The 115,343-nt window shown below is 44.3% G+C and carries 89 protein-coding genes, 1 other RNA gene and 2 pseudogenes (1 of these 92 only partly in view); 45 read left to right on the top strand and 47 right to left on the bottom strand.

The genetic code is table 11. The features are described 5' to 3' along the window. Nucleotides 1-148: 148 nt before the first annotated feature. Both secA and mutT read left to right on the top strand, forming a co-directional pair. Nucleotides 149-2,857: a preprotein translocase subunit SecA gene (gene secA / locus ACM0P2_RS14800; RefSeq protein WP_173359111.1), complete on the top strand. Its 2,709-nt coding sequence runs from the start codon at nucleotides 149-151 to the stop codon at nucleotides 2,855-2,857. Then, nucleotides 2,857-3,237 (top strand): 8-oxo-dGTP diphosphatase MutT, encoded by a 381-nt coding sequence (gene mutT, locus ACM0P2_RS14795; RefSeq protein WP_159117898.1) that lies wholly within the window; start codon nucleotides 2,857-2,859, stop codon nucleotides 3,235-3,237. Before secA ends, mutT begins: the two co-directional genes overlap by 1 nt. Before the next feature lie 104 nt (nucleotides 3,238-3,341). Here mutT and ACM0P2_RS14790 read toward each other — a convergent pair whose 3' ends face one another. The 9 genes from ACM0P2_RS14790 to ACM0P2_RS14750 all read right to left on the bottom strand — a co-directional run bounded on the left by ACM0P2_RS14790 (nucleotide 3,342) and on the right by ACM0P2_RS14750 (nucleotide 10,839). Next, on the bottom strand, nucleotides 3,342-4,214 hold the full coding sequence (locus tag ACM0P2_RS14790; RefSeq protein WP_173359110.1) for an aspartoacylase: 873 nt from the start codon (nucleotides 4,212-4,214) through the stop codon (nucleotides 3,342-3,344). Nucleotides 4,215-4,231: 17 nt separating this feature from the next. Beyond that, nucleotides 4,232-4,459, bottom strand: a complete 228-nt coding sequence (gene yacG / locus ACM0P2_RS14785) for a DNA gyrase inhibitor YacG (protein WP_105929610.1) — start codon at nucleotides 4,457-4,459, stop codon at nucleotides 4,232-4,234. An 89-nt stretch (nucleotides 4,460-4,548) separates the two neighbouring features. Next, nucleotides 4,549-5,301, bottom strand: a complete 753-nt coding sequence (gene zapD / locus ACM0P2_RS14780; RefSeq protein ID WP_173359109.1) for a cell division protein ZapD — start codon at nucleotides 5,299-5,301, stop codon at nucleotides 4,549-4,551. A gap of 223 nt (nucleotides 5,302-5,524) precedes the next feature. Continuing rightward, nucleotides 5,525-6,139 (bottom strand): dephospho-CoA kinase, encoded by a 615-nt coding sequence (gene coaE / locus ACM0P2_RS14775; protein ID WP_419226751.1) that lies wholly within the window; start codon nucleotides 6,137-6,139, stop codon nucleotides 5,525-5,527. Nucleotides 6,140-6,252: 113 nt separating this feature from the next. Beyond that, complete coding sequence (locus tag ACM0P2_RS14770) at nucleotides 6,253-7,158, bottom strand: prepilin peptidase (protein ID WP_173359107.1); 906 nt, start codon at nucleotides 7,156-7,158, stop codon at nucleotides 6,253-6,255. 142 nt (nucleotides 7,159-7,300) lie between these two features. After that, on the bottom strand, nucleotides 7,301-8,509 hold the full coding sequence (locus ACM0P2_RS14765) for a type II secretion system F family protein (RefSeq protein WP_419226750.1): 1,209 nt from the start codon (nucleotides 8,507-8,509) through the stop codon (nucleotides 7,301-7,303). A gap of 76 nt (nucleotides 8,510-8,585) precedes the next feature. Then, nucleotides 8,586-9,035 carry a pilin gene (locus ACM0P2_RS14760; RefSeq protein WP_419226749.1) on the bottom strand — a complete coding sequence of 150 codons (450 nt, stop codon included), beginning with the start codon at nucleotides 9,033-9,035 and terminating at the stop codon, nucleotides 8,586-8,588. A gap of 399 nt (nucleotides 9,036-9,434) precedes the next feature. Then, nucleotides 9,435-10,289: a carboxylating nicotinate-nucleotide diphosphorylase gene (gene nadC / locus ACM0P2_RS14755; RefSeq protein ID WP_173359105.1), complete on the bottom strand. Its 855-nt coding sequence runs from the start codon at nucleotides 10,287-10,289 to the stop codon at nucleotides 9,435-9,437. A 31-nt stretch (nucleotides 10,290-10,320) separates the two neighbouring features. Further along, the gene (locus tag ACM0P2_RS14750; protein WP_159117906.1) at nucleotides 10,321-10,839 is read right to left on the bottom strand and encodes a retropepsin-like aspartic protease family protein; all 519 of its coding nucleotides are present in this window, start codon (nucleotides 10,837-10,839) and stop codon (nucleotides 10,321-10,323) included. Between the two features lie 216 nt (nucleotides 10,840-11,055). Between ACM0P2_RS14750 and ampD the strand changes: the two genes are divergently transcribed. From ampD to lpdA, 6 genes are all read left to right on the top strand, one after another. Then, complete coding sequence (gene ampD, locus ACM0P2_RS14745) at nucleotides 11,056-11,595, top strand: 1,6-anhydro-N-acetylmuramyl-L-alanine amidase AmpD (RefSeq protein ID WP_173359104.1); 540 nt, start codon at nucleotides 11,056-11,058, stop codon at nucleotides 11,593-11,595. Between the two features lie 42 nt (nucleotides 11,596-11,637). After that, nucleotides 11,638-12,555, top strand: a complete 918-nt coding sequence (gene ampE, locus ACM0P2_RS14740; RefSeq protein WP_173359103.1) for a beta-lactamase regulator AmpE — start codon at nucleotides 11,638-11,640, stop codon at nucleotides 12,553-12,555. A gap of 339 nt (nucleotides 12,556-12,894) precedes the next feature. Next, the gene (pdhR, locus tag ACM0P2_RS14735) at nucleotides 12,895-13,641 is read left to right on the top strand and encodes a pyruvate dehydrogenase complex transcriptional repressor PdhR (protein WP_024016767.1); all 747 of its coding nucleotides are present in this window, start codon (nucleotides 12,895-12,897) and stop codon (nucleotides 13,639-13,641) included. Nucleotides 13,642-13,847: 206 nt separating this feature from the next. After that, entirely contained in the window at nucleotides 13,848-16,523 is a 2,676-nt protein-coding gene (gene aceE / locus ACM0P2_RS14730; protein WP_159117909.1) for a pyruvate dehydrogenase (acetyl-transferring), homodimeric type, read from the top strand. 21 nt (nucleotides 16,524-16,544) lie between these two features. After that, nucleotides 16,545-18,602: a pyruvate dehydrogenase complex dihydrolipoyllysine-residue acetyltransferase gene (aceF, locus tag ACM0P2_RS14725; RefSeq protein ID WP_173359102.1), complete on the top strand. Its 2,058-nt coding sequence runs from the start codon at nucleotides 16,545-16,547 to the stop codon at nucleotides 18,600-18,602. Nucleotides 18,603-18,734: 132 nt separating this feature from the next. Continuing rightward, a complete protein-coding gene (gene lpdA / locus ACM0P2_RS14720) occupies nucleotides 18,735-20,156 on the top strand; it encodes a dihydrolipoyl dehydrogenase (RefSeq protein WP_105929621.1) in 1,422 nt (473 codons plus the stop codon). 118 nt (nucleotides 20,157-20,274) lie between these two features. Here the strand turns inward: lpdA and ACM0P2_RS14715 are convergent, their stop codons facing one another. Next, the gene (locus ACM0P2_RS14715; protein WP_159117911.1) at nucleotides 20,275-21,357 is read right to left on the bottom strand and encodes a LysR family transcriptional regulator; all 1,083 of its coding nucleotides are present in this window, start codon (nucleotides 21,355-21,357) and stop codon (nucleotides 20,275-20,277) included. A gap of 434 nt (nucleotides 21,358-21,791) precedes the next feature. Here ACM0P2_RS14715 and ACM0P2_RS14710 point away from each other — a divergent pair, with 434 nt between their 5' ends. The 7 genes from ACM0P2_RS14710 (at nucleotide 21,792) to ACM0P2_RS14680 (ending at nucleotide 30,383) form a co-directional block, all read left to right on the top strand. Continuing rightward, nucleotides 21,792-23,078: an efflux RND transporter periplasmic adaptor subunit gene (locus ACM0P2_RS14710; protein ID WP_159117912.1), complete on the top strand. Its 1,287-nt coding sequence runs from the start codon at nucleotides 21,792-21,794 to the stop codon at nucleotides 23,076-23,078. Then, nucleotides 23,078-26,200: an efflux RND transporter permease subunit gene (locus ACM0P2_RS14705; RefSeq protein WP_159117913.1), complete on the top strand. Its 3,123-nt coding sequence runs from the start codon at nucleotides 23,078-23,080 to the stop codon at nucleotides 26,198-26,200. The genes ACM0P2_RS14710 and ACM0P2_RS14705 overlap by 1 nt, the downstream gene beginning before the upstream one ends. Before the next feature lie 177 nt (nucleotides 26,201-26,377). Then, the gene (locus ACM0P2_RS14700) at nucleotides 26,378-27,088 is read left to right on the top strand and encodes an SIMPL domain-containing protein (RefSeq protein ID WP_173359101.1); all 711 of its coding nucleotides are present in this window, start codon (nucleotides 26,378-26,380) and stop codon (nucleotides 27,086-27,088) included. Nucleotides 27,089-27,346: 258 nt separating this feature from the next. After that, nucleotides 27,347-27,628 (top strand): DUF1289 domain-containing protein, encoded by a 282-nt coding sequence (locus ACM0P2_RS14695; RefSeq protein WP_159117915.1) that lies wholly within the window; start codon nucleotides 27,347-27,349, stop codon nucleotides 27,626-27,628. A gap of 36 nt (nucleotides 27,629-27,664) precedes the next feature. Further along, nucleotides 27,665-28,489, top strand: coding sequence for an HDOD domain-containing protein (locus tag ACM0P2_RS14690; RefSeq protein ID WP_419226748.1), 825 nt, complete (start codon nucleotides 27,665-27,667; stop codon nucleotides 28,487-28,489). A 132-nt stretch (nucleotides 28,490-28,621) separates the two neighbouring features. Beyond that, on the top strand, nucleotides 28,622-29,422 hold the full coding sequence (locus ACM0P2_RS14685) for a DUF481 domain-containing protein (RefSeq protein ID WP_159117917.1): 801 nt from the start codon (nucleotides 28,622-28,624) through the stop codon (nucleotides 29,420-29,422). Nucleotides 29,423-29,636: 214 nt separating this feature from the next. Then, nucleotides 29,637-30,383, top strand: a complete 747-nt coding sequence (locus ACM0P2_RS14680; protein ID WP_419226747.1) for a DUF481 domain-containing protein — start codon at nucleotides 29,637-29,639, stop codon at nucleotides 30,381-30,383. 153 nt (nucleotides 30,384-30,536) lie between these two features. Here ACM0P2_RS14680 and serA read toward each other — a convergent pair whose 3' ends face one another. The 7 genes from serA to ssrS all read right to left on the bottom strand — a co-directional run bounded on the left by serA (nucleotide 30,537) and on the right by ssrS (nucleotide 37,368). Further along, entirely contained in the window at nucleotides 30,537-31,766 is a 1,230-nt protein-coding gene (gene serA, locus ACM0P2_RS14675; protein ID WP_159117919.1) for a phosphoglycerate dehydrogenase, read from the bottom strand. Nucleotides 31,767-32,147: 381 nt separating this feature from the next. Continuing rightward, entirely contained in the window at nucleotides 32,148-32,804 is a 657-nt protein-coding gene (gene rpiA / locus ACM0P2_RS14670; RefSeq protein ID WP_105929672.1) for a ribose-5-phosphate isomerase RpiA, read from the bottom strand. A 90-nt stretch (nucleotides 32,805-32,894) separates the two neighbouring features. After that, nucleotides 32,895-33,515 carry a 5-formyltetrahydrofolate cyclo-ligase gene (locus tag ACM0P2_RS14665; RefSeq protein WP_419226746.1) on the bottom strand — a complete coding sequence of 207 codons (621 nt, stop codon included), beginning with the start codon at nucleotides 33,513-33,515 and terminating at the stop codon, nucleotides 32,895-32,897. A 99-nt stretch (nucleotides 33,516-33,614) separates the two neighbouring features. After that, nucleotides 33,615-35,243: an ATP-binding protein gene (locus ACM0P2_RS14660; RefSeq protein WP_159117921.1), complete on the bottom strand. Its 1,629-nt coding sequence runs from the start codon at nucleotides 35,241-35,243 to the stop codon at nucleotides 33,615-33,617. Nucleotides 35,244-35,303: 60 nt separating this feature from the next. Next, a complete protein-coding gene (locus ACM0P2_RS14655; RefSeq protein ID WP_105929635.1) occupies nucleotides 35,304-36,245 on the bottom strand; it encodes a nucleoside hydrolase in 942 nt (313 codons plus the stop codon). Between the two features lie 22 nt (nucleotides 36,246-36,267). After that, nucleotides 36,268-37,164 carry a ribokinase gene (locus tag ACM0P2_RS14650; protein WP_105929673.1) on the bottom strand — a complete coding sequence of 299 codons (897 nt, stop codon included), beginning with the start codon at nucleotides 37,162-37,164 and terminating at the stop codon, nucleotides 36,268-36,270. 21 nt (nucleotides 37,165-37,185) lie between these two features. Beyond that, nucleotides 37,186-37,368, bottom strand: a non-coding RNA gene (gene ssrS / locus ACM0P2_RS14645) — 6S RNA. Nucleotides 37,369-37,902: 534 nt separating this feature from the next. On the opposite strand from ssrS, the gene ACM0P2_RS14640 reads away from it, so the two are divergent. From ACM0P2_RS14640 to ACM0P2_RS14605, 8 genes and pseudogenes are all read left to right on the top strand, one after another. Continuing rightward, nucleotides 37,903-38,469, top strand: coding sequence for a UPF0149 family protein (locus ACM0P2_RS14640; RefSeq protein ID WP_105929674.1), 567 nt, complete (start codon nucleotides 37,903-37,905; stop codon nucleotides 38,467-38,469). A gap of 83 nt (nucleotides 38,470-38,552) precedes the next feature. Beyond that, entirely contained in the window at nucleotides 38,553-39,866 is a 1,314-nt protein-coding gene (pepP, locus tag ACM0P2_RS14635; protein WP_419226745.1) for a Xaa-Pro aminopeptidase, read from the top strand. 72 nt (nucleotides 39,867-39,938) lie between these two features. Next, nucleotides 39,939-41,294: an FAD-dependent monooxygenase gene (locus ACM0P2_RS14630; RefSeq protein ID WP_159117923.1), complete on the top strand. Its 1,356-nt coding sequence runs from the start codon at nucleotides 39,939-39,941 to the stop codon at nucleotides 41,292-41,294. After that, the gene (locus tag ACM0P2_RS14625; protein ID WP_173359097.1) at nucleotides 41,281-42,453 is read left to right on the top strand and encodes an FAD-dependent monooxygenase; all 1,173 of its coding nucleotides are present in this window, start codon (nucleotides 41,281-41,283) and stop codon (nucleotides 42,451-42,453) included. Before ACM0P2_RS14630 ends, ACM0P2_RS14625 begins: the two co-directional genes overlap by 14 nt. Nucleotides 42,454-42,680: 227 nt before the next feature. Further along, on the top strand, nucleotides 42,681-44,231 hold the full coding sequence (locus ACM0P2_RS14620) for a M28 family metallopeptidase (RefSeq protein ID WP_419227708.1): 1,551 nt from the start codon (nucleotides 42,681-42,683) through the stop codon (nucleotides 44,229-44,231). Nucleotides 44,232-44,283: 52 nt separating this feature from the next. After that, nucleotides 44,284-45,159 (top strand): DMT family transporter, encoded by an 876-nt coding sequence (locus tag ACM0P2_RS14615; protein WP_159117925.1) that lies wholly within the window; start codon nucleotides 44,284-44,286, stop codon nucleotides 45,157-45,159. Between the two features lie 82 nt (nucleotides 45,160-45,241). Next, nucleotides 45,242-46,285, top strand: coding sequence for an MBL fold metallo-hydrolase (locus tag ACM0P2_RS14610; RefSeq protein ID WP_236547064.1), 1,044 nt, complete (start codon nucleotides 45,242-45,244; stop codon nucleotides 46,283-46,285). A 165-nt stretch (nucleotides 46,286-46,450) separates the two neighbouring features. Beyond that, nucleotides 46,451-47,383: pseudogene (locus ACM0P2_RS14605) on the top strand (exopolyphosphatase). Between the two features lie 54 nt (nucleotides 47,384-47,437). Here ACM0P2_RS14605 and ACM0P2_RS14600 read toward each other — a convergent pair. Beyond that, nucleotides 47,438-48,286 carry a LysR family transcriptional regulator gene (locus tag ACM0P2_RS14600; protein WP_159117926.1) on the bottom strand — a complete coding sequence of 283 codons (849 nt, stop codon included), beginning with the start codon at nucleotides 48,284-48,286 and terminating at the stop codon, nucleotides 47,438-47,440. 425 nt (nucleotides 48,287-48,711) lie between these two features. Here ACM0P2_RS14600 and ACM0P2_RS14595 point away from each other — a divergent pair, with 425 nt between their 5' ends. From ACM0P2_RS14595 to gcvP, 5 genes are all read left to right on the top strand, one after another. Then, the gene (locus ACM0P2_RS14595; protein WP_159117927.1) at nucleotides 48,712-49,626 is read left to right on the top strand and encodes a BadF/BadG/BcrA/BcrD ATPase family protein; all 915 of its coding nucleotides are present in this window, start codon (nucleotides 48,712-48,714) and stop codon (nucleotides 49,624-49,626) included. 132 nt (nucleotides 49,627-49,758) lie between these two features. Further along, nucleotides 49,759-50,898: an N-acetylglucosamine-6-phosphate deacetylase gene (gene nagA, locus ACM0P2_RS14590; RefSeq protein WP_419226744.1), complete on the top strand. Its 1,140-nt coding sequence runs from the start codon at nucleotides 49,759-49,761 to the stop codon at nucleotides 50,896-50,898. Between the two features lie 405 nt (nucleotides 50,899-51,303). After that, a complete protein-coding gene (gene gcvT, locus ACM0P2_RS14585; RefSeq protein ID WP_419226743.1) occupies nucleotides 51,304-52,383 on the top strand; it encodes a glycine cleavage system aminomethyltransferase GcvT in 1,080 nt (359 codons plus the stop codon). 51 nt (nucleotides 52,384-52,434) lie between these two features. Continuing rightward, nucleotides 52,435-52,824, top strand: coding sequence for a glycine cleavage system protein GcvH (gene gcvH / locus ACM0P2_RS14580; protein ID WP_105929648.1), 390 nt, complete (start codon nucleotides 52,435-52,437; stop codon nucleotides 52,822-52,824). 121 nt (nucleotides 52,825-52,945) lie between these two features. Beyond that, on the top strand, nucleotides 52,946-55,855 hold the full coding sequence (gene gcvP / locus ACM0P2_RS14575) for an aminomethyl-transferring glycine dehydrogenase (RefSeq protein ID WP_419226742.1): 2,910 nt from the start codon (nucleotides 52,946-52,948) through the stop codon (nucleotides 55,853-55,855). A 316-nt stretch (nucleotides 55,856-56,171) separates the two neighbouring features. On the opposite strand, the gene ACM0P2_RS14570 is transcribed toward gcvP, so the two are convergent. The 5 genes from ACM0P2_RS14570 to ACM0P2_RS14550 all read right to left on the bottom strand — a co-directional run bounded on the left by ACM0P2_RS14570 (nucleotide 56,172) and on the right by ACM0P2_RS14550 (nucleotide 64,969). After that, nucleotides 56,172-58,769: a tetratricopeptide repeat protein gene (locus ACM0P2_RS14570; RefSeq protein ID WP_419226741.1), complete on the bottom strand. Its 2,598-nt coding sequence runs from the start codon at nucleotides 58,767-58,769 to the stop codon at nucleotides 56,172-56,174. 593 nt (nucleotides 58,770-59,362) lie between these two features. After that, nucleotides 59,363-60,874, bottom strand: a complete 1,512-nt coding sequence (locus tag ACM0P2_RS14565) for a Fic family protein (protein ID WP_159117931.1) — start codon at nucleotides 60,872-60,874, stop codon at nucleotides 59,363-59,365. A gap of 362 nt (nucleotides 60,875-61,236) precedes the next feature. After that, nucleotides 61,237-62,748 (bottom strand): serine hydrolase domain-containing protein, encoded by a 1,512-nt coding sequence (locus ACM0P2_RS14560; protein ID WP_159117932.1) that lies wholly within the window; start codon nucleotides 62,746-62,748, stop codon nucleotides 61,237-61,239. Nucleotides 62,749-62,840: 92 nt separating this feature from the next. Continuing rightward, on the bottom strand, nucleotides 62,841-64,019 hold the full coding sequence (locus ACM0P2_RS14555) for an alpha/beta hydrolase-fold protein (RefSeq protein ID WP_419226740.1): 1,179 nt from the start codon (nucleotides 64,017-64,019) through the stop codon (nucleotides 62,841-62,843). Nucleotides 64,020-64,120: 101 nt separating this feature from the next. Continuing rightward, nucleotides 64,121-64,969, bottom strand: a complete 849-nt coding sequence (locus ACM0P2_RS14550; protein ID WP_236547068.1) for a hypothetical protein — start codon at nucleotides 64,967-64,969, stop codon at nucleotides 64,121-64,123. Between the two features lie 957 nt (nucleotides 64,970-65,926). Between ACM0P2_RS14550 and ACM0P2_RS14545 the strand changes: the two genes are divergently transcribed. The 3 genes from ACM0P2_RS14545 (at nucleotide 65,927) to ACM0P2_RS14535 (ending at nucleotide 70,526) form a co-directional block, all read left to right on the top strand. Then, complete coding sequence (locus ACM0P2_RS14545) at nucleotides 65,927-67,117, top strand: PQQ-dependent sugar dehydrogenase (protein WP_419226739.1); 1,191 nt, start codon at nucleotides 65,927-65,929, stop codon at nucleotides 67,115-67,117. Nucleotides 67,118-67,317: 200 nt separating this feature from the next. Next, nucleotides 67,318-69,972, top strand: a complete 2,655-nt coding sequence (locus ACM0P2_RS14540; protein ID WP_419226738.1) for an ATP-binding protein — start codon at nucleotides 67,318-67,320, stop codon at nucleotides 69,970-69,972. A gap of 101 nt (nucleotides 69,973-70,073) precedes the next feature. Beyond that, complete coding sequence (locus ACM0P2_RS14535; RefSeq protein WP_105931496.1) at nucleotides 70,074-70,526, top strand: DUF3010 family protein; 453 nt, start codon at nucleotides 70,074-70,076, stop codon at nucleotides 70,524-70,526. A gap of 131 nt (nucleotides 70,527-70,657) precedes the next feature. Here the strand turns inward: ACM0P2_RS14535 and ACM0P2_RS14530 are convergent, their stop codons facing one another. From ACM0P2_RS14530 to ACM0P2_RS14520, 3 genes are read right to left on the bottom strand one after another with little or no spacing between them, the layout of a single operon-like run. Continuing rightward, the gene (locus ACM0P2_RS14530) at nucleotides 70,658-73,870 is read right to left on the bottom strand and encodes a response regulator (RefSeq protein WP_419226737.1); all 3,213 of its coding nucleotides are present in this window, start codon (nucleotides 73,868-73,870) and stop codon (nucleotides 70,658-70,660) included. 16 nt (nucleotides 73,871-73,886) lie between these two features. Then, the gene (locus tag ACM0P2_RS14525) at nucleotides 73,887-74,090 is read right to left on the bottom strand and encodes a hypothetical protein (RefSeq protein WP_105931497.1); all 204 of its coding nucleotides are present in this window, start codon (nucleotides 74,088-74,090) and stop codon (nucleotides 73,887-73,889) included. Nucleotides 74,091-74,103: 13 nt separating this feature from the next. Beyond that, entirely contained in the window at nucleotides 74,104-74,949 is an 846-nt protein-coding gene (locus tag ACM0P2_RS14520; protein WP_159117943.1) for an SAM-dependent methyltransferase, read from the bottom strand. Nucleotides 74,950-75,124: 175 nt separating this feature from the next. Between ACM0P2_RS14520 and ACM0P2_RS14515 the strand changes: the two genes are divergently transcribed. After that, nucleotides 75,125-75,565 (top strand): SRPBCC family protein, encoded by a 441-nt coding sequence (locus ACM0P2_RS14515; protein WP_159117944.1) that lies wholly within the window; start codon nucleotides 75,125-75,127, stop codon nucleotides 75,563-75,565. Nucleotides 75,566-75,660: 95 nt separating this feature from the next. Here ACM0P2_RS14515 and ACM0P2_RS14510 read toward each other — a convergent pair whose 3' ends face one another. After that, on the bottom strand, nucleotides 75,661-77,652 hold the full coding sequence (locus tag ACM0P2_RS14510) for a RecQ family ATP-dependent DNA helicase (protein WP_159117945.1): 1,992 nt from the start codon (nucleotides 77,650-77,652) through the stop codon (nucleotides 75,661-75,663). Nucleotides 77,653-77,806: 154 nt separating this feature from the next. Between ACM0P2_RS14510 and ACM0P2_RS14505 the strand changes: the two genes are divergently transcribed. The 3 genes from ACM0P2_RS14505 to nei all read left to right on the top strand — a co-directional run bounded on the left by ACM0P2_RS14505 (nucleotide 77,807) and on the right by nei (nucleotide 81,316). Next, entirely contained in the window at nucleotides 77,807-79,009 is a 1,203-nt protein-coding gene (locus ACM0P2_RS14505) for an IS4 family transposase (protein WP_419226736.1), read from the top strand. Nucleotides 79,010-79,162: 153 nt separating this feature from the next. Beyond that, on the top strand, nucleotides 79,163-80,284 hold the full coding sequence (locus tag ACM0P2_RS14500) for a zinc-binding dehydrogenase (protein WP_159120165.1): 1,122 nt from the start codon (nucleotides 79,163-79,165) through the stop codon (nucleotides 80,282-80,284). Nucleotides 80,285-80,494: 210 nt separating this feature from the next. Further along, nucleotides 80,495-81,316, top strand: coding sequence for an endonuclease VIII (gene nei / locus ACM0P2_RS14495; protein WP_159120164.1), 822 nt, complete (start codon nucleotides 80,495-80,497; stop codon nucleotides 81,314-81,316). Between the two features lie 9 nt (nucleotides 81,317-81,325). Here nei and ACM0P2_RS14490 read toward each other — a convergent pair whose 3' ends face one another. The 3 genes from ACM0P2_RS14490 to ACM0P2_RS14480 form a co-directional block, all read right to left on the bottom strand. Beyond that, complete coding sequence (locus tag ACM0P2_RS14490) at nucleotides 81,326-82,498, bottom strand: sugar efflux transporter (protein WP_159120163.1); 1,173 nt, start codon at nucleotides 82,496-82,498, stop codon at nucleotides 81,326-81,328. 201 nt (nucleotides 82,499-82,699) lie between these two features. Next, nucleotides 82,700-83,374, bottom strand: coding sequence for a nitroreductase family protein (locus ACM0P2_RS14485; protein ID WP_159120162.1), 675 nt, complete (start codon nucleotides 83,372-83,374; stop codon nucleotides 82,700-82,702). Between the two features lie 137 nt (nucleotides 83,375-83,511). Next, complete coding sequence (locus ACM0P2_RS14480; RefSeq protein WP_105931507.1) at nucleotides 83,512-83,871, bottom strand: hypothetical protein; 360 nt, start codon at nucleotides 83,869-83,871, stop codon at nucleotides 83,512-83,514. A gap of 326 nt (nucleotides 83,872-84,197) precedes the next feature. On the opposite strand from ACM0P2_RS14480, the gene ACM0P2_RS14475 reads away from it, so the two are divergent. Next, nucleotides 84,198-84,668, top strand: coding sequence for a retropepsin-like aspartic protease (locus tag ACM0P2_RS14475; RefSeq protein ID WP_236547209.1), 471 nt, complete (start codon nucleotides 84,198-84,200; stop codon nucleotides 84,666-84,668). An 80-nt stretch (nucleotides 84,669-84,748) separates the two neighbouring features. Here ACM0P2_RS14475 and ACM0P2_RS14470 read toward each other — a convergent pair whose 3' ends face one another. The 4 genes from ACM0P2_RS14470 to ACM0P2_RS14455 form a co-directional block, all read right to left on the bottom strand. Further along, nucleotides 84,749-85,159 (bottom strand): hypothetical protein, encoded by a 411-nt coding sequence (locus ACM0P2_RS14470; protein ID WP_159120161.1) that lies wholly within the window; start codon nucleotides 85,157-85,159, stop codon nucleotides 84,749-84,751. A gap of 185 nt (nucleotides 85,160-85,344) precedes the next feature. Continuing rightward, on the bottom strand, nucleotides 85,345-85,653 hold the full coding sequence (locus ACM0P2_RS14465) for a hypothetical protein (protein ID WP_159120160.1): 309 nt from the start codon (nucleotides 85,651-85,653) through the stop codon (nucleotides 85,345-85,347). Next, nucleotides 85,653-86,201 (bottom strand): YaeQ family protein, encoded by a 549-nt coding sequence (locus ACM0P2_RS14460; protein WP_173360606.1) that lies wholly within the window; start codon nucleotides 86,199-86,201, stop codon nucleotides 85,653-85,655. Before ACM0P2_RS14460 ends, ACM0P2_RS14465 begins: the two co-directional genes overlap by 1 nt. A gap of 141 nt (nucleotides 86,202-86,342) precedes the next feature. Next, complete coding sequence (locus ACM0P2_RS14455; RefSeq protein ID WP_419226735.1) at nucleotides 86,343-86,570, bottom strand: hypothetical protein; 228 nt, start codon at nucleotides 86,568-86,570, stop codon at nucleotides 86,343-86,345. Between the two features lie 103 nt (nucleotides 86,571-86,673). On the opposite strand from ACM0P2_RS14455, the gene add reads away from it, so the two are divergent. Further along, nucleotides 86,674-87,678 carry an adenosine deaminase gene (add, locus tag ACM0P2_RS14450; protein WP_159120157.1) on the top strand — a complete coding sequence of 335 codons (1,005 nt, stop codon included), beginning with the start codon at nucleotides 86,674-86,676 and terminating at the stop codon, nucleotides 87,676-87,678. A 126-nt stretch (nucleotides 87,679-87,804) separates the two neighbouring features. Here the strand turns inward: add and ACM0P2_RS14445 are convergent, their stop codons facing one another. The 4 genes from ACM0P2_RS14445 to ACM0P2_RS14430 all read right to left on the bottom strand — a co-directional run bounded on the left by ACM0P2_RS14445 (nucleotide 87,805) and on the right by ACM0P2_RS14430 (nucleotide 93,207). Continuing rightward, nucleotides 87,805-88,368 carry a class GN sortase gene (locus tag ACM0P2_RS14445; RefSeq protein WP_159120156.1) on the bottom strand — a complete coding sequence of 188 codons (564 nt, stop codon included), beginning with the start codon at nucleotides 88,366-88,368 and terminating at the stop codon, nucleotides 87,805-87,807. Next, nucleotides 88,361-90,799: a marine proteobacterial sortase target protein gene (locus ACM0P2_RS14440; RefSeq protein WP_419226734.1), complete on the bottom strand. Its 2,439-nt coding sequence runs from the start codon at nucleotides 90,797-90,799 to the stop codon at nucleotides 88,361-88,363. The genes ACM0P2_RS14445 and ACM0P2_RS14440 overlap by 8 nt, the downstream gene beginning before the upstream one ends. A gap of 132 nt (nucleotides 90,800-90,931) precedes the next feature. After that, nucleotides 90,932-92,092 (bottom strand): MFS transporter, encoded by a 1,161-nt coding sequence (locus ACM0P2_RS14435; RefSeq protein WP_419226733.1) that lies wholly within the window; start codon nucleotides 92,090-92,092, stop codon nucleotides 90,932-90,934. 164 nt (nucleotides 92,093-92,256) lie between these two features. After that, nucleotides 92,257-93,207 (bottom strand): YihY/virulence factor BrkB family protein, encoded by a 951-nt coding sequence (locus ACM0P2_RS14430; protein ID WP_159120153.1) that lies wholly within the window; start codon nucleotides 93,205-93,207, stop codon nucleotides 92,257-92,259. A 441-nt stretch (nucleotides 93,208-93,648) separates the two neighbouring features. Between ACM0P2_RS14430 and ACM0P2_RS14425 the strand changes: the two genes are divergently transcribed. The 5 genes from ACM0P2_RS14425 to ACM0P2_RS14405 all read left to right on the top strand — a co-directional run bounded on the left by ACM0P2_RS14425 (nucleotide 93,649) and on the right by ACM0P2_RS14405 (nucleotide 101,979). Continuing rightward, a complete protein-coding gene (locus tag ACM0P2_RS14425; protein ID WP_419226732.1) occupies nucleotides 93,649-94,203 on the top strand; it encodes a type 1 glutamine amidotransferase domain-containing protein in 555 nt (184 codons plus the stop codon). Nucleotides 94,204-94,365: 162 nt separating this feature from the next. After that, nucleotides 94,366-95,058 carry an SDR family oxidoreductase gene (locus tag ACM0P2_RS14420; protein ID WP_159120151.1) on the top strand — a complete coding sequence of 231 codons (693 nt, stop codon included), beginning with the start codon at nucleotides 94,366-94,368 and terminating at the stop codon, nucleotides 95,056-95,058. A gap of 343 nt (nucleotides 95,059-95,401) precedes the next feature. After that, complete coding sequence (locus ACM0P2_RS14415; protein WP_159120150.1) at nucleotides 95,402-96,289, top strand: SDR family NAD(P)-dependent oxidoreductase; 888 nt, start codon at nucleotides 95,402-95,404, stop codon at nucleotides 96,287-96,289. A gap of 250 nt (nucleotides 96,290-96,539) precedes the next feature. Continuing rightward, nucleotides 96,540-99,794 carry a VPS10 domain-containing protein gene (locus ACM0P2_RS14410; RefSeq protein ID WP_419226731.1) on the top strand — a complete coding sequence of 1,085 codons (3,255 nt, stop codon included), beginning with the start codon at nucleotides 96,540-96,542 and terminating at the stop codon, nucleotides 99,792-99,794. A 172-nt stretch (nucleotides 99,795-99,966) separates the two neighbouring features. Next, entirely contained in the window at nucleotides 99,967-101,979 is a 2,013-nt protein-coding gene (locus ACM0P2_RS14405) for a TonB-dependent receptor (RefSeq protein WP_419227707.1), read from the top strand. On the opposite strand, the gene ACM0P2_RS14400 is transcribed toward ACM0P2_RS14405, so the two are convergent. Next, on the bottom strand, nucleotides 101,974-102,531 hold the full coding sequence (locus ACM0P2_RS14400; protein WP_419226730.1) for a PepSY domain-containing protein: 558 nt from the start codon (nucleotides 102,529-102,531) through the stop codon (nucleotides 101,974-101,976). The genes ACM0P2_RS14405 and ACM0P2_RS14400 overlap by 6 nt on opposite strands. A 114-nt stretch (nucleotides 102,532-102,645) precedes the next feature. Here ACM0P2_RS14400 and ACM0P2_RS14395 point away from each other — a divergent pair. Then, a pseudogene (locus tag ACM0P2_RS14395) lies at nucleotides 102,646-102,759 on the top strand (dienelactone hydrolase family protein); the annotation flags it as partial. 105 nt (nucleotides 102,760-102,864) lie between these two features. Here ACM0P2_RS14395 and ACM0P2_RS14390 read toward each other — a convergent pair. The 3 genes from ACM0P2_RS14390 to ACM0P2_RS14380 are packed head-to-tail and all read right to left on the bottom strand — an operon-like array spanning nucleotide 102,865 to nucleotide 106,572. Next, a complete protein-coding gene (locus ACM0P2_RS14390) occupies nucleotides 102,865-105,063 on the bottom strand; it encodes a xanthine dehydrogenase family protein molybdopterin-binding subunit (protein WP_419226729.1) in 2,199 nt (732 codons plus the stop codon). Next, complete coding sequence (locus ACM0P2_RS14385; protein WP_159120145.1) at nucleotides 105,050-106,075, bottom strand: FAD binding domain-containing protein; 1,026 nt, start codon at nucleotides 106,073-106,075, stop codon at nucleotides 105,050-105,052. Before ACM0P2_RS14385 ends, ACM0P2_RS14390 begins: the two co-directional genes overlap by 14 nt. Continuing rightward, a complete protein-coding gene (locus ACM0P2_RS14380; protein WP_159120144.1) occupies nucleotides 106,075-106,572 on the bottom strand; it encodes a (2Fe-2S)-binding protein in 498 nt (165 codons plus the stop codon). The genes ACM0P2_RS14385 and ACM0P2_RS14380 overlap by 1 nt, the downstream gene beginning before the upstream one ends. Before the next feature lie 258 nt (nucleotides 106,573-106,830). Between ACM0P2_RS14380 and ACM0P2_RS14375 the strand changes: the two genes are divergently transcribed. Together ACM0P2_RS14375 and gloA are read left to right on the top strand one after the other, a co-directional pair. Beyond that, entirely contained in the window at nucleotides 106,831-107,577 is a 747-nt protein-coding gene (locus ACM0P2_RS14375; RefSeq protein WP_159120143.1) for a DUF1456 family protein, read from the top strand. 266 nt (nucleotides 107,578-107,843) lie between these two features. Further along, entirely contained in the window at nucleotides 107,844-108,392 is a 549-nt protein-coding gene (gloA, locus tag ACM0P2_RS14370) for a lactoylglutathione lyase (protein ID WP_159120142.1), read from the top strand. Between the two features lie 115 nt (nucleotides 108,393-108,507). Here the strand turns inward: gloA and ACM0P2_RS14365 are convergent, their stop codons facing one another. From ACM0P2_RS14365 to ACM0P2_RS14345, 5 genes are all read right to left on the bottom strand, one after another. Continuing rightward, the gene (locus ACM0P2_RS14365) at nucleotides 108,508-112,104 is read right to left on the bottom strand and encodes a DUF748 domain-containing protein (protein WP_419226728.1); all 3,597 of its coding nucleotides are present in this window, start codon (nucleotides 112,102-112,104) and stop codon (nucleotides 108,508-108,510) included. A gap of 130 nt (nucleotides 112,105-112,234) precedes the next feature. Then, the gene (locus tag ACM0P2_RS14360; protein ID WP_159120140.1) at nucleotides 112,235-112,825 is read right to left on the bottom strand and encodes a DUF2780 domain-containing protein; all 591 of its coding nucleotides are present in this window, start codon (nucleotides 112,823-112,825) and stop codon (nucleotides 112,235-112,237) included. Between the two features lie 314 nt (nucleotides 112,826-113,139). Further along, nucleotides 113,140-114,381 (bottom strand): M56 family metallopeptidase, encoded by a 1,242-nt coding sequence (locus ACM0P2_RS14355; protein WP_159120139.1) that lies wholly within the window; start codon nucleotides 114,379-114,381, stop codon nucleotides 113,140-113,142. Then, complete coding sequence (locus ACM0P2_RS14350) at nucleotides 114,374-114,766, bottom strand: BlaI/MecI/CopY family transcriptional regulator (RefSeq protein ID WP_159120138.1); 393 nt, start codon at nucleotides 114,764-114,766, stop codon at nucleotides 114,374-114,376. Before ACM0P2_RS14350 ends, ACM0P2_RS14355 begins: the two co-directional genes overlap by 8 nt. A gap of 258 nt (nucleotides 114,767-115,024) precedes the next feature. Further along, nucleotides 115,025-115,343, bottom strand: the final stretch of a protein-coding gene (locus tag ACM0P2_RS14345) for a class I adenylate cyclase (protein WP_419226727.1). It continues 1,667 nt past the right edge of the window; 319 of the gene's 1,986 nt are visible here — the last part of the coding sequence; its start codon lies beyond the right edge, outside the window — the gene reads right to left on this strand; the stop codon is at nucleotides 115,025-115,027.

Raw genomic sequence — 115,343 nt, 5'->3', positions numbered from 1 at the left:
TCAAGGCTTTTTACGGACAGCTTTGATGACGGTGAAACACAATTTTAGAAAATCGCAAAGCACCCGAACAAACCGGTTGTGTTTTTTACGTTTAATTTAGCTGTGCACAATGTGCGGCGTCTCGACAAGTAGTGGAATAAAAAAGCTAATGTTTTCAAGCATCCTTCGAAAAGTATTCGGTAGCAGAAATGACCGACTATTAAAAAAATTACGCAAAAACGTAGATGCCATCAATGCACTGGAAGCAGAATTTGAAAAGCTTTCCGATGAGGCGCTAAAGGCTAAAACCGACGAATTTAAAGCGCGCATTGAAAAGGGAGAAACCCTTGACGATATTCTTATTGAAGCGTTTGCTACGGTGCGTGAAGCAAGTAAGCGTGTATATGGTATGCGTCACTTCGACGTTCAAATGTTAGGTGGCCAAGTACTACACGAAGGTAAAATTTCAGAAATGCGTACCGGTGAGGGTAAAACCTTAACGGCAACGTTGCCTACCTATCTTAATGCCCTATCGGGCAAAGGTGTTCATGTAGTTACCGTGAACGATTACTTAGCACGTCGTGATGCTGAATGGAGTAATCAGCTATTTAACTTCCTAGGCATGCGCGTTGGATGTAACGTACCTGGTATGTCGCCACAGCAAAAACGAGAAGCTTATCAGGCGGACGTCACCTACGGTACCAACAACGAATTTGGTTTCGACTACCTTCGCGACAACATGGCATTTAGTCCGCAAGATCGCGTTCAGCGCCCACTTAACTATGCAGTAGTGGACGAGGTTGACTCAATCCTTATCGACGAAGCCCGTACGCCACTTATTATTTCTGGTCAGGCTGAAGATAGTTCAGAGTTGTATCGTCGTATCAACATCATTATTCCTAAGCTTGTTCAGCAGGAAAAGGAAGATGAAGAAGGTCAAGAAGGCGATGGTGATTACACTATCGACCTTAAAGCTAAACAAATTCATCTAACAGAGCGTGGTCAAATTCACGTTGAAGAAATTCTACATGAAGAAGGATTATTGCCAGAAGGCGAATCATTGTTCGATGCGGGCAATATATCTTTGCTCCACCATATTAACGCTGCACTTCGCGCGCACAAACTGTTCTCTAAAGACGTAGACTACATTGTTAAAGAAGACCAAATTGTTATTGTTGACGAACATACCGGTCGTACAATGGAAGGCCGTCGTTGGTCTGAAGGTCTTCACCAAGCAGTAGAAGCAAAAGAGGGAGTTCGTATTCAAAACGAAAACCAAACCCTTGCGTCTATTACTTTCCAAAACTACTTCCGTTTGTACAACAAGCTTGCGGGTATGACGGGTACTGCAGACACAGAAGCATTCGAATTTAATCATATTTACGGCTTAGAGACGGTAGTGATCCCAACTAACCGTCCTATGCAGCGTAAAGATATGCCTGATCTTATCTATCTGACGGCAGAAGAGAAATACGAAGCCATTGTTGAAGACATTAAAGAGTGCGTTAAGCGCGGTCAGCCAACCCTTGTAGGCACGGTCTCTATCGAGAATTCAGAACTGATTTCTCGCATTCTTAAAAAGTCGAAAATTCCTCATAAGGTGCTCAACGCTAAGTTCCATGAACACGAAGCCGACATTGTTGCTCAAGCAGGTAAACCTGGTGCTGTTACCATAGCGACCAACATGGCCGGCCGTGGTACTGATATCGTGTTAGGCGGTAACTGGCAAGCGGAAGTCGAGAAAATAGAAAACCCAACGGAAGCACAAATTGAAAAGATCAAAGCGGCGTGGAAAGAAAGCCACGACGCTGTGCTTGCTTCGGGCGGTTTACATATTATTGGTACAGAGCGTCACGAGTCTCGCCGTATTGATAACCAACTTCGCGGTCGTTCAGGCCGTCAAGGTGACCCGGGTTCAAGCCGTTTCTACCTATCATTAGACGACGCGCTAATGCGTATCTTTGCCTCCGAAAAAATGGGCAACATGATGAAGCGTTTAGGTATGGAGCGCGGTGAAGCCATTGAGCATCCGTGGGTAACTCGCGCCATCGAGAACGCACAGCGCAAAGTAGAAGGTCGTAACTTCGACATTCGTAAGCAGTTGCTTGAATACGATGATGTGGCTAACGACCAACGTAAAGTTATTTACGAACAGCGCAATGAACTGCTTGATGAAGGCGATATTAGCGAGACTATTGCTGCTATTCGTGAAGACGTAATTTCAAGCGTTGTTGACGAGTACATCCCACCGCAATCGCTTGAAGAAATGTGGGACGTCAGCGGCCTGGAAGAGCGCATGCGCGCTGACTTCGCTGTAGACCTGCCAATTAAAACCTGGCTAGAAAATGACGATAAGCTTTATGAAGAAAAGCTTCGCGAACGCATCTTAGGTGAAGTGATCAGCGCCTATAAACAAAAAGAAGAAGTGGTAGGCGAACAGGTGCTACGCCAGTTCGAGAAAGCCGTAATGCTTCAGAACCTAGACAGCCATTGGAAAGAGCATTTGGCAGCAATGGACCACCTACGTCAAGGTATTCACTTACGCGGCTATGCACAGAAAAACCCTAAGCAAGAATACAAGCGTGAGTCGTTTGCTTTGTTCTCTCAAATGTTAGAAGCGCTCAAAGTTGAAGTGATCACTATTCTTGCTCGTGTAAAAGTACAAGCTGAAGAAGATGTTCAAAAAGTTGAAGAGCAGCGTCGCCAAGCTGACGATGTGCCTAAGAACTTCGAGCACGAAGAAGCTAGCGCAGCGCCAGAAGCTGCTAGCGACAAAGTACGTACCCAAGTTCGCGAAGGCGCGAAAGTAGGCCGCAACGACCCATGTCCTTGTGGTTCTGGTAAGAAATATAAGCAGTGTCACGGTAAATTGAAGTAATGAAAGTGGTACATGTTGCTGTGGGCGTTATCGCCCGCGGCGATGAAATATTCATTACCCTGCGTCCCGACGGTGTTCATCAGGGTGGGAAGTGGGAATTCCCAGGCGGTAAGGTGGAAGAAGGCGAAACCGTGCTTCAGGCCCTAAAGCGTGAGCTTGCTGAGGAAGTAGGAATTAGCGTGAACCACAGTGAGCCAGTAATTGTTATTACCCATGACTATGGCGATAAGCAAGTTAAGCTAGATGTACATCGCGTGGATGATTTCGCAGGTGAGCCCCATGGTAAAGAAGGGCAACAATCCCGATGGGTCAATGTGAAGTCACTTAATGCAGAAGATTTTCCAGAAGCTAACGTTCCCATTATCAAAGCATTACAGTAATAAAAATAGCCACATCTTGATGTGGCTATTTTGTTATTCGACTCTTTAACTTGAAAGCGCAAAGGCGATAGGTTAAAGACCCCGTTCGTTCTTTGTATGAGAAATCAAAGCGTTATACGTTCAGACGTGGCAAACGCAACGTCCAGTTTAAAATAGGCGGCCTCATTGATGAAGTGAGGGTAGGTTTCTTTCTCACCATCCCATAGGATGTCTTTGCCGTCGAAGGTTCTGAACATGGGCATGCCAGGCATGAGTGGCTCAAAGTCGTTGTCTTGCAATGCATGGTGAATCATAGCGGTGCGCTTGCCATTGTCATCCAAAGGGAAACCGACATTTTCACCTAAGCGAAACGCCTCACAGGCTGGCAATGCGTGTGTTTTTATCTCTTGATTGTTATAAGCAATACAAAAATCTAAAATGGCTTCTGCCATGGTTTGCGTTAAAAGGTAAACATCTTCTCTTAACACGCCTTGAGGCTGCCCGCCCACTTCAATCATTACGCCTTTTTTACCCGTAGTGCACAGGTAGCCGTGTTCAAGATAAGGCTTCTCGTCTTCCACCAGAATATTCGCTTCTGGCATTCGCTGTTTAACGAATCGCGCTAGCTGAGTGTGAAACTCATCCGCTTCTAGAATAATCAGCGTGGCACCCATTTCGCTGGTGGTGTTGTGAATATCAATAACAAAGTCGGTATTTGAATTGCCTTTTGGGCCAAGTTTTTCGTTTAGAGATTTGGCAAGTACCGCTTCTTTGGCTGGGTTATTACTGGCTAAACGCTCAAAGGTAAACTGACGGTTTAAATCTTCTTCTACAAATCGCACGTTTGCCTCAAGCGCTGCTTCATTTGCAATTGTCAAAGAAACGTTTAATGCATCAAATCGCGACGGCAAGCCAAACTGTTGCCAATTGCGAATAAGCTGAATACCGCTGGTTTCGTTTCCATGAGTACCACCAACAAGAGCGATAGAATTAAACATTGTGTTTCCTTGTATAGTTAATGCTTGAAGAAGTCGTCAGATTGTTGAGCCAACATGGCTTCTATCTCTTCGACATCAAAATCCTTGGGTGTTGCATCCTCGGCAGGCTTTCCTGCTATCTTTCTATCTTCAGCAGCCCATTCACCCAAATCGATAAGCTGACATTTTTTGCTGCAAAAAGGGCGGTATTCGCTTGTTGGTGCCCAAACTACTTGTTTGGCACAAATTGGACATTTCACTTCCATAGTACGCTCCAGTGAAATACGTTATATAAGGCTAATATCGTTGGCGTTACAGCCCAACGAGTAACCAATAAATAGAGATTATGTGAAGTTTAACAGGCTGCTAAACGAAACTGAATACTGTCTTCGACAGCGCCATTTTGCCCCTCATCGGGAGCAAAGTTCATAAAGCGCAGTGCATAGCGGTATTTGTTTCCGCTCAGGGTAGGGTAATATCCCTCATCTACGCTGCATTTTACCCGAATAAGCTCGTTTTTGTCTTCGGCTGCGCCTTGGTAAAACCCGTTGTCGGCAACGACTTCAACAAACTGACCACGCTCGCGTATAAAGGAAAGGCTTACAGCAATGGCATCATCTAGTAGACCTAGCGTTTCTAACCATTGCGTTATTTCTGTTTGGCGCTGCTCTAACGGTTGCTGCAACCAAAAATGCAGGTTGGGTAAATCGAAACTACACGCGCCACCAGGGATAGCAAAGCGTTGACGAATAGCGCTCAACAGTTTGTCATCTTTAAGAGTACTGCCAAATCGACGATCTGTTTTTAGCTTTTGCTTTAAGGTTAATACGGTCTTTAAGGCTTGTTCTAATGCTGTACTATCAATTTTCGGATGCTTTGACCAGTACACTAAGTTCTTTTCGTGAGCGTCGAGATCTTTAGTTAAATCTGAGCGCAAATCTAACCGTTCAATTAAATCTAGCAGTTCGAAAAGCTGTTCAAAAAAAACAAGCTGTAAATGAGTATGCTCGGACTTCGCCGTTATCTTAAGTTGTCCAAGCAGCTGCTCAACACGTAGATAGTTACGTACTTTTTCCTTTAGCGGAAATTCGAAAACAGCGTTACCCATGAAACCCCTTAAAACACATTGATGTAGAGAATTGGCACGAGAGACGTACCAAAATTGAAACCGAACAGTAAGTTGCGTTAAGCCTAAAGCATCAATGCGTTTAAGCCAAGCACACTTGTAGGACAAATCTTTTGTTTGACGTTATTTGTTCAAAAAAGTTTCAAAAACTGCTATTAGACTGGGAGGGAAGGTATTATTTCTGTGGATATCGCGTCATAAGCACTTAATCAGATGATAATGCCAACAGCGTGTTGTGGAGGTCTGCAATTTGTGCAGAGAGTGCAGATAGTGTTGTACTGTTATCTAAAACCGTATCAGCTGCTTCAATTCGCTCGTTTCGTGTAGCTTGAGAAGCCATGATATTTCTAATGGTTTCTTCGGTACTTCCATCCCGCTTTAAAGCACGCTCAAGCTGCATTGTTTCAGGGCAGTCTACAACAACCACGTAGTTACACATTTCCGTGAGCTTGTTTTCAACAAGTAGGGGCACAGATAAAATGCAGTAAGGGCTGGTCGATTCACTAATGAGGTGCTGCATGCGCAAGCGAATGAGTGGGTGTAGTAAATTGTTCAGCCAGTTTTTTTCATTGATGTCGGAAAATACTTTTTCACGAAGCGCGGCGCGATTAAGATTGCCGTCTTCTAGTAGAATACTATTTCCAAAGCGATTTACTATTTCTTTTAGGCCTTCAGAGCCAGGCGCTACCACATCACGTGCTACTTCATCAGCATCAACAATATCGATACCCAGCTTTTCAAAGTATGCTGTGGCTGCTGATTTACCGCTGCCTATACCGCCGGTTAGGCCAACTACAAACGGTTGTTGTGGTGTTGTCATTTCTATATAACCTTGGGATGAATGCTCGTAGCCATGCTGCTGAGTTAAGGCACTGAGTTAAGGCGCTGAGTTAAAGCACTAAGTAAAAGCAATTAGTAAAAGTACGTAGTGAATCAAAGCACATAGTCTAAATATGTGGTAATAATTTCGTGTTTAAATAACAGGGTTAACCATCCAGCTACAGCGAGATAAGGACCAAAAGGAATAGCTAACGACTTTCCTTTGTTCTGAATAATCATGATCAGAATACCTGCAATCGCGCCAACAAGAGATGACAGCAATATAATAACGGGCAGCCCTTGCCAACCGGTAAATGCCCCGAGCGCAGCTAACAATTTAAAGTCGCCGTAACCCATGCCTTCCTTGCCTGTAACCAGCTTAAACAGCCAATATACTGACCATAAACTTAAATAGCCTGCCGCTGCGCCAATGATTGCATCGGTCGTACCAACAAAAATGTTTTGAGTGCTTAACAGCAGCCCAAGCCAAAGCAAAGGAAGGGTGAGCTGGTCGGGCAGTAACATTTTGTCTAAATCAATAAATAGCAATGCAACAAGCACATAGGTGAACGCGACAGCCCACAGCGCTTGAGACGTAACGCCAAACTCAAAGGCCGCGAATGTACAAGCTATTGCTGTGAAAAGCTCAACAAGCGGGTAGCGAATTGAAATCCCAGTTTTGCATTTAGCGCATTTACCTTTTAAAAACAGGTAGCTGATAACGGGAATATTTTCCCACGCGCGAATTTTGTGGCCGCAGCTTGGGCAGGTACTGTCGGGTTTTACAAGGTTAAAAGGCTCGTCTGGCGTGGCTGATTTATCATTAGCAGATGTGGAAATACCATCATTTGCGCCATCGCTAAAATAGCTTTCATACTCTTGCTGCCAGCTGCGCTCCATCATAATAGGCAAACGGTAAATTACTACATTTAAAAAGCTGCCCACCATTAGGCTTACAAAGAAAACAAGGCAATAGAAAATAGCGGGGTAGAGCTGGCTAAGCGTTATGATGGCATCCATGAAGTGTAGTTCTTTTAATTTTATTAATGATCGATAAAGGGCTTGGCTCTTAGCTTTTCATAAAGCGCCTATTTAAGGCGCTGTAGCCATATTCAATTTCTGCGTTTCAAGCCAAGAGCATTTATACTAATGCTTTGATAAGTTATACCACGTTACCCATTTCGAATATAGGTAAGTACATGGCCACAATCAGGCCACCGATAACCACACCAAGTACAGCCATGATCATAGGTTCAAGCAAACTGGTTAAACCGTCTACCATGTCATCAACTTCAGCTTCGTAAATGGTGGCTATCTTGCTTAGCATTTCGTCCACGGCACCGGACTCCTCACCAATGGCAATCATCTGGGTCACCATGTCGGGGAACACTTGAGTCGCACGCATAGCCACATGCATAGGCATACCGCCAGCCACTTCTTTACGAATATATAGTATCGCGTCTCGATAAACTGCGTTGCCGGAAGCCCCAGCGGCCGATTCAAGTGCACCAATTAGCGGAACACCTGCCGCAAAGGTAGTGGCCAAAGTACGTGTAAAACGGGCGATACTTGCTTTTTTAAGTATTTCACCTATAACCGGAATTTTTAAAATGTTGCGGTCTACACTATCGCGTAACTTTTGGCTACGCCTATGAGCACGCACAAACATAAAGCCTGCAGCAGCTAGACCCATGGCGATAAAAATGCCGTAGTCTTGCACAAAACGCGAAATCCCAAGCACAAATACGGTAAACGCGGGCAGCTCAGCGCCAAAGCTGCTAAAGATTTCTTCAAACTGGGGCACAACGAAAATAAGCAGAATAGTTGTAACAATAAAAGCAACAACCAAAACGGCGATAGGGTAGAACATCGCTTTTTTGATTTTTGATTTTAGTGCTTCAGCTTTTTCTTTATAGGTGGCAATTCGGTCATAGATGGTTTCAAGGGCACCCGACTGTTCACCGGTGTAAACCAAGTCACAGTATAAATCATCAAAATAGAGGGGGTGTTTTCTCAATGCAGAAGATAGCGGATTACCTGATTTAACTTCTTCAGTAATTTCGCCAAGCAATTTGCGCATTGAAGGGTTAGCGTGACCTTGCGCGATCATTTCCAAGGATTGAATAAGGGTTACACCAGCGGCCAGCATGGTAGCAATTTGCCGTGAAATAACAGAAACATCAGCGGGAGTAATTTTCTTGGCGCCACCAAACAGAGGCGTAGCGAGTTTTTTTACTTTGTTAGCAGAGATCCCTTGTCGCCGGAGTAGGTTTTTTGCTTCTGAGAGCGAAGTAGCTGAAATTTCGCCTTTGCGAGCTTGACCGTTACGATCTTTTCCCTGCCAAGTGAATACCGTAGCTGCTTTTGCCATAAACTTTAATCCAAAAAAAATTAAAAAAACCCAGTCAAAAACTGGGTTTTATGGTATCAAACGTTAGCAACTAGACCTAGCAAAGAGTTGTAGGGTTGCAAGTAGCAGTCCACGTAACGTTACCGTTTCCGCCTACAGCAGGTGTAAGAGTATAGGTCGCAGGGGTAGTGCCGTCTGATTGTGTTACGCCAGAATCAACTGATGCGGTTGCAACGATAGCTCCATTAGAAGTTGACACTAGTACCATTGCAGTTGTGTAGCCACTAGTAGCGGTAGTAATATCTGTTGGAATTCCGTTAGAACCGCCATCACAGTTCGCTAAGGTATCATCAACAGTCTGAGCACAGATTTCTACAGCTGTTTTTGCTGCTGCCGTCGCATTAGTAACTTCAGTAAAACGCGCTTTTTGCGTGTAGTTCTGATACGCAGGAAGTGCGATTGCTGCAAGGATACCGATGATTGCTACAACAATCATTAGTTCGATTAGGGTGAAACCCTTTTGGTTTTTAGTGTTCATTTTCATCATGGTTTTTCTCCGGGACGCGTATAACACGCTAAGTTAAATCTAATTCAAATTGACGTTTATACCCGAGTCGTCCTTTTCAACGCCCCTGGTACTTGATACTCAGTATAGAATTTTATTTGGTACTGACAAGTATAAGCGAATATACGTATGTCTAGCTTTTGCAGTATGACATGGTTCGCTAGCCCATGGCAGACCTGTTTACTTAAACTTTCGTATAAATCTTAATGACTTAGCTATGTATATCCATCTATACACAGAGAAACATGACGAGAAATAACTGGGGATTTGCGCGAGTTGTCGTATCTATGGTTATACCACAACTCACGTTTTTCTGCTTCGCTACAAACTAAGGTGTTGACACCTAGTTAGCTGACTAAAGTGCCTTTACAAACTGTACTACTAAGACAAGGTAATCCGCAGCGACAAATCAATCGCCTGAACATGTTTAGTCAGCGCGCCAGATGAGATGTAATCTACACCTAGTTGTGCAAGTGATGCCAGTCGTTCATCAGTAATGTTTCCTGATACTTCCAGTTTACATTGACCTTTATTAAGCGCTACTGCCTGTTGGATCTGTTCGTTAGAAAAGTTATCTAGCATTACAATGTCTGCACCTGCAGATAGGGCTTGCTCAAGTTCTTCCAAATTCTCTACTTCTACTTCAACAGGCTTACCCGGCATCATCGACTTTGCTCTGCTAACAGCTTTTTCAATATTTCCACAAGAAAATATGTGGTTTTCTTTTATTAGAAACGCATCGAACAAACCCACACGATGGTTTTGACCACCGCCACAACGTACCGCGTATTTCTGTGCATAGCGAAGGCCTGGCAGGGTTTTGCGGGTATCTAGAATTTTAGTATTAGAGCCAGCTAAGAATTTAGCGTAAAACGCGGTTACGGTTGCAGTGGCTGACAGGGTCTGCAAAAAGTTAAGTGCCGTACGTTCAGCAGTCAATATGGCTCGAGCGGAGCCTTCTAAACTTACCAGAACGGTGTCGGCCTCTACCTTTTCACCGTCTTTTACATGCCAGGTTAGCGATACTGACTCATCGATAAGCGCAAACGCCTGGTTTGCCCATGCGATCCCGCAAACAACGCAAGGCTCCCGCGTAATAATGGTGGCTTTTGCATTGACGCTTTCATCTATCAAGTTTGCGGTAATGTCGTTCGCGGCATTTAGTTCGCCGCCAAGATCTTCAACAAGCGCGTTAGATACTTGCTCTCGAATTGCTTGCATGTCTGGTGATGTCATCTTCATCGCTGTGATCTGTGTTATGGTCTACTTAAAGGGTACGCAATATTAACCAATCTCCGCGCTGAGTAAACTCTAATTGGCGAAGAACGCTCATTCCAAGCAGTATATGGTCATCTTGCATACCGGGGTTTAAGTTTGCTTTTACATCGCGCACCACAATTTCACCAATGCGCAACGTATTAATGGTCGATTCGGCAACTCTCACTACGCCATTGGCTGTGTTGGCTAATCCTTCACGTCCTGCTTTGAGCTGCAGTTTATTTGCCAGGTGAGCGGGTACGGCCACGTCGGTCGCGCCGGTATCCACAAGAAATACCACTTCTTCGCCATTGATATAACCGGTTGTTACATAGTGCCCTTGGCGATTTTGCTTAAGGCGGACCTCAGTTTGGGAACCTATACGCTCGGATGTTGGTTCGGTATTGGGGTTAATTTGTTTTTCTAGCAAGTCAGAGAAGACAAAAACCAGTAGCCCAAAGCCGCAAATCCAGGCAAGCGCCACCATCCATTTGCCCGTTGATGTTGTCGGGTCTTGTTGTTCATTCATGCTTAACCCTTTCTATTCATGGTGTGCATTATATCTTATACAGCCGGCTTTTCTGAAAAGGCCTTCGAAAAGGTCTAAGGTCAGGCTTAATTATTTGCCTAGGCCATTGGCTAAATAAATTGGTCCAAATCACTGGAAGCTCTTAGAGCCCTATACACTTATAAGCCTATACAATGTAGGCTACTACGCAGAAAATCAATTATCGAAGCAAATATCATGGTGCTCTACAATAACGCTCGCTTCACATCGAGCCCGCATTTCGACGCCCGTCCAGACGACACAGACGTAAGCTTACTAGTCATACATAATATCTCACTGCCGCCTTCACAATTTGGTACGCCTGGCATTCGACAATTGTTTACTGGCACGCTAAATCCAGATGAACATCCTTTTTATAAAGAAATTGCTGGTATACGGGTTTCCGCCCACTGCGTGATATATCGGACCGGCGAAGTAGAACAATTTGTACCTTTCGAGCAGCGGGCATGGCATGCAGGTGTATCTTCATTTCAGGGCCGTAGCCGTTGTAATGACTATGCCATTGGTATTGAACTGGAAGGCACAGATACCTTGCCCTTCACCGATGCGCAGTATAAAGCACTCGGTGAACTTACTGAATTCATTACTAGATACTATCCTCGGATCACTTTAGGGCGTATCGTAGGTCATAATGATATTGCGCCTGGTCGAAAAACTGATCCGGGCGAGGCATTTGATTGGGCAAGGTACAGAATGCGCGTTGCTGGGCTTACGTAATAAAACTCAGGTCCGCCGCAGGAAAAAGGAAACACAATACCTATGATGTTAATGAGCTTGCTATTAGTTCTCAGTCTTGAACGGTTGATAACCAAAACACCGAATTGGCATATCGAAAAGTATGTCGCTCAATATCGTGACATTCTTCACGATAGAGGTCTGCTCAAGCTTAAAAATAGTGAAGAGGAAAGTGAAAACAAGACTAACGAAGAAAGGCCATCCGCTCCCTCTGCGGCACTTTATTTCTATCTCTTACTTCCAGCAGTACTGCTTGGGGCCATTGAATATTGGTTGCTTGGGGCATTTCTCACCTTTATTGAACAGAGCATAGTATTGTTTATTTGTATTGGCTGCCCTGTATTGAGGGCGGTTTACAAGAACTTTCTTAATGCTGCTGACCGGGGCGATCTTCAGGCATGCAGTATGTATACTGATCAATTAGGGCATTGCGGCAGTCAAACAGACAGTGACGGCACAGCCGGAGCAGAAGGTAAAAGCTTTGGTCAACATCTTACTTGGCTTAACTATCAGCATTATGCAGCAGTGATGTTGTGGTTTATCGCCTTTGGTGCACCGGGGGCGTTGTTTTATAGCTTAAGTCGAAGCACAACGGAAGCATTGTGTGATGCTAATCATCCTTTGAAGGTGGCCGCAGGTAGGCTCATGTTTGCGATAGATTATATTCCTGTCCGGGTAACAGCCTTCGGTATGTTGATGATGGGACATTTTTCCCGAGCGCTTCCAGAGTGGCTAAAATATGCCCTTCAATTCGATGTATCTGCATACGATGTGCTGACAAAAATTTCCTCAAAAGCCGAGGTGCTCACGGCAGATGAACAGCAGCTACAGGCTGAAAATGCAGCAGTAGAGCCCAAGGTGCTTGTAAAGTTAGCAAAACGTAATGTTATTTTTCTGCTAGCCATTACCTCGGCTTTAACACTTGTAGGTAGCTTGGCATAGCCAATATTTTTAACATTTAATAAGTGCTAAACGTTTGGTCTGTTTATAATTTGTAGGCAGATCAAACGCTTCGCGTCTCATCATTCCTTTATTTCGCCTCATCAGACCAGTTCTGGCTGTTGCACTTTTCTTAACAAATTCAACAATAAAGCTTAACACGCAGCAATTCTCACTGTGTTTGCTATGCTTGTGAGTATTTACCTCGAAATCGATCTGCCTTAAACTAGATAGGTAAAATGGTATTACCAATTGTGGCTGTAGAATAATTATCTCTGATTATTTTTTACATTCACTGCTGTTATATCAGCGCTGGTTTAAATTAAAGGATAAGTGCAACGCATGCGGCAGCAGCGAAAAAAACTCTCTGATGTGATTACCGAGCAACTCGAGTCAATGATACTCGACGGTACCTTATTGGCGGGTCAAAAACTGCCGCCAGAAAGAGAGCTTGCGCTTGAATTTGATGTTTCTCGCCCGTCGTTGAGAGAGGCCATTGGCAATCTACAGGCACGCGGACTGGTAGAGCGTAAGCAAGGCGGCGGTACATTTGTAAATCGCAACCTTAATTCTGCCATGACCGACCCGCTAATGGACTTAGTTAGCCAGCGCCCTGAAACCCAGTTTGATTTGCTTGAATTTCGTCACGCCCTTGAAGGAATGGCGGCTTATTACGCGGCGCTTCGTGGTCAACCAGAAGACTATGAGGCATTAAAGCAAGCATTAAATGACGTGCCTACGCCCAAAGCCCATGAAAGTAAACGTGCTCAAGCAGAGGCGCTAGGTCAGTTTTACATCATTATGGCAAGAGCATCGCACAATATGGTGCTGTTGCATGTGATGAGCACCATGCAAAGTATGCTGGTGGACAATATTGAACGAAATTTTGACATGTTGGCAGCGCACCCTGAAGCAGTGGAAGACATTGCTAAGCAGCGTCGTGAAATTGTAGAAGCTATTGCTTCTCGCGACCCTGAAGCTGCGCGTCAGGCATGTAATACGCATTTGGCGTTTATCGAAAAAACGCTTTTAACCATTAATCAACGCGATACACGTGTACAGCGCGCATTGCGACGATTAGAAATTTAGTTACTTAGCTTTGCTTTCAAAAAAGCTAGTTAGCTATTCATTCGCAGAGGCCGGTCAGGTTTTTCCTGTGCCACTGCAAAAGCAGGTGAGCCAGATTGGGTCACTGTGAGTACAACGTAATTTAGTTTTCCTTCTTTTAGCGCCTTTATGATAAGAGGCAATGCTAAGGGAGGATTTTCTATATAAGCAAAAAATAGGATGGCACCATGTCTGATATGATGCACCAAGATGTAGATCCTCAAGAAACTAAAGAGTGGATTGATGCGCTTGAGTCGGTTTTAGAAGAGGAAGGCGTAGAACGCGCCCACTATTTACTCGAAAAACTTATTGATAAAGCACGTCGCAGCGGAGCGCATTTACCGTATGACGCTACTACTGCCTACATCAATACTATCCCAGCAGCGCAAGAACCAAAAATGCCTGGTGACTTGACCATCGAAGCGCGCATCCGTGCGGCGATTCGTTGGAACGCATTGATGATTGTATTGCGTGCATCGAAAAAAGATCTAGAGCTTGGTGGCCACATTGGTAGCTTCGCATCATCGGCTATGCTTTATGATGTAGGTTTTAACCATTTCTTTAAAGCACCTAATGAAAACCAAGGCGGCGACTTTATTTTCGCGCAGGGCCATATTTCTCCGGGAATTTATGCGCGTTCTTACATGGAAGGCAATTTAACTGAAGAGCAGTTGAATAACTTCCGTCAAGAATGTGCGGGCGATGGTCTATCGTCTTACCCACACCCTCACTTGATGAAAGACTACTGGCAGTTCCCAACCGTATCTATGGGTCTTGGTCCGCTTCAAGCAATCTATACAGCACGTTTCCTTAAGTACCTAACTAATCGTGGTATTAAAGACTGCTCAGGTCAGCGCGTATACTGCTACATGGGTGACGGTGAGTGTGATGAGCCAGAAAGCTTGGGTGCAATTGGCCTTGCGTCTCGCGAAGGCCTAGACAACCTAACGTTCGTTATTAACTGTAACCTTCAGCGTCTAGACGGCCCGGTACGTGGTAACGGCAAAATTATCCAAGAACTTGAAGGTACGTTCCGCGGCGCAGGCTGGGAAGTAGTGAAAGTCATTTGGGGCAGCTACTGGGATGAGCTACTAGCTCGTGATAAATCAGGCAAGCTAATCCAGCTTATGGGTGAAACAGTAGACGGTGAATACCAGAACTGTAAAGCCAAAGGCGGTAAATACACTCGCGAGAACTTCTTTAACAAGTACCCAGAAACAGCGGCGCTTGTGGCGAACATGTCTGACGATGACATCTGGCGTTTGAACCGTGGTGGCCACGACCCAGTTAAAGTATTCGCAGCATATCAAAAAGCGATTGATACCAAAGGTCGTCCAACAGTAATTCTTGCTAAAACGGTTAAAGGTTTCGGTCTAGGCGCATCAGGCGAAGCACAAAACGTAGCGCACAACGTTAAGAAAATGGACGTTGATTCAATCAAAGTATTCCGTGACCGTTTCAACATTCCGGTAGCGGATGACAAGATTGCTGACCTGCCTTACTTCAAGTTTGACGAAGACAGCGAAGAAATGAAGTACCTTCGCGCACGTCGTGAAGCACTAGGTGGTTACCTACCATCGCGTCGCGAACAAGCTGAAGAACAGTTGGAAGTTCCTGAGCTAAGTGCATTCGATGCAATCTTGAAAGGTTCAGGCGACCGTCAAGTGTCATCAACCATGACCTTTGTACGTGTATTAAACGCGCTATTGAAAGACAAGAAAATTGGTAAGCGTATTGTACCAATTATCCCTGATGAAGCCCGTACCTTCGGTATGGAAGGCTTGTTCCGTCAGGTAGGTATTTACGCCAACGAAGGTCAGAAATACGTACCTCAAGACGCCGACCAAGTCGCTTACTATCGCGAAGATAAGAAAGGTCAGGTACTTCAAGAAGGTATCAACGAGCTAGGTGCAATGGCATCGTGGGTGGCGTCAGGTACGTCTTACTCTACGTGTAATGCAACCACTATTCCGTTCTACATTTACTATTCAATGTTTGGTTTCCAACGTGTTGGTGACCTTGCATGGGCAGCGGGCGATAGCCAAGCGCGTGGTTTCCTATTAGGTGCAACAGCAGGTAGAACCACACTTAACGGTGAAGGCTTACAGCACCAGGACGGTCATTCACATGTTCAGGCTAACCTAATTCCAAACTGTATTACTTACGACCCAACATATGGGTACGAAGTAGCGGTTATCGTTCAAGACGGTCTACGTCGTATGTATGGTAACAACGAGAACATCTTCTATTACCTAACGCTAATGAACGAGAACTATCAGCACCCTGCAATGCCAGAAGGTGATGATGTAGCTGAGCAAATCATTAAGGGTATTTACAAGCTAGAGCGTGTTGAAAACGACAAGTCTAAGCTTAATGTTCAGCTAATGGGCTCAGGTACTATCTTGAACGAAGTACGTAAAGCGGCACAAATTCTGTGTGACGATTACAACGTGTCTTCTGACGTTTACTCAGTGACCTCGTTCAACGAGCTAGCCCGTGAAGGTCAAGACGTAGCACGCTGGAACATGCTAAACCCAGAAGCGGAGCAAAAAGTACCTTACATTGGTCAGGTAATTACGAAAGATGCAGGCCCTGCGATTTCTGCTACTGACTATGTGAAGAATTACTCAGACCAAGTACGTGCGTTTATCGACACTGAATACCGCTGCCTAGGTACAGACGGTTTTGGTCGAAGCGATAGCCGTGAAAACTTGCGTACTCACTTTGAAGTTAATGCGTCATACATTGTGGTTGCATCACTTTATGAATTGGCTCAGCGCGGTGACGTTGAGAAGAAAGTGGTAGCAGAAGCCATTAAGCGTTTTGAAATTAACGCTGAAAAACTTAACCCACTTTACGCGTAAGCCAGATAAGGTATTTTACATATGTCAGATATTCAAAAGATTATCGTACCCGATGTAGGTGGCGACGAAGTTGAAGTTATCGAGCTATGTGTTGCCGTAGGCGACAACATTGAAGCCGATGAAGGCGTGGTTACTGTTGAAAGTGACAAGGCGTCAATGGACATTCCTGCACCGTTTGAAGGTGAGATTGTAAGCCTGTCTGTATCAGTAGGCGATAAAATCAAAGAAGGCGATGTAATTGGTGAAATGAAAGTTGCCGGTGGCGACAGTGCCGGTGATAGTGACAGCGCCGCTGAAGAGTCATCTTCAGACGACGCGTCACAAGAAGCGCCTAAGCAAGAAGAAGCACCGAAAGAAGAAAGCAAGTCAGAGGCAGCGCCAGCTGCGTCTGGCGGCACCGAAGTGATTGAAGTTGCAGTGCCCGATATTGGCTCTGACGATGAAGTAGACGTTATCGACGTGCTGGTTTCAGCGGGCGACACCATCGAAAAAGAAGATGGTCTTATTACTCTAGAAACCGATAAGGCAACTATGGACGTTCCTTCAACACACGCAGGTACGGTGAAAGAAGTATTCATCAGCACTGGCGATAAAGTAAAAGAAGGTACGGTAGTTATTAAGCTTGAAGTAGCGGGTTCTGGTTCGTCTTCAAGTGAATCGGCTTCTAGCGATGCACCTTCTGAAGCATCTACACCGGCTGCTCAAGAAAGCGAAAAGCAAGAGTCAGCGCCAGCGGCTTCTGCAAGTAGCGAAACCATTGAAGTAGCAGTGCCGGATATTGGTGAAGACGGTGAAGTTGACGTTATTGACGTTCTTGTATCTGTTGGCGACACCGTTGAAAAAGAAGACGGCCTAATTACGCTGGAAACTGATAAAGCCACCATGGATGTACCTTCAACACACGCAGGTACTATCAAAGAAGTCTTCATCAAAACCGGCGACAAAGTTAAGCAAGGTACTTTGGTTGTTAAACTAGAGACCAGCGGTGGTTCGTCTTCACAAGCGTCATCAGCACCGAAAGCTGAAAAGCAAGCTGACGCGCCTAAGCAAGAAGAGACTAAACAAGACTCACAACAAGAAGAGTCGCAGCAAGATGCCTCGCAAGGTCGTTCACCGGTACCTCCTGCTCCTGAATCAAAAGGTAACGGCAAAGCGCATGCGTCGCCTTCGGTACGCCGAATTGCTCGCGAATTTGGTGTAGATCTAACTCAGGTTAATGGCTCTGGCCCTAAAAACCGTATCTTGAAAGAAGACGTTCAGGCTTACGTAAAAGCTGAACTTGCGAAACCTCGCACAGCAGCAGCTTCAGGCAGTGCGCCAGTAGGCGACAATGTACTTCAAATTGTGCCGGTTAAACCTGTTGATCACAGCAAGTTTGGTGAGATTGAAGAACAGAAACTTTCTCGTATTCAAAAGATCTCTGGGCCGTTCTTACACCGTAACTGGGCGACGATTCCGCACGTTACGCAATTCGACGAAGCAGATATCACTGACGTTGAAGAGTTCCGTAAAGAGCAAAACGCTTACCACGCGAAGATTAAGTCTGGTCTTAAGATCACGCCACTTGTTTTCGTAATGAAAGCCGTAGCAAAAGCCCTTGAGAAATACGAAGTATTCAACTCGTCACTGTCTGACGACGGCGAAAGCTTAATCATCAAGAAGTTTATCAATATTGGTATTGCGGTTGAAACACCGGGAGGCCTTGTTGTACCTGTTATTCGTGACGTGAATAAAAAAGGTATTGAAGAACTTTCTCGGGAGCTTATCGAAACATCTAAGAAAGCTCGTGAAGGTAAGCTTAAAGCAGCGGATATGCAGGGCGGTACATTTACTATCTCTAGCCTTGGTGGTATCGGCGGTACAGCGTTTACGCCTATTGTAAATGCACCAGAAGTCGCCATATTGGGTGTATCTAAGTCTGAGATGAAGCCTAAGTGGAATGGTAAAGAGTTTGAGCCGCGCTTGATGGTGCCGCTAAGCCTGTCTTATGACCACCGAGTAATCGATGGTGCGGTAGGTGCAAGATTCTCTACTGAGGTTGCTGCAAACCTAACTGACTTACGCAGAATCATACTTTAAATAAAAGGCCGAAAAAGTTTACAATATCAGTAACATTTTCGATGATTTTATCAGCCTTTTTGACGGCATTTAGGTTATGCTATTACGCAAAAGTAATAGCATGACCCTACAAGAACAGGATTGAGGTTCACAATGAGCGAAATTAAAACGCAATTGGTGGTACTGGGCGGCGGCCCTGGCGGTTATTCAGCAGCATTCCGTGCGGCTGACTTAGGTATTGAAACGGTTATCGTAGACTCTCGCGACACCCTAGGTGGCGTTTGTCTTAACGTTGGCTGTATCCCTTCAAAAGCCCTTCTTCACGTTGCTAAAGTGATGAAAGAAGCGAAGCACCTTGCAAGTCACGGTGTATCGTTTGGCGAGCCAACCATCGATTTAGATAAAATCCGCGAGTACAAAGACGGCGTTGTTAAGCAATTAACGAATGGCCTTAGCGGTATGTCTAAAATGCGTAAAACCAAGCATGTACAAGGCTTCGGTAAATTTACAGGCGCAAACACCCTAGAAGTAAAAAATGGTGACGACGTTACTACTATTACTTTTGAAAAGGCGATTATTGCTGCAGGTTCTGAGCCGGTAAGCCTACCGTTCATTCCAGAAGATGATCGTGTAATCGACTCAACTGGCGCACTGGAAATGAAAGATATTCCAGAAAAAATGCTAGTACTAGGCGGTGGTATCATCGGCCTTGAAATGGGTACTGTGTACGAAGCACTTGGCTCAAAAATTGATGTAGTTGAATTCTTAGACCAGCTAATTCCAGCAGCTGACAAAGACATCATGAAAGTATTCATGAAGGACTACAAAGAAAAATTCAACATTATGCTAGAAACCAAAGTAACTGCGGTTGAAGCAAAAGACGACGGTCTTTATGTAACGTTTGAAGGCAAGAATGCACCTTCAGAACAAGTTCGCTACGATAAAGTATTGGTTGCTGTTGGCCGTAAGCCAAACGGTAAACTAGTTGGTGCAGACGCTGCTGGCGTTAATGTTGACGAGCGTGGCTTTATTAATGTTGATAAGCAAATGCGTACTAACGTTGACCACATTTTCGCAATCGGTGACCTTGTAGGTCAGCCAATGCTTGCCCACAAAGCAGTGCATGAAGGTCACGTTGCAGCAGAAGTTATCGCTGGACAGAAGCATTACTTCGACCCGCGCGGCATTCCTTCAGTAGCTTACACTGAGCCAGAAGTTGCTTGGGTTGGTGTTACTGAGAAAGAAGCGAAAGAGCAAGGCTTAAGCTACGAAACAGCGACGTTCCCATGGGCTGCGTCTGGCCGTGCCATTGCCTCTGATGCCACTAACGGTATGACCAAGATGATTTTCGACAAAGAAACGGGTCGAGTTATTGGTGGTGCAATGGTGGGTACTAATGCAGGCGAAATGCTAGGTGAGATTGGCCTTGCACTAGAAATGGGTGCTGATGCAGAAGACGTAGCACTTACTATTCACGCTCACCCAACGCTTAACGAGTCTATCGGTCTTGCGTCTGAAATCTTCGAAGGAAGCATTACTGACCTGCCAAACCCGAAAGCGAAGAAAAAGAAGTAAAATAACTTCTTTCGATAAACTATAAAAAACCGCTCATATGAGCGGTTTTTTTATTTCTACATTCGAACAGATTGCGTCGTCGTTAAAATGACTCAGTAATACTAGTCCGCATAGATAATCAAGCCGTTTCTTTTCCAACCACCATCTTGCTGAGTTCTTCGTCCATTTCATCATTGCTGGGCGTTTGCAAATGAGCCGGCGTAAACTCTTCGCAGTTCATATTGCGCTGTTCCATAAAGCGTTTTACGGTATCTGCGCAGTACGCTTTACGGCAGCATTGAGACAACAGCATTTCATGACGCTGTACACGCTCGCGAATAAACTTAACCACTAAGCCCCTTAGCCATTGTAAACCGGCATCTTGGTCTTGACGTTTATGCCACATAACTGATAGCGGCGAACTTACAATCTCTATAGGTGTTTCGAACACCGCCAGTTCACCCGAGAAAATCTCTTTTTCCATAACTAGTGAGGGCGCAACGCAAATAAGGTTGCTCTCTTTAAGCAATGGCGCGGCGTTGTGAAATTGATTCACCGACATGGCTACACGGCGTTTAAGACCTAAATTTGCTAATACTTGGTCAGTTGGCCCGCTTACATCGCCTGTTACGGAAACTAATAAATGATCAGCGGCCACAAAGTCTTCCAAACTAAGTTGAGACTTCGCCAACGGGTGATCTGGCCGCATGACAACAACCCAGCTTGGGTCAAGAACATGTTCGGCTCGAATAACAGAACCAGGCTCTTGATACTTGGAAAAAGTCAGTTCGGCTTCAGCGTCTTTAAGGATCTTATCCGTTTCCATATCGTAATTTGGAATAGCATGGATATTGATACCAGGCGCTTCATTTTCAATAACTTTGCGTAGCGGCCCCCACACCATAGATACAATACTGTCGGTAGCGGCTATACGAAAAGTACGTTTGGCCGTTGCAGGATTAAAGTCGGTGGGGTTTACGGCAACTTCAAGCTCTCCCAGCGGCCCTTGAATTTGGCTCCATAAATTTTTAGCAAACGATGTTGGCTGAATACCTCGGCCATCTTTCACAAATAATTCATCATTCCAGGCGGTGCGCATGCGTGATAGCGCATTGGAAACGGCGGGCTGCGTCATTGATAGCCTATCTGCCGCACGGGTAATTGCCCCTTCGGTCATAATCGCATCAAAAATCATTAATAAATTTAAATCATGTGGACGCATCATCGTCTCCAAATATCGTTTACGAATTAGATATAATCCAAATCTTATGTAGGGCTTGCGAGCAGCTTTCGTTTTATCTCACTTCTTTTGTATCAGCCTAGTAGTATGTAGGTAGATATTACTACTGATTCCACGCTTCTTTTAGATGCTGATATATATCAGTTTTTTCATTTCGAATAACACCTAGCGTAACTTCAGAACTTTTAAATAGCCTACCTAACGCGGTTGATGTTAACGCTTTAGTAATATTGTTTTAACGTTGTGTTTTCCAAATTTTATCGCTTCATTAACGCTTTTAATGCGCCATTTCTCTACGGGTTAATATATAACATCATGTGATGTGTTGCATATAAAAAGATAATTATTTTTATTCTTTGAGGGTATGCATAATGCGCGGCATCAAACTTTAGTTTAACTTTTTAGAGAATCTTGCGATGAAAACTTTTACCCGTTTATTGGCAATAGTCAGCCTAACTGCGCTAGTCGCTGCATGCGGTGGCAAGCAGGATCAAGGTCAATCTATGAGTACCAGTGCAAATACTGGTGTGCCTGTTGATGTGGCCACCGTAGTATCTCAACGTTTAACCGAATGGGATAACTTCACAGGCCGTTTAGAATCGCCACACATTGTTGCACTTCGTCCACGCGTATCGGGTTATATCGACTTTGTTGCGTTTGATGAAGGTGAGTATGTAAAGCAAGGTCAGACCTTGTTCTTGATTGATAACCGTACGTTCAAAGCGGAAGTAGACCGTCTGACCGCACAGCTTGAAGAAGCGAAAAGCCGTGTTCAGCTTGCTGAGCAAAACTACAACCGCGCATTCAAACTACGTAAAACCCAAGCGGTATCTGAAGAGGTGCTTGACGCTCGCCTAGCAGAAAAGAATCAAGCACTAGCAAGCTTAAATCAAACACAAGCCGCACTTGAAGTGGCGCGCTTAAACCGCGGGTTTGCCCGAGTTGAAGCGCCTATCTCAGGCCGTATATCTCGTGCCAATATCACGGAAGGTAACTTTGTTACCGCAGGTCAAACAGAACTCACTCGTATTGTTTCTACCGATCGACTTTATGCGTATTTCGATATTGATGAGCAGACTTACTTAAATTATTTAAGTGATAATTCAAACGGCAATAAAAAAGCATCAACGGCAGTAAGCGAGCAGCCAGTAGGGATGCGTCTAGCAAATGAATCGGACTACAACCACTGGGGGCAGATTGATTTTATCGACAACCAAGTGAACGGCAGCACTGGCACACTTCGCGTTCGCGCCGTATTTAATAACGAAGATGGCCGTTTAATTCCTGGCTTGTTTGCGCACCTTAAACTTGCGGGAGATACAGACGAACAGGGTATTCTCATTAAAGAAAAAGCTATTGGTACAGACCTTAACAACAAGTATGTATTGGTGGTTAACGACGAAAGTAAGGTTGAATATCGCGCGGTTAAGCTTGGTGACAAAGTGGGCAGCATGCGCATTATCACTAGCGGCCTAAATGCCAACGACACTATCGTAGTTGACGGTTTACAGCGAGTACGCCCTGGTGCACAAGTGGCTGCTAACGAAGTGCCTATGGGGGATGAAGATGCGCTAGCAAACTTATCTAACTGGCAGGCCCGCGTTGATAATGCATCACAAGTCGCTCAAAACATGGCGCAGGTTGAAGATGTTCTATCTGGTGGTTCATTTACCTCGAGTACAGCGACGGCAGGTCTTAAGTAATGAACATATCGCAGTTTTTCATTAGCCGCCCGATTTTTGCGGGCGTGCTTTCACTACTTATCTTTATTGGTGGCGCCATTGCGGTATGGCAGTTGCCAATTACCGAATACCCAGAAGTCGTGCCGCCTACTGTTGTGGTAACTGCAAGTTATCCTGGCGCTAATCCAGAAGTCATTGCTGAAACCGTTGCAACACCGCTAGAGCAAGAGATAAACGGTGTTGAAGATATGCTGTATATGTCCTCGCAGGCGACAAGCGACGGTCGTATGACGCTCACTATCACCTTCGCTATTGGAACCGATCCAGATGATGCGACTACTTTAGTACAAAACCGTGTTAATCGTGCTACTCCACGACTGCCGCAGGAAGTGCAGCGACTAGGCGTAGTTACCGAAAAGTCTTCGCCAGATTTAACCATGGTGGTGCACTTAACGTCGCCCGATAATCGTTACGACATGCTTTACCTGTCTAACTATGCTGACCAGAACGTGAAAGATGAGCTGGCGCGCATTAACGGGGTAGGGCAAGTGCGTTTATTCGGCGCAGGTGAATTCAGTATGCGTGTTTGGCTAGACCCTAACAAGCTTGCTGCGCTTCAATTAAACCCTGGCGATGTGGCAGCAGCTATTGCGGACCAAAACCAGCAAGCGGCGGCAGGTAGCCTAGGCGCGCAGCCAACAGGAACCAGTGAATTTCAGCTGCTTATCAATGTTCGCGGACGGTTAAAAGACGAAGCTGAATTTGAAAATATCATTGTTAAGTCGGGCGAAAACGGTGAAATTACTCGCTTAAAAGATATTGCACGCATTGAGCTAGGTGCTGACAACTATGCGTTGCGTTCGCTGTTAAACAATAACCCGGCAGCAGCTATTCCGATTTTCCAGGCACCTGGCTCGAACGCTATTCAGATTTCAGATGATGTGCGAGCACGTATGGCCGAGCTGTCTAAAATGTTTCCAGATGGCCTGGAGTACGACATAGTCTACGATCCAACGGTATTCGTGCGTGGCTCCATTGAAGCAGTGGTTGATACCCTGTTTGAAGCTGTATTGCTTGTTGTACTGGTGGTTGTGCTGTTTCTTCAAACATGGCGTGCGTCTATTATTCCGTTAGTTGCAGTACCCATATCATTAGTGGGCACCTTTGCTTTCATGCAGCTCATGGGGTTCTCACTTAATGCCTTGTCGCTGTTTGGCTTGGTACTAGCAATTGGTATCGTGGTCGACGACGCCATTGTTGTAGTTGAAAACGTAGAGCGAAATATCGCTGAAGGTAAGTCGCCATTCGACGCAACCGTTCAGGCAATGAAAGAAGTGACTGGGCCGATTATTGCTACTACGCTGGTATTGGCTGCTGTATTTATACCAACGGCTTTTATGAGCGGCCTGACCGGGCAGTTCTATAAGCAGTTTGCGCTTACTATCACTATTTCGACCGTAATATCTGCGATTAACTCGTTAACACTTAGCCCTGCTTTATCTGCTCTACTATTGAAACCTCACGGTAAAGCCAATGATTGGCTAACTCGCACTATGGATAAAGTGTTTGGTCGTTTTGTATTCGCGCCATTTAACCGGGTATTCGAGCGTGGTTCGAAAAAATACACCGGGGCGGTTGGCGGCTTAATTCGTAAAAGTGGTATTGTGTTGGTGTTGTATGCGGGGCTTATCGCACTTACGTATAATCAATTTGCGACTACGCCTACCGGATACGTGCCAGGTCAAGATAAGCAATACTTAGTAGCCTTTGCACAACTGCCTAATGCGGCAAGCTTAGACAGAACCGAAGAAGTCATTCGCGAAATGTCCCGCATTGCCATGGAACACCCGGGCGTGTCAGACGCTGTAGCGTTTCCTGGCTTAAATATTAACGGTTTTACTAATAGCCCAAGTTCTGGAATTTTATTTACCCCGCTTAAGCCTTTTAGTGAAAGACAGTCGCCAGAATTATCTGCAGGTGCCATTGCCGCAAAACTCAATCAGCAGTTTGGCTCGATTAAAGGGGCTTATGTCGCTATTTTCCCACCACCACCGGTAATGGGGCTAGGCACTATTGGTGGCTTCCGCTTGCAAGTGGAAGACAGAGGTAATTTAGGATTTGAAGAGCTAGAGCGTGTAACCCAAGAAGTCATCGGTAAAGCGTGGGCGCACCCAGCGCTAACAGGTTCATTCACAAGCTTTACTGTAGCTGTACCGCAGCTAGATGTAGATGTAGACCGTGAAAAAGCGGTAAGCCAAGGGGTAAACATCGATACCTTGTTTACCACGCTTCAAGCCTATTTGGGCTCGCTGTATGTTAATGACTTCAATTTGTTTGGCAGAACCTATCAAGTTAATGTTCAGGCAGATGCTCAATATCGTCAGGAAATTGGTGACATTACCCAGTTTAAAATTAGAAATAGCCAAGGTGAAATGATACCGCTAGGCTCATTCCTAGACGTTCAACATAGCGCCGGTCCAGACCGAGTGATGCACTACAATGGCTACGTTACCGCCGAAATCAACGGTGCCCCAGCGCCTGGCTATTCGTCAGACCAAGCGAAAGCGGCCATTGAAGAAGTATTGGCTGAAACCTTGCCGCTCGGAATGACCTATGAATGGACCGAGCTAACGTATCAGCAAATACTGGCAGGTAATGCTTCAGCCTTCGTATTCCCACTGGTTGTGCTTTTGGTGTTCTTGGTGTTGGCGGCGCAATATGAGAGCTTGCGTTTACCACTAGCGATTATTCTCATTGTGCCAATGACGTTGTTAAGTGCCTTAATAGGCGTGCAAATTTACGGTGGCGACAATAATATTTTCACTCAAATTGGCTTGATTGTATTGGTCGGCCTTGCTACGAAGAACGCCATTCTTATTGTGGAGTTTGCCAAGGAATTGCAAGACAGCGGAATGGACGCACTTTCTGCCATTAAAGAGGCAAGCCGCTTACGTTTACGCCCAATCTTAATGACATCAATTGCCTTCATTATGGGGGTGTTGCCTATGGTTATTTCTACCGGCGCTGGTGCAGAGATGCGCCAGGCGATGGGGGTTGCCGTATTCTCAGGCATGATTGGCGTAACCTTCTTTGGCTTAATTCTTACCCCTGTATTTTATTATTTACTGAAACGTAAAGGTTAACTCTCCCGACTACCCAAGCGTTGCCCTCTTAAGGGGCTCTTTAGGCCACTCGTTTGAGTGGCCTTTTTTTTGCCACCATTGGTCAGCTTTTATCTCGTATTGCATTATTTAAATGCTTATATTTCACTACATTCTTAACACCAAGTTAAAAAGTACAACAGATAATTGGAGACTCTAATGAAAATAGGTGCAGCAATAGTAATGGCGCTGGGCATGGTGATTGCGGTGTCTTTACTTGGCGTCCAGGTATCGTCTGCTATGAACGATATGCAAACGTGGGATAGGGTAGTTACCGTCAAAGGATTGTCAGAGCGAGAATACATCGCTGACCAAGTGATTTGGCCTATTCAGTTTGTCGACGCAGGAAATGACTTACCCCAGCTGTATGAAAATATCGAGAAAAACAGCATCAAGGTAGCCGATTTTCTAAAGGAAAAAGGTATTCCTGTTGAGAGTGTAGCCATCGGCAAGCCTGAAATTAACGACAAACTTGCGCAACAATACGGGAGCGGTGAAAGGGCGCCGTTTCGCTACAGTGCAATTCAAACGGTAACGGTTTTTTCCAATGAGGTAGAAAAAGTACGTGAATTAATGCAGCAAATTGGTGAATTAATCAAAACCGGTATTGTGCTATCAGATCAAAGTTACCGCGCACAGCCTGACTATGTATTTACTCGATTAAATGATGTGAAGCCGGCGATGATTGAAGAGGCTACGTTAAATGCTCGTGAAGTTGCGGAAAAGTTTGCCTCAGACTCAAACAGTACGTTGGGAAAGATAAAGCGTGCTAATCAAGGGCAGTTCAGTATATCAAGCCGGGATAGCCACCACCCTCATATTAAGAAAGTTCGAGTTGTTTCCACCATTGAATACACGCTTGTAGACTAATATTCATGTTATGCTTTAGGTACGAGGAGAGTGTGAAGACTTTTGTACTGCATTATGCATTATACATCGCTGATGCTGACGCAAAGAGCACACGCTCAAGCCTTGTAGTTTAAAAAATAAACCTTTTTGTGTTTGTTTAATAAAATATTTACTTAACTTACTGCTAATGTCTACTGGTTTGATGCATGCTAATGGGGTTTAATCCTTGTCAGTGCCGTACTATCTAAAGCCTGCTACTAAGAAGGTGGAACGTCTGAGATGACAGACCCAAAAACGCACGCTCAGCAACTGGAATTTTTTGAAATTCCTAGCCCCTGTGTTGGTGTCTGTGAGTCTGGTCCACGAGGTTTTTGTAAAGGATGTTTTCGAAGCCGGGATGAGCGTCTTTATTGGCTTAAGGTAGATGACGCTACCAAACGGAAAATAATCAGTGCATGTGTACGGCGCAAAAAAGCCGTACTGGCTAAGAAGCGTAAGGCCCAAGTTGAGCAAGGCGAGGAGAGGGAACAACAGTACCCCTTGTTCGATTCGCCGTCATAGATAAGTTAAAAATTAAAAGAGACTGAGATTTAATACATGTCGTTAGATAAGTATGTTGCCTTTGCCGCGAAATCATTTACGTTGCCCGATATTTGCGTGAGGCTGCGTGCTACGCTTGACGACCCCCGTTCTAGCGCTGAAGATATCGGTCAGCTTATCAGTGCAGACGCGTCGCTAACTGCTAAAGTACTGCGTTTAGCGAACAGCTCTTTATTTCGTTTCCCATCCCAAATTGAGACAGTGTCAAAAGCCATAAGCGTTATCGGTGGAGAAGCGCTTTACAATTTGGTCATGGCTGAAACGGCCACAACGGCTTTCAAGCACTTTGACAATATTCTTATTAAACTAGATAAACATTGGTATCAATCGGTTTACTGCGGCATGCTCGCGAAAAGCCTTGCAATGCGACTTAATGTTCGCGGCGCGGAACGTTTCTTTGTTATGGGTATTCTTCAAAACCTAAGCGAATTGGTAGTGGCAAAGAAAGAGCCTCAGCGTTACTACAATTATCAGAATGCTGAAAAGGAAGAATTACCACATATTGACCAGTTAACGCATTTCGGTTTTACGTTTGCGCAATGCAGCGGTATCATACTCGAAAATTGGCACTTACCTATTGGCTTGTACTACCCTGTATCCTTCATGAATGATGAGGCGAAGTACGCGTCTGACGTGGATGTTTGTGTGCTGGCATTGGCTAATCGAATAACGTTTAGTCAGCTAGATAAAGAAAATTACGCAAATATTGAACTTTTTACGCCAGAAATAGCCAATACGTTAAGTCTCGACATGGAAGTAATAAGTAATTCAATTGATTACGCTGAGCAAGAAACAGTAAAAATTGCTTCACTTATTAACTGAGCTTTAATAATAAAACCCCGTTACTTCATCGATATACTGCAAGAACGTTGAAAGCTCTCCATAGGATTGGAATAACAAGCGTCGTTTTAAGACGTAATCTAAGAACTATAAAAGCTTAACGTAAATCAGATTATGTTCATGAAAATCCTGCTAAGCATAGCTATTGCTGTTTTCTTTTTAAGCGTGTGCGCTTCAGTAAAGGCCAGAGATCTAATCGAAACGCTCTATCATGCCGACTTTACTCCTGACACTGACGATGAAATTCCCCGTTTTACTCTCGATGGCGAGCTTGGTGTATTAGTTAACACCGGTAATACATCTGCTGCCAGTGTGAAAGCAGCGGTGAATGCTGATCATGAAACTGAAAACTGGAGCAGTGTTTATTTTGCTGAACTGCTTTACAAGGAGAGCGGAAGAGCGAATACGCAGCGTGATATCAGTGCTCAGCGATTTTATACCAGTGCCCAATTCGACTATAAACTTCTAACCCCTGGTCGCCGTCTTTTCATGTATGGCGATCTTGAAGATGACAAATTTACCGGATACGACCATCGAGCCTCGCTGGCGGCGGGTTGGTCGCAGCGCGTTTGGCGCAACGAAGACAGTGAATTTCGCTATAGCGTGGGGCCAGGTTACACCTTCATTGAGGCAGAGGAAGATAACGATAGCCTTATAAATGACGGCATTATTGTGCGCGCTTCAGCTGAGTATAAATACCATTGGAGTTCGGGTGCCAAACTAAGGCAGTTTGTAAGCACTGAAGCAGGTGAAGAGAATACCAAATCTCGCTCCGAAACCTCGCTTTCCGCGAACGTGTTCGGTTCATTAGCAATGAAATTGTCATTTATATTAAGTCACGAAACCGACACGCCAGAAGACGTCGCTGCGCTCAGCACGGAGACATCAGTTGCCTTGGTGTACCAGTTTTTTTAGGTAATTAGTTTAAATTTCGCTAGTGAAACCGGCTTTTTGTCTATTCCGCATTGACTAGAAAGGATGAAAATGTAAACTGCGCAGCACATCGATAATGGTAGCTGCTACTTTGCAATGCCTTCTAACAGACTACGTTAAAATTCGCGTTGTACCGCCTTGCAGTACCAAAGGTGTCGTGTACGACTAATGGACCGATAATCAATAGGATTGTTCAATGAAAAAGCAAGTGCTTGCATCTTTAATTGCAGTTTCTCTTTCTCCAGCCGTTTTCGCTCAAGATGATGAAGTTAAGCCTTTTACAATGGAAGGTGAATTGGGCTTCATATCAACCTCAGGTAACACTGAAACCACGTCAATCAGTGCAGGTATTCAAGCGCATCAGGAGCTTGAAAGTTGGAGTAACGATTACGTTCTTAAAGGTCTTTACAAGCAAGAGACAGTAGAAGGTGATGATGGAGAAGATATTGAATTCACGTCAGCACAAAAGTTCTTCGGTTCAGCACAGGGTAACTACAAGTTAGAAAACCCAGATAATCGTTTATTCGGCTTTGCATCATACGAAGACGACCGTTTCAGTAACTTTAATTACCAATCTACTATCGCTGCTGGTTGGAACCAAAAGGTATTAGAGACTAAACGCCATACCCTTGAATATTCAATCGGTCCTGGTTACTCGTTTATTGAAACACAAGACGGTGAAAACTTAGATAGCGTTATTGTTCGTGCATCTTCAGCCTATTCGTGGAAAATTTCAGATACCGCTAAGTTCACACAAACAGTGAGTACGGAAGTAGGTTCTGACAATACTAAATCTCGCGCTGAATCAGCGCTTACCGCAACGATTAGCGGCAACCTATCCATGCGTTTGTCTTTCAAACTTGACCACAACACTAATGTTGAAGACGATGTTGAGAAGTTAGATACAGAGACCGCAGTAAGCCTGGTTTACAATTTCTTTTAAGCCAGACTTGAGGGTACAAGGGCAGTTAAAAATGAGCTGTCTTTCAATGCTTCTAGATATGAAAGTTAAAAAAAACGCTGCATAACATGCAGCGTTTTTTTGTAAAAGACACCTTGCAGTAGATGTATCATCAAGGTGTTGTTGCTATCGTTTCTAGTGAAGAATACGTGTTTTGATTGTACCGTCAATTTGTTGTAGTTCAGCGAGGGCTTCATAGCCGCGGTCTTCTTGTACATCAACAACCACGTAACCGATTTCTGAATTTGTTTGTAGATACTGAGCTTCGATGTTGATGCCTTTCTCTGCAAATGCTTGGTTAATTTGAGTAAGAATACCAGGCTGGTTTTTGTGTACATGAAGCAGGCGCGAACGACCCGTATGTTCCGGTAACGAAACTTCAGGGAAGTTAACTGCCGACAGCGTAGAGCCGTTGTCGCTGTATTTCGCGAGTTTTCCAGCGACTTCTATACCGATATTTTCTTGTGCTTCCTGCGTGCTTCCACCTACGTGAGGAGTAAGAATGACATTATCGAACGCGCGAAGTGGCGATTCAAATTCTTCCGTATTAGATTTCGGCTCAACAGGGAATACGTCAATTGCCGCGCCGTTGAGTTGTCCGCTCTCCAGTGCCTTTGCAAGCGCATCAATATCAACCACAGTACCACGAGATGCGTTAATAAGAATGCTGCCTTTTTTCATTTGTGACAGCTCTTTTTCGCCAATCATGTCTTGAGTTTGAGGCGTTTCAGGAACATGCAGCGATACAACATCAGATGTGTTAAGTAGCTTTTCTAGTGACTTCACTTGAGCCGAGTTACCTAATACAAGTTTGTCTTCAATATCGAAAAATTGAACGCGCATACCAAGGTGTTCAGCAAGAATACTAAGCTGCGTTCCAATGTGGCCATAACCAATGATGCCTAATGTCTTACCACGCGCTTCATATGAGCCAACGGCCGTTTTTTCCCATTCTCCACGGTGTGCTTTCGCGTTTTTGCTAGGTACTTGGCGAAGTAGAAGAATAATTTGTCCAAGCACTAATTCTGCTACTGAACGTGTGTTCGAGAATGGCGCATTAAATACTGGGATGCCGCGGCGCTGTGTCGCTTCAAGATCAACCTGGTTTGTGCCAATACAGAAACAGCCAATGGCCACTAGCTTTTGCGCAGCATCAACCACTTTCTCTGTAATTTGCGTGCGCGAGCGAATACCTACAAAGTGAGCGTCTTTGATTTTCTCGATTAACTCATCTTCTGGAAGAGAGGTCTTGAGAAATTCAATGTTGCTATACCCATTGCTTTGAAGTGTTTCTAAGGCACTCTGGTGAACACCTTCTAACAACAAAATTCGGATCTTATCCTTCTCTAATGAAACTTTGCTCATGAACTCGCTATCTCTCACTGATGTAATTTGGTTTACTTGAATCACTAAAACACGTGCTTCAGACGTTTGTTAAAGGCTTCTAACGGTATTGCAGCTTAGTATTTCTCGTCTCACGTATCGAAGCTGTTTTTGGTCTGAAATCTAGCGCCACCACGCTTTTAATTCCGTCGGTTTTGTTTTTGGTCGAAGCCAATGGCTTCGAGGAACAAGAATACCTACTTTCTTTAAAAGACATCTAGACGTCCAAACGGAAATTAACAGAAAACGTATAAAGTTAAAAGCAGTTTTTGTTTAGCTTTTCACCGCAGGTGTTGCATATACGCAAAAAAGTAATTAGCTGCATTACCTGCATAGAAGTTTTTTGCTCATTTCAAATGGTGTTTACTTAAAAGTTTCGACGCCACTTTCCGTTGCACTAAGCACAATGTCAGCACCGCGCAGCGCAAAAATTCCGTTGGTTACTACACCTGGAATGTTATTAATTTTCTGCTCTAGCTCGCGAGGGTTTAATATCTCGAGATTGTGCACGTCTAAAATAACGTTACCATTATCGGTCACAACGCCTTGACGATACTCAGGGTCTCCGCCCAGTTTGACCAACTCGCGAGCAACAAAAGAGCGAGCCATAGGAATAACTTCAACCGGGAGTGGGAAGGAGCCCAGTACTGGCACACGCTTACTTTCATCAACAATACAGACAAAAGTCGTGGCTGCACCTGCAACAATTTTTTCGCGAGTGAGTGCGGCGCCACCACCTTTGATCATATGCTTATGTTCAGTAACTTCATCTGCTCCATCGATATAAACAGATAAATTGCTTACTTCATTAAGTTCAAATACTTCAATACCAAGTGCTTTTAAGCGCTCGGTCGAGGCTTCTGAGCTTGACACTGCACCTTCAATTTTATGCTTTATCTTGCCAAGTTCTTCAATGAAGAAGTTGACGGTAGAACCTGTACCCACACCCACTATGCTGTCAGACTCAACATAGTCGATGGCTGCTTTGGCTACGGCTTGTTTCTTTGCGTTCTGATCCATGGTCATTCTCCGGCTTATCGTTTTTGGCAGTGTAACGTATATGCGTAAACGCTCCCACATATAAGTCATCACATTTTGATATCGTGGGTATTAAGTGTTGTTGAAAATTAACGTCCTAGTAGGCGTGACAATGGCGTCTAACGGCACGTCCCAAGGTGCAATAGGTAATGATTTAACCTCTTGGATATCGTGAGCAATACCGACAAGCTTTGGATTTTTGGGGCATAGTTGATCTCGAGAGTGCCGTTTGGTTTGGGTAAACGCTAGTGTTCTGTCATAGTAACCGCCCCCCATGCCTAGTCGGTTTCCCTTAATATCAAATCCAACCAAAGGCATAAGAATAACGTCACATTGTGACGTTGGAAGTACGTTTTGACAGGATAGTGCAGGCTCTTTGATTTTATACTTGTTCTTCACCAGTGCAGTATGGCTGGAGTAAAAAAGAAAGAGTAAGTGACCTTTGCAAACGGGGTGAAGTACGGGCAGCGCAAACTGTTTTGAAGGGGCGCTTTGCCACTGCGAAGCAATATAGGGGCCAAGATCGATTTCGCCATCGTTTATTAGATAACCGGCTATATTGCGAGCGTGTTTTAATAAGGGCAACCGATGTAGTTGCTCAGCTATACCACGTGCGGCCTCTTCCTGTTGAACTGCGCTTAACGCGCGACGCGCTTCTCGAAGCTCTTTTCTCAAGGCGGTGCGCGATTTCAATATTTGTTCTGAGACCATGTTCTAATGTGGTTTTGTATTTAACTATAGGGCGTATGCAGTAAACCTGGCAATTTGAGCCGTTCTTTAGTCGCTGTCATTTTACTGCTTTTCTTTTGCTAAAAAGTGATTGAGTACGCGAATAAGCTCATCACTGTTAATAGGCTTTGTTAATACATCATCTAGGCCTTTTTCTCGAAGATAATCGGGCTTCGTAATAACATCTGCAGTTAAGGCTACAATTGGAAGCTCAGGCCTCAATCTTTTTATTTGAGCTGTCGCTTCATCACCTTGAATACCCGGTAAGTTTAAGTCCATAAGAACAAGTTCAGCAGGGTGAGACTTTGCATATTCAACGCCTTCCTCACCGGTACTCACAATGGCAAATTGAACGCCTAACTTTTCAAAAAATGTTTGGATTACCACTTGGTTAATGTAGTGATCTTCAACAACAAGCACATTAGCTGATTTATCAATATCTAATTGCGCCACCAGACTTCGCGGGGATGATTCAAAGGGCTCAGAAGTACCGATTAAGTCGGCGGGTATTGAAACGCTAACCCGTGTCCCTGCATTTAACTTACTACTCACCTTAATTGAGCCGTCCATTAATTCGACAAGGCGCTTTGATATATTAAGGCCTAAACCCGTCCCGCTTATCTTGCGGGCATTTTCCATTCGCTCAAAGGGGGTGAACAGTCGCTCCTGGTCCTCTTCACTCATTCCAATACCTTGATCAATCACGTTAAAAATTAATTTACCGTTTTTGTATTTCACCTGCGCTTTTACAGATTTATCCTTTGCCGTAAACTTTATTGCGTTAGATAGTATGTTAAGCGCAACCTGACCGAACTTAGTGTCATCAAAAAATAGAGATTCAGGCAGCGCTGCCTCACTTGACGTGCTAAATACGACACCGCTTTCTTCCGCGCGAATTTTAGTGAGGGAAAATAAGTGAGTGAAAAAGTCGTTTAAGCGGACAGTTCGTGGCATTACCCGCATTTTACCTGCTTCTATCTGGTTAATATCTAAGACAGAATTAACAATTTCCAGAAGCCTTTCGCCACTTTGCGATACATGTGATAAAGGCGTAGAGAAAGTGCTAGGCAGATTCAGTTTATTTGCTTCACTTTCAAGTAGGTGGCTGAATGTATTGATAGCGTTAAGCGGTGTTCTAATTTCGTGGCTTATGTAAGACAAGAAATCAGATTTGAATTGGCTGGTTCGCTCAAGTTCTCTGTTCTTTCGCTTAAGTTCAAGATGTGCCACTACCGATTTGCTTAAGGTTTGAAGTGAAGCTTTTTGAGCATCGGTTAGTTGGCGAGGTTTCTTGTCTATTGCACACAAAGTCCCTATAGCATGACCCGACGGAGTAATAAGTGGTGCCCCTGCATAAAAACGTATATCCGGCGCACCTGTCACTAAGGGATTGTCGTGGAATCGTTTGTCTAGGGTAGCATTGGGAATTTCAAACACGTCTTTTTGCAAAATAGCATGGGAACAAAACGCTATTTCTCTTGACGTTTCTTCGGCATCAAGGCCCACCCTCGATTTAAACCACTGTCTATTTGGGTCGATTAAGCTGATAAGGGCGATAGGAGTTTCACATATCTGTGAGGCAAGCGCGGTTAATTCATCGAACAGTATTTCGGCTTCAGTGTCGAGGACATCGTAGCTTAATAGCTCCGCTAAACGTTCATCTTCGTTTTTGGGGAGTGGCGCCACTTCCATAGAGATTTTACCTAACGCTTAAATAAAAAGGGATTGTATATAAACAATCCCTTAAAGATATCATAGAGCATAGGTATCTATGAATAATTGTTCCAATTTTTGATGGTCAACTTTAGTTGCAACTTTGATGGTATTTGCCTCATTCCACAGCGGGCTAGGCGTCGTTCCTTTTGGAGCCACAACGGTTTGCCCTCTATCTAGCGTGCCTGTACCAACGCGAACATGACCTTCTGTCAGTTCAAACAGCTCAGGGTGACGAAGATGTGCAATAGGGAATGCATCATGGAAGAAACAAACGCGGTCTTCACGGTTCTGTGAGTAGAAGTCCATGTAGAACTGTGCACTTTCTTTAACAAACCCACCAAGGGTATTGTTTTTATCTTCAAGTTTTTCTACGAACTCAGGTGAGAAAGGTGTGAAGTTAGTCACGTCAAGACCGAACATGGTCAGTTCCCAGTCTGCAGCAAATACGATTTCAGCAGCGTTTGCGTCGTTCCAAATATTGGCTTCAGCAACAGGGGTGACGTTGCCAGGTACAAATGCGGCGCCGCCCATAATACTGACGCCTTTCACTAACTTCGGCAGTTCAGGTTCAAGACGCAAAGCAAGTGCTAGATTGCCAAGTGGACCTATAGCGACAATAGTAATCTCGCCTGGATACTTGCGGGCCATATCTACGATGAACTGGGCTGAGCTACGCGGGTCTAACTCAGTTTTAGGCGCTTCTGGCTTAATATGTCCAAAGCCGTACTCACCATGTACAAAGTGAGCGTAAGTAGATTCTGGACCTACCCAAGGCATACCAACACCTTTGGTAACAGGAATGTCTTTACCGGCAATTTCGCACAGAGTTAGCGCGTTTTGTGCCGCCATAGTTACTGGAACATTACCAAAAACAGTGGTTAAACCTAGGACTTCAATATCTGGTGATTGAAATGCGAAGAATATCGCCATCGCATCATCAATGCCCGGATCTGTATCTAATATGATTTTATGTGTCATCAAATTATCTCAATGCGTCTTGCTAATTGGCGTGTTTCGCTAAGAAACGATCCACTTCTTTTTGTGTTGGAATACTTTGCGCGGCACCTTCTCGCGTTACTGCAATTGCAGAAGCTGCACAGCCACGGCGTAATGCTTGTTTTGCATCAGTATGATTACAATAAGCTGAAAGGAAATACCCTATGAAGGTATCACCCGCTGCGGTAGTGTCGACAGCGTCAACAGAGAACGCTTTAACTTCAATAACGTCGCTTTTACGAAGCATCATTACGCCTGCTTTTCCTAGCGTAATTATAACCTCACAATGTGACCATTGTTCTTTAAATACGGTCACAATATCTTCAAGTTCTTCTTTACCCGTAATCGCAGCTGCTTCTGTTTCATTTACAATAAGTAAATCTACGCAGTCGAGTGGTAATTGTTTGACCGACTCGCTCATAGGGGCAGGGTTAAAAGCCACTTTAAGCTGCTTCTCTTTAGCTTGGCGAAGTACTTCTTCAATACTGCTCGTTTCGTTTTGAGTAAGCACCCAGTCTGAAGGGCGTGTGTCGTCTAGCGCCTGCATTACGGTTTTCGCATCTATGGTTTGGTTTGCACCACCAAAAAGTACGATGGCATTTTCGCCGCTAGGGGTAACTTGAATAATCGCGTGACCAGAAGGGACTTCGGAACACTTTACGCCACGACAATCCACACCTTTTTTAATAAGTGCTTGTTTAAATGAGGCGTCGTTCTCGTGAATGCTGCCGACGTGTCGAACGTCTGCACCTGCTTGCGCTAGAGCTATGGACTGGTTTGCACCCTTACCGCCTAACAAGGTTTGGTAATGGGTTGAAGCTAATGTTTCACCAGGTTGAACAAAGTGATCTACCTGATAAACGTGGTCAATATTTATAGAGCCAAAATTTATTATTGCCATTTCTTCTTCCGTCGAAAGAGGGCGCTTCCCAGAATGCCGCTGTCCATGTTTCGCCCGTGAACCGAAAAGTTCAGGGCGGAAGTATCACAATTGCCGTAGGCTTCTCGATACGTGTCGAGCTTGCACAATAGCAGCTGTTTCAACTTCCTTGGTTTAAAGCATCGGCCAGGGACATGAATGAACTAGCAAACATCCCAGGAAACATTGTTGTTGTATTAACGCAACAGGGTATATCAAACGCGAGATCCAGTGAAGAGGATCACCTAAAGCGCTTTATAACTATTTTGCGTGGTGATTATAAAAGCGGTAAAAAAATATTACTTTTCTTGACCAATTGGTCAGCAATTATACACGCATATTAGTTAAGCTCAATAATAACCAAACAGCTAATTCAGGAAATAACAGACTAAAAGACAGTTTGAAACGCTGTGCGAAAGGAAATCCTTATCCAACGACACTGATCTTAGATGAAATCATGCAGTGTTGCTACCCATACCGCTTTTTAATTTTGATAAACAAACACAAATTAAGTTTGTTTGAGCACCGAATAAACAAGTGTCGTAAGTGATTGTGCAAAGCGTGTACGACGTTTTGCTGGCACTGCTATTCCATGACAGCAACATTGCCAAAGGTAGGCTTTATAGATTGATTTTTGCTAGTATTACCACCATCAAGAGATATGGGCCACGTAACAATGGTGCGTTAATCTCAACTCATTTCAAACGAAGAGAAAGAACCGTGGAAAAACAGCTCGATTACGACAGTGTAAGTAATAAATTGACTCAGCAAGGCATCATAGTAGACGGAGCCGAAGTCCACGGCATTCTGTGCGGCATGCTTTGCGGGGGAATGTCTCTCACTGATCTAAAATGGCAAGAAGCGTTGAGTGAAACCATTAATCAAGGGGAAAGCTTCGACGACCAAACCGAGCACCTTCTGAATGCGCTTTTTAATCAAACCTGCCAACAATTGCTTGAGCCGGAGTTTGCATTGAACTTATTGCTTCCCGAAGACCACGCGCCTATCAATGATCGTGGTGCTGCTCTTATCAATTGGGTTCAAGGATTTATGTTAGGGTTTGGACTTCATCAACAAGATTTGATGCAATGCTCAGAAGATGTAAAAGAGGCCCTAGAGGATTTCTCTGATATCTCTCGTATGGAAGAGCCCATGGACGCAGATGAAGAGTCGGAAAAGGCATTGTTCGAAGTGGAAGAATACGTAAAAGTCTCTGCTATTTTATGCTTCAGCGAACTTGGTCAATCACTGTTAGATGATCAACAAGACACGCCATCCGTACACTAAATAATTACTATCGGAAAAAGTAGCCTTTTTATTAGTTACTTAGTTCAGGTCATTCAAGTCACTTACTCAGGGTTTTCTCGTTTATGATTAGTGCGCAAGAGTTTATTGCCAGACAGGACAGGCTACTGGCTCAGTGTGGACCTAACAGTGTATGTATTGTGCCGGCAGCTGGATTAGTCACACGCAGTCGAGATACCGAGTATACCTTTAGGCAAGACAGCGATTTTTGGTATTTAACTGGGTTTGAAGAGCCGAATGCATGGCTAATATTATCTAACCATTCACGCTATGGTGAAAGTTACCGAGCGATGGTGGTGCAAGACAAAGACAAAAGCGCCGAAATTTGGCAGGGGAAGCGCCTTGGGGCTGAAGCGGCTTTGTCTCGTTTTAGTTTAGATGAAGCTTTTGAACTTCAAGAACTTGAAGAGGCATTGTTGGCGTCAATTCAAGGGCAAGATAACCTTTATTTTGGATTAGGTCATAACGAAGCACACGACAAGTTAATCACTGAGGCGTTAAATACCTTACGAGATGCGCCCAAAGAGTCTCTTGCACCACGAGCAATACACGATTTTCGCCCTATTTTGCACGAAATGCGTTTGTTCAAATCTGCCTGTGAAGTTGCCGTGATGAAGGCGGCGGGAGAAATCACCGCGCGCGCTCACAAACGTGCAATGCAGTTTGCAGCGCCGGGCTGTTTTGAATACCAGTTAGAAGCAGAAATTCATCATGAGTTCGCAATGGCCGGCGCACGCTCATCCGCCTACAGTACCATAGTAGGAAGCGGCGAGAATGCCTGTGTTTTACATTACGTACAGAATAATGCGCAAGTAAATGATGGTGATTTGATCTTGATCGATGCTGGCGCAGAGTATCAAGGCTATGCTGCCGACATTACTCGCACTTTTCCGGCGAATGGTACTTTTAGCCAGGCTCAACGAGACATTTACAGCGTTGTGCTAAAAGCGCAAAAAAGTGTGTTAGATATGCTAGTGCCAGGTGTAACGCTTTCTGAAGCGATGTTACACAGCGCCGAGATTATTACTCAGGGTTTAGTTGACCTCGACATATTGGAAGGTAGTGTAGCTGAGAACCTACAAAGCGAGAGCTGGCGACAATTTTATATGCATGGCTTGGGGCATTTCCTCGGGCTTGATGTACACGATGTAGGTAACTATAAGATTGAAGGCGAAGATCGTCCACTGAAGCCAGGTATGGTTATCACCGTTGAGCCCGGCATTTACATAAGTCGAGACAGCGATGCGCCAGATAAATATAAGGGTATCGGTATTCGTATTGAGGACGATGTGGTTATCACCGCCACTGGCGTGGATGTGCTCACCTCAGATGTGCCCAAAGAAGTCGAAGAAATCGAAGCGCTTATGAAAAAAAGTTGAAAGCATAGTCGCTAATCTAGCGTATGCGCAAAAAAATAACGAAAAAAAAACAGGGCGGCAGGATAAAACACGGTGAAATCAGCAGAAGCGGTGGATGTAGTAATTATTGGTGGCGGTATCGTGGGAACCGTGTTGGCCAAAGGGCTTGCAGAAAAAGTAGGACTTTCTGTAGCGCTGATTGACGCTGCAGACCCAAAACAAACTCAGGAATCAAATACCGATTTTAATCCATTTACCGATACGCGCGTCATTGCACTTGCAAGACGTACAGTAGCTGAACTCTCTAGTGTCGGGCTAAATCTGGAAGATGTGGCTAAGCAGCACAACGGCGAACTCCCCCCAGAAATCAAGCATATCGAAGTAAGCGACAAGGGCCATGTGGGCTTACTTAACCTCAATAGCGATGATTATCACATTGATGCTTTCGGACAAGTTGTAAGTTTAAGCGCGCTGACACGCTTGGCAGCAAATGCTAGTTCGGCGTATCAATACATCGCCCCGGCAAAAGTAGAAACGGTAACTCAGCAAAAAGATGCGGTACACGTTGCGCTTGATAATGGCGAGACGCTCACGGCAAAGCTACTAGTGCTAGCTGATGGAGGCCGCTCTGGTTTAGCGCAGCAGGTTGGGATTGCTAAAACCGTGAGTGACTATAAGCAAACCGCCATTGTATTTAATGTTCATGCGCAATCACCTCACCAAAACAAAGCGTACGAACGCTTCACACAAAATGGTCCGCTGGCATTTCTCCCCTTCGATAGTGAAATTGAGGGCGTTAAAGCGCGAGGAAACGGGTTTTCAGTCGTGTGGACGGTAGAAACAGAAGCCGCAAAGTCTTTGATGACGTTAACTAGAACAGAATTTATAAAGGCATTGCAAAATGCGTTCGGTTATCGCCAGGGTAAAATACTCAGAGTCAGTGAGTTAGCAAGTTATCCGCTCATGCTTGTGAAAGCTGAATCACTGACCAGCCATCGCACAGTGGTTGTCGGTAATGCAGCGCAAGCCTTACACCCCATTGCAGGGCAAGGTTTTAATCTGGGTTTACGAGACTTAAGTACGTTAATTGATGTTCTTAGCGCGTCGTCTAGCGCGCATAATTCACAACAAAATGCAGCAGACAAGCGTGAAGATAACAGTGAGAGTCAAGCTGTGCCTGAATATCTCCCTGAACGCTTTGATGCGGGCGCATTTGATGTTCTGCAACGCTATGCGAACGAAAGAGAACAGGACAGAAACAATACAATAACCCTTACCGATACCTTGGTAAGAACCTTTTCTAATCAGTACTTTCCAACGGTAATCGGCCGGAATGTATCGCTACTGGCGCTGAGTATGATGCCGCAGGCAAAGAAAGCCTTTGTTAAACATACAACAGGGTATGGCGAAACACCGCAGATAAATAGAGACCGCAATGCAGCACGTTGATATAGCAATAGTGGGCGGGGGAATTGTAGGGTTAACCCTTGCTGCCGCTCTTAAAAATAGTGAATTAAGCATAGCCGTTATTGACAAGGCAGCGTGCTATCAACCGCTTTCTGAAAAGCCTACGGCCAGAGTGAGCGCCATAAACCAGGCCAATATCAAGGCGCTAAAACAATTTGATGTGTGGAACTATCTACAACAAGACCGCGCGAACCCTTACACCGATATGCATGTGTGGGATAAAGACAGTTTTGGCGACATCCATTTCTCATGCAGCGAAATGGGAAGCGATGCCTTAGGCATAATTGTTGAAAACCAAGCGCTGGTTAATGCTCTAGCTGAGGCTGGTGAAGCACAATCGAATGTTCAGCTTGTAACTGCTGGCATTGAAAGAGTGCTAGCAGGGCCAAATCAGACCATGCTTATGCTAGATAACGATGAGGTGCTAAGCTGCAGATTGTTAGTAGGTGCAGATGGTGCCAATTCGTTTGTTAGAAAGCAGGCTGGTTTGCCCATTACTTTCAAAGATTACGAGCACACTGCCATTGTAGCCAATATAAAAACCGACGAGCCTCACAATAACATTGCCAGACAAGCATTTACACCCACAGGGCCACTCGCTTTACTTCCCATGGTGGCGCCAAATGTGTGTTCCATTGTATGGTCGCAAACGCCGGAACAAGCTGCTTCGCTGATGACATTAGATGACGAAGCGTTTTGCAACGCGTTAACAGCAGCCAGCAATAGCAAACTCGGCATGACTGTGCTCGAAACAAAACGCTCAGCCTTTCCTCTTACCATGCGCTATGCACGGCAGTGGGCAAAGGATGGCGTTGTGCTGATTGGAGATGCAGCCCATACTATTCATCCGCTAGCGGGGCAGGGCGCCAATTTAGGTATGCAAGACTCACTTGTTTTGGCTGAAACGCTGAGTAGTCTTAACGCATCAGGTAAAGATATCGGTCTTTATAAAAACTTGCGTAGCTATGAACGCAGCCGTAAAACAGAAGCGATGAAAATGATCGCTGCGATGGACGGTTTTAAATTCTTATTTGATGGTAATGACCCATTCAAAAAACTTCTTCGTGGTATAGGGCTGTCTGCCACCGACAGGTTAGGCACAATCAAGAACGCCTTTGTTAGCCACGCCATGGGCCTATAAATCCCAAATGTTGGCGTTGAGATAGTTGGCTGTAAAGGATACTCTTCGGTATCCTTTTTTATTTGTACCAACGGTTTATGACTATTTCTCTTTGCAAACCTTATCGTGTCTTGTCTTTCACTTGCGCCTCCCTGCTTACCGCTGCTCTTTCTATTAGCTTAGCAAGTGCTGAAGCTACTACTAAAATCGCCGATGAATTATCTTCGGCAACGCTAGCAAGCGAGAAAATGAAGCTGAATAATGCCCCTATTAATTTGGGCGTTTATCGCGAGCACGCTAAAACCTTGGCTAGTGATGAGTTCGAAGGTCGAGGTCCACTATCAGAAGGTGAGGAGAAAACAGTAAGTTATCTGGTAGCCCAATATAAGAAGCTAGGGCTGAAGCCCGCCTTCGGCGAGAGCTACACTCAAGCCGTACCGCTTGCCAAAATTACACCAAATAACATGAGCGCCCTTGCTATTGGTGATTTGACGTTCAAGGCTGGCGCCGAGTTTACGGCACGTACGCAGCGTATCGCTAAAGATTATTTGTTGAATAGTAGCGACGTTATCTTTGTAGGTTATGGCATTAATGCGCCCGAATATAATTGGAACGATTATGAACGCATTAACGTAAAGGGAAAAACGGTTGTCATGTTGGTGAATGATCCGGGATTTGCCTCTAAAGATCCTGCTTTATTTCAAGGTAATGCCATGACTTATTACGGTCGTTGGACATACAAATATGAAGAAGCGGCCAGACAAGGTGCAGAAGCCGTTTTCATTGTTCACGAAACTATGCCCGCAGGTTATGGATGGGGCGTTGTCGAGAACTCAAACTCCAATACTAAATTCAGTTTGGTTGACGAAGAAAACAACGCTTCGCAAGTTGGTGTAATGGGCTGGCTTCATCTTAATGCGGCAAGACAACTATTTGAAAAAGCGGGCTTAGATTATGGCGAGCTAAAAGAAAAGGCATCGAAACCTGGCTTCACACCTATTGAATTAAAAGCGAAGGCTTCATTGAGCTTTACCAACACCATTGAGCATGCCGAATCTCAAAATGTGGCAGGAATTTTAGAAGGAACAACAAAGCCAGACGAGTGGGTAATGCTGCATGCCCACTGGGATCACTTAGGAAAGGTTGAGAAAAACGGCCAAACTACAATTTATAACGGCGCGGTCGACAATGCGTCGGGCGTTGCTGGCGTGCTTACATTGGCTGATGCACTTACCAACGCTGAAAAGCGTTTTTCACGTACCCTTATGTTCAGTGCATTCACTGCTGAGGAAACGGGGTTGCTTGGCGCTGATTTCTTCGCAAACAACCCGCCTATTCCTACGTCAAAAATGGTGGCGTTTTTAAACATCGACGGCATGAATGTAAACGATGGCGTAGATTATATTTTGCAGTACGGTGAGGGTTACTTATCTATTGAAGATGACTTAGCAAACGCAGCCGCGTTACAAGGGCGAACCGTAAAAATGGACCCACGCCCTCAAAATGGTTTGTTTTTCCGCTCTGATCACTTTGCGCTCGCTAAGCAAGGAGTACCATCAATTCTGTTTATGAGTTTGGGCGATACCGACCCAAGCTTTATTACCAAGCGTTACCATAAAGCAGATGACGACTACCTTCCCAGCTGGACATTAGGTGGCGTGGAGCAAGATCTTTCGCTTATTGGCTCTATGCTAACTCATTATGCACAAGGCGATGTATGGCCTTACTGGAAGCGCGAGAGTGACTTCAAAGCAAAGCGTTTGCAGTCGTTGTCTGGTGGCGAAACCAGCGCTAAATAAAACACGCTAGAACGGCAGATTAAAATACGAATTTCAAGATAAAGCGACGCTAATGAGTTGGATTTTATTTACATTGGGCGCGGTTGTTATGCAAACCGTGCGCAATGCATTGCAGAGCAAGCTGAGCGACACAGTAAACACATCTGGAGTGACGCTATCTCGCTTTATCTTGGCCCCGCCAATAGCTCTTGTCTATTTGCTCATTCTCTACCGCAGTAGCGCCAGTGACGTGCCTCAGTTCTCAAGCTCTTTTATTGCAGTGATACTGTGTGCTTCGCTACTTCAAATAGCGGCCACTTCTTTAATGGTGATTTTGTTTAAGCAGAAGAACTTTGCCATTGGAGCTGGCTTGGCTAAAAGCGAAGCTTTAGTGGCGGGCGTGGTAGGCATGCTTTTTTTCGGCAGTTACCTAACGCCTCTCGGTTGGGCTGGCATAGTCATAGGCGGAATAGCCGTATTCGTGCTAAGCAGCGGCAACCGACTTCATGGTATTAGTGTGAAAACCATTGCTATAGGCCTTGCCTGCGGTACCTGCTTTGCTCTAACTTCATTGCTAGTGCGTGAAGCTAGCCATATGCTTGATATTCAACATACAGTAGCAGCAGCATGGGTGCTTTTGTGGGTGCTGTGTGTTCAGGCTATAGCTTTAAGTGTATATATTGCATTAACCAAACCTTTCGTATTTATCCAATTAGTGAATGCCAAAAAGCAGGTGCTAGCGATAAGCACGGTTAGCTGCTTAGGTTCCATTTGTTGGTTTACTGCCATGGCATTACAGCATGTGGCGTTGGTGAAAACACTGGGGCAACTAGAGGTGTTGCTCACTTTAGTACTCTCACATTATTGGCTAAAAAACACGGTTACAAAACGCGAAATTAGTGGGCTGCTCTTAATTGGCGTTGCGGCTATTATGGTGATGTGGGCTTGATGTTATGTAGTTTATCTTTTTTGTTTTTTGCTTAGCTTTAAAAAGGTAAGAAACAGATATTTTTAATGGGAATAAAGAAATTTTGAAACATCTATTGGGTCTTTTGATTTTCTCAGTACTAACCGCTTGCAGCACCGTTTCAACGAATGACAAGGAAACGGAATATAACGTTACTGTTGAAGCAAGAAAAAGCGGTGTAGAACCAGCATTTCAACTTGTTACATTAGGCGATACTGGTGGTATTAAAGACGGCAATTTGAGCGCATTTCTACTGCGAAGTTTAAAAGAGGAACGTTATATTGCCCTAGACGCCGGAAGCATAGTTAATGGTATTGATGTTGCGTTAAAAGAAGGGGCTTTTAGCGGCTTAAAAAGCAAGCCCGACAATAACCTGCGAGCCAACGGCAATATACTGCATAACCACGTTGCTGCATACCTGATTAGCCATGGGCACCTAGACCATGTAGCAGGGTTACTCGTTGCTTCACCAGATGATAACAATAAACCCATCTATGCCTTAAAGTCAGTAAACGACACCATGGGGGCGACTTACTTTAACTGGCAGGCTTGGGCAAACTTTACCAATCGAGGCTTAGAGCCAAAGCTAAACAAATACGATGTTATCGATTTGGCACCGAAACATTCTACTGCCATCGAAGGCACGAATTTAACTGTCACGCCCTTTAGTTTAAGCCACCCTCTAGAGTCGACGGCTTTCGTTATTGAAAGTGACGACGATATGTTTGTTTATTTTGGTGATACTGGCCCGGACGATGTCGAGAAAGAAGGCAAGTTGGCCGAAATATGGCGCTATCTTGCACAGCAAATGCGAAACAAAACGCTAAGAGGTATGGTTATTGAGGTGTCGTTTGATAACAGTCGCCCTGACAATTTGTTATTCGGGCACCTTACTCCCAAGTGGTTAATGCAAGAGCTCACTCGCTTTTACGAACTACTCGAAGACAAAAGCCAGGTTTCAGACATAAACATTGTGATAAGCCACATCAAGTACAGTTTAAAAGCAGGAGAAAACCCACGTTCTGTCATATCAAAAGAGCTAAAGCAGGATATTAAATTAGGCTTTAATTTTATACTAGCCACACAAGGTCAGTCGCTCGTATTTTAATTGCCTTTAGCAATAGTGAAGTAAGTAAACATTCGAGTAATCAAACTGTTATATATACTTTCGTCGAGTTTTTCTATCAAGTGATTAAATTTTGTATAGGTAGTCTCTCAAAATTTTTACTAGCTGTTACACTTGCTTGATACTCGTTAATAAAAGAAACACGTGATGTCAGAACGAAAGTTTAGATTAGTTACCCGAAGTGATTTTGACGGGCTAGTATGCGCAGTCTTACTTAAAGACTTAGACATGATTGATGATATTTTGTTTGTACACCCTAAAGACATGTAGGACGGCAAAATAGACATCACTGAGAACGACATTACAACTAATTTGCCTTATGTTGAAGGTTGCCATTTAGCCTTTGACCATCACCTTAGCGAAACCGTGCGAAACGCCAGCGATATTGAGAATCATATTATCGATCCTGAAGCACCTTCAGCCGCTCGAGTAGTGTATGACTATTATGGCGGAGCCGAGAAGTTCCCAAATATCTCTGTAGATATGATGGACGGTGTTGATAAAGGCGACTCAGCGCAGTTTTCAAAAGAAGAAATTTTAGAGCCTACCGACTGGGTGCTTATGAATTTCATCATGGATGCGCGCACAGGTCTTGGCCGTTTCAGAGATTTTAAAATCTCTAACTACCAGTTAATGATGAAGCTAATAGATGCGTGTAAAGACCACAGTATTGAAGAAATTCTGCAAATGGAAGATGTGGCTGAGCGCGTAAGTTTGTATCATGAGCACAATGAAATGGCGAAGGCTCAGATAGCTAAGTGCTCTACCGTACACAATAACCTTGTGGTACTCGATTTAACCGAAGAAGAGACCATTTACGCCACGAACCGCTTCGTTATTTACGCCATGTACCCAGACTGTAATATTTCTATTCACAAAATGTGGGGGCTTAAAAAGCAGAACGTGGTGTTTGCAATCGGGAAGTCTATTACCAACCGCACCTCTAATACTAACGTGGGTGAGTTATGTTTGAAGTACGGTGGCGGCGGTCACATGAACGCGGGTACCTGCCAAGTTGAAACCAGCAAAGCAGCCCCCGTGCTTGCTGAGCTTATCGACACCATCACAAGTGACGGCTAACACTAATTAGCATACGGATGGAGGGGCAGAAAAAGTACTCTGACCCCCCAACTTTTATTGAGTTAGCCGCACTTTGAAGAATTCGGCCAGAGTTTTACTGATCACAGGATGCTGGGTATCTTGGTTAAACAGGCAAATGTTGACCTTGCCTAACTTAGGCAGATGCGGGTGGTTCAGTACGGCTAAATTGGCCGGTAGGCTCGATTTTGCTAGTGCAGTCACGCCAAGCCCTTGTTGAATGGCGGCAACCAAACCGCCTAAATCGGCATTGGTGTAGCTGATTTTCCAAGCAAACGTTTGCTGCTTTAATTGTTCAATCACTCGGCTTCTGTACATGCAACCATCTGGCGCTAGCACTAACGGAATGTTATTCCCCACTAACGGGTGAGACGTATCACCTACCCACACCACATCATCTTCTAAAACAACTTCGCCCTCAGTTTCTTCATCTGGATTTACCAGTGCCAGAATTAAATCGAAGTGATCTCGTTGAGACGGGTGAAGCAGATCGCGACTTAGCGCCGACGTTACTTCTAACGATACATCTGGGTAACGCTTCGAAAACTCACCAATTAAGCCCGGCAGTAGGGTAGAGGCAAACTCGTTGGGAATGCCCAAACGCAATCTACCGCTAAGTGGCGCAGGGGTAAGGCTTCTAAAAATGTTGTCGTTAAGCTCTAGTAGCTCTTTAGCTTTTGGGTAAAGCCAGTTTCCATCGGCACTAGGTACATGACGTTGGCCTACTTTGGTGAACAGCTTTCTGTCTAGCTGCGATTCAAGCTTTTTGATTTGCAAGCTAATGGCTGGTTGAGAGCGGCCTAAAAAGTCGCCCGCTTTAGCGTAGCCACCAAGTTCAATAACGCTAACAAAGGTGCGTAAGGTATCAAGGGAAAGCTGTTTCATATTTATCAGATTTATTAATGTAAGTGCTCTTTGTTATTGTATTTGCAAATGTATAGAACTGAAAGCCCGTATTCTTACCTTAGATAAGATTGACGTTGTAAGTTGGATAAAGCGACCATGAATACGCATCATCAACTACCTCAAGACAACGTAGAGTAAGTGTACTCACGTTTATAAATTCACGAATTCAAGCTATTAAATTAGCAAACTAGACTAAGCTGCGCGCAATTGTGATAGGCTTTAGCAAGTAAATATCGATACGATAATTAACCAATAGCAGCAAACAGTTACGCTTCAGCGGCGCTTTTAAAAAATTTAAATCAGCGTGTCGATTTAAGAAGCGTTGCGCATTTAAAGTGAGTTACCTGCGCAAAACGATAAGCTGGCTAAGTATGTAATGAGTAATGTTAACTACGAGAACGTGAATGAACTCTGATTTGTATTTTATTGGCATAGACGGCGGCGGCACCAAATGCAGAGTTATACTACAAGATAAGAGTGGCACGCAGATAGGTGAGGGGATTAGCGGCCCGGCTAATATAATGCGTGACGCAGAACTTGCTAAAACCTCTATATTGGATGGGGTAGGTAAAGCTATTGAGTCTGCTAATACCTACTTTGCTTCACAAAGTAGCAAAACCCCAGTATCACCTATCACGCTATCACAGTGTGTAGTAGCAGCCGGGCTTGCTGGCGCTAATATCAGCACCGCAAAAGCTGGCTTTGAAACATGGGCGCACCCCTTTCACTCGCTTCATATACTAAGTGATTTACATGCCGCCTGCGTAGGTGCTCATAATGGAAAGCCGGGTGCAGTAATCATTGTGGGTACGGGGTCTGCAGGGGCAGTATATTCTAATGGCACATTTACAGATTTAGGCGGGCACGGTTTTCCCATAGGGGACTTTGCCAGTGGCGCTTGGCTGGGTTTAAAAGCTATTCAGCACACCTTACTATGTATAGATAGCATTCGAAGCAAAGACGACCTAGCAAAAAAAGTATGTGCAGAGCTTGGTACCTCAAATGCCGATGAGATTGTGGCTAAATGTGCTGGGTTTAGCACGCATCATTACGCGAGTTTAGTACCCTGTATGCTGCCGCTTTTAAACGAAGGTAATAGCGAAGTTGTTCGCATTTTTAACGAAGGGGCGGAATACTTAGAAACTATGGCGCAGCGTCTTCAAGGTGATAACGGGTATAACCTTGCTTTAATCGGTGGGTTAAGCGATGTTTATGTAGAGTACTTTTCTGAGAAAATCCGAGCGCGCCTGCAAGCATGTGAGTTATCGCCAGAGCAGGGCGCTATCAAGTATGCTCAAGCAATATATGATGGGCAATAGCGTCAGATAAGCATAAATAGGTCACGTGGCAAATCTCGATGCAAGTAATGAGATAAGCGACGAAAAAATCAACGTTATAAGCAGCAAAGAAACAATGCTACAACCGCACTTAATTAGGAAAATGAAAGCCCAATGATGAGAACAATTTTAGCCGAAAACGTTTTGATAAAAGGTAAGTGGGAAAAAGACCAAGTACTCACAATCAAAGAGGGCGTAATTACTCACATCGAAGCACTTTCTGATTCACAAAAAGAGCAACAAGAACATTTAGTGCGGGTGTCTAACAGACTTATTCCTGGGTATATAGACACACAGGTGAACGGCGGCGGTAGCGTAATGTTTAATCACGCACCAACGTTTAAAAGCATAGAAATAATGGCCAAAGCCCATCGTAAGTTTGGTACCACCACATTATTTCCCACGCTTATTACCGATGACATAGCAACCATAGAAAGCGCCGCCAATGCGGTAAGTGAAGCAATAGAAAGCGGCCATCCAAGTGTTGAAGGTGTTCATTTTGAAGGGCCGCATTTAAGCATTGAGAAAAAAGGCGTACACCTTTCGAAATATATTCGCCCGCTTACCGACAGAGAACTCACCACTTATACCCGAAAAGATCTTGGCAAGGTAATGATTACCGTAGCCCCCGAGAATACCTCGTGTGATGTTATTCGAGACTTGGTAAACCATGGCGTTATTGTAGCGCTAGGGCACTCTAATGCATCGTTTGATATTGTTGAAATGGCGATTGTAGCAGGCGCGACTGGGTTTACTCATTTATACAACGCTATGTCGCCGTTTACCTCTCGTGAACCTGGCATGGTTGGCGCAGCGCTTTTAAGCAACAACGCCTGCGGCATCATTGTCGACCATCAGCATTTGCATCCCAAAGTCGTAGAGCTTGCCTTTAAAACCAAAGGGCCATCGCAGTTGATGCTGGTTACCGATGCAATGGCCCATGTAGGTGCTGACGAAGACGTTATCGACTTTTTCGATACGCACATTACTCGTGTAGGAAACAAACTTACTACGCCAGATGGCACCCTTGCAGGAAGCTGCTTAGATATGCACGGCGCGGTTATTAACTGCGTTAATGACATAGGTATTTCGTTAGAAGATGCTAGCTTTATGGCAAGTGCAACACCATCTATTTACATGGGAATTAGCGAAAGGCTAGGAAGTATTGCGGTAGGTCAAAAAGCAAACTTCGTAGAGTTAAGCGAAGACAACGCACTTGCAAATGTTTGGCAAAATGGCGAGGTGTGCGTTTAACTGCTTGCTGATGAAACAACTTACAGTACAGCTGCTAATAAGCATTTAAATACTCCTTTCAACGTACTCGACAAGTGCGCAGAAAGTGCTAGCAGAAAGTACTAAATACAGCCTCAATAAAAAGTAGTTGGCAATTTAATGGTTAACCCTTTTCTAATTACCAGCTATTACCAAAATTGCTTTCAGGTTCGTTGTTCACACTCTATTTCATTGTTCATCCGCCGCGATTTTCATTAAACAAACCTCAACATCAGCAAGCGCTTAAATATTTGCTTTCCTCATGTTTATCCATTAATACATTTACTTTTCAAATGTATTGATAAAAATTTCCAATTTGTTGCATAAACGCTAGCTCACTATACTCAATCTCGTTTTCTACCTTTCAAATTAAAAAGAGTAAGTGGAATGTCTAGTACCACCGCCCTACACGCAAAGCACCTAGAAGCCGGTGCGAAAATGGTCGATTTCTTCGGCTGGGATATGCCAATTAACTATGGTTCACAAATTGAAGAGCATCACGCTGTGCGCCAAGACGCTGGTATGTTTGATGTGTCTCACATGACCATTGTTGACGTAAAAGGCGCTCAAGCCAAAGCGTATCTTCAGTATCTTTTAGCCAACGACGTGGCAAAACTAAAAGACAAAGGCAAAGCGCTTTACAGCGGCATGCTTAACGAAGAAGGTGGTGTTGTAGACGACCTTATCGTTTATCACTTCGACGAAACTAACTATCGCTTAGTGGTGAACTCAGCAACCCGCGAAAAAGACATGAACTGGTTAATGAGCAAAGCAGAAGGCTTTGACGTAACCATCACCGAGCGCCCTGAATTTGCCATGATTGCCGTACAAGGCCCTAACGCAAAAGAAAAAGCAGCCAGCCTGTTCAGCGCAGCGCAAAAAGAAGCGGTAGCGGGCATGAAGCCATTCTTTGGTGTACAAGCAGAAGACTTGTTCATTGCCACCACAGGTTACACCGGTGAAGCGGGCTACGAAATTATGGTGCCAGCTGAGCAAGCACAAAGCTTCTGGCAAGCACTACTAGACGCGGGCGTTAAGCCATGCGGCCTGGGTGCGCGTGACACGCTACGCCTAGAAGCAGGCATGAACCTGTACGGCCAAGATATGGATGAAACAGTATCGCCACTAGCCGCCAACATGGGCTGGACAATTACATGGGAACCGGCAGAACGCGATTTCGTAGGGCGTAAAGCACTAGAAGCGCAGCGCGAAGCAGGTACCGACAAGCTAGTAGGCTTGGTGATGACTGAAAAAGGCGTGCTGCGTCACGGTCTTAAAGTGAAAACAGAAAGCGGCGAAGGCGTTATCACTTCAGGCACCTTCTCTCCAACACTAGGTCACTCAATTGCGATGGCACGAGTACCACGTGATGTTGGTGAAACAGTAGAAGTGGAAATGCGCAAAAAGTGGGTTACAGTAAAAGTGGTTAAGCCCTCCTTTGTTCGCAATGGAAAAAGTGTTTTATAAGGCCAATAACTACTAGGCCCCAAAAGTTAACAGAGAATAACAGGAACGATTATGAGCAACATCCCAACTGATTTACGCTATGCCGCTACGCACGAATGGGTTCGCCCTGATGGTGACGGTGTTTTCACTGTAGGTATTTCTGAGCACGCACAAGGCTTACTTGGCGACATGGTTTTCGTTGATTTGCCAGATGTTGGCGATGCGGTAAGCACTGGCGACGACATCTGTGTTGCTGAGTCAGTAAAAGCAGCGTCTGACGTTTACGCACCAATTTCAGGTGAAATTGTAGCGATTAACGAAGACCTAGAAGATTCACCAGAACTAGTTAACACTGACCCATATGGCGACGGTTGGCTATTTAAAATTAAAGCTGATGATGCAGAAGAAGTAGAAGGTCTACTTGATGCAGAAGGCTACGAAAACAGCATTGACGAAGAGTAATTCGTAACGCTGTTTTGATAGATACATCGTTTTAAAAGGGGCATGAAGATAATTCAGCCCCTTTTTAACTTAAAGATTTAACGCGCCCTTGCGGCAACCATTACGAGTGCTTAACAACGTTATGTCGAATACTTCCCCTACATTGGCTCAACTAGAGCAAAAAGATACATTTATCCGCCGTCACATTGGCCCGGGTAAAGGCGAAATTGAAGAAATGCTGTCTGCGATTGGTGCAAGCTCACTTGACGATTTAATTGAGCAAACGGTACCAGCAGGTATTGCGCTACCAGAGCCACTAAAATGTGGTGAAGGGGCGACAGAAGTTGAAGCATTAAGTGAACTTAAAGCCGTTGCACAAAAGAACAAAATTAACCGTTCTTTCATTGGTATGGGTTACTACGATACTCACGTACCTAACGTTATTCTTCGCAACGTGCTAGAAAATCCAGGTTGGTATACTGCGTACACGCCGTACCAGCCAGAAATTGCACAAGGCCGTTTGGAAGCCATTCTTAACTTCCAACAAGTTACTATTGACCTAACAGGCCTAGAGCTAGCGTCGGCGTCATTGCTTGATGAAGGTACGGCTGCAGCAGAGGCAATGGGCCTTGCTAAGCGTGTGTCTAAGAACAAAAAAGCGAATGCATTCTTTATCGCTAGCGACGTTCACCCCCAAACGGTTGACGTAGTAGAAACCCGCGCTGAAATGTTTGGCTTTGAAATCATCAAAGGTGCGGCAGAAGAAGCAGCTGAACACGACGTATTCGGTGCGCTACTTCAATATCCAACTTCTACAGGCGAAGTAAAAGACATCAGCGACATCATTGCTGCGGTACAAGCGAACAAAGGGATTGTGGCAGTAGCCGCTGACCTAATGAGCTTAGTAATGCTTAAGTCGCCTGGCGAGCTAGGTGCAGACGTTGCACTGGGTAGTGCACAGCGCTTTGGTGTACCTATGGGCTACGGTGGTCCGCACGCGGCATTCTTTGCTACACGCGACAGCTACAAGCGTTCACTACCTGGCCGTATTATTGGTGTAAGTAAAGACACCCGTGGTCGCCCAGCACTTCGCATGGCGCTACAAACCCGTGAACAGCACATTCGCCGCGAAAAAGCGAACTCGAACATTTGTACAGCGCAGGTGCTGCTAGCCAACATGGCAAGCTTCTACGCGGTGTACCACGGCCCACAAGGCCTTAAAACTATTGCCGAGCGCATTCACCGCTTCGCCGACATTCTTGCCACTGGTTTAACCCAGAAAGGCGCAGAGAAAGGTGTAGCTCTTAAGCACAGCACGTACTTCGACACGCTAACCGTAATGGTTAACAACAAAGAAGACGTACTTGCAAGCGCATACGCAAAAGGCATGAACCTGCGCGCTGACCTTGAAGGTGCGGTAGGTGTGTCGCTTGACGAAACCACCACACGTGAAGACATTGTTGCGCTATTCGACGTACTTCTTGGTGAAGAGCACGGCTTAACAGTGGAAGGTCTGGATGCAGAAGTAACCACGCAAGACGTAAAATCTATTCCTGAAGGTTTAGTACGTACTAGCGACTTCCTAACGCACGAAGTGTTTAACAAGTATCACTCTGAAACAGAGATGCTTCGTTACATCAAGAGCCTTGAAAACAAAGACTTGGCGCTTAACCACTCAATGATTTCATTGGGCTCGTGCACCATGAAGCTAAACGCAACGGCTGAGATGATCCCAGTAACATGGGCAGAGTTCGGTCAGCTTCACCCGTTTGCACCACTAGACCAAGCTGCAGGCTATCAAGAAATGATTGCCGAGCTTAGCGAGTGGCTAATTAACGTAACAGGTTACGATGCCCTTTCAATGCAGCCTAACTCTGGTGCGCAAGGTGAATACGCAGGCCTATTGGCTATTCAGCGTTATCACGAAAGCCGCGGCGAAGGTCACAGAAACGTGTGCCTAATTCCAAGCTCTGCCCACGGTACTAACCCAGCGTCTGCGCAAATGGTTAGCCTTAAAGTGGTAGTAGTAGCCTGTGATAGCAAAGGTAACGTAGACCTTAACGACCTTCGCAAAAAAGCGGAAGAAGTGGGTGACAACCTATCGTGCGCCATGATCACATACCCGTCTACCCACGGTGTATATGAAGAAACCGTACGCGAGATTTGTGACATTGTTCACCAATACGGCGGTCAGGTTTACATGGACGGCGCGAACATGAACGCGCAGGTGGGCATTACTTCACCTGGCTTTATTGGCTCAGACGTATCGCACCTTAACCTACACAAAACCTTCTGTATTCCACACGGTGGTGGCGGCCCAGGTATGGGGCCAATTGGTGTTAAGTCGCACCTTGCGCCTTTCTTACCAAACCACACGGTTATTAACGTAGAAACGGCAGGCAAAGACTGTGGTGCAGTTTCGGCAGCGCCATGGGGCAGTGCATCTATTCTGCCTATTAGCTACATGTACATCAAAATGATGGGTAGCGCTGGCCTTCGCCGCGCAACCGAAGTCGCTATTCTTAACGCTAACTATGTGGCTAAGAAGCTAGAAGGGCACTACAAGGTACTTTACAAAGGTAACAACGACCGCGTAGCGCACGAATGTATTGTAGACCTACGCCCGCTTAAAGAAGCAAGCGGTGTAACCGAGGTAGACATTGCTAAGCGCCTAAACGACTACGGCTTCCATGCGCCAACAATGAGCTTCCCTGTAGCGGGTACACTTATGATTGAGCCAACAGAATCGGAAGCGAAGTACGAGCTAGACCGTTTCATTAACGCCATGATTAGCATTCGCCAAGAAATAGCGAAAGTAGAAAGCGGTGAGTGGGATGCCACTGACAACCCACTACACAATGCACCACACACGCTAGCAGACATCTGCGACAGCGACTGGAACCGCAGTTACGACCGCATGCTAGCGGCGTACCCAGCACCAGAAGTACACAGAAACAAGTTCTGGCCAACGGTTAACCGTATTGATGACGTTTATGGCGACCGCAACCTAATTTGTTCTTGCCCTAGTATTGAGAGCTATGTTGAGGAGTAGGGTGGTGTTGTGACAATTAATGAGGTTAGCCGTTAGGAATAATGGGTTTCCCGTTATTAAAGAAGTTCCCCATTAGTACCGCTTCTAGTTTGTTCATTAAAAGCCCTTTCTAGTTTTAGGAAGGGCTTTCTATTATGTCTTCAATTGTTGTGTATGAAGGCTCGTTCACGAATTTAATTAGTCCTCGACCTTAGCAAAGCTAAATCTCAGTTTATATTAGATAAATTTCTAATACTGGGTGCGCTTTACCATCTGTAAACTCAGATGAGGGCATAACTTCAAGCGCTTGTCCTAAAGCCAATTGACTCCACTCTTTCTAACTACCATTTCTAAATTGATTAAAATGTAAATAATAGTCTTTCCCTTGACTCGACCTAGCGAAGAGATAGCTTACACTTTGATGAGGTCTATTTAATATATTTACTGTAATACAGTTGTCTCGTTGGGAAACGGATTCGTCTGTAGAAATAAAATTATCACCTTGGTAAGACTCTGCAAACTTATTACCTTTGATGCTTATTTCGGAAAGTTTTTTAACAGTGTCCGAGAAATTTCTGTAGAAGCTAACCAACTGAGATATTTCATATATATGGTCGTGTACGAAGTCCAATAATAATAAACAGTCTTCTTTAAAGCTTATGGTATAGTTAGTCCTTGAAACTGTGTATGTTATTTCGTCAATTAATTTGATGGCGTGCACAATAGTAATTTTTGAATATCCATTGTTTTTGAATATATCTTGAAATATTTTTGCCGCGCTATTTAAGCATTTGATAGTGTTGACAGGGTCGCTATCTACCGTTTTCTCCATTTTTCTTTTCCAAGCCGCCGCCCGAAATGTTCCTATCACTGCCCGATATTCGCCCTGTTCTTTCCATTTTTTGGTTTCGTTTAAAACTTCTTCGTGCCTACTGGAATAAAGTAGCGATAGAAAGTAACCGATGTAAATACTGTTACCAAATTGAAGAATATCTTTGTCGGCATTAGCCCAGCCGTCTTTGATCAAGGATCTGTATTGGTCCACTGCATCAGGATATTGCCCGATGTCATGGTACAGTCTAGCGAGAAGATATCTGGGTCGAGGTGATTCAGGTGCAATGGCCATAGCTTTCCGATAACAATCTTCAGCGTTCTTAAAATCCTTTAAGCGTTCTAGGATTCTAGCCTTTGCATTACAAATTAGTTCACACTCCTCGTGCAAACTCTCGGTATCTTTAATTCTCCGGTATAATCCGATTATAGCTTCCTGATTACTTCCTTTTTGTTTCTTTAAACATTTTATTACGTCAGTAATGAGAATTTTCAAACTTTCCTTTGTGTCTTCCGGAATATAATCTGTGTGCCACTTTGGGAGTTCATTTTGGCTCTGTCTTGCATCAATTTCATGTGCGAGCGTTCTAAGGTTGGTGATGGTTTTTTGTACTTGACTTCTGATTCGAATATTACTTGGAGAAACTAGTAAAAGCTCTCTCACTGAATCACTCAGCCTATAAAACTCACCATCATCTGAAGAGTTTCGACTAATTAGGCTTGTTCTGGTTAATTCCCCTATTGCTTCAGTGATTTCTTCTATAGTTTTTTTCAAAAGCTCACAAAGTGACATTCGAGACGAGCTACCTTCAACGAATATAGCCTCTAAAACCATGATTGAATTTTCGTTTAATACATCTATTAAGTTTTTGTATGAAAATTCTGCAATTTCTTTGTTGGCAACATTAACTGAGCTAGGAATGTCACGCCCCGTCATTAGAAGATCGATTGACAGTCTAATAGCTAAAGGATTGAAAAAGCACTTCGATGCAATATTAGAATAATCGTCGGAAGTGAGGCTAACGCCTCCTCGTTTATTGTGGTAAGCTCTAGCTAATGCTGAGGCAGACTTATCTTTTAATGTATTGATAGATAAAATAGTAGCGTTGGAAACTGATATTCTACTAGTTAATAACACCTTCCATTTAGGCGGAAGATTGATGTTAAAATCTTCAAATGCATCAGCGTCGTTGATTAAAAGTGTTTCCAAGTTATCTAAGCACAATAGTAATTCTTGATCTTCATATCTAACGACTGCATCATCAAAGCATTTAAATTGTTCTTCAAAAATATCATTGATAGTAAACACAATTTGATTTTTTACTTCTGATATAGTTTCTGCTGAATCAATAGTCTTCAAGCCTTCCGCTGTTAGCTTTTCGAGTTTCATCGTTACATAGACTATGCCCTTGAAGCTTTTGGAAATAGATGGGGATAGAATAAGGTCATGCAATAAGTCTAAAGCTAGCGCTGTTTTTCCCGCGCCTCCTGGAGCAACGAGAGCGACAGTATTAATTCGTTGATTTGTAATTAGGCGCTTAAGCTCATTTGTTTCGCTTTTACGACCGATGAGACCAGTTAAGCCATGGTCAAAGTGTTCAGGAAGATTGTTAGGGATTTGCCAAATAATTTTGTTAATCCACTCCTCAGGAGGGTCATTAATGACACCTTCTTCAGCTGAATTTAAAGACTGCTTGACTCCTTTCAATCCTAATCGTTCTATTACTGGGTCACTAGCTAAGGTGGCTACCCTATACCAATAGCAGTCCCAGAATGGACGATTTGGGTGAGATATGGCATTTCTCACCTCATATATATCTAAGTGGTGAAACAATGACAAAAGATACTTTATTGAGTCGATCATGCTGCTGTCACTGGCTATATCGAGAGCAAAACCAAAGAGCTCGTCTAGATAAGTTGCTTCGACAACATCATTTATTGAAGATTTATTAAAGCGCCGACCTTTAGCAGATTCACGTTGATATATAACTTGCAGCCGTTCATCGTTGAGTAAATCGATATCGCCATCACCAACAAAGCCCCCCAATGCCTCCTCTATATCATGAAGAACCATTGTCGTTTTCCTTTTTGAATCCTTGCTCATTTTAAATGCTTCCTAACATTCGTCCTAGCCAAAATTTTGCTGCCTATATCAATGCCATAAGCTAAAATAAAAGTTCACTTTTGACAAATAAATATGTTCGAGTATTTCTAGGGGAGCAAAAAGAAGACTGTCAGAAGCCACCCTGTAAAATGGACGCGGTGCAAACCGTAAAGCTGGCCGATTGAGGCACGTCTTAATTGTATAGTGTGATTACGACAAATTCGCTTGATGTTGCCAACCTTATTTGAATAAGGTCAAACGTGAGCTTACAACCCTCCTGATTAGAACACGACCGTGTCTAACAACTACCATTGTAATCGCTTAGTCGGCATGTGAGTATCAGCGGCTTTTATCTGTTATTAATAATATTTTCTAAATGTCGTATAAAGTCCCAAAATGGTTACTTTAATAGGTTAAAAGGCACTTAATGTAATCAAACTGGGACTTTATAGTGAAAGGTGTGACTGCCATATTATTAGCAGAAGAGATCGGCGACAGATTCAAGCAAGCCCGACTAAATCGAGACTATTCCACTTAAAATAATCTGAAGTTGCGGAGCTTGCTGATGTCCAACTCCCCTAAGCTGACAATGATTAAATCAACGATGCCAAGAACTTTGTAAAAGGCACGATATCTTGGTTGACGCTGGCTGCTTCCAACACTTGCATATATTCATCTCGTCGTTCGACGGGTACAATTGTCCATGGATAGCCACCAGACGCCATCATTAAATTCATAACAAATCTTCCCATTCTGCCATTGCCGTCAAAGTAAGGATGAATGTAGACGAAAATGAAGTGCCCCAGTACCACTCTGACGGCCGCATTTTTCTCTTCTGCGAGCAGGTCGAAGAGTGTTGGCATCATATCGCGAACCGCTTCTCTACTTGGTGGAGTGTGCATAGATTGACGAATATAGACTGGTCCTGTCCGGTAACCAGCCAAGTCCGACTGCTTAATAATACCAGCAGCCACACTTGGGCCAAATAACGCGAGGTACCAATCGCTGTGTCTCTGTTCCAATACATCGCCAGCGTTCTTACCCTCTAATACCGCTAACACGGCTTTTTTAACTTCCTGAAATGCATTCCAGTAGCCTTTAGCGGCCATGGCATCTAAATGCCTTTTACTTTCGTCAGAACCTTCAGCTTGCCAATTACCAGAGCGAACCAGTTCAATCAATTCGTGAGTCACACGATAGCCTTCAATAGACAGTGAGTGGTATGCGTCTGTAACGTATTTGTCTTCCACTTCGGCCATATAGGTTTTGATATCGACGCTTTGTTGTATTTGTTCAGGGAAGTGAGCGATAACACTTTCACGCATTTGTGCCCACATTAACCTCATTCGATTAACATAGGGTGACACATCACGACGACCAAAGTTTACCTGCACTTTTTCTGTAAATGGCTCTTCTTCCTGTACTTTCAAATCGGCCGCTTGCATGCCCTTTAAGATATTGTCAGCAATCAGATCCCGGCCGATATTTCTAAAGGCGCCCACTAAACGGCCAGCAATCACGCTGTGATTACCTGCAAGTAAAACGGACAATACGTCGGATGCATCTGTCACCATCGATAAGGCAGTACGTATTTGGATGGGCGCATTTTGAAACTGGTTCGCCGAAGAGTAAACAAGTGCAGCCGCTAAGCTATAGACATTTAGCCCTTCCAAGTTTTCAATGTATTCTGTGGCTGGCATGTTCAATCGAACATCAAAAACCGAGGTGTTGTGCAAAAAGGCGGTGGGTTTATTATTGCCTTTAGGCGAACGCACGAGTAATTGCTGAGGCACGGTTCTATCGCCGATATGCAGGCTAATTGATTGTTCAGGTGATAGACACCAGGCATTATCGAATCGCTGTGACAAATAAGCGCCGCAAAAGCCCCAGAAAGAAGTATACCAAGATGTACTGTCACCCGGCTTTTCATCTGGCATCGCCGGTATGTACCAACCCCGGATGACTTCGCGAATAAACCCGTGCTTTAATAGCCGCTCTCGATGCACTCTGCTAAGTTGCTTAGACTGGATGGCAACAGTCCCTGACTCTTGAAGTTGTTGTAACTGCTCGAGCGAATCTGCTAATTTTTGTGATATGTCATTCATGTTCGCTCCAACTATTACTCGTGATACTGGCCAGCTATCAATCCTTATTTATAGGTTTTAGTGTTATATCATCTATAGGTTTTAATGTCTTTTGATTTATAGGTTTTAATGACTTGTTGTTTTAAGGCTTTAGCGCTTTTCTTATGTCATCGAATTCGATGATGTTAGATAAGGGGCCGGTTTAAGTAATTTTACACTCACGGTCGGGCTTAAACTCTGCTTCATTGAAAGGGCTTGATAATTAAAAGAAGAGTTCCAAAATTGCTCGTGAATATCCGCAGTAATCCGACCAAATTGAATTACTTTATTTATATCAGCGCAGTAAAAAAGCCTTACATTCCGAGAACACTTAGTCTTACCGCTTACTGTTCCTTAGCACCTCGAATCCCCCCATCCATCACAAGCGTCTTAACCAACCCACTTTCATCTTCCATCTCAAAACGAATACTACTCCCGTTCTTAGCAAAAAAACGTCCGCCACCCTCATGAAAATATTCTTCATTTTCAACGTACGGTAAGGCGTTAAGTACAAAACCATTGGCTGTTTTTTCTAGCACCACATCAACACTCACAGGGTTAATTACCACGTAGGTTCCAATGTATTTACTTAATTCCTTTTGGCTTATGGGTACTAACTTCCTAACTTCAGCTTCAGAGTAGCCTACGTTTAACGCTTCTTTTAGCCGTATTTCTAGTTCAGTTATTAACTGCCTACCGTTGTTGCCGTTAGTCATAATGGCGTAGCCGTTGCCCGTATCTAGTTCAATGTATAACTGCGACATAAAACCAGCATCTGCGCCGCCGTGGCCAAAGCCTAGAATCTCCCCGTTGTCATCTATATTGATGAAGAAGCCTATTCCTACATTGGGTGGCTCAATACTCGGCGTATTGTTGGTTAACATTTCTTGCGCGGTAGCTTGCGATATCCAGTCGGTTTTCTGCCCTAAATACGCACTGCGTACGCCGCTTGCCAATTTCAACATGTCTGATGGTGTGCTCCACATACCGGCTGCTGCAAGCGTAGCATAGGTATGGGCGCCACCTTTAATTGGCGCACCGTCGCCGTCATAAGGCGTAGCCATATTGTTTGATAGGTTGGTCGATATGGGTTGTTCGAAGCCAGAACGCGTCATACCTAAAGGTTTAAACAAAAGCCGTTGCGACATGGTTGGCAGGGGCTCGTTAGCTACGTCTTGCAAGGTAAGTTGAGCAAGCGTAGTGCCGCCACCTGAATAACGCATTTGCGTGCCAGGTTGAATATCAACAACAACGGCATCGGTATTGGCGGGAAATGCACCTTCTAGCACCTGCAGTAAAGTAGGCACCGGTTCGCCCGCCGCGTAACCAGGAAAGCCATGTACTGTGGTACCCGCCGTGTGGCTTAACAATCTGCGTAATGAAACAACGTCTTGCCCAGTCCATTCATGTTCAGGCAACTGCCAGCTGGTGAGTAAGGTATTAACATCTGCATCTAAATCTATCGGGTTATCTTGGCGATATTTCATCAATACTGCCGCAAATGCGGGTTTTGAAATACTGCCTGCTTGGAACACCGTGTTTTCATCAATAGCCAATTCAGTGGCTAAATCTTTAACGCCGCTTTGCATGGTCCAAGCTATTTGTCCATTTCTCATAAACGCGACAGATACCCCAGGCACATCATAATGCGCCTGTCTTTGCTCTAAAGATTGGTAATCGACCTCTTGCCCTTCAATTCGAATGCGTTCAGTAAGCCCAGTTTTTAAAAGGTTGGCTTCTTTTGATTCTGCGGCAGCAGAGGGAGAGGCGGACAGGGTTTCAGGCTCTGTACAACCCAATGACGAAGCTAAACAAAACGAAAGTGTTAAAGAGGCGAAGATCTTGTTTGTTTTCATTATGTGTATTCCATTACGAGTGAACGTACCAGAGTACGTTCCTACTATTATTCGGTCAATGCTAACAATTTTATAGTTAAGGCAATCATCATCTAGTCGCCTGTACCTTCCGCAATCTTCTTTCGCAAGTTTGCCAGCCGTGTTTTAAAAGCACCATTTTCAACATTTTCTTCATAGCTCATTGCTAGCGCTTTCTCTCGCATTTCAAGTGCCATGGCTAAATCGCCGTTAGCTTCATAACCGTCTGCCAGGCTGTCGTAGGCATCAGATTTGTTAGGGAAGCGAGCTATATTTTTCTTAAAAATTGCAATGGCAGAGTCAAAGTCTTGTTTGTTTAACGCCGCATAACCCGCGTGGTTTACTGCTTTATATTCTGGCTTTGCTTCAAAAGCGTATTTTGCAGAAAGGTCTTTATAGTATTGCTCTACCGCAGGAATACCTTCTTGTATTATCGCACCTGTTGGGCGTAACGAATTTAGCTGCTTTTGAAGCGCCAAGCTCATACCTGCAAGTGCAGTAGTATTGTGGCTTTCAGATGTATCTAGCTCGGTATCAAAGTTAAACCCTTTTCGTTCGCTGCTATTTAGCAGTTCACCGTAACGTTCGTATGCGCTTAGCATGTTCCCACCTTCGTTACCCATATTGATATAAAGGTATTTGTTAAGGTCGCTATCTGACGCAAAGAACGCTTTTGCCTCTGGAAATATCACTTCGTCGTGCCACCACAAACTTGGGCTAAATGCGAAGTAAGCTTGAAACAGTTCAGGCCGCTCTTGCAGTGCGTATAAGGTAAAAAGGGCGCTTAATGAATGCCCAGAAACAATCGCGTAGTTATTGGTGCGATAGTTTGCCCCTACGTAAGGCTTTAGTTCTTTTTCTAGAAAGTCTAAAAAGTTGTCGGCACCACCAGATATTCCCCACTGGTTGTAGCTTTCATCATAGGTAGGTGTGAAGTCTCGCGTGCGCTCGGTGTTGGTAATACCGATAACAATCATTTCCTGCGCCATTCCAGACTGATTTAGCAGATCAAGCGTGCCTACGGTATGGGCAAAATTACGCTGTCCATCTAGCAAATATAAAACTGGGTAGGTGGTGTCTTTGTAGCGGGAATAGTTATTAGGTAAGTGAATAAGCAGTTCTCGCGACTCATTCAAAACTTCTGACTTTATTGTTGTAACTACGGCCTCGCCACGCACTTTGGCGTTTACGTGAAAGCTAAGGCTTACGGTAAATATAGCGCCAGTAAAAACGCGGGCAAGCTTTTGATACATTTGAAATTCCCTTTTCCGCTATCAGCCGTGAGTTTCTTTTTATACTTGAATTTACCTAAGCTGTCATAGTCACTCAAACTTGTCAAAAAATCACCAAGTCATTAGTTGGCAAGCATTAACTTTTCAATAGATTGCTCGATGATAGTTCGCAAGTTTTGTTTGTCCTGAGCAGGCAAATAGCGCGTATGAGCACTAATAAACTCAGGTGTTAAATAGATGCGTTTTATTGCAGCGTTTATACGCTCTATGTGCTTTGCGCCCTGAGACGTATTGGGGCAGATAACGTGGCCTGATACATAGTCAGGGTTATCTGCAATAGAGTAACTGCGCACTTTAATAGGCATGTTCTCTCCAAAACTTCTGAATAAAGTTGCAGGAAAAATGAGTGCAAAATCAGACTTTCCTTTTGAAAACATTTCCATAAAGCGAGAGTAATAAATATTATTTGCTATACGAAGGATTTGCTCTCGATTAACTTGCTTTAGGTCGTCGTCTATCCTTTCGCCGAATGAGTATTCTTCTGGTAACACAATAAAAGAGTCTGGAAAGGCTTCTAATACACGAGATATGCTCAGTATTCGGCCTTTTTCATCTAAAAATTCTTTTTCTATTGGTGGCAGTGATGCCAGTTGGTAAAAACGTTGTGTCTGGAAAAAGCTAAGCGGTAGTGAGTAAAGATGATTTTTTTCGCGTTCAGGTGCTTTTATTTTATTGAGTACGCAAATGTTTTCGCCATGCTGCATATACGCAAAAGAACGCACAAGTGGAACATGAAGCACGGGATCTGTATGCCCTATTTCATCAACTAGCATTTGTACCGTATCGACAGAAGTAGAATAGGGATTGCCTTGTAGATTTACCCTTTCAGTAAGAAATGCATTGTCTGCGTGAAACGCCAGAACATTATTTTGCTCAATGCTGTCACTCGAATTTGCATGAGCAAATTTCACTAATGTTATTAAAATGAATAGTCCAACCCTGAACAACTTTTTACTCCTTGGTAAAACCCAACGCTCGTCATTTTGTCTCGCGTTAAACGTACTTTTATTTTGTGACTCTATTAGGAAAGGTAACAGCGTTTAATTTACGTAGTTTTTAAGCGCGGCTTCTTCGATTTAACCAATTTACCATCTTTTTGATGTGCTTTTATGAATTTTAGAAAGGTTTTGACGTGTTGACGCGCGACAAACAAGAAATTTAGCCTTGTGTAATAAAATTCTGTAAAGGGAGTAAAAAAGCCGCATTCAGCAACGTGATGCGGCTTTCCGAGCTGGGCTGAATAGACAGCCTTCTAGAGCAATTGCGTTAAAGGGGTTAGCTAGAACGACCCTCACTCATAGCTGCCTGTTCAAATACCTTAACTCTCGACATATGATCACCTCCTTATCTTCGTTGCTAAAATTAGATTGAAAGTAACACAGGCGGTATTTAAGTAAAGCATCGCAGCATTAAAGAAAGTTTAGGAAGATCGCGCTTAACTCAAAAATACGAATAATTAAACCAAGTCGATAATATAAACCTGTTTAATTAATTCTACGTAACCATTGGTAACTGAAACTTTTTGCGCCACCCGTTGATGTGTAATACCAGTCCGCATAGATCATTACCCACTCAGCGAGAGTTAAAATGTTCGTAATCGCGGCGTGTTACCGCAGGTATAGTGGTTCTACATCAAGGTGACACAACAAAGAGTACGGACATTTTAAACTCGCCCTTAGGGAAGGTCTGGCAAGCTTCCTAGCTTCATTCTGGGAATTTGAAAGGGAACAGCCATTCCTGCATTCCCACGCTTTGCTAGGAAACTTGCCAGCGCCTTCTGAGTGGGCAATTATCTATGCGGATTGGTATAATAAACGCTTCACCGTGTATCCAGCAGTACGCAAACTCTCGAAAAGGTTAGAACGTCGATGAAAACAACGAATAAGCACAAAACTAGCATGAACCGAAAGGCCGTATTATTGGTTACGTTATTTGCTACCTCATTTTTTACGTCTGCCCAGTCAGTCTCGTCTGAACAAGTAGAGATGAAAGGCAGTGTAGGCACTTCGGTAATGGGGAGTGTGCAGTCGACCTTCGACAACCCGTGGGCCATGGCCTTTTTGCCTGATGGGCATAGCTTGGTAACGGAAAAAGCCGGCACATTATGGCTACTTGATGAAAACCAGCAAAAGCGTTTTGAAGTTAGTAATATACCAAACGTTACTGCACGCGGGCAGGGCGGGCTAGGTGACGTCATAATTCACCCTGACTTTGCGTCAAACAACACTATTTATATTTCTTATATTGAGCGAGATGAGAAAGACGATGCCTTCAGTGGCGCGGTGATAGAGCGTGCCACGCTTACTATTTCTGATAGCGGTGCGAAGCTGTCTGATAGAAAGCTAATTTGGCGTCAATCGCCGAAGGTGACCGGTAACGGTCATTACTCTCATCGCATGGCGTTTTCACCTGACGGACATTTGTTTATTACCTCTGGCGAGCGTCAAAAATTCACCCCAGCCCAAAACATGGCGATGAACTTAGGTAAGGTGCTGCGCTTAAACGACGACGGTAGCGTGCCAAAAGATAACCCGTTTTATGGTCAAGGTAGCGTAACCGAACAGATTTGGACACTTGGTCACCGAAACCCGCTGGGCATAGACTTCGATGAGCAAGGTAATTTATGGGCTCACGAAATGGGGCCTCGCCATGGTGACGAGCTCAACTTAATAGAACGAGGTCGCAATTATGGTTACCCAACGGTGTCTCAGGGTGATCATTACTCGGGCGTAAAAATTCCTAATCACGAAGATATTCCTATTTTTAAATCGCCCGAGTTGGCTTGGGTGCCCGCTATCAGCCCAGCTGGTTTTATCATCTATAAAGGCGACAAGTTTAGCGACTGGAACGGGAATGGCTTTATCGGTGGACTGTCTTCAAAAGCACTAGTTCGCGTTGCTTTTGGCAAAGATGATGAAGGTAAGTGGAAAGTAGAAGAAGCAGAGCGTTACGAATGGGGCAAGCGCGTACGCGAAGTCGAGCAAGACAGCATGGGGAATATCTATGTGCTTGAAGATAAGGAAGGCGCGCGTTTAATTAAGCTTCAGCTCCCTGAATAGTGATGAACGCCATAAAACATGCAGCGTTGAAGGTTGTAGTTTCAGTTCAACACAGTATTTTGTGGCGTTTCCGATTTGCAATTTTACAAACATTAAATTCAGCGAGTTCATAGAGAGAGCATTATAAATCTGAATATCAATATGATACGTTGCCATTCGTAGCCAAGAATGGCTTAGCTAATACAAACCTTAGGAAACCTATGAGTCAATTCCCCCAAAACTTTAACTTTGAACGCTGTGAAGATGAGCCTATACATATTCCCGAAAGTGTACAAAGTTACGGTTTTCTTATCGCATTCAGCTACAAGGACTTGAAAATTGAAATTGTAAGCGAGAATTGTAATTCGGTTTTTGCTGACGAGATCATAGGGGAAAACTTTTTAGACATTTTATCCTCCGATTCTGATGAGCGCACGTTTCTTGAAGAGACCTTCGACAGAGTATCGGCAAGCAAGATAAGGCTACCCATTCAACTTCATCTTAAGGGGGCGCTCTTAAAAGCAGGCGAAGAAATAGACTATTTAGCGGTAGTTTACGATTCTGGTGATCACTATGTGGTTGAGCTAGAGCCCGCTACAGAATTTAGAGACGTTTATAGCGCAGAGCAATTTATAAAGCTCTATTCAATGTCTATCGCGCCGCGCTTCAAAGAAATGACGTCGCTGGGCGAGATGGCGCGAGAAATGGTTTCGACCATTAGATATCTCACGAATATGGATAGAGTGGTTCTCTATAAATTCAATGAAGACTACTCAGGCAAGGTCATAGCGGAGGCCAAAGCAGAAGATATGGAGTCTTATCAAGATTTGTATTTTCCTGCTTCAGATATTCCTAAGCAAGCCCGAGAGCTTTATAAAACCAATTGGGTAAGGCTCGTTCCGGATACAGAACTGCCCCCTGCCAAGTTAGTTCCTTCTGCAGAAGAATCGGGGAGAGAGCGTTTAGATCTCACGCGTTCGTTGTTACGAACGTTTTCGCCTATACACCTTCAATATATTAGAAATCAAGGTTTACGAGCATCGTTTTCCATATCGTTGGTAACGGATGGAGAGCTTTATGGCCTTATATCCTGTCATCATCGCGAGGCTTGTTATATTCCTCAAAACGTAAGGCTGCAATGTGAAAACTTGAGCCAATTGTTTAGCTGGCATTTGTTGGCTAAAGAAGAGGAGATTGCGAAACGCAAAAAGGATGTTACCGACAAAGCCGTAGACGCTATGCTCGACAAAATAGGCCCAGCAAACCCAATTAGTCGCGTGGTTAAAAGCGGCGAAAGGGCGTTTTTAAATGCGCTCAATAGTTCGGGGTTTGTTTACTTTTCGCAGTACGAGACCATCACTCTTGGGTCTACCTTACCCATAGAGCTTATTAAAGACATCTTTTCTAAAGCGGTTAGCGAAAGCGGTTTTCCTTACACAAACGATTCGCTCTATGACGATTACCCAGAGGCGCGAGAGCACGGCATAGCGGGTATTATGATCATCCCGCTGTTTGAAAAAAAGCAGTATTTTACCGCATGGTTTAGAAAAGAAACCCATAGAGTTCAAAAATGGATAGGTGCTGACGATGAGAAATCAGAAGATGCGCCAAAAGCTGAGCGTCTTAAACCTCGCTCGGCGTTTACTATTCATACCCGCGCTATTGAAGGGCGCTCAACAGCTTTTGATAGGACTGATATTGATACCGCTAACCGCCTAAATAGAATGTTTCTTGTGTATGCGCTTGATGTACAAGAACGCATGCACATCAGTATTCAAGAGCTTGAAAAGCAAGACAACTACAGAAATGAATTTCTTGCTACGTTAGCCCATGAACTGCGAAACCCATTAGGGCCAATTATGTCTGGGGCAAGCATTTTAGAAACCGTTGATGATGATAAAACGCGTAAAAGAGTGACCGCTATTATCAACCGTCAAGCGGAATATATGTCCAAACTTATCAATGATTTAATGGATGTATCTCGTATTACGCGAGGCAAGGTTAAGCTTGAGTTTGAACGGTTAAGTATTCAAGACGTGCTGTCAGACTCTCTTGAAATTGTTGAACAGCAGGTAAAATCAAAGAATCACGACATAACGGTAAATTGTCTTGAAGAGGATGTAACTGTTTATGGCGATAAAGCGCGATTAAGCCAGATTTTCTCCAACATTATTCACAACGCGGCTAAATACACGAAAGAGTCAGGAAAGATAGATGTAGATATCAGAAAAGAGGGAGTCACGATTGTCGTTTCTGTTAAAGATAACGGCATGGGCATTCCTGAAGACAGGCTGAAAGATGTATTCAACATGTTTACTCAAATTGAAGCGCACTCTACGCATACCAAGGGCGGTCTGGGTATAGGGCTAACGCTAGTCAGTAAACTAGTGGCTTTACATCATGGAGAGGTGTCTGTGATGAGTGAAGGCATCGATAAAGGAAGTACCTTTGAAGTGAGGTTGCCGATCTCTAAAACTGCCTTTGAGCTGTCGGAAAGTACAGAAATAGAGTCTGTTGTGCACAGCAAAAGTAAAGTGATGTTTGTAGATGATAACGCAGACCTTATCGACGCCTATTGTTTGTTAGCTGAATCGATGGGGGTTAGCGCTTTAGGAATTACGTCTCCGAAAGAAGCCATTGATGCATTTAAAGCGTTTAAACCAAACTTTGTATTTCTTGATATTGGCATGCCGGACATAGACGGTTATGAGCTGGTCAAAATGCTAAAAGCGCTACCAGAGGTAGAGCACGTTAAGTTTTACTCTCAAAGCGGGTGGGGGTCTGAAAAATACGTAGAGGATTCTAAATCCGCAGGATTCGATAAGCATTTTGTTAAGCCGTTATCCAAAGAGACTATTAAGTCTGTACTGAGTTAGTTTGGTCCCTTCGTTGTAGGGGAAATAAAGAAAAGTGCTCGCAAGTGAATAACAGCCGCGAAACGGGTTATAATAGCAGGCAAACGTAATTAGGAATAAATATGAAAGTCTGTGGTATAGATTTAAAAGGTAATGAAGCAATTATTAGTTTGGCGTCACTCGCTGATGGTTTGTTTCATTTGCCAGACTGCCGTACGCGCCGTCTAACCCTCGCCGATACTAGCGCTAAGGGCTTAAAAAGCTTTCAAAGCACCTTTGCTAAGCTTGTCGAAGATTACAAAATTGATGCTGTGATAATTCGTCAGCGCCAAACCAAAGGTAAATTCGCGGGAAGCGCTATTGGCTTTAAACTCGAAGCTGCGATTGAACTGATTGACGGGCTAGAGGTTATTGTTTTCAGTCCTACGGATATAAAAGAGGCGCTACGTAAGAATCCATTAGCTGTGCCATTTTCAGAAACGGGCTTAAAACAGTTCCAAGAAACGGCTTTTATCACCGCTTATGCATGGCTGATGAAAAATGAATACGCCTCGCATGACGAAGATGAAAAATAAAGCCTGATATCCTGCGCTTTACAAATAGATAGGCCTGCGCAATCCACGCAGGCTTCATAAGAACAATGCATTGTCCCTTTTATTTCCGTTGCAGTATGGTATTCCAACGGTAACCTTACGTTTCGTAATAACTAGCTTATCACTTCCTCAACTCTTGCATTCATCTCGACTAAGGCCGTAAATAGCGTTTCTAGCTGTTCATCAAATGCCTGGGTTGTTTGGCTTTCGTTTTGATTTATCGTGCGCTCTACAGAGCTTGCTAAGTCCGCTAGAGCGTAAGCACCAATGTACTTGAGGGCGGTAACATAAATATGTACTACCCTTACAATGGTCATGTAGTCTTTTTCATCTATCGCCCTACGAAGCACATCTAGCTCACCGTTTAAGACTGCAAAATCTTCTAATAAACTTTGATATAGCGCTTCATCGTTAAGGAGCGTTTGCATTGCTTGATGTTTATCTATGTAGTCCAGTGGGGTGGGCTCGGATAAAGTCTCGTCAATAATCTCGGTGGTTGCCGATGTCTGTTGCTTGTTGAGTATTTCGACAAGCACATCAAAAAAGCGATTTGGATCCACGGGTTTATTAATATGGCCGTCCATGCCGGCTTCTAAACTTTTATCGATATCTTGCTGCATGGCGTGGGCCGTCATCGCAATAATAGGTAAGCGAAGTTGCAGTTCCTGTCTAATTCGTTGAGTTGCCGTTAAGCCGTCCATTATTGGCATTTGGATATCCATTAACACCACGTCGAACGTACTGTCATTGCGAAGTACATTGAATGCTTCTAAGCCATTATTTACCACTTCAATTGTTGCATGAGTGTCTGCTAATAAACCGAGCGCCACTTTTTGGTTAAGCGCGTTGTCTTCAGCAAAAAGTATTTTCGTGCCACGTAAATTGGGCACAGGCGCTGCATCTGCTGGTAAGGATTTAGTGTTAACGTTTAAGCAAAGTTCTTGCAGCCTATCGACAAGTTCACTTGTGCTAAACGGCTTTTTAATAAAGGTACTAATGCCAAGCTGTTTGGCTTGTTGACGCATATTGGGCGACTCAAATGCATAAAGCATGATCACTTTAGGCGGTTTGACCGAAGCTTCTTGATTCATGATGGCGGCCACCTCTAAGCCATCAATATCTGGCATATTCCAATCTAGAATAAGAATGTCGTATGGAGCATTTTCGTTAGTGGACGAGCGAATTTTTGCCACCGCTTCTTTTCCGCCAGCAGCGATGTCTGCTTTGATATTGCAAATCGAAAGCGCTTCAGATATTGCATCCCGTGAAGCACTTATGTCGTCGGCAACAAGTACCTTCAACGCGGCAAGCTGATTTGAAGGAGAAACAATCTGATTTGAAGGGTCGGCGTTTACAAGTACGGTGAAGTGAAAGCTTGCGCCTTTGCCAATTTGGCTTTCAACCCAAATTTCACCACCCATTAACGAGGCCAGTTGTTTACATATAGCCAAGCCTAAACCAGTGCCGCCGTAGCGTCTGGAAATGGATTCATCACCCTGATTAAATGGTTGAAACAATTGCGCCTTTTGCTTAGTGGTTAGTCCGATGCCGGTATCTTTTATTTCAAACTCAAGTTGAATGTTATCACCGTTTTGCGTGGCCCGAATGCTTACTGACACCAGCCCATCTTCAGTAAACTTAATTGCATTGCTAACCAAGTTGCTCAAAATTTGTTGTATGCGAAGCGGATCACCTATTAGGTTTAAAGAAACGTCTCGAGAAATATGCTGAATGAGTTCAATATGTTTTTCTTCTGCGCGAGCCTGATGCAGACGGATAGTTTGGTTAACCAGCGAATCTAAGTTAAACGGCGTAGACTCAATATCTAATTTGCCCGCTTCTATCTTTGAAAAGTCGAGTATGTCGTTAATAACGCTAAGAAGGGTGTGCGATGCACCTTCTATTTGAATAAGGTTGGTTTGTTGTTCTTTATCTTCTGCTGCACGTTGAGAGAGTTTAGTTAGCCCGATGATAGCGTTTAAAGGCGTACGAATTTCATGACTCATGCGCGCGAGAAAATCAGATTTAGCTTGAGTTGCCTTCTGTAAGTCTTGAGTGAGGGAATCTAATTTCTTACGCTGGTGGCGCGTTCTAAGCCAAAGGCCGAGCACTAGAATAAGAGAAAGAATAACTACGCCGATAAAATACAGTTGGTATGTATTTTTCTTTTTTTGGATAAGATTACGCTGCTCTTTTAGCAGGTTATCTTTTTCTAGCAGCTTTATCGTCTCTTCTTTTTCAGAGATAGCAAGTCGAACTCGGTTAAGTGCTAACAACCTTGATTGCTGTTCATTAAAGCTTTCTTTGTAAGCTTCTTTATATTGCTTTGCATATTGCAACGCTGCTGCTAAGTTCCCTTTTTCTTCATGAAGCGTGATTAATTGCTCTAATACATCAAGCAGTAGCACCTTGTCATTTTTAATGATGTCCTTGTTCAGCCCTGCTTCTAGCTCGTTAATAGCAAGATCTAAGTCGCCGCGCTGTGTATAAATCATTGCTAAGTGGATAAGGTGTGAACCTTCGCTGTAGCGAAACCCTACTTGTCGGTCTGCTTCTGACGCTTGATTCAGCCTTTTAAGTGCTTCGTTAAGATTGCCTTCTGCTATATGTAGTTCGGACATCGCCCCATAAACAATACCAATAAAGGGGTAACCGACTTCCTTGAGAAGGCCTTCTGCTAGCAATAAACTCACTTTGGCATCTTGATATTTGCCCAGTGCTCTTTGCGCATAACCTTGGTAAAAATAGGCAACACCTTCATCTTGCTTGCTTTTAAATCGTTGGGCTGACGCGAGGTATTGATGCCCAAACGTTAACATCAATTCGTAATTTTTGAGCGACATGTAAACGTTGCCCATCGCGCTATAGACAAGTAAAACTCGATCGCTTTCTTCTTTGTTGAAGATATCGAGCGCACGGTGCATAGCTTCTAAAGCGTTAGCATGCTCTCCAGACAAATCTAAAATTAAACCTTCTAATCGGTACGATTCAGCAAGGGCAGTAGCGTTATCGATTGCGTTAGCACGCTTTCTGGCTAATAAGAGTGCTTCATATGCCAAGACGTAATCTTGTTTCAGAATGAAGTAGTAAGCCTTGATATTTTGAAAGCGTGCTTTGCCTGTTTCACCGGGATTGTCCGTGAAAAACTGGTTTAATTGAGAAAACGTTTCTTCAACAGACGGGTCATTTTCTTGTACGCGCGCTTTAAGCCCTTTTAACAGTTCTTGGGAATTTGTGGCACTAGTTAATGCGTTATCCACGGCATAGCTGGGCTGTACCATTGCTATCGCAATAATACATACCAAAACGCTGATTAAATGCTTCATTACTAGTGCTTACTGACTAATAATTGATGACGCGGATTGTTTTACTGGTGTCGTCGAATCGCTTAGAGAGTTCATCCCACTTTTTATCTGCAATGATTTGCACTTCATCGTCAGGTAAACCATATTTCTTAGCGGTTGCCACTGGGTCTTTTTTATAGGCTTCCAAAAGCTTGCTGTTCGTGTCGAGTTCGACCAAGAAATCTTCAATAGATTTAGCCATTTAATTGTCCTTTTTAATTTATACTTGGGTTTCTATAGTTAATAACTTGTTGTTCTGTTAAGCCGAGCTTTGCAAGGCGATCTTGACGATATGCTGGCATGCCAAGAGAGGGAACAACAAGAGTTGAAATAAGTGTGGGTTTCGCGTGTTTAAGTTCGCAAAGCAATACTTTTTGTATTTTCGGCTCACAAATAGGCAGTGTCGCCGCTTCGTAAATAATAAGTTCATGATCATCAGGATAATGCTCCGACAAAATGTCGGCTAACATAGTGAGCCCTGACTGACTATGGTTGGCATTTAGCACGCTTAACGTGGCCTCGCCAGCCAAGCCTATTTGCCAGATAATCTGTGTCATGTAAGGGTCTATGCGGTAATCGCGAAATAAAAACTGCGAAGCTTCATAAGACTGGCAGCCAAATCGCGATGGGTCTATGCCTAAATCTGCTATTAAGCAGTCCTCTGCAGATACCCCAGGTAGCATGTGAGCTTCAAGGCCGAGTGCTTTTACCCTGCGGATGGCTTCGTGAGACGGGGTAACAAAAACACCGGGGTGCCCGTAAAAAGCAGCGCAAACATTTTGACCGCTTATTACTGCTTCTACGATACGCTCAGCCATTTGAGAGTAGGTGACGGCGCGGGATTTACCTTCTTCATAAAGGTCATCTAAAGAAACACTATTCGGATTCAAACTAGATACGACATGCTCGCCAACCTTATTCATGATACCCATAAATACAACGTCAGCATTTTCTATGAAGCTTTTAGCTGCTAGCGTCATTTGGCCGGCAACACTGATACCTGTGCCGACAATAACTAGCGAGCCCTGTTTGGAGTTTTCTTTTCCGTGTAGTGGCGCCATCTTTCCTTTACTGTTTGTTCAGTCAATATTCTTTCTCACTATAAATTAGTTCTTTCCTATTTACTATGCTGTAAAAAGACTATCTACACGGCTAATCATTTCTTAAGTAAATTATTCTTTAAACCTGATGTACTATCGATGAAACTTATTAATTAACGTTGAGGGTAGGCTTAAAGTGTTTTCAATTAGTGTGGAAAGAACCATAGATAAACCCATTGAAACCGTGTTTGAAATATTAAGCGACCACGAGAACTATTCACAGTTTAAGGCCATTGATGCGTCGAACGTATTAAGGGAAGGAAACGAGAATAAAAATGGGGTAGGGGCTGTTCGTGAGATTATTTCTGGCGACTCAAATCTCCATGAAGAGATAGTCTGTTTTGAACCGCCCTTCAAACTGGGTTACAAGGTTGTGAAATCCAGCCCGCTTCCCTACGATCATGAGTTGGGAGAAATTCTCTTGGAAGACCGAGGGGGTAAAACTCACGTAACGTGGCGCTCGAAAGGGCACATTTCTATTTTTATTCTTGGCACCTTATATTTCGACAAACAAATTCAAAAGGTGGGAAGCCGCGCCTTTGGTAGTATTCTAAAACATATTGATAATATGGCCTAAAGGTACAACACTTTTCAAAGAGTGAAAGAGGGTGAGCCTAGAGTGCGATTTAGGTTATTTTTGCACCTATCTTAGCGATACTAGCTTTGCCCTTTTTACGCTATTACAGAAGATACGGCCGCTTTTACATCTGCATAGCGGCAGTTTTCACAACTTCCGAAGCCTTTCACTTGCTTTACTTTAAAGCGCGTAAATAAAGGCATCGTCATGCCAGTAAGAAAACGGCAATAGATGGATTCGGTAATAGGGCCTTCAAACTTTCCTTCTAAATGAGATTGTAGTGCTGAGATAGCTTCAGCCACTTGTGTCATATCTGGCTTGGCAATAGGTGTTGAGTAACTAAGCTTAGCCACCTTACCCTGGCACACACTGCAGTGGCCACATTTTAAAGGCGTTTTGGTATCGTCAAAATACGCCGATAGGCTATAGCTTAAACAGGTGTTGAGTTCGAAGAAGCCTACCAGCGCCGCTATACGCTCTATTTCCTTGTGTTCGTTTTCAGCAAAATACTGCGCTAACTTATCTGTTAAGTCTTCCGTGCATAGTTGTTCGTTGTTAACGCGATAAACATCGGTAATTAAGCGTGATGCAAGCTCGATGTGATTATGTTCATGCAAATACTCCAATGCCGCAACCACTCTAGAACGCTCTGCACCGTAATGCTGATAAATACTGTCAAAATTAACAACGCCCCATACCTTTTTCATGTTGGAGTGCGTGAATACCGCATCTAAAAAGCGCGAACGCTCTTCTGAAAATAAACCGAGTATGGTGGCTTTGTCAGAAATGAACCGGAACTTGTATTCTGCAAAGTAGGCGTACAACGGTCGAATAACATTCGCGAGTTCAAGCTGCACTAAAAGGGTTTTAAGGGGAAGCTGACGAATATTGCTTGTGCTCGATAAGCTGTTAATTTGGGTTTCCCACTGGTAAACATTGTTGTCGCTGTTATCTGGAGGTTGAATTTCTTTTGCAGTATCTAGATGAACCGGCGCTTGTGATTTAATGTCGGTAATTACGCGCTCAATTGCGCTTTTATCGGGCGTATCTCCATAAACAAAATTTTCTATGGTGACCAATCCGTCGAGGTTCGCTAATACCGTGCAGTTTGCTACTTCACCATCTCGCCCGCCTCTGCCAATTTCCTGGCTATAGTTTTCTATAGATTTTGGTAGGTCGTAGTGAATAACAAAGCGAATATCCGATTTATCAATACCCATGCCGAAGGCAATAGTCGCCACCACAACTTGAAGCTTGTTGTTCATGAAATCTTGCTGAATACGTTGCCTGACCTCACTATCGAGTCCAGCGTGGTAGGCCTTTGCAGTAAACCCTTGCTGCTGCAGAAACTGAGCTACTTCCCCGGCGCTGTTCTGCAGTGTGACATAAACTATGCCCGCACCTTGCTGTTTCTTAACTTCTTCTAGCAAAGCTTGTTTTTTATTGGGCTCAAGAACAGGGCGAACCTCTAGATTAAGGTTCGGACGATAAAACCCCGTTTGGATAATGCTGGCTGGAGAAATATCAAAACGTGCCGCCATATCCATTTTTACTTTTTTAGTAGCGGTAGCGGTGAGTAATAATACTAGATGAATATTGAGCTCTTTCTGATAAGCAGGAAGCTTCAGGTAATCAGGGCGAAAATTATGACCCCACTCCGAGATGCAGTGGGCCTCATCGATAACCAACATACTCACCCTAACAGACTCAATGAACTGTCTAAAACGTTCGTTCTTAAAACGCTCCACAGACACCATTAAAACTTTGCATTGACCAGAGCGGATATCATTCATCACTTGCTTGTTTTCCTCAGGTGTTAACGTGGAGTCGATACTGGCTGCTGCAATGCCTTTGCTATGAAGAAACTCCAGCTGATCTTTCATCAGCGCCAACAATGGCGACACCACCAAGGTTAAATGCGGCAACTGTGTAGCAACGTACTGATAGCAAAGTGATTTACCCGAACCAGTAGGGAATATTGCCAGAGTTGAATGACCACTTAGCAGTAAATCCACCGCTTCCTTCTGGCCCTCGCGAAACGCCGAAAAACCAAATAGCTGCTGTAAAATAATGGGGTCAGAGTACATTAATAAGCTTCCAAATCGCGATATAAAAAATGGGGTCAGAGTCTGAGGTATCCCCACAAATAATATAACGATATCAGCGAGATAAAAAAGATAGGAACATTCATGACGTTTGGTGATCAGATCAATCGCCAAAAATCACTGAGGCCAAACAGCCATGAATGCCCTATCTATTGTGAACAATGTCGTATCGCTTGTCAGCTACAATATGCATAAAACTCGTCTAAGTGCGGTCACGGCGTGCGTCAAAAGTCTGCTTAATGGAAGCGCTGCGACCGTAACCAGCATAGGTCGAGGAATCAATACTAAAGCCTTTGAAAAACATCGGATTAAACGTGCTGACCGCTTGCTCTCAAACCCGCATTTAGTAAGTGAAACACCGCTCATCTATGCATCTATATGCCAACTATTTTGCGGCAACACAACACGCCCTGTTATCTCAATCGACTGGTCAGATTTAGATGACCGTAAAGCGCATTTTCTTTTACGCGCGGCAATATCTTTAAAAGGTCGGCCCGTCACACTTTATCAAGAAGTGCATTGCAACAAGACCAAAGAGAAACCAGCCACCCACAAAGCATTCTTAAAGGCATTACACGCCATGTTACCTTCAAATTGCCGACCCATTATCGTTACCGATGCAGGGTATAAATCGCCTTGGTTCAGGGCAGTTAGGGCACTTGGATGGGACATTATTGGACGTATCCGTAAGCCACATCTTTATTCACTTGATAGAGGAGATACGTGGCAGTGTATTCGCTATCTCTATACTCAAGCAACCTGTCGTCCGAAGCGTTTTGATAACAGCCAAATAGTAAGAAGTAATCCCTTTGACTGTACGCTAGTTCTTTTTAAACAGAAATCTAAAGGGCGTCATGCTTCAAATCCAGATGGTACACGTAAAGCCTCAAAACGCTCAAAAGTGCATGCGCAAGGGGCGAAAGACCCATGGCTATTAGCGACATCACTGGCACCTCATCGAAGCTTATCAAAGCAAGTAGTGGCCATTTACAGGCAACGAATGCAAATTGAAGAAGGCTTTAGAGACATGAAAAGCACGAAGTTCGGGCTTGGCTATGAACAGAATAAAAGCGTGAAAAAGCAGCGTCTAACAATACTGGTATTGCTGACTACGTTAGCGTCACTGGTGGCAATACTACTGGGTATGGTGGTCGTCTCTTCGAATAAACATCGGCGCTTCCAAGCAAATACCGACACCAGAAGCGTGCTGTCATTCCACTATCTCGGCCTGAGAGCTGTTGCTTGCCGAATACGATTCACTATGCGACAGTGGAAAGCTGCACTCAAATGGTACAGCTCCATAGTCGACCGGGCCTGGGCCGCAGGCACATGGAATTAAATTCGTGGGGATCCCTCAGACTCTGACCCCATTTTTTGAGGGTGTATAAATGATCGAAACGCATATGTATTCGAAATATAAATATTACTGATAGTGGGTGCGTGGTAGCTTATTGTTACATTCAGCGTTTAACTTTCAGGGCGAAATAACACTATGGACAAATCAAAACAACTATTTACGCTAATCACCTCGGAAGGTGAGTTACAGGTATCGCTAAAAGAAGTGGATGTTCCAGAACCTAAGTCACACGAAGTAATAGTTCAAATGGAAGCCTCTCCAATAAACCCATCAGATATGTGGCCCATGTTCGGCCCTGCAAGCCTTGATAAGGCAATCTTTGATGAAGATAAAAAAGCACTAGTAGCACCAGTACACAAGCCGTTGCTGAGTCGCATTAAATCGCGTTTGGATCAAACCTTGCCTATCGGCAATGAAGGCGCAGGTACGGTTGTTAAGGCGGGTGATAGTCCAGAAGCACAAGCATTAATGGGCAAGACGGTATCTATTCTTACCGGCGCTGCCTACACCGAATTTGCGTGTGTTCCAGTACAGGCTTGCCTGCCACATCTGGATAGTACAACACCGCAGCAAGCTGCATCTTCATTTGTAAATCCGCTTACAGCACTTGGCATGGTTGAAACCATGCGAATGGAAGGCCACAAGGCGCTTGTACATACCGCTGCAGCCTCTAACTTAGGGCAAATGTTGAACAAGATTTGTCTAGAACAGGGCGTAGAGTTAGTAAATATTGTACGTAGCCAAGAGCAGGTTGATATTCTCAAAGGCATAGGCGCAAAAATTGTACTTGATTCAAGTAGCGAGAACTTCAAAGCCGAACTCTATCAAGCCATTGATAGCACAGGCGCAACGCTAGCATTCGACGCCATTGGCGGTGGTGAGCTAGTGAGCGATATTCTTACTATGATGGAAGCATCGGGCAGTAAAGATGCAAAAGGGTTCAACACCTATGGTTCTGACAGCAACAAACAGGTGTATATCTACGGCGGCTTAGATTTCTCGCCAACTATTTTAAACCGCGCTTATGGCATGACGTGGAGTATTGGTGGTTGGTTGCTAATGCGTTTCTTAGGCAAGCTTGATAAGAAGCGTGTAGGCGAGCTCTACCAGAAAGTGGCTACGGAAATTAACACTACGTTTGCGTCGTCTTACAGCAAAGAGTTAAGTCTAGAGGAAGCGCTTCAGCCAGAGAATGTGGCTTTGTATAATGCGAAAAAGACCGGCACAAAATACCTTATTGTGCCGAGTAAGGGCTAATCTGCGAGACGTTTAACTACGGCAATCTCAGCTTAAATGTAATCAATAAAAGGGTCTGTTGATCTTTGATGTACAAACTGCGGTTTAAAGTACATTGAAGGGCGACAGACCCTTTTTGTATCCATTCTCATTCAGCTGACAGTGAGCTGGAAATACGCTCAAGAAAATGTGAAGTAAACAGTAACCCAGATAAAAGGTAGTTAAGATAGCATGCCTGAAGGTCCAGAGATTCGTCGCGCTGCAGACAAAGTTGAATTGGTCATAAAAGATATCCCTTTAGAAAAGGTAGAGTTTGGCTTAGCTCAGCTTAAACCCTACGCTAAGCAGTTAGAAGGTGAAAAAGTGTTGGGCATGGAAACCCGTGGCAAGGCGTTAATCACCCATTTCAGTAACGCGCTTTCTATGTATTCACACAACCAGCTCTACGGCGTGTGGCATACCTGTAAACGTAACGAACTGCCCGATACTAAGCGTCAGTTGAGAGTAGGGCTTCATACCAAGACGCATAGCGCTATCTTGTATAGCGCCTCTGATATTAGTATCTGGCCATCGCAAACTATTCACGAACATCCGTTTCTACAGCGGGTAGGGCCTGATGTATTAAACGGTTCGGTGTCAAAGGAGCTGGTATTAGAACGCTTACGTTCAAAAGCTTTTTATAACCGCGCGCTAAGCGGTTTGTATCTAGACCAGCGCTTTATGGCAGGGCTTGGCAACTATCTCCGTAGCGAAATACTATTTGCAGCTGGCGTTCACCCTTCGCTTAAACCCTCGCAGTTAGATGATGAGCAGCTTCGCGGCTTAGCGCATCACACCTTGGCCATATGCAAACGCAGTTATGAAACCGGTGGCTATACCGTGTACACCGAACTACGCGAAGTACTGGAAGCAAAAGGCGTTAACTTTGAGGGCACGAGGTTTATGGTGTTCGATAGAGAAGAACAGCCTTGTAGAGTCTGCGCCACGCCAATAAAGCGACAGTCCTACAATGGGCGACGCCTCTATTGGTGCAGCCAATGCCAGGCCAAGTGAACTAGATTTCTAGCGAAGCGCGCGCTTCTTAACAAACATAAACACTAACATCACGTTCAAACCAAATATGGCAATGCATAACGATCCGATAGTGGCATCTCTAAAACTAAAAAATTGGGCCACGGTACCCGCGCCTATTGTGCCTAGCATCATACCTACGCGAGTGGCGTTTGAATAAAAGGCTGAAGTGAACCCGGTTAAGTCGGGCGCTTGTTGTTGCAGTAACGTCAACCCAATGCCTGCATATAAGCCGTAGAAAAGGGCGTTCAGTATTTGAAGGGTAAGTAACTCCCAACTTGACTGAGAAAAATACACGCCGATGTAGAAGCAGCAGCCGAAAATGAATGCTACGGCCATGATACCTGCGGGTGGAAAGCGTCGAGCCAGCTTGGCCGCCAGTAACATGGTAGGGATCTCAAGTGCGGCCACTACACCCATCATCAGCCCGGGTAAATTTTCTGCCAACCCCAGTTCATTCATGACGTATAAGGGCATCGATGATAAATACATAACATTGCCAGCCATACCAGCAAGTATAGCCAGCCCAACCAGCCAGAAAGGAAGCGATAGCGAGCCTTTTAAAGTAGTATTGAGTGACTGTTGATTAGCTTTTTGAGGCGGCACAACCTTTACTACAAAAAGCGTTGCAACTAACACACATGCGATAGCCACCGAAAAAGATGCTGCAAAGCCAAAATTGGCGACCAAAGTAAACGCTAGCGGCGGGCCAACCACCCAAGCAAGAGAGATGGCAGCGCGAACTTTTGAGTTGAAGGCGGCTAAGTCGATGTCTTGGTTTTTTGCCCATAGCCCTGAAACGGTCAACATCTGAGACACTGCCCCTGCACCCACAGACATAAATAAAACGCCAGCAAGAAACACGTGCCAAAACTGGTTACTAAAGATAAAGGCGACCATCGCAATGCCTACACAAATCATGGTTAGCCCATAAAGACGATTTGCGTTAAAGCCTTTATCAGCCAGGTGCCCTAGGTATTGACTGATCACCAACCCTGATAGCGTAACAGAAACCATGTAAATGCTTATGTATATGGGCTCAACGTTAATCTCGTCAATGAGAAAATAGCTCATAAGAGGCGTAACAAACGAGGAGGTTAAGCCAGTTAAAAGGCTAAGCAACAGAAAAGGAAGTTGTGGAGAAAATGCGTAACGCGATGACATGAGACTATTAGCTCCCGAGGGCTGTTAAACGTGGTTGACCCAAACTCGTAAAGAAAAGGTCACAGCCCTTAATAACGAGGGCGCATTATAAGTGCTGCGTATCTCATGTCTATGACGAAGCTTTTATAAGCTATCTTTTAAAATTATGCTGCATTAACACTTTTCTTTAAAAAGTGCACAGCCCCAGAGCGCGCTCTAAATCTAGAGAAAGCTCGCAATTTCGCTAAGCGACTTTTTTTGTTGAGCATGTGCTGGAATAGTGGCATTGGGTGCTGGGTAGCCTGCAATTATTAGCATGTAAGCCCGCTCATTATCTGGGCGCTGGCATATTTCGGTTAAAAAATTCATAGGTTTTGGAGTATGAGTCAAGGTTGCCAGACCAGCATTGTGTAACGATGTAATAAGCATGCCAACCGAAATACCTACCGACTCATGAACATAATAGTTTTGGCTTTTTTCACCCGCTTTTGTTTCACCAAATTTTTGACTAAATACAGCAATAAGCCAGGGTGCTTTTTCAAGATAAGGTTTACTGGCATCTGTGCCTAAAGGCTTAAGGTCATCGAGCCACTGTTGACCAGCGCGTCCATTGTAGAACCCTTGTTCGTGTGCCTCTGCTTGCTCGCGGATTTGTTGTTTTACGTGGGCAGACTGAATAGCGGTAAAATGCCAGGGTTGATGATTTGCGCCGCTGGGAGCCGTACCGGCAGTGAGTATGCAGTTTTCAATGATGGTTTTATCGACCGGTCTGTCACTGAAGTGTCGAATACTATGGCGACGCTGCATGTTTTTCAAAAAATCTGCACTTCGAGCAAGCATACTGTCTTCTGGGTATTCAATAAAATCAGTAAGAGGAGAGTGGTCGTGAGGTTGCATTGGTTTTCTCTTTTTTGTTGTTTTCCTCACTTTATCTTTTTGGCCATCGTTTTCAAAATAAAACGCTACAAAAAAGCGACTCACTCAGGCAAAAGTGAATCGCTTCGATTAAACGCTTAACTAAAAGTGCAAGCGGGTTAATTACGTTTGAACGGCGGGCGCGTGCCACGTCTTTGCTTGTCGTCTTCCTCTTCTAGCATTTCAAGTTGAGCAACGTCATAAACAGGCATCATGGTAGTTGTTCTGCGATAAGGAGGCTTTCCACGCATAATCACCTCCTTAACCTCAACGTACTCGATAGCTTCCTGACCTACTGACTCCAACTGTGCAACGTCGTTAACCGACATAGTCACTACTTTGCGTTTAAACGGTGGTTTACCAGAATAATCTACCACTTGCACTTCTACAGTATCATCAGATGAAACTGGCATTGCTTGCGCGGTAAATCCAAGCGAAACGGCAGTGATAAGCGTTCCCAAAACATAGCGTAATTTCATATCGTGTCCTTATATTAAACTTACTACTTTTGTATATTGTATGAACGAATTTGGTTCAAACAATACTGATTGGTGATAGTCATAAACTATCAGTTTTGGATATTAGTAGTATGCGCTAAATCAGAGGGACTAATATGCTCGCTGAGAAGCACAATATGCACCAATGCATGCCTATGTATGGTGCATAATACCCAGCGCTAGTGCACCAATAAGGTGCTTAAACGTGTGGTCATTTCGAGCAGATCGAAGAAAATCAAACAATTAACATATGGTCTTTATCTTGCTGTTCTCCTACGTCTTCTTTTAAAGCGTGTGGTGTAGATAAAATGAACAGAACGGCAAAAAAAGCAGTGACGTTATCACTCTCAGTGCTGTTGATGGCATATGTAGGTTTTGTCTCACCAACATTGGCCATAGAGCAAAGTATTCCACTATCGCAAAGTAAAGGCGGAACCTTATACCTGGAAGCTACGCTTGAATCTAATGTGAGAGCATCGTTTTTGCTGGATACGGGATCGAGTTTGTTAACGCTTAATCAAGCCACTTTTAACGCTCTTACTCAAAATCAACCGCTACTTGCTACCAGAACGTCGGCAGCGAGAATGGCGAACGGAAAAATTCTTAAGGTATCACAGTACCAACTCAATTCAGTGCGTATTGGCAATACGTGTGAAGTAGGGCCAGTAGAGGTCGCCGTGCTTCCAAAGGGGAATAATATCCTTGGCATAAACACACTGCTGAGGGTGGCACCATTAACGATTACGGCAAACTCAGTAATACTTGCAGGATGCGAGTAAAGTAGCCCTTCGTTAAAAAATAAGATACAAAAAAGCGAACCGAGAGGTTCGCTTTAAAGGCTGGGGTAGCGGGCTACGACTTAATCGTCACACTCGCTTACATCTCCGCCCATTTGTTCTTTCATTTTTACGCAGGCTTCGTATGCTTTCTTCGCGGCTGCGTCTTTCCATTCACCCGCTTTCTCGGCGCTTGCGTCGTAAGCGTCAGATGCCATGTCTTTGCCATCTTCGTAGGCATCAGAAGCCATTTTTTTACCATCTTCGTAGGCGTCTGAAGCCATCTCTTTGCCATCATCTAAGGCGTCTGAGGTCGCATCTTTTGTTTCATCCCAAGAATCAGCAGCATCTTCTTTTGCTTCTTCATACGCTTTAGACGTTGTTTCGCCTGCTTTTTCCATCTCTTTTTTTACATCACTTTTCGTTTCTTCGCTAGATTCTGTACAGCCCATTAAAGACAGTAGTAGTGCTAACGCGATTGCTTTAGTTTTCATTGTGAAGCTCCTTTTACTGGGATAGTGGCCTAATTAAAAGCCGGTCAACATGGTGTGTTCAATTTTTTAGTGTTTTGGTATATAGCGCGTGTCTCTATTTTAGAAATTCGACTAGCTAAATATTGAACACGCCCAGTCTAGCCTACTTACCTTTGAATATGTAAGTAGACTTTATGCGGAAACGCTTATTCTTCTGGGGAATTTGTAGTAAAAATTAAATGTCGGCGCATGTCTTTTAAAACTACACCTTTTTTTAAAAGGGCGGAACTCAAACGACGTTGCCATTTTTTCAGCTCTGGTTCTGCTCCCAGCACGGCTTCTTCTGTGTCGAATTGAAAGCGTAATAGAAGGGACCCCGGAAACTGGTGATATTGAACGTCAAACCAGCACTGCAGCATTCCTTCAAGTTCATCGCGGCCTTGCGCTTCCAGAGCGTTAGCAATATCGAGTACCAACGCTTGTTGTTTTAGCTGAACAGCAGATAGCTTTTTCATTACATCTTTTTCTCAATTGCAATTTCAACACTTTCAGTAACTTCAGCGCCTTCAATAGTCAGCCACATTTGTCCATCTTGTATGGTGACCTGAATTTGCATAGAGCGCTGCACAGCGTGAGCAAGTGTAGTAGATAACGATTCCGGTAAAGTAAACACTGACAAGTTTTTTCTTGTTTGCAGTTTATTTTGTTCTTTATTCCACCACGCGTCGAAGCTGTTATCGGCGTAAGAATAAATAATCATCTTTTGGCTTTGATTGCACCCTTTTTTGATACGCTGCTCAGATGGTTGGCCCAACTCAATCCACAGTTCTATTTCATCGCTGAAACTCTTCTGCCACAAATCTGGAACGTCGTCGTCAGATAGCCCTTTGGTAAACTGCAGACGCTCATGCGCATTTACGATAAATGCGATAATTCGCAACATCATGCGCTCGTCGTTTTCTGATGGGTGACGAGCAATAGTAAGGTTGTGGTCGTTATAGTAATTGCGGTCCATATCGGTTATGGATATGTCAGCTTTAAAAATGGTCGCTTTGAGAGCCATGATGTTCCTGCTTAATTTAAATGAGGTATATTTTTTATCCTCTCGTGCTATGGCAACACTGTCATAGCAAAATTTGGCGATATAGTACCAGCAAATAAATAGTTACGCCTTAGTTGAGCGCACTGTCTTGTGCAGTAATGGCTATTTCAACAGTAGCGCTTTTATGTGCTCAACCAATTGCTCCGGTATGATTTGTTCATCGCCTTTGCATTTTTTTACGATGGCGAGCATTTGTCTAAGTAAGGGCTTGTCGTTGGCATAGCGTTGGCAAATGGCGCGTATTGTATTAAGAGGCAATGTACTGCCAAAGGCAAGATGTTCATCATTAGTTAGTTTGCCAAAAATGCGGTTGGCAACATAGCGACGCAAGCGCTATTTTGTCCCGCCATAAAAAAGTTATTTTTGCTAACAAAGGGAGGTTTCAAACGCTAAGTGTTATAGTTAAGTTCGCGCTTTATAAAGAAGTATTGCCATGCCTATTGAAGATTTACCGCTGCTAGATTTACATCGTCACTTAGATGGGAATGTGCGCCTGCGCACAATTCTGGAACTTGGTCAGCAATTCAACATCGACTTACCTGACTATTCGTTGGAAGGATTGCGCCCACACGCTCAGGTAATGAGAATTGCACCAGATCTTGTATCGTTTTTAGACAAACTTACATGGGGTGTTAAGGTGTTAGGCGACCTTGAAGCCTGCAAACGTGTAGCGATTGAAAATGTTGAGGACGCGGCTAAGCAAGGGATTGACTATGCAGAACTGCGTTTTAGTCCTTACTTCATGGCTGAAAGTCACGGGCTGCCATCACAAGGTGTGGTTGAGGCTGTTATCGATGGAGTAAAAAGCGCAACAAAAAAACACAATATCAAAGTGAATCTGATTGGTATTCTGTCACGTTCTTATGGCGAAAAAGCGTGTCAGCATGAGTTAGATTCAATCTTGGCTTATAAAGAACACATCACTGCAATTGACTTGGCGGGCGATGAAAAGGGCTTCCCTGGAAGCTTGTTCGTTGAACATTTTAGGCAAGTGCAGCGAGAAGGGTTGCATGTCACAGTACATGCTGGCGAGGCTGTAGGCCCAGAAAGTATTTGGCAAGCTATAAAGCACTTGGGGGCTACCCGAATAGGGCACGGCGTTAATGCCATTCACGATGAAAATCTTATGGATTATTTGCGTGACAATCGCATTGGTATTGAAAGTTGTTTAACCAGCAACATATTGACGAATACGGTAGCCACACTATCAGAGCACCCGTTAAAAACCTTTTTGGAGCACGGAATACTCGCCTGTCTAAATACCGATGACCCCGCAGTTCAAGGTGTAGAACTCGATCATGAATTCTCTGTTGCCGCTAAGCAAGCAGGCCTAACCCCTTCGCATATTAAACAAGCGCAAGAAAATGCCTTAGCAATAGCATTTCTAAGTGAAAGCGAAAAAGCCGCATTAAAAGACCAGCGGCGTCAGCGTAATTAAGGCAACCCTAATCTAAGTATTGAAATCCAAAAAGTTAAAAGTGTTACACCAGCTTTTATTACCTTAGTGTAACAAATACGAAAAAAGTGGGGTCAGTGTAACGACTCTGACCCCATAACTACGGTTTTATGATGGCTCAAGCTCTACAACCAGCCTTAAGTGATTGTTTTGGGGGATTGTATGAAATGGATAGCACGTGACTAAATACAACCTTTTCTGATTGAGTTGAACATGCAGATCTTGGTCTTGTATGTCGACAATTCGTTTGGCCGAAACTCGATAGGGATGCCAAATTCCATCTAGTGTTTGAAGCTGTAGCGCGTCGCTTACATTTACCTTCTCGAGAAAAGCGAAGTGTGTGTCTTTGTGGCCTCCAATAACGCTACTTTCACTGCCTAATTCGCCAGCGTTAGCATGCCTACCCGGGCCGAAGGCAAGTGCATTCCCCTGAGCGCCTTCCAGGATATACAAGTCTGTATTGCTGTTTGGGTGCACCATTCGCCCTACTGGCCACGTGTCTGCCCATTGCCAAGGCCTAACCTGATCCCCCGTTTGCAAGGTCTCGGTCCATGCTCGCTTAATTAATACCTGTGCTAACTCTGCTTTTACTGACAACCAAGCGGCATTACCAAACCCAATAGCCGCAATAACAAGGAGTAATAAACTTACTAGTAATTTGGGTTTAGCCATTGTGAGTTATGCCTTTATCTTCTTTAAAAATGCGATATTGCGCGAAGAGATAACGTCGAGCTTCTCCCATATTGAGCAGCATTAATAAAAATAGCGAAAGTGCGCTAATCACAAGGTACTGGTTAATGCCGGCAGAGGTTTGTGGATAGCTAATGGCGCGCATTTGCATGCCTTGCGGCATGAGGTTTTTAATATGCTGTGGGCTAGCATTTGTCGATTCAGGCCTTGATTTCGTTTCTTCGATGGCAACAAAGCTGGTATAAGCCGTAATGAGTTTATGGGGTATAGCTACCTTGAGTATGTCTTTTTCAACGTCTTCTTCATTCCTTCCTAGGGCCTTTTCATCCATTAACGCTGCAACTTTTTTACGAGCCCAGGCGGTAGCGATACCTGTAGTTTGAGAGGAGTGAGCAGGGGGGCTATTCACTTCGTTATTGTTTGCGTTATTTGGGGGGGCAGCCGTGAAATATTGCACCTGCACACTGCGCTGCCACTTGTGGAGATTACCGTTTGTGTCAGTTAATGTGCCTGAAAGCACCACTTGGTTGTCTAGGTTGTTTCCATCCCCTCTAGCATTGTCGATGTGTTTTATGCTAGCAAAGTCAGGCACTTTAACGTTGATGAGTAAAGGTTCACCAGCATATAAATCAGGCAAACGTTTGGGGAACACCTCAACGCTTTTATTAAGCCGCATACTTTTAGGCAGGATCAGTGAAAGGTTGCTTAAAACGGGGCTTTCAAGCTTAGTGAACAAACGCTCCATTTCTTTTTGTATATTATTTGTGTCGTTAATAAAGATATAGCTACCTCGACCAAATTGCGCAGCGCGGGTCATGAAATAGCTGTTTGGTGCGCTGCCAATCCCCACAGTAAAAAGCCGTGCGCTCCCTAGCTCCTGTTTAATCAGCGAGAAGAGTGCCGCTTCATTTCCAACCGCGCCATCGGTAATAAACACCACTTGTTTAATGAAGTTTTCCTTTGGCTTGGCTTGTAAAGCCTCATGAAGCGCGCCCGCCATTTCAGTGCCGCCATTGGCGTGTAGCTCAGATATAAAAGATAGGGCCGTGTTTATATTGTGTGGCTGAGTATTTGTGGGCTGGCTGAACAACTTTGTGTAGTTAGAACTAAAGGCCACGATGTTAAATCTGTCTTTAGTGTCTAGTCTTTCGATAGCCAGTTTCAACGCGGCTTTAGCATCTTCAATTGGGCGACCTCCCATAGATCCTGACGTGTCTATTACAAAAGTGACATCTCGTGGAAAGTCTTGCAGATCCTTAGGGTTTACTTGTGGTGGTGTTAGCATAACTAACGCATAGTGGTTGTTATCTATATTCTCTGCAAAATAGGCTGCTTGTGGAGTCGCGGTGTTAAGTGGTCTCCAGTGCAACCACAAATCTCTATCCATGGTTATTTGTGTGTCATCAAGTAAAACTCGGTATTGATACTTGGTGTCGTCAATAGAATGCCATTGTACTTGATGGCCTTTGCTATAAATGGAATTTATAGCCATTCCTGCGTTAATTGTTGCCGTTAAGGAAAGCTGGTTGGTAAGGTTGTTTTGAGGCAACGTATCTATCATAAATGGGGTAATTTTATCAGCGTCACTGACTTCATTTGTGGGTAGAGCCCAGCCCGAGATAAAGCCGTTGTCGGTAGTTATATGTCTATGGCTATGAGAGCCCCGCTCACTTTTATTTTCACTATGTCTATGCTCCTCGTTAGCGTTGTTTGTTTCGCTGCCGCCAGCGTATGCGTGTTCAACTAACACGGTATCGCTCAAATCCTTTGTGAGTATGCCTGGAATGTATCGAGGGGTAAGAGTAGTAGGAAGATGAAAGCTAAATTCGCCATTTTCATATGCAACTTGCTGAATGTACTGAAGCGTTACCGTTATATCTTCGCCTGGCGCTATATTCGCCACATGTTGGGTGAATAAATTCGGGCGTTGTTGCTCAGTTAAACTGGCTTTCTTTCCTGCTTTTTTAGCTGTTTCAAAAGCTTTTTTAGCTTCTGCTTTTTGCTTGATTTTGCCTCGGATTATTCTCTTGCCGATAAGCATTTCCATGCTGTTAATCGCTGCGTTTTCATTAAGTGGGAAGGTGTAAACGGCATGCTTCCATTCATTGCTGTTATTGGTGAATTTTTGAGAATAGGTAACGTGCGCAATCATGCCATTCACCTGTAAATCTACGTCAGTTGAATGCAAAAGGGCGTGTGAAGGCTCGCCGTCCTCGCTTTGCAATATTAATTCGCCAGACTCAGCGCGACTTAGTGGGCTTATCATCAACCCAAGTAAAAAGCACAGAAAAGAGACAAGAATAAGCAGCCTATGTTTGCGCGGTTGGGCCGCACGCTGCCGGTCTCGAAACCACGGTTTATGCGTGCTCGGAGGGTTGAAGTAGTCGCGCTTAGGTGTTTTAGAAAATAGCATAGGATAAGCTCGTTATAGATGACGATGCTTATTATTAAACGCCCTGAATAGGGCGAATTATGAACAGTGATTATGGCGAACTGGTGAAGAAAGATGGCGAAAGCGCACAGAGACTGTATCTAAGGCTAGATCTTATTCGCCAGCCATGGCGCGGCCTTTGGTTTTTACACTGGCGATAAGCATATAAATGCTGGTGGCAAGTAGGCAAGAAAACAAATAGCCCATCAGCCCTTGTGGGCCTGCTAAAAAGTTGTCGGCAACGAGGGGGCCGAGTACCGAACCTACGCTGTAGCTAAACAGCATGACCTGCGTTGCGCTTATTATAAAATTGGCGTCTAAATTGTCGCAGGCCAAATTTATCGCCACCGGATAAAGAGCAAATATGGCCATACCCAGCAGGAACAGGCCTGCCCCCAAAGCATAAATGTTGCTGAATGCTGCGGTAAGTGTAATTGCAGCAACACCGAACAGGCAAAACAGCGCCATGAGTAATGTGCGCCCTAAATACTTTGATAAAAACGGAATTAAAGGTTGGACAGCCATCGCACCCAAAATGATAAGCGCCATTAAACTTCCCAAATCGTCATGAGCGATACCTCGGCTCGACAGCTCAAGGGGCATAAGACCGTAGATCGCACCAAGGGTTAAACCCGACACTATACAGCCTATAATTGCAGCATGATTTAGTTTTGATATCTGTTTAAACGTCAGAGAGGTACTCTGTGTTGTTTCAGGCTGTTCGCTCTTGGCAAACAAAAGTACGCCAATGGCTAAAATCAACATAGTAAAAATGCTCGCAAAGGGTAGCGTGCCGCTTACGCCGATAGCGCCGATACCTAATTGCCCTAGAGAACTTCCGCCGTACAATGCCCCCATATAGAGGCCTAAACGTTTTGATCTGTCGCCCTCATCTCCATGTAGGAGCCACGACTCGACAATAACAAATACACCTGCTACCGCTATCCCTGCCACTAATCGAGCAACAAGCCATACCGTGGCGTGAGCAAATAAAGGCATTATTGCAACAGTCAGTACCAATACACCTAAACACAGTGCAAACCCGTGCTTGTAACCAATACGGGTAACAAGCGGCTCTATACTTAACGCGCCCACGAGTAAACCTGCATAAAAGCTACTGGCCAGCCAACTTGCAATAGTGGTGTCTAGGCCATAGTGGCTAAGCATGAGGGGTATTAGGCTCATTAAGTAGCCAGACGCAACCGCGTAAAATCCGAGCGCGATAACGGGAACAGAAACGCGCGCTTTGGCCGGTGTAATAAGGTGATTGTCCAAGGTACTGCCTTACATCAAAAGAAAGAGAAGATAATTTCGCGGCGCGAATATGAGGTAATTTTTGATGCAGGTAAAATGAAAAGAAATGCTCGTAAAGATGCTAAAAATTAATTGTGAAAACGGTGCTGACCCTTGGTGTCAGCACCACAAGATAGATTGCGCAATTACTTTATGTCATTTGGCGTATGATCGGCCACGAAAGCGTTTCTTTCACCCATGGGTTTTTCTTCACCTTTTGTACTGTCGGCCGTGGTTTGAAGCTCTATAGACGAGTTTACTTCCGCTCCAATAAGAATGATATATGCCGTTAAGTACAGCCACATAAGCAAAATAATAATGCCCCCTACAGAACCGTAGGTTTTATTGTAGTTTCCAAATTCATTGAGATATACCGAAAAACCGTACGATGCTAACACCCACAATATTGTGGCAAATATCGAGCCTGGCGTGACCCAGCGCCATTGGGCTTCTCTTCTATGCGGGGCGTAGCGATAGAGTGCCGACAGCGCAATATTAAATAACGCTAACATTACCGGCCACGTCACCCACATGGCTTGCTCGGTACTTATTGCGTTAGACGTCATCCAGTTTATTGCTTCGGGTAAAATAGTAATGCAGGCAAGGGCTACAATGACGGTCAGGATCATAAATATGGTACAAGTGATGCGTGCCAAAATACCCTTTAAAAAACTTCTACCTTCCGCTTCGCTATAGGTAATATTGCACGCCTTGATGAGTGCATTCGCGCCTTTGCTGCTGCTCCATAAAGACAAAGAAAGCGTAAATAAGAAACCCCATCCTAATGCCGAGTTCGACTTTTCAGTTAAGTTGGTAAGCTGCTCTTCAATGATATATCGGCTTTCGTTGGGTACGACGTTAACAAGAAGTGCCATGTGATTTTGCAGTTCAGAAGGAGAAACCATAAGCCCGTATAGTGCGATAATCGAACCTAATAGCGGAAAAATGGCAAGCAAACAGTAAAAAGCTACGCCAGCTGCGATAAGAGGAATATTGTCTTTTTGAAGGCTCGTGAAAATACGTTTTAAGATACTCCACCAATGTTTAAGAGAAATCTCAAAAGCTGACTTTGCGTGGTCTAATCGTTCCGTGTTCATATTTCCTCGGTTTTTCTTACGCAGCTTACTGCTTATAAGTAATTATCTATGCGAACTGGTATTAATACACAAAATGTGAGAACTCGGCTTAAAAAGATTATTAAAGCAGCGCTCTTTATATAGTGCTTTCACTTGTTACAACGTGTGGCGAAAAGCGGTGCTTCTTAGACGTGTTGATCTCTATTAGATAACAGGCATCTACTCTGTAAATCATTCATAACTCCTGCATTTCTGCGTAACAGTAAGTTAGGTTTTCGTTATTTAACTCTTTTAAATATTCAATTAAAACAGTTGGCTAGACTTTTTTCTTGTTGGTGGTTTGCTAATTGCAGCGACAAATAATATGTAGCAAATCGTTCCAAACTTTTAATTAGATTTTCATTTAGGGTTTGAAGTGTCTGATTTGCCGTTCTGAGTTCAGTTTTGAAAAGGAGTAAATCAATGAGCAATACCTATAATCTTAAAGATAAAAAGGTCGCTATTCTTGCAACTAACGGTTTTGAGCAAAGTGAGCTTATTCAGCCTAGAGACATGTTGACTGAGCAAGGCGCTCAGGTCGACATTTTATCCATTGATGACCAGTCTACGATAAAAGCGTGGGACGAAGATAATTGGGGAAAGGACGTCGAGGTTGATGTTCAAGTTACATCAGCGAACTTGCAAGACTACGATGCTCTTGTGTTACCGGGCGGGCAAATAAATCCCGATGTACTGCGTACGAACAAGGATGCTGTGACGTTAATTAAGCAAGCGAATGACACTTCAAACATTAAGGCGATAGGGGCAATCTGCCATGGGCCATGGATGCTGGTGGAATCAGGCTTAGCGAAAGGCGCTAAATTAACATCTTTCCCAAGTATTCAAACCGACTTAAAAAACGCTGGTGCCACATGGGTTGATGAGCAAGTGGTAGTTCACGAAAAATTGGTGACTAGCAGAAACCCAAACGACATCCCCGCTTTTGTTAACAAGATTAGCGAAATGCTCACCCAGTAGCGTTTGAAAGACTGCAGTAGTTATTAATCAAGCAAATTAACGATAAATCGACGTTAGCGAACTGTTTTGAATTAACTCTAGGTGGGAAAGGCAATAAGCGATGGTATTCGTAACACTGCCATCTAGGGTTCGTTACTGTTGCTAAGTAAGTTAGGAGGATTTATGTCGAACGAAAAAACTAATGACAAAGTTATCGCTATTACCGGAGCATCTAGTGGTATTGGTGAAGAAACCGCGAGGCAACTTGTGGGCAAAGGCTTTAAGGTTGCGCTGTTGGCGCGAAGCGAAGATAAGCTAAAAGCACTCGTAGATGAGCTTGGCGAAGACAACGCATATGCCGTTAAAGCCGATGTGAGCAATTTTGACGAAGTGGAAAAGGCATTTAAAGATGTTAACGAACACTTTGACCGCATTGATGGTATTTTCGCAAATGCTGGACGCGGGGCAAAAGCCGCAGGTATTGAAAAGGGTGAGGTAGAAGATTGGGACGGCATGTTAGGCGCTAACGTTAATGGCCTGCTTTACACTGCAAAAGCTGGCCTTCCCTATCTTCGCGACACCAAAGGCCACTTTATTATTACAAGTTCTGTAGCCGGACGTATAGCACTAAAAGGTTCTGTGTATGGTGCAAGTAAATGGTTCGCCTATGGCTTTGGGCAGAATTTAGCTGAAGAAATGAGAGAGTGGGGCGGGCGATGCACAACAATATGTCCTGGCATGGTCAATACGCCATTTTTCGACGAGCCGAAAGAAGATAAATTGCAGCCAGCAGATATTGCGAAATCGGTACTGTTTGCACTAAGCGCTGAAGATTCGGCATGTGTGCGTGAAGTCTATGTCATGCCTGCCAACTAGTCAGGTTTTTTACGCAAACGAAAAAATTGAAAAAAAAGGAGGGGCTGGGATAGAAACCGCCCCTTTTTTGTCTTTTGTTTACCGAATATTATAATTGACCATATCGTTATTCCTTTCAGTTGTCTTTCCTGCGCCTTCCCTATTAATTTCATGAAGCTATGTAAATTAGCCAAATAAAGTATTTTTCTCGCTGTATTGCTCCTAATCTGATTGTGTCTAATAAAGCGTCACAAAAATCACACAGGCCATTGCCGACAAAACAGCGTTAAAGTCTCAGAGCCTTGTTATGAATGGTTTAAAGCACTAAGCCTTGTTGGCGCTACAACAATAACAGGAGAGTAGAATGTCTAATGAGTTTGCGGGTAAAACCGCCATCATTTCAGGTGCCGCAGGTGGAATTGGTTTTGCGCTGGCTGAAGCATTGGCAAAACAGGGCATGAATATCGTCATGGGTGATATTGATAATATGGCGCTAACGGAATCTGGTGGCGCGTTGCGAGAGCAAGGTTTTGATGTTCTGACTTGCGCTCTCGATGTTACCAACTATTCCCAATGGGAAGATATTGTTGCTAGTGCAAAAGAGAAGTTTGGCAAAGTGCACATGGTGGTTAATAACGCCGGCGTGGGAGGCTCACCAGGTAAAGTAGAAGATGCTGAGCATGAAACGTGGCGTTGGGTTATGGATGTCAACGTGATGGGCGTACTTTACGGTGCGCAGGCATGTGTACCTGCTATAAAAGAGCACGGTGAAGGAGGCTGGGTGTTAAATGTAGCGTCTATGGCTGGGATGATGGGCATGCCATATGCCGGTGCGTATTGCGCGTCGAAAGCCGCAGTAGTTTCGATGACCGAAAGTTGGGTGGCTGAGCTAAAACCCTTTGGTATTCATACCTCTGTGTTGTGCCCTGCATTTGTGAAAACCCGTATTCATGAGTCGTACAGAAATAGACAGCAAAAGTATGCTGTGGCGGCTGACAAGCGCATCGATAAAGAAAAACTTAAAGCTGGAGCACAAGCTGCCACTAAGGCCGTTGAGTCCGGTATCCCGGCAACCATGCTTGCTGAACGGGTAGTTGAGGCCCTTCAGTCTGAGCAAACTTATATTTACACTCACCCAAATTATCGTAAGGTCACGAGTGGGCGATTTAAGGCGATTGATAGCGCATTTGAGGATGCAGAACAAAGCGCAGTGGTAGGTCATCTAATCAATGATGAGATTGTCACGTTTTAACACCTAACAACAACTCAGTGGGATTTGACTGAGAACAGTAAAAGTTAAACTTCATAAATTGTCGCCATCTTTTATTGTCGGTGAAAGGTGGTGACGTCCGCCTATCACATCTCTTAGTTTTTAACTTTTGTAATGGGCAGTTGGTCGTGTGCTACATTGTAACTTTAAGCATTTATTAGTAATGCTATACAGTGGTAATACTACAAATTCACAACGGGCTTTGCCCGAATAAACACACTGGACAATAATAATGAGAAAGCTTCTAAGAGCGGCAGTTGCTGTATCAGTTGCACTTGCGTGCACTCCCACCTACGCAGATAAAAACGACAAAAATGAAATCTTCAACAGTTCAACGTTTAAAGCTATGGAGCTTAGAAACATTGGGCCTGCTTATATGTCTGGGCGTATCGCTGATATCGCTATTGATCAGAATAATCCCTCTACATGGTACACCGCGGTTGGCTCGGGTGGGGTTTGGAAAACCACCAACGCTGGTACAACCTGGGAGCCTATCTTCGATGACCAACCCGTTTATTCAATGGGCGATGTCACCATAGCGCCAAGTAACTCGAATATTATTTGGGTGGGCACCGGTGAAAATAATGGTGGTAGACACATCAGTTTCGGCGACGGTGTTTATAAGTCATTAGATGGCGGTCAAACATGGAAAAATATGGGGCTGTCGAAGTCAGAACACGTTTCAGACATTATTATCCATCCAACCAACCCTGATATTGTTTGGGTATCTGCGCAAGGTCCGTTGTGGAGCGGTGGCGGCGAACGCGGCTTATATAAAACGACTGATGGTGGTGAAACCTGGAAGCAAGTACTTAAGCCCGCTGATGAGTGGACTGGGGTAACGTCTCTTCTAATTGACCCGCGCAACCCGGATAAACTTTATGCGGCTACCTGGGCTCGCCAACGCTCAATTGGCGCCTATGTCGGCACCAATGAAGGGGCAGGTATTCATACGTCAAACGATGGTGGCGAAACCTGGACAGAGCTTAAAACCGGCTTGCCACAAGGCAATATGGGTAAAATTGGTATGGCCATATCGCCCATGAACCCAGATGTTATTTATGCCACTATTGAAACGGACAACCGCGGCGGTGGTTTTTATCGTTCGGCGGATCAAGGCGCTAGCTGGACTAAAATGTCTGACGAAGTGGGCGGCGGAACCGGCCCTCATTACTATCAAGAAATTTTTGCAGATCAACATCAGTTTGACCGTGTCTATATCGCCAGTAACTACAGTAAAGTGTCGGACGATGGCGGAAAAACTTGGACGCCGATTAATACTAAACGCAAACACGTAGACGACCACGCCATGGCGTTTCATCCCACTGATCCAGACTTTGTTTTAATGGGGTCTGACGGTGGCATTTATATGTCACACGACAGAATGGCGAACTGGCGCTTCATGGCCAACTTACCACTAACGCAATTCTACAAGGTAGCGCCTGACGACTCGAAACCTTTTTATAAGATTTACGCGGGTGCACAGGATAACTCTACCCAGGGCGGCCCGTCGCGTACTCGACGAGAAGAGGGTATTAAGAACAAAGATTGGTTTTTAACCCTTGGTGGTGACGGACATGGCCCTGCTACAGAGCCAGGCAACCCAGATATTATGTACTCTCAGTGGCAGCAGGGTAATTTAACCCGTATTGATATGAAAACCCGAGAAGGGGTTTATATTAAACCGCAGCCTCTTCCTGGCGATCCAGCGGAGCGTTATAACTGGGACGCGCCGATTAATGTGTCAGCGCACGACCCGGCACGTATTTACTTTGCTTCACAGCGCGTATGGCGAAGCGACGATCGCGGCGACAGCTGGACCCCTGTATCTGGTGACCTCACAAAAAATGGCAATAGAATGCACTCGCCACTGATGGGACGTACCTGGTCGGTAGAAGCGGGATGGGATTTGTATGCCATGACCGAGTTCCACACCATTGCAAACTTCGCCGAAAGCCCAGTGGATGAGAACATTTTATGGGCAGGGACTGACGACGGCATTATTCAGGTCACCACCAACGGCGGTAAGTCTTGGAAGAAGATTGAACTAGACGACATCAAAGGCATTCCAGCTAACTCATACGTCAATGATATCCGCGCTGACTTGTTCGACCCTAATACCGTCTATGTGGCGCTTGATAACCACAAATATGGCGACTACAAGCCGTATTTAATTAAATCGACAAACTTGGGTAAAAGCTGGACTTCGCTGGCTGAAGATTTACCTGAAAAGCATCTGGTTTGGCGTATTGTGCAAGATCATGTAAACAAAGACTTGCTGTTTATTGGTACTGAATTTGGTGTGTTCTTCTCGGTAGACGGTGGTAAAGATTGGGTAGAATTAGATGGCGGCATGCCAACCATTTCAACCCGTGACGTAAAAATTCAGCGCCGTGAAAACGACTTGGTAGCTGGAACCTTTGGTCGCGGTATTTACATACTTGACGATTATGCTCCACTTCGTTCATTAACTGAAAAATCGATGCAGCAAGACGCCATTTTATTTGGGCCGAGCCGCCCTGTTAAGTGGTTCCAGCTAGATGATAATCACACCGACTCTGATGGCGACGACCGCTTTGTTGCCAAAAACCCCGAGCACGGTGCAACTTTTACCTATTATCTGAAAGACAGCTTGCTCACGGCAAAAGAAAAACGCCAAGAAGCAGAGAAGAAGTTAATAGAAGATAAGAAGTACCCTAAATATCCAAGTTGGGAAGCGGTTGAAGCTGAAAGCCAAGAGGCTGCACCTGCTGTCTACGTTGAGGTTCGCGATAGCGAAGGTGACGTAGTTAAACGCGTTGAAGGCAAGACAAAGAAAGGCCTGCATCGTTTAACATGGGACATGAAGTTTTCATCGACTAACCCCCTTACCGACAAAGACAGTAAGGACAGGGGATTAATGGCATTGCCTGGTCAGTACACTGCTACCCTGTTTAAACGCGTAGGTGCGAAGGTGACGCCACTTTCTGAGCCAGTGTCGTTTGAATTAACGCCTATATATGAGGGAGCGCTTAAAGGTGCAACCCAAAGTGAAATTGAGGCTTATGGTAAAGCGGTAAGCGAGGCGCAAAAACGTGCTATTTCGTCAACTACGGTACTTAAAACGCTGACAGATACAATGGCGCTGCTGCGCACGGCCATTGAACGTACGCCTAATGACGTAAGCAATCTTGAGTCTCAGTATGCGGCAATCCAAGACGAGCTAAACGCCTTGAATAAGGTGTTCTTCGGTCTTAACTCTCGCGACAAAATGGGTATCAAGCCGGCAAACGTGATGAGCCGGCTAGGCTATGCACGTTCTGCACTGGGTTCATCATATGGCCCTACAGCACAGCATAAAGACCAGCTTGGTTACGCCAACGATAGCCTGAACGATGCGGTAACACGAATTAGCGCGCTTCAAAGCCGCTCGGTGCCAGCCTTACAGCAAGCTGTTGTCGACGCCGGTGGCCCGTGGACGCCGGGCTTACCCGTTGTATCTCAATAGCTGATTCGCCGTCAGGGCATAGTTTCTATGCCCTTTAGAGAAGCGCGTTCTCTTTTTTATGCCGATTTATAAAGCTGAAAAGGAAACAAGCGCTTCTCATTATTTTAAATGACATGCGGTAGTTCTTTGTCTGCCGCATGATTTTACTTTTTCTTTTTGCTACTTGATGAGAGTGCTTTTGTTTTTCTCAACGTTTTCTTCGTTATTCTTTACTGGGCTTGCTATCCACGCGTTTAAATTTTCTACATCTTACAGTTCGCCGTTGTCATCTTACTTTTTTCGTTTAGGCTTTATTTTGCTTATCGCCTCACCTCTAGGCTACGCGCAAAGCAATGAACCTCAGACGCTAGAGCGCTATACCGTTACAGCTGTGCGACCGTATTATGACGAAACGCTGTCAAACATTTTTCCGCAGTACGAGTTCGATAAACGTAGTCTAGTAACACCACTGCATACCAATGACGTCTTATTGCAATCTCCATCCATCTCTTTAAATGGCCAGGGCGGGCAAATACAAAGTATCAGTATTCGCGGTTATTCTCGCTGGCGTATACAAACTCTGTTAGATGGTGTACCAATTGTGAGTGACAGACGGGCGGGCTCAAGCATAGGTTTTATTCCTCCAAGTTTTGTCTCTTCTGTTTCTGTTTTACCCGGCGCTGCCTCTACTTATTTTGGCTCGGGTGCATTAGGCGGTGCGGTGAACCTGCATATGGATGCTCCTCAACATTCCTATGTACAAGGTGGTTATAGTAGTAACCAACAAATGAAGACGGTGAGTTATGCAGGTAATGTTGAGAACACCGATTGGAATATTGCCCATCGCAATGCAAATAATGGCAGTGATGGTAAGGAAAATTCATTATTCGATCAGTTCGAGCAAACCGCATTTTATCTACGCCACAGTCCTTCAAGTGGAATAGTCAAAGAAGCGTGGACGCTTTATTCTGATAACAACGATATTGGAAAGTCGAGCAGTGATTATCCAGAAAACAGGATAACAGCCTACCCAGATAACCGTCACTGGTTGGGTAAACTCGCATTTGCAGGCGGCGATTTTTCAGGCAACGTATGGTGGCATCAGTCACGCTTAGAAACTTCAGTATTGCGCCCCTCAAGCAGAATTAATAACAGCGAAAATAACGCATTCGATTATGGCTTTGATGTAAAAAGTGATATGGCATGGCAGCGCTGGTTGGTAAACTTTCAACTCCAAGTTTCTGGCCGTGAAGGCGTGGTGGCTGACGAAAGGGAGTTTGGTCTTACCGCCCTTCCATTTGCGTTTAATGGGGGCTCGCCAATAGCCAAGCTAGCCTATGAGGTTCGAACGCTAGATGCCAGCGAAATGAACATAGCAGGTATTTTCGATGCATCGCGACAGTACACAAAGACCTCGTTTGCAGTAGGCTCAAGGATAGACTGGCAGCGCCAGTCGGATGATGCTGGTGTAAAAAGCAGTGTAACTGCAAAAAATATAAGTGCCTATGCGGGCGCTAACTATCAGTTGTCGGCTTACTGGAACGCAAGCTTGTACTTCTCTAGTGCATTTAGAAATCCAACGCTTACGGAGCGTTTTTTCGCAGGGGAAACACCTCGCGGTACTGTACTAGGAAATATGTCGCTGGATACAGAACAAGCGCTTAATACGCAAGCTACGCTGGCCTATCGTAGCGAACAACTTCAGGGTTCGGTGGAGCTTTTTTATCAGCAAATTGATAACTACATTGAACGCCTCACGGTTTCTGAAGATATTCTTCAATACGTGAACCTTGATACTGCTACGATCAAAGGGGCGAGCTATCAGCTTAACTGGCAATCGAAAGATGCAAGGTTTGACGCAAGGATAAGTGGTGCATGGATAGCGGGCGAAGATAACCTAGGGAACACGGTTGCCGATATTCCTCCCCATAATCAGCGAGTCGATATTGGCCTAAATTGGAGCGATGTGCGCTTTTTTACAGTGCTAGCTTATCGTGCAAGTAAAACAGATGTAGCAAACGGAGAACGGGCGCTTGATAGCGTATTTACAGTAGATTTTGGCGCCCATTGGCAAGTGAGTGAGCGCGTACAACTTCAAGCCAGTTGGACCAATCTCACGAACCAGCAATATTTTACCAGTGCAGATGACAGAGCAGCGTTTGCACAAGGCGATAGCCTTCAGCTAGCCATAACCTATTCGCTATAGATTACTGAGCGGTCGTCTGTGTTTCTTTTTGCGGTATTTGCTTTTCAACGTGGTGATTAGCATCACAAGCCCAGTTATCCAAAGTACAAAAAGTAAAATGGCCGCTGGCAAGAAGAGCCAGAGCTTTGCGCCTTCAAAAAACCAACTTCCATCGTGAATAGCTTCAATGGTGTCTGTTCGTCTGTACGCCACTTGAAGCACTGCACCGGTCTGAGCATCAAGCTGTACTTCCCAATGGTTTTTACCTCGGACCTTTATGATGCCCTTATCGGGACGCACGTCTAGCCTGTCAATGTCTTCCCATGTTTTTAAGTTTGTCTCGGAGACTTGCTGCACTGAGGTTAGTAGGATTTCAAACGAGATAGTCGGAATGCCACGATCTGCGTGCTGCGCTTTTTGCGTAGGTGGCTGGATCCAGTCAAATTCCTTTTTAACCTGAAGTAAAAGGCCACTTGCGATAACAATGATAACGGGGATAAAAATAAACAGCGAGAGCCACAAATGAATACTGCGACTGTATTTACGACCGTATTTGCGAAAGGAACCCGACATCAACCAACACTTAAAACAAAGAGTGAAAACACACATAACTATACGGGAAACGGCGCTGTCAGTAAAAACACTCCAGCGCTAGGTTTGCGCATTTAAACGGATAACAGAGCAGGTTATGCGAAGGTTCAGCATGGCTTTTACAATGATTCAACTAGCCGTTATAGCCCGAATGATGCAGAGTTAGCTTGGCAACGTACGATAGCCTTCTTTAAGCAGCATTTGGCTTAGCTACTGTTTAATAGTTCATAAAAAAGCGGCCCGCTAAGGCCGCTTTGATATTACTGCTTTCGGCATTTCTTGCTAAAACGCCTACAAATTTCAAAACGCCAATGGCTATCCGCTTATAATTTTGTCCATGGTAATAGGAAAGTCTCGCACCCTTACTTTTGTTGCATCGAATATTGCGTTAGCGATGGCAGCGCCTGCACCGGTTATGCCTAGCTCTCCAATACCTTTTGCCCCTACAGGTGATGCGGCGTAATCCGGCTCCTCAAGAAAATCTAAGTTCACCTCAGCAATATCTCGATTCACAGCAATGTGATATTCACCAAAATCTGGGTTAACGAAGCTAGCACTATCTTCATGGTGATGAATACCTTCAGTGAGGGCATAGCCTGCTCCCCACACCATACCGCCTTTAATTTGAGAAGAGGCTGTTTTGATGTTTAAAATTTGCCCTGCGCTAAACATGCCGTATTGACGAAGAAGCCTTACTTCGCCGGTATAGGTGTCTACTTCTACCTCGGCAAAGTGCGCGCCACATGAGTATTGCTCATTGTCGCTAGTATCATCCTCAGACACTTTACCTGTCGCCGAAATTGGAAATGTATTCGTAGGAATATAATCTGTGATAAGAAATGGTGTTGCCGAATCTTCTGCGTTGGGCTTTGCTGCCTTAATCTTACCTTCTTCCACAAAAAGTTTGGCGTTAGATAACTCGGCCGGGAGTTGGCTTTGTATTGAGTCAATAAGGGCCTCACAGGCTCTTTTAACCGCAGAACCTGTACTTGCTGCACCAAAAGAACCGCCCGAACCGCAAGAGGCCGGATAACGGCTATCGCCAAGTTGCACGGTTACATTGTTTACCGATGTTTGTAGCGCATCGGCGGCAATCTGCGCAAGGATGGTATAGGTACCAGTGCCTATGTCGGTCATATCGGTGCGCACGGTCACCTTGCCTTGATCATCTATTTCAACTTGCGCTGAACTCTCGACAAATACATTCATACGCATTGCACTGGCCACACCGTGGCCAATTACTTTGCCATTGCTAGGCTGAGGCTTGTGTTGCCACTTAAACTGTTGCGCGCCCTGACGAAGACACTCACCCAGATTGTGGCTGGTAAATGGGGTTCCTTTCATCGGGTGAACTATCGGTAAATTATTTAAGCGAAAGGTAAGGGGGTCGACACCAGCTTCGTGTGCAAGCTCATCAATAGCCGATTCAAAGGCAAGGGAGCCAATAGCATCACCAGGTGAACGTGTTGAGTCAATAAGCGGTAGATCAACGTCTTTTACTCTATGCGTGCTTTCAATATATTGAGATTGATAAGTGACTCGGGCACCAGCGCCCGTTGCTTCTGCAAATTCGTAGCCTTTTGCTTTGGGCATTGCGCTTTTGTGCACAATACTTACTAACGCGCCGTCTGAATTCGCGGAAAGGGTCATTTGTTGCGTGCTATGACCTCGATGGGGCGTGTTGTAAAACACTTGGCGTCGACTCAGCACCACTTTAACGGCTTGCTTTACGTACCTTGCGCCAATGCAGGCTAAGGTTGCATCGTAATGTAAACCCAATTTGGAGCCGAATCCTCCACCAATAAAAGGGCTTTGAACCACAATATCATCTGGGTCCATTTCGAGGGTAACAGCAAGTGCTTGAACCGCAGGGGCAATTATTTGCACACTGGTAAATACTTCTAGCTTACCGTTTTTGAATTCTGCCACAGTAGCATGGGGTTCCATCGCCGCTGATATTTGAGACGGTGTGGTGTAGGTACTGTCTACCGAGGTTTTCACGTCACTATTGTCAGGCTTATTCCCGCTGGTGGCATCAGGCTCGAACCCACCGTCTAATGAATCCGGTACTTGGGTTGCGCCCTCAAAGTGTGTGAGAAGCTCAGGTGTTTGACCTTCAATGGTATAGTCAACTAAGCTTGCCGCGTAGCGAGCCTGCTCTAGCGTATCAGCAATCACCAGGGCGACTGGTGCTCCAAAATGTCGAATATACGGTTCATTCAATACCGCTCGGCTTTGAGTAAACCGGCCTTCATCTTGAGGCTTACTAAAAGGCTTCATTGGCCCCGCATTTCTATAGGTAACAACGGCGTGAACCCCTTCAGACTGTTCAGCAAGGCCAGTTTCAAGCGAGATAATTTTACCTACGGCCTTATCGCTTGCAACAATCCAGCCTACCAGTGGTTTATGTTCGCTCATTTGTTCCGCAGCGTATCTTGCCTGTCCGGTGACCTTTTGAACGCCATCAATACGATTGACCGCTGAACCCACTATCTTCGAATTAGGCGTTGTCATGTAATGCTCCTTCGTGGTGTGGGTGGTCCGATTGATGAGTAAATATTTCCATAAGCACTTTTTCTAAAGTGCGGCGCAACAGCAACGGTTTGAAGTCGTTACTACCGAATACTTTGGCGCTAGCAAGCTCAGCGTCTGCTGCTTGCGATATAACCTCGGGTGAAATTTCTGCGCCTTCTAAAACACGAATTGCTTTTTCTGGATGCCAAGGTGTAGTGCCCACGCCACCAAAGGCAAGATTCACATTGTAAGCTCTTCCGTCCTTTACTGTCAGTCCCGCTGCCACAGACACGAGTGCGAAGGCATACGATGAGCGGTCTCGAACTTTATGATAATACTGCGTTCCTCTTTCTTTCTTCTCAATACTAACGTGCGTAATGAGTTCACCGTCTTGAAGAACGTTTTCGATATGAGGTGAATCGCCGGGCGCCTGATAGAATTCTCGCAGCGCGATTTTCCGTTCAGTGCCATCTGGTAGCTGTGTGTTCACGACGGCATTTAGCGCTATCATCGCAACAGCCATATCCGAAGGGTGCGTGGCAATGCATTTGTCACTTGTTCCAAATATCGCGTGTATCCGGTTCATGCTGTTTAATGCTGTGCAACCTGAACCGGGCTCGCGTTTGTTGCACGCTTTGGTTGTATCGTAAAAGTAATAGCAGCGTGTGCGCTGAAGCAAATTTCCAGCGGTTGTTGCTTTGTTGCGCAACTGAACTGTGGCGCCACTTAAAAGCGCTTGAGACAATACTGACAACGAAGGCTCTGAATGGGCAAACTTAGCCAAGTCAGAATTGCTTACCATGGCACCAATATGGTAGTGCGCATCATCTTGGGAAATAGCGTTCGCACTTTTCCATTTAGCCAAGCTAATAAGCGTTTTAGGTGTTTCTACCTGCAGCTTCATAAGGTCGATTAAGTTTGTGCCTCCGGCTAAAAAACGTGATGTTTTTGCTGTTGGAAACGTATTTAGTGGGGTGCTGTCGTTAAAATGATGGACATCGAAGGGCTGCATTATTGTCTCTCCAGTGCAATCACGTCTGTTATAGCGTCGACAATATTGGGATAAGCGCCGCATCGGCATAGATTGCCACTCATACGCTCGCTGATGTCTTCTTTTAATGAAACTTTACTGCTATAAGACACGGCGCTCGGATCGCCATTTCTTAATTCTTGCAGCAAAGAGACGCCCGAGCAGATTTGCCCAGAAGTACAGTATCCACATTGGAAAGCATCTCTTTCAATAAACGCTTGCTGAAGAGGGTGAAGGTTATCGTTTTGTCCAATACCTTCAATAGTTGTAACTTCACAGTCTTCTAGTTGAAAAGCGAAAACTAAGCATGCATTGACGCGCTCTCCATCGACAAGAACAGTGCATGCACCACACTGGCCATGATCGCATCCTTTTTTTGTACCAAATAGAGAAAGATGTTGATGAAGAAAGTCGAGAAGCGTTGTTCGAGGGTCGTCGGGAAGACTAACATCGTTCCCGTTTAAGTTCAGTGTTGCCATGGATGTGTCCTTTTACCAATGAGCTCAATTCGGTACTCCAGTGAATTAAGCGAGAAGAAATTACCAATCGTTACGCCGCGAACATTAATTTAGTTTTAAGTTCGAACGTAATTTAATCTTTGTTTTTACCTTCAAAACGAAGAAAGCGGCGATAGATGCTTCGCGCTAAGTGGTGTAAAATAAGTACTCAAAGCATTTTGTTCTGCGCTTTATTACTGCCACATCCCTTTTTCACAATTTCACATCAGGCCTATATACATGATCCACAACGATGTTTTACGTCGCCTTCGTTACGCTTTAGCCATAAATGACACTGCCGCTATTAGTATTTTTAAACTGGTTAATTACGACATGGAGATAGGTTATTTACATGCTGTGATGAAGCGAGAGGGCGAAGAAGGGTACCTTCCGTGTCGCGATAAAATTATCTCCTTATTTCTTGACGGGCTAATAATTAAAAATCGCGGTCGACAAGAAGGACAGGATCCTCAAGAATTGGGGCCTAAAGAGCGTCTGAGCAATAATGAAGTACTGCGCAAAATTCGCATTGCAATGAGTTATAAAGATGAAGATATGATTGCCGTGCTTAAACTCGCAGACTTTAGGATGAGCAAGGGTGAGCTATCTGCGTTTTTCAGAAAGCCTGACCACCGAAATTTCAAACCTGCCGGCGACCAAGTCGTTCGCAACCTGCTGCAGGGCATGGTGAAAAAATATCGACCTGACTCAACTGGCGCTGGTCGCAGCGCGCAAACAAGCCTTAAAAAGCCAACCACTAGTGCGCCGGGTGCTAATAAGCCTAAAGAGATCAAACCGAAAGAGATTACGCCAAAAAACGGTAAACCAAACGACAGCAAACCTCATACAAATAAACAAGGCGTTGTGGCATCACCTCCTAAAAAGGTTGAGAGCGCAGTTAGCCGAAGTGTTAACGATGAGTCTCAGAAAGGCAAAAAGCAAACCAATACATCTGTGTGGGGCGAGCTACCTGCTAAAAAGCGGTGAATAAAGTTAACCGTTAGATGATCTTCATTCTTTTATTATTTTCCACGGACTTGATGATGGTGTAGTACCCGCTTCGCAAAGCGAATTATTAAGTCGCCATTTAGACCAATTTGGCGTGCCAAACGCGTTGTTCCTCGTTAAAGGTAAGCGCCACGGCGATCCGGTATTTGATACCGACGAGTTTGTGTTGAAAGTAATTAGCTTTGCAAAAGAAGTCAAAAACGAAAATAACTAATTTCATTTCAATAGAGTAAAAGGGAAAAATTATGAGCCGACATTTCGATAAAGCCGAAGGCCTGTATGAAGAGAAAGATGCTGCTACCCAAGGCTTTGTGTTCAATCAAACTATGCTGCGCATTGCAGACCCTAAGCGCTCGCTGGACTTTTACACTCGCGTAATGGGGATGACACTCATTAAGCGGTTGGATTTTGAAGAAATGAAGTTTAGCCTTTATTTTTTGGCTGCAGGTGACGATTTTTCTGATATTTCCGACGATACCGATGAGCGTACCCAGCAAACTTTTGGTCGCCCAGCAATGCTTGAATTAACCCATAACTGGGGCGATACGCCAGAAACGGTTAGCTACCACAATGGCAATACTGAACCTAAGGGCTTTGGTCACATTGGTTTTCATGTACCCGATGCTGAATCAGCCTGCGCCAGATTCGAATCTCTAGACGTTCCTTTTCAAAAAGGCCTTAATGATGGCTCTATGAAAGGTATAGCGTTTATTAAAGACCCGGACGGCTACTGGATTGAGATTTTCGACGCATCAAAAGTTGCTGAATCTTGTGCGCCGCATTTGAAAAAGTAGCTTAGAGATTTCGAAGGTTCTCGCGTGCTGCTCGCAGAGCTTAGCTAGTCGAAAATTTCAATAAAGCATCACTAGACGAGGGTAGCCCATGGAAGTCGGCTACCCTTTTTGTTTATCAATTCGCCTCAAGGGTTAACTCTACACCGCTAAATTCAGTATGTAAGTCGTGCTGAGTATTTAATAAGAATAAACGGTTCGCTTCAACGTTAGCTTCGTTAGCTAAATAACGCTTTACTGCTTTGCTCCGCGCATCAGCCAGTTGAATTAATTCACTTTCTGAAATATCGATGCTGTTGCGTAGTTTGTTGTATCGCGCAATGCTTAATGCGCGATTTACACTATCTTCGTTGACAATTTCCTTGATGTCATCAGCACTTTTTGGGCTATCTTTATCACCTGAATTTGCGAGTTCAGGGTAAAGCTGCACCATCATGTTTTCAAATTCTTGATTAAGGTCAGGTGTAAACACCTCAACATAGTGTGATAAAAGGGCGTCGGCTAATGGGCCTTCCAGTGGAATGCGACTGCCAGTTAATAGTTCATCCTGAGAGCCAGCACTTTTGCTGAGACTTTCATTTTTTCCGCCAGCAGAAGTATTCGCGGTCATACTCTCATTGTCTGAAATAGCAGATGGTTCAATATGTCCGCTTTTTGTTAAAAGCGTGGTGTTTAGCTGACGTTGTGCCAGCGCACTTGCATCTGATACCGCATTAACCGTACCTTCGATGTTTACTCTAAGCCCAGGGCGTTTTTTTAAGGCCTCAGCTAGAGTGTTAAGCTTTTCCTTAGCTTGGGCATCTAGCTTGTGTTCCCCAAACGTAAATGCAACACTGTCAAGCTCATCGTCACTGCCAACCAGATTTGCTAGTAGCGAAAACGGTGCGGTTACAGCCTTGGTAATAATATTGCCTATAGCATTGAGGATAATAGAACCAAAGCTAAAATCTGGGCTGTCTACGTTTCCAGATACATCTAAACCTAAATCTATAACGCCGTTACTATCTTCTAAAAGCGCGATAGCGAGCCCAAGTGGCAAACTTAGCGCTTGGTCAGAATTAGATTTTTTGCCTAGGGTTAGCTGGTCGATAACTACTTGATTCTTACCTTCCAGTGCTTTCCCGTTAAGCTTGTATTGCACGGCTAATGACAACAAGCCTTTGTCAATGTAATAGCCCATGTAAGTGCCAGAATAGGGGTTAACAGAAGTAAGTTCAGCGCCTTTTACTGAGAAGTTTAAATCTAGGTCTAGGTCACTTTTTAACGGGTGAATGGTACCCGCTAGTTTTACTGGTGCGTAGTTATCTATTTTTCCAGTGATATCCACATTAGCTGGCGTGTCTGAGCGGGAGTCGATGCCCGATACTTTCCCATTTAGGCTTTCTATGGCCGACGCGAATTTTGGTGTTAGTGAGTGGTCAGCAAAATAGGCTTTACCGTTCTCAATTGATATTGCATTAACGGCAATAGCGAGCTTTTCTGCGTTTGAAGGCACTTCTTCACTAGGTGCGGGTGCTCGTAAATTTGTTGAGTGTACGTCGGCAGGTTTTCTATCAGTGTTATTACCTTTAGGCTTTTTTGCATTGCTGCTGTCTTTCGAAGTAACAACTAGCTTGCTCACATTGGTCTGCTTAGCCTCATCGATAATGAGTCGAGCGAAGGGGGACTGTAACTGAATATTGTCTACGCTTAGCTGGTTTAAAGCGTGGTTAAAATTGATATCGTCCACCATTAACGACTGCCATTGCAACAACGGCTCTTTCGCATCATCCAGAATGCTTAAGTCGGTCACCTTCGTACTAGCCTTAACGTTTAATGTATCAGTTCCCTCATCACCCATTACAGCGTCAAATTCAACATTCAGATTAAGTAGTCCTTTTTCAAGGGTGACATTGGCGTAGGGGAAAACATATTGTTGGAATTGATTAAGCACAAGTTGCTCAATGTCAGCTTTGCCTGTCACCGCTTGTTCTGCAATAACTAGGCTTCCGCTACTTGTTATAGTGCCTTTTGACGTATTGCTAAAGGACTGGGTATCGGCAGAAACTTCCAGGCTTGTGGTATAAGAAATGGGCTTAGAGTAGTCAGTGGTGATTTCACCGCTTTCAATATTGAAGTGACTAACTCTGTAATAGGTGCCATCACTTACACTTCGTTCTAGCATATCAATGGTGCCGTTATTGAACGCGAACTTTTGTAACGCAACCTGCCACGTGGACTCTTTGGTCAACGCCGTAGAGCTATTGTTAGTTTGTGTTTTTGTATGCATTCCCTCGCCTGTTGGTGCAGGTAAGACGGTCTCTGCATGAATGCTGTTGTTTGCCTCAGGTGATTCACTTACACCTACTTGCTCAGCACTTTCTCCCTCTATTTGAGACCCAGAAGGGACATCGGTGTTTGTATTGGTGCTCGTTTGCGATGTAGAGGAAGCGAGGCCTTTAGGTGAAAACAGGCGTTGTAGATCTAGCCCGGTTTCATTAAATAAACCCGACACCCTTATATCGTTCAGCGAAACTTCAGCAATATTTACTTGCTGCTCTGCACCGTTGACGCTTATGTCGTGAATAGCAAATGCAGGTATGGCGAGGATCTCTTTCGAGGTACTAGCGCTATCTGGCGCACTCGATGATGTGGTTGCATTAAACACCAAGTCGTTGACGGCAAATTCACCCCGTTCTAGTAAAAACTGAAACGCATCTCCCTCTTCAAAGGCTTTTGCCTGAAGGCTTAGACTAACCCTACCGTCTACCAGTGTCGCTTCTATCAAATGTTTTGATAGCGACCAAAGCGGTGTAAGCGCTACGTCACTTATTGCAACGTCGGTGGTAACTTTAAACGGAGATAGTTGGAACTCACCCTTGATGGAAATTTTGCCTCTATCGGTGGTGAGCAAATCAAACTGATATTGATTAAACGCGGCTTGGCTTTTGTCTCGCGAGTTGTTTTTCTCGGTATTTGCGTTTTTACCCGAAGAAGCTGTGCTTACATCCTGCTCGTTGATGTCGATTGATCCGCTATCGTTAACGCTGATCACAGCATGCGTATCTAGGTCTTGCAGTGCCACGTTCAATTCTGGGTAATCCAGCAAGGTATCGGTAACTTTGTCTTCTAAAACAATATGTCCGTCGCTTAGTAAAAACTGACCTAGTGTTATTCGAGGGACCTGTCGTTGAAATACGTCTTCCTTATCATTTTTATCTTGCGTACTGCGCTTCTCAAGGTGAGCAAGGATGTCAGAAAAGTTGAACGTCTGCGTGTCTTTATCGGTACTTAAACGTGCTACTTTTGCGTATGGCGCATTGATGCTTAATGACTCAATCGCAGGTGTGAGAGTAAACAGTGTTTTCCAAAAGCCAATATCTAGCGAAATACTATTTACACTAAAAAAACGATTGTTTACCGCTGTATTATTGGTATCACTTTCATTGCTCTTTTTACTCTCCTTGTTACTAATACTGGGCGCTGATGGCTTAGATTCTGGATAGACGACAAAGTCAGTAATGTCTAATTTCAACAGAAAGGGGTTTATAGCAATATCTTCTACAGCAGCACTTCGCCCTGTATTTTCTTTTACTAGATAAGGTAACTTTGCCTCTAACACCGCAGGAGCCACTACACCTAAAAAAAGGGCATAGGTAAGATAGAAAAGGACAAGGTAGGTAGAAACTCGAAACCACTTTGGTTTCGCTGAAAACCAAGATATTGCGTTTTGCATAGACGATTAGGCTGCGTAATTGAGTATGAAAAGATGAGCAAAGTCGCTATTAGCAAAAGTACAACCTTGCAAAAAATTTAGAGCGTATTGATTTATGCCACACAGCACATCTCAATACGCTTTCAACAGATTACAGAGCCGTTAGCAAATTATCTAGGCCAGATTTAAAGAGCGCTTGTGTTTCTTCATCGGCATTTACATTTAAGTATGAGCTGATTTGCGTGGCAAAACTGGCAATCATATCCGTTGATAGGCCTAGCGCCTCAAACTGTTGCTTCAAATCATTTACAGATTTAAGTGTAGAGCTATATTCAGATGCCTTATTAAGTAAGCCTGATAATGACGAGCTAGAACTTGCTGCCGTATCGCTGCTAAGTGAAGGCACGTTCTCAAGAAGCCCATCAATACCAGGAATACTGTTCGCCAGCTGCGCGTAGTCACCACTAGAAAGGTTACTTTGAACATAGTTCATGATAGATGCAATACCGCCTTCTGATTGCGTTTCAGATACATTTAGAGTGTTAGAGACTGTGTCTACTAGGCTGGATAAGTCGATAGCAGACGCAGCACTTGTCGCCATTTCAGTCAGGCTACTAGAAGTAACAGTCGAGTCAGCTTTCTTGTCGCCTAAAAGACCTTTGAGCTGCTCGATGTTGGCATTTGCGTTTGGTGTAACAAACGCAAGGGCAAGAATTGCGGGAGCTAGAGTGAAGCGGTTCATAATAAATTTCCTTGTTGTACACCGAGGGAGTAAAAGCCCCTCTTAGCGCAATGTGATGGCCGATAATTAGCTATCGATTATCTAAGCCGTCCATAAATTAGAATAAAGAAGATAAATGAGTACTCGTATTCTACCGTAGTGCAGAGGTATTTTCTTTAGATGAAATGTAAAGGCACTTTACGCTTTCACTAAACCTCGCATAGCTAGAAAGTAGTGATACTAAAATAAGTGTAAATCAGACAGCAATTAAGTTAATTAGACAAAACACTAAAAGGAGCGGTGCGCTCCTTTTAGTATTCTGACAAGTCTCGTGCTTACTTGCTTTGTTTGGGTGGAATAATTATGCGCTCTGCGTCTGGGAGGGCATTCTTCTCAATACTCGCGGTATCAAGGCTGGCGCTAAGTTGGTAGTCTAACTGAACGAGAAGCCCCGTTTGCCTTACTCCTTTTCCGCCCTGAATACGCGGTTTGTATTCCCATTGTTTGAGGGCAACTTTAGCGCTCTCATCAAATACACCTGCTGGCTTCGATTTGACCACGTTTATGTTATCGGTCGCGCCGGTTTCAGTGATATCGAAAGAAAGCACAACCAAGCCTTCTACATTGTTTTGTGCCGCTTTTTCCGGGTAAGCGGGTGGAACACGTTTTACAGGTGACGCCATGTTAATGTTATTTTCAGCTTTAGCTGACGGTACAGGTGAATTTGCCAATGCTGTATTTACAGTCAGTAGCGCGGCAATGGAAAGCATCCCTGCTGCCAGTACTTTACTGCTCTGAATAGGTTGTTTGATGGCGTTTAATCGTTTGATCATAGTCCTTTTTTCTCCAAAGGTTGGGTATAGCCCCATAGTACGGTGCAGGGCGTTTGAACAATGCTCAGCACACTGCACAAGTGCTTTTGCATAGGTGAGTTTTTCTTTGTCTGTTTTGTGTTTCAGTACCGCGTTATCGCATGCCAGCTCTTGATTTATTCTGAAGGATTTCAGTGCTAGCCAAACGAGGGGATTAAACCAAAATAGAATGGCGAGAATAAGCGCTAAGGTATTCCAAAGATGGTCATAGTGTTTGCGATGTACGTTTTCATGTTCTAACACCAAGGCTTGTTGCTTTACTGAAAACGTGCTTTTAAATGAGAAGGGGATAAGTACTTTGGGTTTGATAAAACCAAACAACATGGGCATGGGCGCTTTGCTAGAATAGTACGCATTGGTGTGTAATGCGTGGCGCTTTGAAATAGAAGTCCACGTTGCGATGTGATGGACCAACACATAGGTAGTAATAATGGTCACACCTATCGCCCAAAGAGTAAACCAGGTTGCAAAGTTGTCAGCGCCAAGCGTGGGCTTTACACCAACCACATATCGAGTGAAGGCACTCGATGGAATACTCACTAACGACATGGGAAGGTTGTTAACAATCAAGCACGCAGGCACTAACGCCCACAATTTATATGAAAGAGAAACGCCAATCTTATTAGTAAAAAAGTGCTCGCATATAATCAGTAAGCCAAGCGCTAGCGATAAAACGCCTTGTTGAGCAATGAGCCAATCAATCATTTTTCTGTTCCCATTCCTTTATAAGGGCTTTCAGTTCACTCACATCTTGTTTAGAAAGCGCGTTTTGATTGGCAAAACCGGCAACCATAGGGGCGATTTTGCCCTTAAATAAGCGACTAACAAAGTTTGTCGTTTCTTTCCTTGTATAATCCTCGCGCGCAATGAGCGGGTAATAGAGATATTGGCGTTGCTGCTTTTCAAACCCTAACACGCCTTTTTTTACCAGCCGGCCAAGCAGCGTCTTTACTGTTTTTTCATGCCAATCTTTTTTATCGTTAAGCCGTACTACAACGTCATTTGAGGTTGCAGGATGGTCGTCCCACAGTACGTCTAACACTTCAAATTCAGCGTTCGAAATTTCAGGTTTTTCCTGCATGTTGCTCATAGTAGTAACATCTTTTTTGTTTGATTACATTTGTAGTCGATATGTTTAGATTACACTTGTAATTTTAAAGTGCAAGAATTTTTTGCGTGTTTTTAGAGCTGTCTCAAAGAGTGGGGCACCTTGCCTTTTCGTATAGACTTGGGGCCTTTAAATTACACAATGGTGCAAATAAGAAAGTAGTTAGACAAAATGAATGAGAGTAACAAGCAAGACCAGAAGTAAATAGAGGCAGTTGAAGCCTAAGGTACCTTTAATTTTTCAGTACAGAACGGTAAAGCTAAGTTCATTGGCTTCCAGAAACTCACCCAAAATTCGGGCTTGTTGGTTTCCTCGTGGGACCATGACATAGCAGGGCGGAGTTGGGGTGACCTCCTGTAACTCGTACCACAGGGTATCAAGTACATCTTGACCGTTTTTAAGGAAGGTTTCGCCCCAAGACGTAGCGTAAAGAATAGACACGTCCTCGACTGTTGCCTTTTGTCTAAGCGTAGGAAAGTTAACCACGGCAAAACATGCCGTAATCCTTTCGGGAGCGAGTAAGTCATTTCGAGGTAATGAGGCCACTTTGACAGGTGGC

Origin of the sequence: Alteromonas sp. OM2203 (genome assembly GCF_048517045.1) — a bacterium.
Lineage (GTDB): Bacteria > Pseudomonadota > Gammaproteobacteria > Enterobacterales > Alteromonadaceae > Alteromonas > Alteromonas gracilis.
Note: the sequence above shows the minus strand (reverse complement) of the source record. Positions and strands in the feature narration are given on the sequence as shown.

Excerpts from the sequence above, each read along its gene's own strand:
- secA (WP_173359111.1), top strand. The coding sequence starts at position 149 with ATGTTTTCAAGCATCCTTCGAAAAGTATTCGGTAGCAGAAATGACCGA.
- mutT (WP_159117898.1), top strand. The coding sequence starts at position 2,857 with ATGAAAGTGGTACATGTTGCTGTGGGCGTTATCGCCCGCGGCGATGAA.
- ACM0P2_RS14790 (WP_173359110.1), bottom strand. The coding sequence starts at position 4,214 with ATGTTTAATTCTATCGCTCTTGTTGGTGGTACTCATGGAAACGAAACC.
- yacG (WP_105929610.1), bottom strand. The coding sequence starts at position 4,459 with ATGGAAGTGAAATGTCCAATTTGTGCCAAACAAGTAGTTTGGGCACCA.
- zapD (WP_173359109.1), bottom strand. The coding sequence starts at position 5,301 with ATGGGTAACGCTGTTTTCGAATTTCCGCTAAAGGAAAAAGTACGTAAC.
- coaE (WP_419226751.1), bottom strand. The coding sequence starts at position 6,139 with ATGACAACACCACAACAACCGTTTGTAGTTGGCCTAACCGGCGGTATA.
- ACM0P2_RS14770 (WP_173359107.1), bottom strand. The coding sequence starts at position 7,158 with ATGGATGCCATCATAACGCTTAGCCAGCTCTACCCCGCTATTTTCTAT.
- ACM0P2_RS14765 (WP_419226750.1), bottom strand. The coding sequence starts at position 8,509 with ATGGCAAAAGCAGCTACGGTATTCACTTGGCAGGGAAAAGATCGTAAC.
- ACM0P2_RS14760 (WP_419226749.1), bottom strand. The coding sequence starts at position 9,035 with ATGATGAAAATGAACACTAAAAACCAAAAGGGTTTCACCCTAATCGAA.
- nadC (WP_173359105.1), bottom strand. The coding sequence starts at position 10,289 with ATGACATCACCAGACATGCAAGCAATTCGAGAGCAAGTATCTAACGCG.
- ACM0P2_RS14750 (WP_159117906.1), bottom strand. The coding sequence starts at position 10,839 with ATGAATGAACAACAAGACCCGACAACATCAACGGGCAAATGGATGGTG.
- ampD (WP_173359104.1), top strand. The coding sequence starts at position 11,056 with ATGGTGCTCTACAATAACGCTCGCTTCACATCGAGCCCGCATTTCGAC.
- ampE (WP_173359103.1), top strand. The coding sequence starts at position 11,638 with ATGATGTTAATGAGCTTGCTATTAGTTCTCAGTCTTGAACGGTTGATA.
- pdhR (WP_024016767.1), top strand. The coding sequence starts at position 12,895 with ATGCGGCAGCAGCGAAAAAAACTCTCTGATGTGATTACCGAGCAACTC.
- aceE (WP_159117909.1), top strand. The coding sequence starts at position 13,848 with ATGTCTGATATGATGCACCAAGATGTAGATCCTCAAGAAACTAAAGAG.
- aceF (WP_173359102.1), top strand. The coding sequence starts at position 16,545 with ATGTCAGATATTCAAAAGATTATCGTACCCGATGTAGGTGGCGACGAA.
- lpdA (WP_105929621.1), top strand. The coding sequence starts at position 18,735 with ATGAGCGAAATTAAAACGCAATTGGTGGTACTGGGCGGCGGCCCTGGC.
- ACM0P2_RS14715 (WP_159117911.1), bottom strand. The coding sequence starts at position 21,357 with ATGCGTCCACATGATTTAAATTTATTAATGATTTTTGATGCGATTATG.
- ACM0P2_RS14710 (WP_159117912.1), top strand. The coding sequence starts at position 21,792 with ATGAAAACTTTTACCCGTTTATTGGCAATAGTCAGCCTAACTGCGCTA.
- ACM0P2_RS14705 (WP_159117913.1), top strand. The coding sequence starts at position 23,078 with ATGAACATATCGCAGTTTTTCATTAGCCGCCCGATTTTTGCGGGCGTG.
- ACM0P2_RS14700 (WP_173359101.1), top strand. The coding sequence starts at position 26,378 with ATGAAAATAGGTGCAGCAATAGTAATGGCGCTGGGCATGGTGATTGCG.
- ACM0P2_RS14695 (WP_159117915.1), top strand. The coding sequence starts at position 27,347 with ATGACAGACCCAAAAACGCACGCTCAGCAACTGGAATTTTTTGAAATT.
- ACM0P2_RS14690 (WP_419226748.1), top strand. The coding sequence starts at position 27,665 with ATGTCGTTAGATAAGTATGTTGCCTTTGCCGCGAAATCATTTACGTTG.
- ACM0P2_RS14685 (WP_159117917.1), top strand. The coding sequence starts at position 28,622 with ATGTTCATGAAAATCCTGCTAAGCATAGCTATTGCTGTTTTCTTTTTA.
- ACM0P2_RS14680 (WP_419226747.1), top strand. The coding sequence starts at position 29,637 with ATGAAAAAGCAAGTGCTTGCATCTTTAATTGCAGTTTCTCTTTCTCCA.
- serA (WP_159117919.1), bottom strand. The coding sequence starts at position 31,766 with ATGAGCAAAGTTTCATTAGAGAAGGATAAGATCCGAATTTTGTTGTTA.
- rpiA (WP_105929672.1), bottom strand. The coding sequence starts at position 32,804 with ATGGATCAGAACGCAAAGAAACAAGCCGTAGCCAAAGCAGCCATCGAC.
- ACM0P2_RS14660 (WP_159117921.1), bottom strand. The coding sequence starts at position 35,243 with ATGGAAGTGGCGCCACTCCCCAAAAACGAAGATGAACGTTTAGCGGAG.
- ACM0P2_RS14655 (WP_105929635.1), bottom strand. The coding sequence starts at position 36,245 with ATGACACATAAAATCATATTAGATACAGATCCGGGCATTGATGATGCG.
- ACM0P2_RS14650 (WP_105929673.1), bottom strand. The coding sequence starts at position 37,164 with ATGGCAATAATAAATTTTGGCTCTATAAATATTGACCACGTTTATCAG.
- pepP (WP_419226745.1), top strand. The coding sequence starts at position 38,553 with ATGATTAGTGCGCAAGAGTTTATTGCCAGACAGGACAGGCTACTGGCT.
- ACM0P2_RS14625 (WP_173359097.1), top strand. The coding sequence starts at position 41,281 with ATGCAGCACGTTGATATAGCAATAGTGGGCGGGGGAATTGTAGGGTTA.
- ACM0P2_RS14620 (WP_419227708.1), top strand. The coding sequence starts at position 42,681 with ATGAAGCTGAATAATGCCCCTATTAATTTGGGCGTTTATCGCGAGCAC.
- ACM0P2_RS14615 (WP_159117925.1), top strand. The coding sequence starts at position 44,284 with ATGAGTTGGATTTTATTTACATTGGGCGCGGTTGTTATGCAAACCGTG.
- ACM0P2_RS14600 (WP_159117926.1), bottom strand. The coding sequence starts at position 48,286 with ATGAAACAGCTTTCCCTTGATACCTTACGCACCTTTGTTAGCGTTATT.
- ACM0P2_RS14595 (WP_159117927.1), top strand. The coding sequence starts at position 48,712 with ATGAACTCTGATTTGTATTTTATTGGCATAGACGGCGGCGGCACCAAA.
- nagA (WP_419226744.1), top strand. The coding sequence starts at position 49,759 with ATGATGAGAACAATTTTAGCCGAAAACGTTTTGATAAAAGGTAAGTGG.
- gcvT (WP_419226743.1), top strand. The coding sequence starts at position 51,304 with ATGTCTAGTACCACCGCCCTACACGCAAAGCACCTAGAAGCCGGTGCG.
- gcvH (WP_105929648.1), top strand. The coding sequence starts at position 52,435 with ATGAGCAACATCCCAACTGATTTACGCTATGCCGCTACGCACGAATGG.
- gcvP (WP_419226742.1), top strand. The coding sequence starts at position 52,946 with ATGTCGAATACTTCCCCTACATTGGCTCAACTAGAGCAAAAAGATACA.
- ACM0P2_RS14570 (WP_419226741.1), bottom strand. The coding sequence starts at position 58,769 with ATGAGCAAGGATTCAAAAAGGAAAACGACAATGGTTCTTCATGATATA.
- ACM0P2_RS14565 (WP_159117931.1), bottom strand. The coding sequence starts at position 60,874 with ATGAATGACATATCACAAAAATTAGCAGATTCGCTCGAGCAGTTACAA.
- ACM0P2_RS14560 (WP_159117932.1), bottom strand. The coding sequence starts at position 62,748 with ATGAAAACAAACAAGATCTTCGCCTCTTTAACACTTTCGTTTTGTTTA.
- ACM0P2_RS14555 (WP_419226740.1), bottom strand. The coding sequence starts at position 64,019 with ATGTATCAAAAGCTTGCCCGCGTTTTTACTGGCGCTATATTTACCGTA.
- ACM0P2_RS14545 (WP_419226739.1), top strand. The coding sequence starts at position 65,927 with ATGAAAACAACGAATAAGCACAAAACTAGCATGAACCGAAAGGCCGTA.
- ACM0P2_RS14540 (WP_419226738.1), top strand. The coding sequence starts at position 67,318 with ATGAGTCAATTCCCCCAAAACTTTAACTTTGAACGCTGTGAAGATGAG.
- ACM0P2_RS14535 (WP_105931496.1), top strand. The coding sequence starts at position 70,074 with ATGAAAGTCTGTGGTATAGATTTAAAAGGTAATGAAGCAATTATTAGT.
- ACM0P2_RS14530 (WP_419226737.1), bottom strand. The coding sequence starts at position 73,870 with ATGAAGCATTTAATCAGCGTTTTGGTATGTATTATTGCGATAGCAATG.
- ACM0P2_RS14525 (WP_105931497.1), bottom strand. The coding sequence starts at position 74,090 with ATGGCTAAATCTATTGAAGATTTCTTGGTCGAACTCGACACGAACAGC.
- ACM0P2_RS14520 (WP_159117943.1), bottom strand. The coding sequence starts at position 74,949 with ATGGCGCCACTACACGGAAAAGAAAACTCCAAACAGGGCTCGCTAGTT.
- ACM0P2_RS14510 (WP_159117945.1), bottom strand. The coding sequence starts at position 77,652 with ATGTACTCTGACCCCATTATTTTACAGCAGCTATTTGGTTTTTCGGCG.
- ACM0P2_RS14505 (WP_419226736.1), top strand. The coding sequence starts at position 77,807 with ATGAATGCCCTATCTATTGTGAACAATGTCGTATCGCTTGTCAGCTAC.
- ACM0P2_RS14500 (WP_159120165.1), top strand. The coding sequence starts at position 79,163 with ATGGACAAATCAAAACAACTATTTACGCTAATCACCTCGGAAGGTGAG.
- nei (WP_159120164.1), top strand. The coding sequence starts at position 80,495 with ATGCCTGAAGGTCCAGAGATTCGTCGCGCTGCAGACAAAGTTGAATTG.
- ACM0P2_RS14490 (WP_159120163.1), bottom strand. The coding sequence starts at position 82,498 with ATGTCATCGCGTTACGCATTTTCTCCACAACTTCCTTTTCTGTTGCTT.
- ACM0P2_RS14485 (WP_159120162.1), bottom strand. The coding sequence starts at position 83,374 with ATGCAACCTCACGACCACTCTCCTCTTACTGATTTTATTGAATACCCA.
- ACM0P2_RS14480 (WP_105931507.1), bottom strand. The coding sequence starts at position 83,871 with ATGAAATTACGCTATGTTTTGGGAACGCTTATCACTGCCGTTTCGCTT.
- ACM0P2_RS14475 (WP_236547209.1), top strand. The coding sequence starts at position 84,198 with ATGAACAGAACGGCAAAAAAAGCAGTGACGTTATCACTCTCAGTGCTG.
- ACM0P2_RS14470 (WP_159120161.1), bottom strand. The coding sequence starts at position 85,159 with ATGAAAACTAAAGCAATCGCGTTAGCACTACTACTGTCTTTAATGGGC.
- ACM0P2_RS14465 (WP_159120160.1), bottom strand. The coding sequence starts at position 85,653 with ATGAAAAAGCTATCTGCTGTTCAGCTAAAACAACAAGCGTTGGTACTC.
- ACM0P2_RS14460 (WP_173360606.1), bottom strand. The coding sequence starts at position 86,201 with ATGGCTCTCAAAGCGACCATTTTTAAAGCTGACATATCCATAACCGAT.
- add (WP_159120157.1), top strand. The coding sequence starts at position 86,674 with ATGCCTATTGAAGATTTACCGCTGCTAGATTTACATCGTCACTTAGAT.
- ACM0P2_RS14445 (WP_159120156.1), bottom strand. The coding sequence starts at position 88,368 with ATGGCTAAACCCAAATTACTAGTAAGTTTATTACTCCTTGTTATTGCG.
- ACM0P2_RS14440 (WP_419226734.1), bottom strand. The coding sequence starts at position 90,799 with ATGCTATTTTCTAAAACACCTAAGCGCGACTACTTCAACCCTCCGAGC.
- ACM0P2_RS14430 (WP_159120153.1), bottom strand. The coding sequence starts at position 93,207 with ATGAACACGGAACGATTAGACCACGCAAAGTCAGCTTTTGAGATTTCT.
- ACM0P2_RS14425 (WP_419226732.1), top strand. The coding sequence starts at position 93,649 with ATGAGCAATACCTATAATCTTAAAGATAAAAAGGTCGCTATTCTTGCA.
- ACM0P2_RS14420 (WP_159120151.1), top strand. The coding sequence starts at position 94,366 with ATGTCGAACGAAAAAACTAATGACAAAGTTATCGCTATTACCGGAGCA.
- ACM0P2_RS14415 (WP_159120150.1), top strand. The coding sequence starts at position 95,402 with ATGTCTAATGAGTTTGCGGGTAAAACCGCCATCATTTCAGGTGCCGCA.
- ACM0P2_RS14410 (WP_419226731.1), top strand. The coding sequence starts at position 96,540 with ATGAGAAAGCTTCTAAGAGCGGCAGTTGCTGTATCAGTTGCACTTGCG.
- ACM0P2_RS14400 (WP_419226730.1), bottom strand. The coding sequence starts at position 102,531 with ATGTCGGGTTCCTTTCGCAAATACGGTCGTAAATACAGTCGCAGTATT.
- ACM0P2_RS14390 (WP_419226729.1), bottom strand. The coding sequence starts at position 105,063 with ATGACAACGCCTAATTCGAAGATAGTGGGTTCAGCGGTCAATCGTATT.
- ACM0P2_RS14385 (WP_159120145.1), bottom strand. The coding sequence starts at position 106,075 with ATGCAGCCCTTCGATGTCCATCATTTTAACGACAGCACCCCACTAAAT.
- ACM0P2_RS14380 (WP_159120144.1), bottom strand. The coding sequence starts at position 106,572 with ATGGCAACACTGAACTTAAACGGGAACGATGTTAGTCTTCCCGACGAC.
- ACM0P2_RS14375 (WP_159120143.1), top strand. The coding sequence starts at position 106,831 with ATGATCCACAACGATGTTTTACGTCGCCTTCGTTACGCTTTAGCCATA.
- gloA (WP_159120142.1), top strand. The coding sequence starts at position 107,844 with ATGAGCCGACATTTCGATAAAGCCGAAGGCCTGTATGAAGAGAAAGAT.
- ACM0P2_RS14365 (WP_419226728.1), bottom strand. The coding sequence starts at position 112,104 with ATGCAAAACGCAATATCTTGGTTTTCAGCGAAACCAAAGTGGTTTCGA.
- ACM0P2_RS14360 (WP_159120140.1), bottom strand. The coding sequence starts at position 112,825 with ATGAACCGCTTCACTCTAGCTCCCGCAATTCTTGCCCTTGCGTTTGTT.
- ACM0P2_RS14355 (WP_159120139.1), bottom strand. The coding sequence starts at position 114,381 with ATGATTGATTGGCTCATTGCTCAACAAGGCGTTTTATCGCTAGCGCTT.
- ACM0P2_RS14350 (WP_159120138.1), bottom strand. The coding sequence starts at position 114,766 with ATGAGCAACATGCAGGAAAAACCTGAAATTTCGAACGCTGAATTTGAA.